This is a genomic window from Serratia silvae, from assembly GCF_023282985.1.
Classification (GTDB): domain Bacteria; phylum Pseudomonadota; class Gammaproteobacteria; order Enterobacterales; family Enterobacteriaceae; genus Chania; species Chania silvae.
Window position 1 is genome coordinate 1 of record NZ_JAGQDC010000001.1, and the last position, 115,343, is coordinate 115,343.

The 115,343-nt window shown below is 52.3% G+C and carries 96 protein-coding genes, 1 tRNA gene and 5 pseudogenes (1 of these 102 running past the window's edge); 43 read left to right on the forward strand and 59 right to left on the reverse strand.

All coding sequences use genetic code 11. The features are described from left to right. Nucleotides 1-78 precede the first annotated feature (78 nt). Nucleotides 79-759 (forward strand): annotated as a pseudogene (locus tag KAJ71_RS00005) (cation transporting ATPase C-terminal domain-containing protein); the annotation flags it as partial. A 91-nt stretch (nucleotides 760-850) separates the two neighbouring features. Here the strand turns inward: KAJ71_RS00005 and KAJ71_RS00010 are convergent. From KAJ71_RS00010 to KAJ71_RS00020, 3 genes are all read right to left on the reverse strand, one after another. Then, nucleotides 851-1,141 carry a hypothetical protein gene (locus tag KAJ71_RS00010; protein ID WP_248943797.1) on the reverse strand — a complete coding sequence of 97 codons (291 nt, stop codon included), beginning with the start codon at nucleotides 1,139-1,141 and terminating at the stop codon, nucleotides 851-853. A 16-nt stretch (nucleotides 1,142-1,157) separates the two neighbouring features. Continuing rightward, complete coding sequence (locus KAJ71_RS00015; protein WP_248943798.1) at nucleotides 1,158-3,137, reverse strand: S-type pyocin domain-containing protein; 1,980 nt, start codon at nucleotides 3,135-3,137, stop codon at nucleotides 1,158-1,160. 196 nt (nucleotides 3,138-3,333) lie between these two features. Further along, nucleotides 3,334-4,470, reverse strand: coding sequence for a tail fiber domain-containing protein (locus tag KAJ71_RS00020; RefSeq protein ID WP_248943799.1), 1,137 nt, complete (start codon nucleotides 4,468-4,470; stop codon nucleotides 3,334-3,336). 419 nt (nucleotides 4,471-4,889) lie between these two features. Here KAJ71_RS00020 and KAJ71_RS00025 point away from each other — a divergent pair, with 419 nt between their 5' ends. Continuing rightward, nucleotides 4,890-7,283 carry a beta-N-acetylhexosaminidase gene (locus KAJ71_RS00025; RefSeq protein ID WP_248943800.1) on the forward strand — a complete coding sequence of 798 codons (2,394 nt, stop codon included), beginning with the start codon at nucleotides 4,890-4,892 and terminating at the stop codon, nucleotides 7,281-7,283. Nucleotides 7,284-7,416: 133 nt separating this feature from the next. Further along, nucleotides 7,417-8,604, forward strand: a complete 1,188-nt coding sequence (metC, locus tag KAJ71_RS00030; protein ID WP_248943801.1) for a cystathionine beta-lyase — start codon at nucleotides 7,417-7,419, stop codon at nucleotides 8,602-8,604. A 142-nt stretch (nucleotides 8,605-8,746) separates the two neighbouring features. On the opposite strand, the gene ridA is transcribed toward metC, so the two are convergent. The 9 genes from ridA to argF form a co-directional block, all read right to left on the reverse strand. Then, on the reverse strand, nucleotides 8,747-9,133 hold the full coding sequence (ridA, locus tag KAJ71_RS00035; RefSeq protein ID WP_248943802.1) for a 2-iminobutanoate/2-iminopropanoate deaminase: 387 nt from the start codon (nucleotides 9,131-9,133) through the stop codon (nucleotides 8,747-8,749). A gap of 132 nt (nucleotides 9,134-9,265) precedes the next feature. Next, the gene (pyrI, locus tag KAJ71_RS00040; RefSeq protein ID WP_021807800.1) at nucleotides 9,266-9,730 is read right to left on the reverse strand and encodes an aspartate carbamoyltransferase regulatory subunit; all 465 of its coding nucleotides are present in this window, start codon (nucleotides 9,728-9,730) and stop codon (nucleotides 9,266-9,268) included. A 12-nt stretch (nucleotides 9,731-9,742) separates the two neighbouring features. Further along, nucleotides 9,743-10,678 (reverse strand): aspartate carbamoyltransferase, encoded by a 936-nt coding sequence (pyrB, locus tag KAJ71_RS00045; protein WP_248943803.1) that lies wholly within the window; start codon nucleotides 10,676-10,678, stop codon nucleotides 9,743-9,745. A 348-nt stretch (nucleotides 10,679-11,026) separates the two neighbouring features. Then, nucleotides 11,027-11,743: an ABC transporter ATP-binding protein gene (locus tag KAJ71_RS00050; RefSeq protein WP_248943804.1), complete on the reverse strand. Its 717-nt coding sequence runs from the start codon at nucleotides 11,741-11,743 to the stop codon at nucleotides 11,027-11,029. Continuing rightward, a complete protein-coding gene (locus KAJ71_RS00055; protein WP_248943806.1) occupies nucleotides 11,730-12,566 on the reverse strand; it encodes an ABC transporter ATP-binding protein in 837 nt (278 codons plus the stop codon). The genes KAJ71_RS00050 and KAJ71_RS00055 overlap by 14 nt, the downstream gene beginning before the upstream one ends. After that, on the reverse strand, nucleotides 12,559-13,380 hold the full coding sequence (locus tag KAJ71_RS00060) for an ABC transporter permease (RefSeq protein WP_285894945.1): 822 nt from the start codon (nucleotides 13,378-13,380) through the stop codon (nucleotides 12,559-12,561). The genes KAJ71_RS00055 and KAJ71_RS00060 overlap by 8 nt, the downstream gene beginning before the upstream one ends. After that, the gene (locus KAJ71_RS00065) at nucleotides 13,377-14,429 is read right to left on the reverse strand and encodes an ABC transporter permease (RefSeq protein ID WP_248943807.1); all 1,053 of its coding nucleotides are present in this window, start codon (nucleotides 14,427-14,429) and stop codon (nucleotides 13,377-13,379) included. Before KAJ71_RS00065 ends, KAJ71_RS00060 begins: the two co-directional genes overlap by 4 nt. An 11-nt stretch (nucleotides 14,430-14,440) precedes the next feature. Further along, entirely contained in the window at nucleotides 14,441-16,009 is a 1,569-nt protein-coding gene (locus tag KAJ71_RS00070; protein WP_248943808.1) for an ABC transporter substrate-binding protein, read from the reverse strand. A 220-nt stretch (nucleotides 16,010-16,229) separates the two neighbouring features. Further along, nucleotides 16,230-17,249: an ornithine carbamoyltransferase gene (gene argF / locus KAJ71_RS00075; protein WP_248943809.1), complete on the reverse strand. Its 1,020-nt coding sequence runs from the start codon at nucleotides 17,247-17,249 to the stop codon at nucleotides 16,230-16,232. Nucleotides 17,250-17,410: 161 nt separating this feature from the next. On the opposite strand from argF, the gene rraB reads away from it, so the two are divergent. Beyond that, nucleotides 17,411-17,836, forward strand: coding sequence for a ribonuclease E inhibitor RraB (gene rraB, locus KAJ71_RS00080; RefSeq protein ID WP_248943810.1), 426 nt, complete (start codon nucleotides 17,411-17,413; stop codon nucleotides 17,834-17,836). Between the two features lie 44 nt (nucleotides 17,837-17,880). Further along, on the forward strand, nucleotides 17,881-18,642 hold the full coding sequence (gene miaE, locus KAJ71_RS00085; RefSeq protein WP_248943811.1) for a tRNA isopentenyl-2-thiomethyl-A-37 hydroxylase MiaE: 762 nt from the start codon (nucleotides 17,881-17,883) through the stop codon (nucleotides 18,640-18,642). A 5-nt stretch (nucleotides 18,643-18,647) separates the two neighbouring features. On the opposite strand, the gene KAJ71_RS00090 is transcribed toward miaE, so the two are convergent. The 5 genes from KAJ71_RS00090 to pepA all read right to left on the reverse strand — a co-directional run bounded on the left by KAJ71_RS00090 (nucleotide 18,648) and on the right by pepA (nucleotide 26,368). After that, a complete protein-coding gene (locus tag KAJ71_RS00090) occupies nucleotides 18,648-20,255 on the reverse strand; it encodes a GMC family oxidoreductase (RefSeq protein ID WP_248943812.1) in 1,608 nt (535 codons plus the stop codon). 388 nt (nucleotides 20,256-20,643) lie between these two features. Next, nucleotides 20,644-21,147, reverse strand: coding sequence for a GNAT family N-acetyltransferase (locus tag KAJ71_RS00095; RefSeq protein ID WP_248943813.1), 504 nt, complete (start codon nucleotides 21,145-21,147; stop codon nucleotides 20,644-20,646). Nucleotides 21,148-21,325: 178 nt separating this feature from the next. Then, nucleotides 21,326-24,202 (reverse strand): valine--tRNA ligase, encoded by a 2,877-nt coding sequence (locus KAJ71_RS00100; protein ID WP_248943814.1) that lies wholly within the window; start codon nucleotides 24,200-24,202, stop codon nucleotides 21,326-21,328. Nucleotides 24,203-24,216: 14 nt separating this feature from the next. After that, the gene (locus KAJ71_RS00105; RefSeq protein ID WP_248944145.1) at nucleotides 24,217-24,666 is read right to left on the reverse strand and encodes a DNA polymerase III subunit chi; all 450 of its coding nucleotides are present in this window, start codon (nucleotides 24,664-24,666) and stop codon (nucleotides 24,217-24,219) included. Nucleotides 24,667-24,856: 190 nt separating this feature from the next. Continuing rightward, on the reverse strand, nucleotides 24,857-26,368 hold the full coding sequence (pepA, locus tag KAJ71_RS00110) for a leucyl aminopeptidase (RefSeq protein WP_248943815.1): 1,512 nt from the start codon (nucleotides 26,366-26,368) through the stop codon (nucleotides 24,857-24,859). Nucleotides 26,369-26,648: 280 nt separating this feature from the next. Between pepA and lptF the strand changes: the two genes are divergently transcribed. Next, complete coding sequence (lptF, locus tag KAJ71_RS00115) at nucleotides 26,649-27,743, forward strand: LPS export ABC transporter permease LptF (RefSeq protein ID WP_248943816.1); 1,095 nt, start codon at nucleotides 26,649-26,651, stop codon at nucleotides 27,741-27,743. After that, entirely contained in the window at nucleotides 27,743-28,813 is a 1,071-nt protein-coding gene (lptG, locus tag KAJ71_RS00120) for an LPS export ABC transporter permease LptG (protein ID WP_248943817.1), read from the forward strand. Before lptF ends, lptG begins: the two co-directional genes overlap by 1 nt. 60 nt (nucleotides 28,814-28,873) lie before the next feature. Here lptG and KAJ71_RS00125 read toward each other — a convergent pair whose 3' ends face one another. The 21 genes from KAJ71_RS00125 to KAJ71_RS00225 form a co-directional block, all read right to left on the reverse strand. Continuing rightward, nucleotides 28,874-29,191: a CcdB family protein gene (locus KAJ71_RS00125; RefSeq protein WP_248943818.1), complete on the reverse strand. Its 318-nt coding sequence runs from the start codon at nucleotides 29,189-29,191 to the stop codon at nucleotides 28,874-28,876. Then, the gene (locus tag KAJ71_RS00130; RefSeq protein WP_248943819.1) at nucleotides 29,191-29,436 is read right to left on the reverse strand and encodes a type II toxin-antitoxin system CcdA family antitoxin; all 246 of its coding nucleotides are present in this window, start codon (nucleotides 29,434-29,436) and stop codon (nucleotides 29,191-29,193) included. The genes KAJ71_RS00125 and KAJ71_RS00130 overlap by 1 nt, the downstream gene beginning before the upstream one ends. Nucleotides 29,437-29,531: 95 nt before the next feature. Further along, nucleotides 29,532-29,861, reverse strand: a complete 330-nt coding sequence (locus tag KAJ71_RS00135; protein WP_121608563.1) for a DMT family transporter — start codon at nucleotides 29,859-29,861, stop codon at nucleotides 29,532-29,534. Nucleotides 29,862-29,872: 11 nt separating this feature from the next. Beyond that, on the reverse strand, nucleotides 29,873-30,232 hold the full coding sequence (locus KAJ71_RS00140; protein ID WP_024529409.1) for a DMT family transporter: 360 nt from the start codon (nucleotides 30,230-30,232) through the stop codon (nucleotides 29,873-29,875). Between the two features lie 204 nt (nucleotides 30,233-30,436). Beyond that, complete coding sequence (locus KAJ71_RS00145) at nucleotides 30,437-31,105, reverse strand: hypothetical protein (protein WP_248943821.1); 669 nt, start codon at nucleotides 31,103-31,105, stop codon at nucleotides 30,437-30,439. A 10-nt stretch (nucleotides 31,106-31,115) separates the two neighbouring features. After that, nucleotides 31,116-31,751 (reverse strand): phosphate propanoyltransferase, encoded by a 636-nt coding sequence (locus KAJ71_RS00150; RefSeq protein ID WP_248943823.1) that lies wholly within the window; start codon nucleotides 31,749-31,751, stop codon nucleotides 31,116-31,118. Between the two features lie 35 nt (nucleotides 31,752-31,786). Continuing rightward, the gene (locus KAJ71_RS00155) at nucleotides 31,787-32,224 is read right to left on the reverse strand and encodes a BMC domain-containing protein (protein ID WP_248943824.1); all 438 of its coding nucleotides are present in this window, start codon (nucleotides 32,222-32,224) and stop codon (nucleotides 31,787-31,789) included. Between the two features lie 10 nt (nucleotides 32,225-32,234). Next, complete coding sequence (cutD, locus tag KAJ71_RS00160; RefSeq protein WP_248943825.1) at nucleotides 32,235-33,185, reverse strand: choline TMA-lyase-activating enzyme; 951 nt, start codon at nucleotides 33,183-33,185, stop codon at nucleotides 32,235-32,237. Between the two features lie 64 nt (nucleotides 33,186-33,249). Continuing rightward, nucleotides 33,250-36,669, reverse strand: coding sequence for a choline trimethylamine-lyase (gene cutC, locus KAJ71_RS00165; RefSeq protein WP_248943826.1), 3,420 nt, complete (start codon nucleotides 36,667-36,669; stop codon nucleotides 33,250-33,252). Between the two features lie 70 nt (nucleotides 36,670-36,739). After that, nucleotides 36,740-37,894: a 1-propanol dehydrogenase PduQ gene (locus KAJ71_RS00170; protein ID WP_248943827.1), complete on the reverse strand. Its 1,155-nt coding sequence runs from the start codon at nucleotides 37,892-37,894 to the stop codon at nucleotides 36,740-36,742. Between the two features lie 18 nt (nucleotides 37,895-37,912). Beyond that, a complete protein-coding gene (locus tag KAJ71_RS00175) occupies nucleotides 37,913-38,170 on the reverse strand; it encodes a EutN/CcmL family microcompartment protein (protein ID WP_021179125.1) in 258 nt (85 codons plus the stop codon). A gap of 22 nt (nucleotides 38,171-38,192) precedes the next feature. Further along, a complete protein-coding gene (locus tag KAJ71_RS00180; protein WP_248943829.1) occupies nucleotides 38,193-39,809 on the reverse strand; it encodes an acetaldehyde dehydrogenase (acetylating) in 1,617 nt (538 codons plus the stop codon). Nucleotides 39,810-39,897: 88 nt separating this feature from the next. Further along, nucleotides 39,898-40,176 (reverse strand): BMC domain-containing protein, encoded by a 279-nt coding sequence (locus KAJ71_RS00185; protein WP_021179127.1) that lies wholly within the window; start codon nucleotides 40,174-40,176, stop codon nucleotides 39,898-39,900. 14 nt (nucleotides 40,177-40,190) lie between these two features. After that, the gene (locus KAJ71_RS00190; RefSeq protein ID WP_021807825.1) at nucleotides 40,191-40,475 is read right to left on the reverse strand and encodes a BMC domain-containing protein; all 285 of its coding nucleotides are present in this window, start codon (nucleotides 40,473-40,475) and stop codon (nucleotides 40,191-40,193) included. Between the two features lie 24 nt (nucleotides 40,476-40,499). Next, nucleotides 40,500-40,778 carry a BMC domain-containing protein gene (locus KAJ71_RS00195; protein WP_004249182.1) on the reverse strand — a complete coding sequence of 93 codons (279 nt, stop codon included), beginning with the start codon at nucleotides 40,776-40,778 and terminating at the stop codon, nucleotides 40,500-40,502. Nucleotides 40,779-41,315: 537 nt separating this feature from the next. Beyond that, nucleotides 41,316-41,837 (reverse strand): FidL-like protein, encoded by a 522-nt coding sequence (locus KAJ71_RS00200; RefSeq protein WP_248943830.1) that lies wholly within the window; start codon nucleotides 41,835-41,837, stop codon nucleotides 41,316-41,318. Nucleotides 41,838-41,840: 3 nt separating this feature from the next. Continuing rightward, nucleotides 41,841-42,641, reverse strand: coding sequence for a winged helix-turn-helix domain-containing protein (locus KAJ71_RS00205; protein ID WP_248943831.1), 801 nt, complete (start codon nucleotides 42,639-42,641; stop codon nucleotides 41,841-41,843). Nucleotides 42,642-42,681: 40 nt separating this feature from the next. Beyond that, complete coding sequence (locus KAJ71_RS00210) at nucleotides 42,682-43,248, reverse strand: TetR/AcrR family transcriptional regulator (protein ID WP_248943833.1); 567 nt, start codon at nucleotides 43,246-43,248, stop codon at nucleotides 42,682-42,684. A 228-nt stretch (nucleotides 43,249-43,476) separates the two neighbouring features. After that, the gene (locus tag KAJ71_RS00215; protein WP_248944146.1) at nucleotides 43,477-44,865 is read right to left on the reverse strand and encodes a GntP family permease; all 1,389 of its coding nucleotides are present in this window, start codon (nucleotides 44,863-44,865) and stop codon (nucleotides 43,477-43,479) included. Next, entirely contained in the window at nucleotides 44,865-45,827 is a 963-nt protein-coding gene (gene denD, locus KAJ71_RS00220) for a D-erythronate dehydrogenase (RefSeq protein WP_248943834.1), read from the reverse strand. Before denD ends, KAJ71_RS00215 begins: the two co-directional genes overlap by 1 nt. A gap of 32 nt (nucleotides 45,828-45,859) precedes the next feature. Next, entirely contained in the window at nucleotides 45,860-46,627 is a 768-nt protein-coding gene (locus KAJ71_RS00225; RefSeq protein ID WP_248943835.1) for a DeoR/GlpR family DNA-binding transcription regulator, read from the reverse strand. 535 nt (nucleotides 46,628-47,162) lie between these two features. Between KAJ71_RS00225 and KAJ71_RS00230 the strand changes: the two genes are divergently transcribed. The 4 genes and pseudogenes from KAJ71_RS00230 to KAJ71_RS00245 all read left to right on the forward strand — a co-directional run bounded on the left by KAJ71_RS00230 (nucleotide 47,163) and on the right by KAJ71_RS00245 (nucleotide 50,001). After that, nucleotides 47,163-47,247: transfer RNA gene (locus KAJ71_RS00230), tRNA-Leu, on the forward strand. A gap of 162 nt (nucleotides 47,248-47,409) precedes the next feature. Next, nucleotides 47,410-47,754: pseudogene (locus tag KAJ71_RS00235) on the forward strand (phage integrase central domain-containing protein); the annotation flags it as partial. 128 nt (nucleotides 47,755-47,882) lie between these two features. Next, the gene (locus KAJ71_RS00240) at nucleotides 47,883-49,211 is read left to right on the forward strand and encodes a DNA cytosine methyltransferase (protein WP_248943836.1); all 1,329 of its coding nucleotides are present in this window, start codon (nucleotides 47,883-47,885) and stop codon (nucleotides 49,209-49,211) included. Beyond that, the gene (locus KAJ71_RS00245) at nucleotides 49,204-50,001 is read left to right on the forward strand and encodes a hypothetical protein (RefSeq protein ID WP_248943837.1); all 798 of its coding nucleotides are present in this window, start codon (nucleotides 49,204-49,206) and stop codon (nucleotides 49,999-50,001) included. Before KAJ71_RS00240 ends, KAJ71_RS00245 begins: the two co-directional genes overlap by 8 nt. A gap of 4 nt (nucleotides 50,002-50,005) precedes the next feature. Here the strand turns inward: KAJ71_RS00245 and KAJ71_RS00250 are convergent, their stop codons facing one another. Continuing rightward, nucleotides 50,006-50,302, reverse strand: a complete 297-nt coding sequence (locus tag KAJ71_RS00250) for a hypothetical protein (RefSeq protein ID WP_248943839.1) — start codon at nucleotides 50,300-50,302, stop codon at nucleotides 50,006-50,008. 56 nt (nucleotides 50,303-50,358) lie between these two features. Further along, nucleotides 50,359-50,766: pseudogene (locus KAJ71_RS00255) on the reverse strand (helix-turn-helix domain-containing protein); the annotation flags it as partial. A gap of 141 nt (nucleotides 50,767-50,907) precedes the next feature. On the opposite strand from KAJ71_RS00255, the gene KAJ71_RS00260 reads away from it, so the two are divergent. Both KAJ71_RS00260 and KAJ71_RS00265 read left to right on the forward strand, forming a co-directional pair. Next, nucleotides 50,908-51,543: a carbonic anhydrase gene (locus tag KAJ71_RS00260; RefSeq protein WP_024530881.1), complete on the forward strand. Its 636-nt coding sequence runs from the start codon at nucleotides 50,908-50,910 to the stop codon at nucleotides 51,541-51,543. 102 nt (nucleotides 51,544-51,645) lie between these two features. Next, complete coding sequence (locus KAJ71_RS00265; RefSeq protein ID WP_248943842.1) at nucleotides 51,646-52,362, forward strand: LuxR family transcriptional regulator; 717 nt, start codon at nucleotides 51,646-51,648, stop codon at nucleotides 52,360-52,362. On the opposite strand, the gene KAJ71_RS00270 is transcribed toward KAJ71_RS00265, so the two are convergent. Beyond that, complete coding sequence (locus tag KAJ71_RS00270; protein WP_248943843.1) at nucleotides 52,363-53,007, reverse strand: acyl-homoserine-lactone synthase; 645 nt, start codon at nucleotides 53,005-53,007, stop codon at nucleotides 52,363-52,365. A 352-nt stretch (nucleotides 53,008-53,359) separates the two neighbouring features. On the opposite strand from KAJ71_RS00270, the gene KAJ71_RS00275 reads away from it, so the two are divergent. From KAJ71_RS00275 to KAJ71_RS00285, 3 genes are all read left to right on the forward strand, one after another. Continuing rightward, entirely contained in the window at nucleotides 53,360-54,691 is a 1,332-nt protein-coding gene (locus KAJ71_RS00275; RefSeq protein ID WP_248943844.1) for a vWA domain-containing protein, read from the forward strand. Between the two features lie 11 nt (nucleotides 54,692-54,702). Further along, complete coding sequence (locus tag KAJ71_RS00280; RefSeq protein WP_248943846.1) at nucleotides 54,703-56,220, forward strand: sensor histidine kinase; 1,518 nt, start codon at nucleotides 54,703-54,705, stop codon at nucleotides 56,218-56,220. Nucleotides 56,221-56,402: 182 nt separating this feature from the next. Further along, nucleotides 56,403-57,086 (forward strand): response regulator transcription factor, encoded by a 684-nt coding sequence (locus tag KAJ71_RS00285; RefSeq protein WP_248943847.1) that lies wholly within the window; start codon nucleotides 56,403-56,405, stop codon nucleotides 57,084-57,086. Nucleotides 57,087-57,176: 90 nt separating this feature from the next. On the opposite strand, the gene KAJ71_RS00290 is transcribed toward KAJ71_RS00285, so the two are convergent. After that, nucleotides 57,177-58,349, reverse strand: a complete 1,173-nt coding sequence (locus KAJ71_RS00290) for a hypothetical protein (RefSeq protein WP_248943848.1) — start codon at nucleotides 58,347-58,349, stop codon at nucleotides 57,177-57,179. A gap of 349 nt (nucleotides 58,350-58,698) precedes the next feature. Between KAJ71_RS00290 and KAJ71_RS00295 the strand changes: the two genes are divergently transcribed. From KAJ71_RS00295 to KAJ71_RS00305, 3 genes are read left to right on the forward strand one after another with little or no spacing between them, the layout of a single operon-like run. Beyond that, nucleotides 58,699-61,062: a type I restriction-modification system subunit M gene (locus KAJ71_RS00295; protein WP_248943849.1), complete on the forward strand. Its 2,364-nt coding sequence runs from the start codon at nucleotides 58,699-58,701 to the stop codon at nucleotides 61,060-61,062. Further along, the gene (locus KAJ71_RS00300; protein WP_248943851.1) at nucleotides 61,062-62,432 is read left to right on the forward strand and encodes a restriction endonuclease subunit S; all 1,371 of its coding nucleotides are present in this window, start codon (nucleotides 61,062-61,064) and stop codon (nucleotides 62,430-62,432) included. The genes KAJ71_RS00295 and KAJ71_RS00300 overlap by 1 nt, the downstream gene beginning before the upstream one ends. Next, the gene (locus tag KAJ71_RS00305; protein WP_248943853.1) at nucleotides 62,429-65,677 is read left to right on the forward strand and encodes a type I restriction endonuclease subunit R; all 3,249 of its coding nucleotides are present in this window, start codon (nucleotides 62,429-62,431) and stop codon (nucleotides 65,675-65,677) included. The genes KAJ71_RS00300 and KAJ71_RS00305 overlap by 4 nt, the downstream gene beginning before the upstream one ends. Nucleotides 65,678-65,732: 55 nt before the next feature. On the opposite strand, the gene KAJ71_RS00310 is transcribed toward KAJ71_RS00305, so the two are convergent. Together KAJ71_RS00310 and KAJ71_RS00315 are read right to left on the reverse strand one after the other, a co-directional pair. After that, nucleotides 65,733-66,908, reverse strand: coding sequence for a restriction endonuclease (locus KAJ71_RS00310; RefSeq protein ID WP_248943854.1), 1,176 nt, complete (start codon nucleotides 66,906-66,908; stop codon nucleotides 65,733-65,735). A 116-nt stretch (nucleotides 66,909-67,024) separates the two neighbouring features. Continuing rightward, nucleotides 67,025-67,897 carry a phosphorothioated DNA-binding restriction endonuclease gene (locus KAJ71_RS00315; RefSeq protein WP_248943856.1) on the reverse strand — a complete coding sequence of 291 codons (873 nt, stop codon included), beginning with the start codon at nucleotides 67,895-67,897 and terminating at the stop codon, nucleotides 67,025-67,027. Nucleotides 67,898-68,205: 308 nt separating this feature from the next. Between KAJ71_RS00315 and KAJ71_RS00320 the strand changes: the two genes are divergently transcribed. The 3 genes from KAJ71_RS00320 to KAJ71_RS00330 are packed head-to-tail and all read left to right on the forward strand — an operon-like array spanning nucleotide 68,206 to nucleotide 73,364. After that, nucleotides 68,206-68,640 (forward strand): DcrB-related protein, encoded by a 435-nt coding sequence (locus KAJ71_RS00320; RefSeq protein WP_248943857.1) that lies wholly within the window; start codon nucleotides 68,206-68,208, stop codon nucleotides 68,638-68,640. Nucleotides 68,641-68,676: 36 nt separating this feature from the next. Further along, nucleotides 68,677-72,909: an RHS repeat-associated core domain-containing protein gene (locus tag KAJ71_RS00325; RefSeq protein ID WP_248943858.1), complete on the forward strand. Its 4,233-nt coding sequence runs from the start codon at nucleotides 68,677-68,679 to the stop codon at nucleotides 72,907-72,909. An 11-nt stretch (nucleotides 72,910-72,920) separates the two neighbouring features. Beyond that, on the forward strand, nucleotides 72,921-73,364 hold the full coding sequence (locus KAJ71_RS00330) for a hypothetical protein (protein ID WP_248943860.1): 444 nt from the start codon (nucleotides 72,921-72,923) through the stop codon (nucleotides 73,362-73,364). 56 nt (nucleotides 73,365-73,420) lie between these two features. Here KAJ71_RS00330 and KAJ71_RS00335 read toward each other — a convergent pair whose 3' ends face one another. Then, nucleotides 73,421-73,684, reverse strand: coding sequence for a SymE family type I addiction module toxin (locus KAJ71_RS00335; protein ID WP_248943861.1), 264 nt, complete (start codon nucleotides 73,682-73,684; stop codon nucleotides 73,421-73,423). Nucleotides 73,685-74,172: 488 nt separating this feature from the next. On the opposite strand from KAJ71_RS00335, the gene ybiA reads away from it, so the two are divergent. Beyond that, nucleotides 74,173-74,736 carry a riboflavin biosynthesis intermediates N-glycosidase gene (ybiA, locus tag KAJ71_RS00340; RefSeq protein ID WP_248943862.1) on the forward strand — a complete coding sequence of 188 codons (564 nt, stop codon included), beginning with the start codon at nucleotides 74,173-74,175 and terminating at the stop codon, nucleotides 74,734-74,736. Between the two features lie 179 nt (nucleotides 74,737-74,915). Here ybiA and KAJ71_RS00345 read toward each other — a convergent pair. Next, nucleotides 74,916-75,020 (reverse strand): annotated as a pseudogene (locus tag KAJ71_RS00345) (IS5/IS1182 family transposase); the annotation flags it as partial. 344 nt (nucleotides 75,021-75,364) lie between these two features. Between KAJ71_RS00345 and KAJ71_RS00350 the strand changes: the two are divergent. From KAJ71_RS00350 to KAJ71_RS00365, 4 genes are read left to right on the forward strand one after another with little or no spacing between them, the layout of a single operon-like run. Beyond that, a complete protein-coding gene (locus tag KAJ71_RS00350) occupies nucleotides 75,365-76,042 on the forward strand; it encodes a vWA domain-containing protein (RefSeq protein ID WP_248943863.1) in 678 nt (225 codons plus the stop codon). 1 nt (nucleotide 76,043) lies between these two features. Further along, the gene (locus KAJ71_RS00355) at nucleotides 76,044-76,772 is read left to right on the forward strand and encodes a PP2C family serine/threonine-protein phosphatase (RefSeq protein ID WP_248943865.1); all 729 of its coding nucleotides are present in this window, start codon (nucleotides 76,044-76,046) and stop codon (nucleotides 76,770-76,772) included. Nucleotides 76,773-76,777: 5 nt separating this feature from the next. Continuing rightward, complete coding sequence (locus KAJ71_RS00360; protein ID WP_248943866.1) at nucleotides 76,778-78,175, forward strand: DNA-binding protein; 1,398 nt, start codon at nucleotides 76,778-76,780, stop codon at nucleotides 78,173-78,175. Continuing rightward, a complete protein-coding gene (locus KAJ71_RS00365) occupies nucleotides 78,175-80,700 on the forward strand; it encodes a TonB family protein (protein ID WP_248943868.1) in 2,526 nt (841 codons plus the stop codon). Before KAJ71_RS00360 ends, KAJ71_RS00365 begins: the two co-directional genes overlap by 1 nt. A 34-nt stretch (nucleotides 80,701-80,734) precedes the next feature. On the opposite strand, the gene KAJ71_RS00370 is transcribed toward KAJ71_RS00365, so the two are convergent. Together KAJ71_RS00370 and KAJ71_RS23570 are read right to left on the reverse strand one after the other, a co-directional pair. Continuing rightward, nucleotides 80,735-81,472: a LuxR family transcriptional regulator gene (locus KAJ71_RS00370; RefSeq protein WP_248943869.1), complete on the reverse strand. Its 738-nt coding sequence runs from the start codon at nucleotides 81,470-81,472 to the stop codon at nucleotides 80,735-80,737. Nucleotides 81,473-82,015: 543 nt separating this feature from the next. Continuing rightward, nucleotides 82,016-82,120, reverse strand: a complete 105-nt coding sequence (locus KAJ71_RS23570) for a hypothetical protein (RefSeq protein ID WP_375540713.1) — start codon at nucleotides 82,118-82,120, stop codon at nucleotides 82,016-82,018. Between the two features lie 783 nt (nucleotides 82,121-82,903). On the opposite strand from KAJ71_RS23570, the gene KAJ71_RS00375 reads away from it, so the two are divergent. The 6 genes from KAJ71_RS00375 (at nucleotide 82,904) to KAJ71_RS00400 (ending at nucleotide 89,922) form a co-directional block, all read left to right on the forward strand. Then, complete coding sequence (locus tag KAJ71_RS00375) at nucleotides 82,904-83,482, forward strand: LuxR C-terminal-related transcriptional regulator (protein WP_248943870.1); 579 nt, start codon at nucleotides 82,904-82,906, stop codon at nucleotides 83,480-83,482. A 201-nt stretch (nucleotides 83,483-83,683) separates the two neighbouring features. After that, entirely contained in the window at nucleotides 83,684-84,280 is a 597-nt protein-coding gene (ecpA, locus tag KAJ71_RS00380) for a common pilus major fimbrillin subunit EcpA (protein WP_248943872.1), read from the forward strand. A 65-nt stretch (nucleotides 84,281-84,345) separates the two neighbouring features. Continuing rightward, nucleotides 84,346-85,029 (forward strand): EcpB family pilus assembly chaperone, encoded by a 684-nt coding sequence (locus KAJ71_RS00385; RefSeq protein ID WP_248944147.1) that lies wholly within the window; start codon nucleotides 84,346-84,348, stop codon nucleotides 85,027-85,029. 70 nt (nucleotides 85,030-85,099) lie between these two features. Beyond that, nucleotides 85,100-87,628, forward strand: a complete 2,529-nt coding sequence (locus tag KAJ71_RS00390; RefSeq protein ID WP_311292133.1) for a CS1-pili formation C-terminal domain-containing protein — start codon at nucleotides 85,100-85,102, stop codon at nucleotides 87,626-87,628. A 12-nt stretch (nucleotides 87,629-87,640) separates the two neighbouring features. Further along, complete coding sequence (locus KAJ71_RS00395; RefSeq protein WP_248943874.1) at nucleotides 87,641-89,233, forward strand: fimbrial adhesin EcpD family protein; 1,593 nt, start codon at nucleotides 87,641-87,643, stop codon at nucleotides 89,231-89,233. Between the two features lie 8 nt (nucleotides 89,234-89,241). After that, nucleotides 89,242-89,922 (forward strand): fimbrial biogenesis chaperone, encoded by a 681-nt coding sequence (locus KAJ71_RS00400; protein ID WP_248943875.1) that lies wholly within the window; start codon nucleotides 89,242-89,244, stop codon nucleotides 89,920-89,922. Between the two features lie 69 nt (nucleotides 89,923-89,991). Here KAJ71_RS00400 and KAJ71_RS00405 read toward each other — a convergent pair whose 3' ends face one another. Beyond that, a complete protein-coding gene (locus KAJ71_RS00405; protein WP_248943876.1) occupies nucleotides 89,992-91,305 on the reverse strand; it encodes an NAD(P)/FAD-dependent oxidoreductase in 1,314 nt (437 codons plus the stop codon). Between the two features lie 446 nt (nucleotides 91,306-91,751). Here KAJ71_RS00405 and KAJ71_RS00410 point away from each other — a divergent pair, with 446 nt between their 5' ends. From KAJ71_RS00410 to KAJ71_RS00420, 3 genes are read left to right on the forward strand one after another with little or no spacing between them, the layout of a single operon-like run. After that, entirely contained in the window at nucleotides 91,752-92,972 is a 1,221-nt protein-coding gene (locus KAJ71_RS00410) for a hypothetical protein (protein WP_248943877.1), read from the forward strand. 3 nt (nucleotides 92,973-92,975) lie between these two features. Further along, nucleotides 92,976-94,223, forward strand: a complete 1,248-nt coding sequence (locus KAJ71_RS00415; protein ID WP_248943878.1) for a Zn-dependent hydrolase — start codon at nucleotides 92,976-92,978, stop codon at nucleotides 94,221-94,223. Beyond that, entirely contained in the window at nucleotides 94,216-95,400 is a 1,185-nt protein-coding gene (locus KAJ71_RS00420; protein WP_141131067.1) for a M20 family metallopeptidase, read from the forward strand. Before KAJ71_RS00415 ends, KAJ71_RS00420 begins: the two co-directional genes overlap by 8 nt. A gap of 55 nt (nucleotides 95,401-95,455) precedes the next feature. On the opposite strand, the gene KAJ71_RS00425 is transcribed toward KAJ71_RS00420, so the two are convergent. Further along, nucleotides 95,456-96,661 (reverse strand): lysozyme inhibitor LprI family protein, encoded by a 1,206-nt coding sequence (locus KAJ71_RS00425; protein ID WP_248943880.1) that lies wholly within the window; start codon nucleotides 96,659-96,661, stop codon nucleotides 95,456-95,458. A gap of 679 nt (nucleotides 96,662-97,340) precedes the next feature. Between KAJ71_RS00425 and KAJ71_RS00430 the strand changes: the two genes are divergently transcribed. Continuing rightward, on the forward strand, nucleotides 97,341-97,838 hold the full coding sequence (locus KAJ71_RS00430; RefSeq protein WP_248943881.1) for a hypothetical protein: 498 nt from the start codon (nucleotides 97,341-97,343) through the stop codon (nucleotides 97,836-97,838). A gap of 100 nt (nucleotides 97,839-97,938) precedes the next feature. Further along, nucleotides 97,939-100,035 (forward strand): fimbria/pilus outer membrane usher protein, encoded by a 2,097-nt coding sequence (locus tag KAJ71_RS00435; RefSeq protein ID WP_248943882.1) that lies wholly within the window; start codon nucleotides 97,939-97,941, stop codon nucleotides 100,033-100,035. Nucleotides 100,036-100,128: 93 nt separating this feature from the next. Here KAJ71_RS00435 and yjiA read toward each other — a convergent pair whose 3' ends face one another. From yjiA to idi, 4 genes are all read right to left on the reverse strand, one after another. After that, nucleotides 100,129-101,091 (reverse strand): GTPase, encoded by a 963-nt coding sequence (yjiA, locus tag KAJ71_RS00440; protein WP_248943884.1) that lies wholly within the window; start codon nucleotides 101,089-101,091, stop codon nucleotides 100,129-100,131. 23 nt (nucleotides 101,092-101,114) lie between these two features. Then, nucleotides 101,115-101,318: a YbdD/YjiX family protein gene (locus KAJ71_RS00445; protein WP_021179159.1), complete on the reverse strand. Its 204-nt coding sequence runs from the start codon at nucleotides 101,316-101,318 to the stop codon at nucleotides 101,115-101,117. Between the two features lie 194 nt (nucleotides 101,319-101,512). Continuing rightward, entirely contained in the window at nucleotides 101,513-103,666 is a 2,154-nt protein-coding gene (locus KAJ71_RS00450) for a carbon starvation CstA family protein (protein ID WP_248943885.1), read from the reverse strand. A gap of 200 nt (nucleotides 103,667-103,866) precedes the next feature. Further along, entirely contained in the window at nucleotides 103,867-104,421 is a 555-nt protein-coding gene (idi, locus tag KAJ71_RS00455; protein WP_248943887.1) for an isopentenyl-diphosphate Delta-isomerase, read from the reverse strand. Nucleotides 104,422-104,536: 115 nt separating this feature from the next. On the opposite strand from idi, the pseudogene KAJ71_RS00460 reads away from it, so the two are divergent. Further along, nucleotides 104,537-105,190: pseudogene (locus KAJ71_RS00460) on the forward strand (nucleotidyltransferase domain-containing protein); the annotation flags it as partial. 67 nt (nucleotides 105,191-105,257) lie between these two features. On the opposite strand, the gene yncE reads toward KAJ71_RS00460, so the two are convergent. After that, nucleotides 105,258-106,334 carry a 7-bladed beta-propeller protein YncE gene (gene yncE, locus KAJ71_RS00465; protein WP_248943889.1) on the reverse strand — a complete coding sequence of 359 codons (1,077 nt, stop codon included), beginning with the start codon at nucleotides 106,332-106,334 and terminating at the stop codon, nucleotides 105,258-105,260. Between the two features lie 268 nt (nucleotides 106,335-106,602). Next, a complete protein-coding gene (locus KAJ71_RS00470; protein ID WP_248943891.1) occupies nucleotides 106,603-107,424 on the reverse strand; it encodes an AraC family transcriptional regulator in 822 nt (273 codons plus the stop codon). Nucleotides 107,425-107,566: 142 nt separating this feature from the next. Between KAJ71_RS00470 and KAJ71_RS00475 the strand changes: the two genes are divergently transcribed. After that, nucleotides 107,567-108,445 carry a helix-turn-helix domain-containing protein gene (locus tag KAJ71_RS00475; RefSeq protein WP_248943892.1) on the forward strand — a complete coding sequence of 293 codons (879 nt, stop codon included), beginning with the start codon at nucleotides 107,567-107,569 and terminating at the stop codon, nucleotides 108,443-108,445. 178 nt (nucleotides 108,446-108,623) lie between these two features. After that, complete coding sequence (locus tag KAJ71_RS00480) at nucleotides 108,624-109,544, forward strand: L,D-transpeptidase family protein (RefSeq protein WP_248943894.1); 921 nt, start codon at nucleotides 108,624-108,626, stop codon at nucleotides 109,542-109,544. 92 nt (nucleotides 109,545-109,636) lie between these two features. On the opposite strand, the gene KAJ71_RS00485 is transcribed toward KAJ71_RS00480, so the two are convergent. From KAJ71_RS00485 to KAJ71_RS00495, 3 genes are all read right to left on the reverse strand, one after another. Continuing rightward, the gene (locus KAJ71_RS00485; RefSeq protein WP_248943895.1) at nucleotides 109,637-110,749 is read right to left on the reverse strand and encodes a histone deacetylase-like amidohydrolase; all 1,113 of its coding nucleotides are present in this window, start codon (nucleotides 110,747-110,749) and stop codon (nucleotides 109,637-109,639) included. Then, the gene (locus KAJ71_RS00490; RefSeq protein WP_248943896.1) at nucleotides 110,746-111,936 is read right to left on the reverse strand and encodes an MFS transporter; all 1,191 of its coding nucleotides are present in this window, start codon (nucleotides 111,934-111,936) and stop codon (nucleotides 110,746-110,748) included. Before KAJ71_RS00490 ends, KAJ71_RS00485 begins: the two co-directional genes overlap by 4 nt. 106 nt (nucleotides 111,937-112,042) lie before the next feature. Further along, nucleotides 112,043-112,702 carry a helix-turn-helix transcriptional regulator gene (locus tag KAJ71_RS00495; protein WP_248943897.1) on the reverse strand — a complete coding sequence of 220 codons (660 nt, stop codon included), beginning with the start codon at nucleotides 112,700-112,702 and terminating at the stop codon, nucleotides 112,043-112,045. Between the two features lie 410 nt (nucleotides 112,703-113,112). On the opposite strand from KAJ71_RS00495, the gene KAJ71_RS00500 reads away from it, so the two are divergent. Both KAJ71_RS00500 and KAJ71_RS00505 read left to right on the forward strand, forming a co-directional pair. After that, nucleotides 113,113-114,825 (forward strand): arylsulfatase, encoded by a 1,713-nt coding sequence (locus KAJ71_RS00500; RefSeq protein ID WP_248943898.1) that lies wholly within the window; start codon nucleotides 113,113-113,115, stop codon nucleotides 114,823-114,825. Then, on the forward strand, nucleotides 114,822-115,343 hold the start of the coding sequence (locus KAJ71_RS00505; protein WP_248943899.1) for an anaerobic sulfatase maturase. The gene runs 657 nt beyond the window's last position; the window shows 522 of its 1,179 coding nt (coding positions 1-522); its start codon is at nucleotides 114,822-114,824; its stop codon lies off the right edge, out of view. Before KAJ71_RS00500 ends, KAJ71_RS00505 begins: the two co-directional genes overlap by 4 nt.

Consider the following 115,343-nt stretch of genomic DNA (forward strand, 5'->3'; position numbering starts at 1 on the left):
TGTGCGTTTAAACTCGGTCATTATCACGTTCTCCGGATTTAAGTCGAAAACGTGTCAACGCTATTCAGGACGGGTCACCTGTTGGAAAAAAGCCTGATGGTGTTGGAACAGGGGGTGATCGAAGGCCGTCGCACGTTTGCCAACATGCTGAAATACATCAAGATGACCGCCAGTTCCAACTTCGGTAACGTCTTCAGCGTGCTGATCGCCAGTGCCTTTTTACCTTTCCTGCCGATGTTACCGCTGCATCTGTTGATCCAGAACCTGCTGTACGATATTTCACAGATCGCTATTCCGTTCGACAACGTTGATGACGATCAGATCACCAAGCCACAGCGTTGGAACTCCGGCGATCTGGGGCGCTTTATGGTGTTCTTCGGGCCGATCAGCTCGATCTTCGACGTGCTGACCTTTGCCCTGATGTGGTATGTATTCCAGGCCAATACGCCGGAAATGCAGACGCTGTTCCAGTCTGGCTGGTTTGTGGAAGGGCTGCTGTCGCAGACGCTGATCGTCCATATGATCCGTACGCGCAAAATTCCGTTTATCCAGAGCCGCCCATCCTGGCCGCTGTGTGTGATGACGCTGGCGGTGATCGCTATCGGTATCGGCCTGACCTTCTCGCCGCTGGCGGGCTTCCTGCAGTTGCAGGCGTTGCCGCTGAGCTACTTCCCATGGCTGGTGCTGATCCTGGCGGGTTACATGGTGCTGACCCAGTGCGTGAAAGGGTGGTTTGTCCGCCGGTATGGCTGGCAGTAAGCTGTTTTAGAACGAGGTTAACGAAAACGCCCAACAAACTTGTGTTTGTTGGGCGTTGGTCAAAACTCTCCCATAAGAAAGCGGTGGGGAGTTACTCGATGCCGTATTTTTTCTCTGTTACAAATTTTGGTGCTTTCCAGTTAGGGCCTTTTTTATATCCAGATCCATAGGTTTTAGCAGAAAAAATCTGACCACTATTCTCAAGCCGCTTGGTCTCTTCAATTAATTTTAGGTTGTATGCGCCGTATTTTTCCGCAGCTTTATGTCGGCCAAAAAATCTGTCCATGAATGGGTACGCTACACCATCTTCTCCGCGGCTAACTAGGAATAAAATAATTTCTCCCATCGCCTCATTTTTTACCATTAAATCGAAATCAATCATTTCAAAACCTCAATATTTATTTATCTGAGTTAAGTGCCTCAGGAGTATATAAAAGACTCTCATCAGAAGATAACTTATAATCTTCTAACGTTGCCGTATGAGTATTATTCCATACTTCAGTATCATTTTTTGGAATTTCACCATCTTTAACTCCAAGATTCCTATAACGTTCTAGCTCTCTTATTTCATGGGTATAAAAACGTTTGTCGGTATCAGTTACCTGAAGCTCCCCTTTCAGGATTTTCTCCAGACGTTCAATCATCACTTTATTATCTGGTGATTCGCCGAAGCGCCCTGCATGTAGTTTTACCTTGTCCACACCTGCACGGTCAACCTTAGCAGTTTTCCAGTCCAGATTCTGAATCGGCCCACCGGCTTTATCGGTATGATAGTCACGGCCACTGTACTTCCCTTTGGAATTACTATCTCCGTAAGGGTTGCTAAGCATTACATATATCGCTTCAACACCGCTTCCCGTGGCGTCAGGTTGCCAATAGATGAAATCTCGCAATCCTTTGGTATCTTCCGCCGGGAAGGTGGTTGTGACGATACTGTCGGTCTGTTTTATTGTCGTCCCTGTATGCACTGGCGTGACTGGTATTGGTAAACTGTTTCCAGTATTGGAAGGTGCTGTTGGTCCAACTGGAACAGGATTAATCAGGATCGTCCGCGACGGCGCTCCAGCTACAGCCGGAAGCGTGATCTTATCTAGCCCGGTTTTTTTATCGCGTACAGCCCTTAATACCGGCACGTTTGCAGATACACCAGCTATGCCCGTTTTAACCAAACTAACGTTTTGCCGCCCGTTCTCTGTTACCAGTAAACCACGCACGGGCAAGTTGACCGACGTCATTTCAGGAGTAATGTTGACTTTTCCTGCGGCAAACAGTTGGGCCTGAGCAGCAAACAACCCAATGTCACGGCCAGGAACTTGGTCACTGCCCAGCCCTGCTTCCTTTGGCCAGAATCCGATAACCAGAGTGCCAACTGTCGCTCCAAGCGTGCTGACGGTGGCTATCCTACTCAGCTCTGCGGCTCCTCTCCATAAGGCACCAGCGACCGAGCCTGCTAGTTCACTCGCCGTGGTTAGAACTCCCTCTGCGGCAGCTGTCAATTGTAGCATCCCTGGGGCACGATTCAGTACCATACCCCCGGCAGCAACAAGTGAAGCCTGAGCCGATTTAACCATTTCCTGCGTATATACTGGGGTTGGATTTACGCCCGCAGTGGCCATCAGTGCCGCTAATTTTGCTTTGGCTGCTGCTTCAGCTTTTGTCAGACTGGTGACTTGTTGTTCTCGGTTATGTTGTTCGTTTTCCAATTGCGGAATCTTTTGTTTTCCCCAATCGATATCAGCTTGGATTCTTTTTTCCTCATCCAGTTTCTCTCTCATCTTTTCGCGATTGAGTTTTTGTTGTTCTCTAACCCATGGCGTAGGTTTCTCATGAGAGTAAAACCAGTTTTCATTATTCAACTTCAAATATTCTTGATGTACACGCCTTTTGCTGGCTTCGTTGCGGAGTTCAATAAGTTGTTCTTTTTGCACATTGAACTTGCTGATCATCAGACTGAGCTGAACTTTTTCAAGTTCAGATCCTTCGTTCTCTTGTTTCTGATAAAGCTTGTTTTGAATGTTTGAAATATCTTGTGTAATAGTGGAGATTTTATTGTTTAAGTTTTTTTCAAGGTTTGCAGCATATCGAATTTTTAGGTCAGACTCCTCTCGGTATATTTGCTTTGTTTCTTCCTCGAAGGGGATGATCCAGTCATCCTCCTCATCAAAAGGGCTTTTGGGCTTATTTATATCGGAAATCTTCTGATCCCAAATATGTGTAATAGTTCCCGGATTCTTGGGGGGTGGCCCCACCCACCCTTCAACAAGCATGTTTTCTCCACCATCATCGGATACACGCTGCCAGCCATGACCATTCCAGTAGTATCCCATTGAAGTCATTATATCGCGTTCATAGCGTTCGATATCTTCGTAGTCAGTCATAAAAAGCCCTATTTTTTACAAGGTAATATATATATGGCTCGAATGCGATATACCTAATATAACGTGAATAAATATGAGGTGCTTTCTTGTTCTCACCATGACTAATGCCATTTTTTCAAAAAATAATTAGAATGGTTGTTTCCTGTGCTCAGATTAAGCGAAAAGCTTGGTTCAGTATCAGGAACAATCAGGATTATTAGTTATTATTGCTAGGAAGTACTTTGTTCAACGCAACCAACCGTGTCTCTAGTTCACGTCTGGCTTCGCTCTCCTCTTTTAATGCCTCAATTAGCAAGGCCACTACGCCATTGATATTAATTCCCCTAGCATCCTTCAGAACGCTGCCGTCATTCAGTTTCAGTTCAGTTGTGGTCACGGACTCAGGTAAGATACTTTCTATTTCTTGTGCGATTACCCCGGCTTCCGGAACGCCTTGTTTCAGGTAGGTATAGCCGCTGATTTTTTCTAGCTTATCCAGCGCACCATCAATCTTTACGATGTCCGTTTTCATACGGGCATCTGAGCTACTGTGCCAGGCGCCGTTGGTGTAGGCATTACCTTTGTCCCGGAACTCATACCAGCCATCGCCCCCACCATTGGCAACACGAAGCCCCATCAGGTGGTGTTGACCAATTCGTTCGTAATGGCAAAGTTCTGCAAACAGGCTTCCTTGCCCTTGAAGACGTAATCCGTAGGTGGTTCGGTCTGCATTGTTATTTACATTCTTATTGCCCTTGGCGACGATCCATCCATCGGGATCACTTTTTTCCAATCGCCCAGCTGACAGTTCGCTGTTGGCTCTTACATGAATTTCATTCCAACGCCCCGATAAGTCACGGTAGGAAAGTAACCCGGTATCTTCTTTTCCAGGAATGACACGGGAACCCATCATCATGGTGGTGGTCACATTGCCGGTGTTGAAATTCGTATATACAGCTGGTGCGCCATATGTCTGTCCACTGATTAAGGGGGTAGGTCCGGTATTCACTGCGCCAATACCAGCGTTATGCGATACCATTGCGCCACCCGATACATCGACGCCGTTAGACAGAGACACCCTACCGGTAGAGAGATTAAAAGCGAAAGGACGCAGAGTGTTCCACTGCCCGTCCTGAGCTTGACCGCTTGGTGTAGTTAGCACATAAAAAGCTTGCCCGTCATTACGCAGCATCACTCCAGTATTGCCGTTTGCCAGGCGAAAACCGTTTGCCGATTTGGTCACGATCTCACCGTCACTGATGACTCGCTTGCGCAGAGTAGACAGTGATTTCAGTTCGGTAATGTCGTCATTAACACCGCCAAGCACCTGAGCGTTTTTCTTTTCTTCAGCCATGATTATCTTCCTCTTTTATAGTCTGCTTTCTGACGGTTAAAAAGCACATTGCGACCTCCTTGCCCAACGGATGAGCAGGCATTAGAGTTCGCATTTCTTGTGCTAATAAACCAATAAACATACGATATACGCTGTATGTATAAACAGTATTTTACGCTTGTAAGTAGGAAGTGCCGATCTGCTCTGGCAGTGTGATGGCTGATACAAAATTTAGAAAAATCAGATTGGTAACTAGATTGGGTGAATCGTGTTCTAACCGTTAGTGTGGGGGAGGGCACTTTACCTTGGCTTCCTCCGCAAACCTCCTGAGAATCTGTGATCCATCGCACCGTTTTGTCCCTGCGGTTGGACATCTTCTTCCAGCTCAGTCTTTATCTACTTCCTTGGCTAGATTGATTTTTTCCTCTGAGGAATTTTCGATGCACAAACCCTTCAGTTATACGCTACTGGCTTCTTCGCTGTTATTTTCCCTCAATGCATTAGCCCAACCGGCTGGCGATTTGCCGCTGATGCCCTGGCCACAGCAGGTTGAGTTAGCTCAGCCGCAAGGCAAGCTGGTGCTGGATTACCGCTTATCGTTCAACGTACAGGGTGACGATTTGGGTGAAGCGCAGGCACGCTGGCGCGATCGCCTGGAGCGGCAAACCGGCTGGACGCTGGCCCCACAGGGCGAGAAAAACCAGGCGGCAACGATCAACATCATCATCAAACATCAGGTTGCAGCCCAGCCGTTACCGGATAGCGATGAGAGCTACCAGCTCAAGGTCACGCAGCAGGGCGCGACGCTGACGGCTAATACCCGCTTCGGTGCGCTACGCGGCATGGAAACGCTATTGCAACTGGTACAGACCGACGGCGAAAACACCTTTATGCCGTTGGTGAACATTACTGACGTCCCACGCTTCCCTTGGCGTGGGGTACTGCTGGATTCGGCGCGCCATTTCCTGCCGGTGGAGGATATTTTGCGGCAGCTTGATGGCATGGCGGCGGCCAAACTCAACGTATTCCACTGGCATCTGACTGACGATCAGGGCTGGCGCTTTGCTTCCGAGCACTATCCAAAGCTACAGCAGCTGGCCAGTGACGATCATTACTACACCCGTGAACAGATGCAGCAGGTGGTCGCCTACGCCACGGCGCGTGGCATCCGCGTGGTGCCCGAAATCGACCTGCCGGGCCATGCTTCTACCATTGCCGTGGCGTATCCAGAGCTGCTTAGTGCGCCGGGGCCGTATCAAATGGAACGCCATTGGGGCGTCCACAAGCCGACGCTCGATCCTTCGAATGACCAGGTTTATCAGTTTGTCGATAGCATCATCGGCGAACTGGTGGCGATCTTCCCCGATCCTTACCTGCATATCGGTGGTGATGAGGTGGATGCTACCCAGTGGAAGGCGTCAAAAACTATTCAAGCGTTTATGCAGCAGAACCAGTTGGCGGATGCCCATGCGCTACAAGCCTTCTTCAACCAAAAGCTGGAGAAAATCCTCGAAAAGCATCAGCGCCGCATGGTGGGTTGGGATGAGATTTACCATCCGACCTTGCCGCGCACCATTGTGATCCAATCCTGGCGTGGGCCAGATTCTTTGGGAGCTAGCGCCCAGGATGGCTATCAAGGCATCCTCTCCACCGGTTTCTATCTCGATCAGCCGCACAGCACTGCCTACCACTATCGCAATGAAATTTTGCCGCAACCGCTGGGGGTTGAAACCAACGTGCAGGCGGGGGAGCTGGCACAGAGCTGGCAGTTCAGTATGCCGCGTTTCAAGGGTAGCCCGGTGGAAGGCACCTTTACGCTGATCGAAGGCAAGCAGGGGTGGCGTGGCTTTATCGATTTCAAAGACAAATCACGCCGTGCGGTGCGGGAGATCGAATGGCGCACGCCTGAGCAGGTAACTTTCCGCATTGATACCTGGATGGGTGACACGCGTCCGGTATTTACTCTGCAACAGAACCAACTGAGTGGTTACACGCTGGTGGGAAACGTGCGCTACCCAACCACCGGCAGTAAATTGACGGCGATCCCGGCGGGCGTTATGCCGGTGGTGCCGGATGAGCAGCATCAGGCCAATATTCTGGGGGGCGAAGCCGCTTTCTGGGCGGAAAATATCCGCGCACCGGTGCTTGATCTCAAGCTGTGGCCAAGAACCTTTGCCGTGGCAGAGCGTATGTGGTCGGCCAAGGATGTGACCAACGAGGGTAATATGTACCAACGCCTGGCGGCGATAGATGCCTGGTCGGTGGTGTCCGTCGGTCTGCAACAGCACGCCGAAACGGCGCGTGAATTTACCCGTTTGGCTAACAGCGTAGATATCACCCCATTGCAGGTCTTGGCCGAAGCGGTGGAGCCGGGGCAGTATTACACCCGTCAGCACCTGAAGTTCAAAGCGGGTAATTACCACCAGTTTGAGCCATTGAACCGCTTTGCCGATGCCATTCCACCGGAAAGCGCGGCGGTACGCGATCTCGATAAGCAAGTGGCGTTGTTGCTCAAAGACAAGAACCATCGCGCAGCGGCGGAGGCGATCCGTGAACGCCTGCAACGCTGGCAACGTAACGGTGCACCGGTCAAGCAGATGATAGCCGGTAACGTGGTGATGAAGGACTTGGCACCGGTAGCGCAGGATGTCAGTGCGTTGGCCGATCTGGGCTTGATGCTGTTGGAACGTTATCAGCAGGGTAAACCCTTGAGTAAAGCCGAGGCGCAACAGGCCCAACAACAGCTGGACGCGGCAGCACAGATCCGGGATGAAGTGGTGATTGCGGCAGTGTACCCGTTGGAAACGCTGTTGCGTGCTGTCGCGGTGCAGTGATCCTGACAGGGGGAGGGCCGTCATTGCCTTCCTCTGTGTTTTCCTTTGGAGGCTTTATCGTTATCAAGCTTCAGCTTGAAAGGTGACGGATATCACTCTACTTTATTGATTGATGATAAATAGCAGGCAGATTATGACAGCTAAAAAAATAGAAACCGCCCTGGTCACCGCTGGCCGTAAGCCTCGATTCACCCAAGGATCGGTCAACCCGGTGATCCAACGTGCCTCTTCCTTAACCTTCGATACGGTGAAGGCCAAAAAGTTTGCTACCGCCAACCGCGCCAAAGGGGAGTTATTCTACGGGCGTCGCGGCACTCTGACGCATTTCTCATTCCAGGACGCGATGGCCGAGCTGGAAGGTGGGGTCGGCTGCTCGCTTTACCCTTGTGGGGCGGCGGCCGTCACTAATGCTATCCTGGCGTTTGTTGCCAGTGGCGACCATATCCTGATGACCGGAGCCGCCTATGAGCCGACGCAGGATTTCTGCAACAAGATCCTGAGCAAGCTGGGTGTGGCAACCACCTATTATGACCCGCTGATCGGTGCCGGGATCGCCGAGCTGATCCAGCCCAATACCAAAGTGCTGTTTCTTGAATCTCCAAGCTCCATCACGATGGAAGTCCAGGACGTACCGGCGATGGTGAAGGCGGCCCGGGCGGTGAACCCTGATATCGTCATCATGATTGATAACACCTGGGCGGCTGGCATTCTGTTCAAGGCGCTGGATTATGACGTGGATATCTCTATTCAGGCCGGAACCAAATACATCATTGGCCATTCCGACGCCATGCTGGGTACCGCCGTATCGAACGCCCGTTGCTGGGACCAACTGCGTGAGAACTCCTACCTGATGGGGCAAATGGCCGACGCGGATACCGCCTATAACGGCAGCCGTGGGCTGAGAACGCTGGGTGTGCGCCTCAAGCAGCACGAGCTCAGCAGCATCGCCATTGCTCAATGGTTGGCGGCGCGGCCAGAGGTGGAGCGGGTCAATCACCCGGCGCTGCCTTCTTGTAAAGGGCATGAATTCTTCCAGCGTGATTTCAGCGGTAGCTGCGGGTTATTCTCTTTTGTGCTGAAAGCACGGTTGACGAATGAGCAGGTTGCCCACTATCTGGACCATTTTGAGCACTTCAGCATGGCCTATTCGTGGGGCGGGTTTGAATCGCTGATCCTGGCCAACCAGCCGGAAGAGCTAAACGAAATTCGCCCGGCGGCCAAGGTGGACTTTACCGGCACGTTAGTGCGTGTTCATATTGGTTTTGAGAATATTGACGACCTGATCGCCGATCTGGAAGCGGGCTTTGCGCGTTTGAAGTGACCATCTCAGTGGTAGTGGCCATCGCACCATTGCCCACGGTGAGAGATAGCATCTGCTTTGAGAGGCGTTATCGGTGTAGAGAACAGAGCCATTTGAAACGGCCAGCAAAGGCCGGCCGTATGCGATCAAAGCGGCTGGCCGGTTAGCGGCGAACGGCGATGGCTTCGATCTCGATTTTCACGTCTTTTGGCAAACGAGCCACTTCAACGCAAGAACGCGCTGGGAACGAGGCGTTGTGTTCGATGAAGAACGCTTCATAGGCTGCGTTAACGGTAGCGAAATCGTTGAGATCTTTGACGAAAACGGTGGTTTTAACGATGTCGCCCACTTTCAGGCCTGCAGCTTCCATGATCGCCTTCACGTTGTCCAATGACTGACGCGCCTGGGCGGCAACATCATCGGGTACGGCACCGGTTTTTGGATCGACCGGGATCTGGCCGGAGGTGATGATCATGCTGCCCAGGTCAACGCCCTGCACGTAAGGACCAATGGCGGCTGGCGCGAGTTCAGTGCTGATATTACGTGACATTTTTTCTCCTGGTATCCCTTTGGCTTGGCAAACGGTGGTTTGTAACCCATTGGGTATGATTATTTTTCAGAAACGTCATTATAAAGGGTACCCGCCAGATTAACAGCGTCACCCCCGGCAAAACGGACGATTTTAGTCGGTCTGTAACACCACCTGATGATCGAACTCTTTCTCGCAGTAACGGCACTTGAGGTGCACTTCCCCGGCATGGGATTTGACGCTGAAACTGGAAGCCACCGGCTCGCTGCGGCTGATGCAGTTGCTGTTCGGGCAGGTCAGCACACCGTCGATATGATCCGGCAGGCTGAGCGTCAGCTTGCGCACCACTTCATAGTTATCGATACGGTTGACCGTAGCCTTGGGCGCGTACATCGCCAGCTGGTTGGCCTGCTGCTCGGTTAAGAAGGTGTTCTCGATCTTGATCAGATCCTTGCGGCCCAGTTCTTTGGAGGGCAGGTTCAGGCCGATGGTGATGCGTTGATCGGTGGCGGTCAGTTTGAACAGCGAGAGCAGCTTAAAGCCGATCTGCGCCGGAATATGGTCGATCACCGTGCCGCACTTGATCGCTTCAACCTGGAGTTTGTTATCGTGAGTCATGACGGTTCCCCCTTAAAGAGCCAATTCTGCGTTTAAAACCAGTGCCAACAGCGCCTGACGGGCGTAAATACCGTTGCCTGCCTGTTGGAAATAGTGGGCATACGGCGTCTTGTCCACCTCAATGGCAATCTCATCGATGCGCGGCAGCGGATGCAGCACCTTCATGTTGTCACGGGCACCGGCCAGATCGGAAGCCCGCAGGATGAACTGCGCCTTCACGTTGGCGTATTCGGACGGGTCCAGGCGCTCTTTCTGCACACGGGTCATATACAGAATATCCAGTTCCGGCACCACTTCTTCAATACTGTTGTGGCGGCTGTAAGAGATGTCTTTTTCGTCCAGCATCTTCAGGATATAGCTCGGCATCGCCAGGGCGTCTGGTGCGATGAAGAAGAAGTGGTTCCCTTCATATTTTGCCAGCGCCTGGGTGAGTGAGTGCACGGTGCGGCCATATTTCAGGTCGCCGACCATGGCGATATTGATATTGCTCAGGCGGCCCTGGGTTTCCTGGATGGTGAACAGATCCAGCAGCGTTTGGGTCGGGTGCTGGTTCGAGCCGTCACCGGCATTCAACACCGGGATACCGCCAGAGAATTCAGCGGCCAGGCGTGATGCGCCTTCCTGCGGATGACGCATCACGATGGCATCAACGTAGGTGCTGATCACCGAGATGGTATCGGCCAGCGTTTCGCCCTTTTTGCCGAGGGAGGTGTTGCTGCTGTCGGAGAAGCCGACCACCGAAGCCCCCAGGCGCTGGATGGCGGTCTCAAACGACAGGCGGGTACGCGTAGACGCTTCAAAGAAGCAACTGGCGATCACCAGGTGTTTGAGCAGCTCCGGCTGTGGGTTAGCTTTCAGGCTGGCGGCGGTGCTGAGCACCAGCTCCAGATCTTCACGGCTGAGATCGTTAATAGAGATGATGTTCTTGCGATACAGCGGATTGGCCATGTTCACTCTCCTCGACTCGTGCCCTTGGCGCGGGGCTTTTCAATGTAATAGCAATGCTTTGGACAAAAAAAAGCCCCTCAACGAGGGGCTTTAAATGATGGTTCATGCAACAGGGGAAATAACGGCAGTTGCCCGCCGATTGGCTGGCGGTTTTGTCGAGTGTGGCGAACAAAACAAAGGTCGTTTTTCATGCTTTCTCCTGGCAAATTGTCGCGCATTATACTCGCGCTTTTTTTCTCTGCAAGGGTAAAAACACCACTTTTTGCGATTTCGCAATCGATTGGCTTGGCGATTACCGCGGCGAGTAGAACTCGGTGTCTGGTTGTTTGACCATGTTGCCGCTAGCGCTTAATCCCGCATATGCTCACCGGCCTGTAAGGCAGCCCGGTCGAAATGCTGCACGATGTGGCCGTTCTCCATCAGGGCGGCGCGTTCGGACATATGGGCAATCACCTCACCGTCGTGGCTGACCAGCAGGTAGGTCATGCCGTGCTCGCGTTTCAGGTGGTTGAGCAGGTTGAGGATCTCCGCCTGCACCGACATATCCAGTGCCGAGGTGGGTTCATCCAATAGCAGCAGCTTAGGCCGCAGCAACAAGGCACGGGCGATAGCGACGCGTTGGCGCTGGCCGCCGGAAAGCTGGTGGGGATAGCGTTGTGCCGTGGCCGCGCTCAGCCCTACCTGCCGCAAGGCTTCGTCAATCCGCGCCGTAATGTGTTTTTCACCGTGGATCTTCAACGGTTCACCCAGCGTACGGGCAATCTGATGCTGCGGATGTAACGAAGCATAGGGATCTTGAAATACCATCTGCACATCGCGACGTAATTGGCCGGTGAAGCGTTGCTGTGGTTGCAGAGACTGGCCGAGCAAGCGTACTTCTCCGCGCCATTCACGTTGCAAACCAGCCAGTACGCGCAGTACGGTGGACTTGCCACAGCCGGAAGCGCCAATCAGGCTGAAGGTTTCCCCGGCTTCGACGCCAAAGCTCACCGACTCCACGGCGATCTTATGGCCGTTGCCCTGCGGGAAGCTGACCTGCAAGTTTTCAATTTCAATCAGCGCCATGTTCGCTCCGGGTAAAATCGATGTTGCGATCCAGTACCGGCAAATCCTGGCCGTAGGTGCTGGCATTAGGGCGGCAGGCCCACAACGTGCGGGTGTAAGGATGGGTGGCTAGCGGCAGGTTGGCCGCGATCCCCTGATCCACCAGCTTGCCCTGATACATGACCAACACCCGATCGCAGCGCTCGGCCACTAGCGGCAGATCGTGGCTGATCAGCAACAGCCCCATGTTACGTCGCGTCGTTTGTTCGACGATCAGATCGAGGATCTGATTGCGCAATCTGGCATCCAGCGCCGAGGTTGGCTCATCGGCAATCAGCAGTTGCGGATCGTTGACCAGCGCAATCGCCAACATGGCACGTTGCCCCATGCCGCCGGAAAGCTGGCCGGGGTAGCTGTGATACAGGCTCTCCGGCAAGCCGACGGCGGCCAGGGAGTTTAATACCCGCTCATGGCGATCGGCCCGGGTCAGTGCGTTATGCAGCACCAGGGATTCTTCAATCTGCTTACCGATGCTGCGCACCGGGTTCAGCGCATAGCGCGGATCTTGCAGCACCATAGCGATCTTGGCGCCGCGTACCTCGTTCCATTGGCGTGGCTGAAGCTTCAGTAAATCGGTCTGGCGGTAGTGCAGCTTATCGGCGGTGACGATGCCCGGCTTACGCACCAGCCCCATTAAAGCGCGGGCGGTCATGGATTTGCCGGAACCGGATTCCCCCACCAGCGCCACTTTCTCCCGGCCAATGCTGAAAGAAAGACTATCCACCACCTTGTGGCCGTTAAATTCGATACTCAGGTTCTGTGCTGCCAGGAGTGGTTCAGTCATGATGCGGATCCAGTAAGTCGCGCAGGCCGTCGCCCAGCAGGTTAAACGCCAGGCTGCTGATGAGGATCGCACAGCCAGGGATCGCGGCGATCCACCACTGATCGAAGATCACCTGCATCCCGTCGGCTACCATCGATCCCCATTCCGCCATCGGCGGTCGGGCACCCAGCCCCAGGAATCCCAGACCGGCGGCGGCCAGAATTATTCCCGCTAAATCCAAAGCAAGGCGAACGACGGCAGAGGGCAGGCACATGGGCAGAATATGGCCCCACAGCAGGCGTGGCCCCTGAATGCCCATCATTTCGGCGGCGGCCAGGTAGTCGCTTTTACGCAGCAGTTGGATCTCGGCTCTGGCCTGGCGGGCATACGCGGGCCAGGTGGTGAGTGCCAACGCCAGCGCGCCGTTGACCAGCCCTGGGCCGAGCATCGCCACAAAGGCGAAGGCCAGGATCAGCCGTGGCATCGACATCACCACGTCGGTAAAGCGCATCAGCACCCGCTCCAGCCAGCCACCGTAATAGCCGGAAAGCACGCCAATCAGCAGGCCGAGTGGTAGGGTGATCGCCGTGACCAGCAGCACCAGCCCAAGGGTTGGTCGGGTGCCGTAGATCAGGCGGGAAAGCACGTCGCGGCCATAGCTGTCGGTGCCAAGCCAGTGGCCAGCCCCTGGTGGTAATAAGCGGTTGGCGGCGTTTTGCCAGTTGGGATCGACCGGTGCCAGCCAAGGCGCGAACAGCGCTATCAGCACCAGTAACAGCAGAATGGTGGCTCCACAGGTGGCGGAAGGCGAACGTTGAAGGAGCGTCATTTTCATTGGCGCACCCTCGGATCGAGCAAGCGCACCAGCAGGTCGGTGAGGTTATTGATAATCACGAAGCACAGCCCAATCAGCAACGTACCGCCCATGATGGCGGTGGTGTCCCCGGCAAATAGCGCAGTTGTCAGATAGCGGCCAGTGCCCGGCCAGGAGAACACGGTTTCGGTCAGAACCGCCCCCTCCAGCATGCTGGTATAGGCAAGAGCGATCACTGTCAGCAGGGTGCCGCTGATATTGGGCAGTACGTGGCGGAACATGATGCGCATCTCGCTGGCCCCTTTGGCACGCGCCAGAGTGATGTACTCTTTATTCAGTTCGCTCAGGCAGGCGGAGCGGGTCAGGCGGGTAATACTGGCCAACGAATAATAGGCCAGCAGGCAAACCGGCAGCACCAGATGTGCCAACGCATTACGTACAGCCCCCGCATCGCCGGAAAGCCAGGTGTCGATAAGCGCGAAGCCGGTTTTGGCCTCGACGGTGTATTGGTAGATATCATCCAGCCGCCCCGGCCCGGCGCTCCATTGTAGCTTGGCGTAGAACAACAACAGCATCAGCAGCCCCAGCCAGAAGATGGGCACCGAGTTGCCAAGCAGGGTTATAAAGCGCACGCCGATATCCAGCTTGCTGCCGGCAAAACGTGCGCACAAGACGCCAGCCAGCACGCCGAGCGGGGCACCAATCACCAACGACAGCGTGGCCAATTCCAACGTGGCCGGGAAGGCATGCAGCAAATCTAGCAACACTGGCTGGCCGGTGGCGCTGGCGGTGCCGAGATCGCCATGGGCCAGCCGCTCCAGATAGTGCCAGAACTGCACCGGCAAAGAGCGATCCAGGCCAAGCTGCTGTTTTACCTGCTCATAGGTGGCGGTGCTGGCGTGATCGCCGACGATCTGCAACACGCGATCCACTGGCGATAGCGCAGACAGTAAGAAGGTGATCAACAACAGGCCGAACAGGGTCAGCGCCAGCGTGAGCAGCCCCTGCGCCAATCCCCAAAGACGACGCCGGGAACGGTTTCCCGGCGTGGATTTTATTGCTACCGACATGACAATCCTGATTATTTGCTAACGCGATCGTAATAGACCATATCCGCATTCAGGCCCTGTTGATAGCCTTTGACGTTATCGCGCAGTACTACCTGCGTTTTGGCCTGGTCGATAAACACATACGGCGAATTGCGCTGCAACTCCTGCTGCATGGCGGTATACAGCGCGGTGCGTTTGGCTGGATCGGCCTCAGCGACTGCTGCCAGCGTTTGTTTGCTCAACTCAGGGATCTGCCAACTGTTCAGCCCGGCTACCGTGCTGCTTTTGCCATCGTTATAGGCGAAGGCGCTGGCATTGGAGTGCGCATCGAAGTAGTCCGGGATCCACAGGCGGATCGCTGCCTGATGCTGCTTGGCGCGTACGCGGGCATAGACCTGGCTACCGGCGGCAGGCAACAGATCGAGCTTCACACCACCTTGGGCAAAGCTGGCCTGCAACGACTGGGCGATGGTGATAAACGGCGGTTTGTTTTCCACGTCCAGCGTCAGGCTGGCGTTGGTGATGCCGGCTTTTTCCAGGATCGCCTTGGCCTTGGCCGGATCGAAGCTGAACGGGTTATCTTCCAGCGCCCCCGGCAGGCCGACGGGCAGGAAGCTCTGATGAACGAAGTATTGCCCTTTCAGCAGATCTTTGGTGATGCCCTGATAATCCACCAGATAGCGAGCTGCTTCCCAGAAGGCCGGGTTCTTCAGCAGTGGGTTGGCGGTATTACCGGTGTTGAACACCAGATAGTTCTGCTCGGCGGAAGGGATTTCCAGCACCTTCACACCCGCCTGGCTTTTCAGCGCGGCGGTTTGATCCGGGCCGAGTTCACGCGCCACGTCGGCATCCCCTTGCTGGATCAGCAGGCGGCGCGCGCTTGGGTCTGGCACGTTCTTGATGATGATATTGCTCAGCAGTGGCTTATCGCCCGGTGAAGTTGGGTTGGCGTCCAGCACTATCGCCTGATGTGGCTGGTAAACCCGCATCTTGAACGGGCCGCTACCCGCAGAGTGCATCTTCAACCAGGCGTTACCAAAGTCATCACCCTTCGCGTTAGGCTGCACGGCTTTACTGTCGACGATTGAGGCGATCGGCGTTGAGAGGATATTCAGGGCTACCGCCGGGCTGACGTCTGCCGTCCAGCTCAGTTGCACGGTATGGTCGTCAATCTTCTTCAACTGCTGTTCGATATTGTCCGGCTGCCAGCCGAGCACGTTGAGGATAAACGCTGGTGACTTGTTCATTTTCACTGCGCGGGTATAAGAGAAAATCACGTCGTCGGCGGTCAGCGGGTTACTTGAGGAGAACGCTGCCTGTGGGCGCAGCTTGACCGTCAGGGTCTTGGCGGCGGCATCATCCTGCCAGCTTTCCGCCAGCACTGGGATCACCTTGGCTGGATTATCACGATCGGCTTGCACCAGGCGTTGATAGAGGCTGGGTACGGTCTGGATGCTGGAAAGCTCATTGGCCTCCGCCGGATCCAGGCTGACGATATCGTCTAGTGACTGCACCACCACCAGCGTATTCGGCGGCGTGGCGGCCAGTGCAGTGGTGGAGAGGGCGGCAAGAATAAACAGCGGCAAGACTTTGGCTTTCATAGACGTTTTCCCTTAAATGTGCGGGTAAACCAGAACGGAGAAGAGTTTGTTCTCATTAGTTTTTTACGGCATTTCCGCCGCCAGAATGCCACGGTAGAACGTTGGTAAAAAACAGGCAAAGGCCAATAAGTTATTAACAATAACGAAAAAGACTATAGAGCCAGAAGGGGGGATTAACCAGAGAAACCCTTCTGTAAGAAGGGTTTTTGGAGAGAGCGATTTACAGGGTTTTGCTCAGCGTGGCGACCATCACTGCCTTAATGGTGTGCAGGCGGTTCTCTGCCTGATCGAACACGATGCTGTGCTCCGACTCGAACACCTCGTTGGTCACTTCCATACCGCCGTGCATGCCGTACTGCTCGGCCATCTGCTTACCCAGTGTGGTTTGATCGTCATGGAACGCTGGCAGGCAGTGCAGGAATTTCACCTGTGGGTTGCCGGTCAGTTTCACCATTGCCATATTCACCTGATACGGTCTGAGCAAGGAGATCCGCTCTTGCCAGACTTCTTTGGCTTCTCCCATGGAGACCCAAACGTCGGTATACAGGAAATCGGCGCCTTGCACGCCTTCGGCAATATCTTCCGTCAAGGTGATTTTGCCACCGGTCTGTTGCGCCAGCGCCTGGCATTCTGCAACCAGTTCGGCCTGCGGCCAACAGGCTTTTGGCGCGACCAAGCGAAGATCCATGCCTACCAGCGCGGCGGCTTCCAACAGGGTATTGCCCATATTGTTACGTGCATCGCCAATGTAGGCGAACTTCACCTCGCTCAACGCTTTCCCCGGCAGGTGTTCACTCACGGTGAGCAGATCTGCCAGTAGCTGGGTAGGGTGGAACTCGTTGGTCAGGCCATTCCATACAGGCACACCAGCATGTTCTGCCAAAGTTTCCACCAGGCATTGGCCAAAACCACGATATTGAATACCGTCGTACATCCGGCCCAGCACGCGGGCGGTGTCTTTCATTGACTCTTTATGGCCGATCTGGCTGCCGCTTGGGCCAAGGTACGTCACCTGAGCGCCCTGATCGAATGCGGCAACTTCGAAAGAGCATCGGGTGCGGGTGGAGTCTTTTTCGAAGATGAGCGCAATGTTTTTGCCTTGCAGATGGCGGGTTTCCTGGCCTTGCTTCTTAGCGTGCTTCAAATCGGCGGCCAACTGCAGCAAGGACAGGATCTCACTGGGGGTAAAATCCATTAATCTCAAAAAGTGACGACTGTAGAACGGGTTCATCTGGCTCATCTCCGTAAATCCCTATCGTTTGATTGAATTTAAATTCACTTTATATGTATGGATATTCAATTTCAACCCCGAAGCAGAAATCTTTCACGTTTATCGTGGCAGCGGTGACAGCGGTGTGTGAAAATAGAAGGAACGAAGCCCATTTTATTGAGGATAGAGGCATGGCAAACCGCGAATTGCTGGAAGAACAACGTGAAGAAACCCGCCTGATCATCGAAGAACTGCTGGAAGACGGCAGCGATCCGGATGCGCTCTACACCATCGAGCACCATTTCTCTGCCGAAAAGTTTGAAGTTTTGGAGCAGGCCGCCGTAGAAGCCTTCAAATTGGGCTACGAAGTGACCGATGCCGAAGAGCTGGAAGTAGAAGATGGCTCCATGGTGATGTGTTGTGACGTGATCAGCGAAATTGCGCTGAATGCCGAACTGATCGACAGCCAGGTAGAACAGCTGGTGGCACTGGCAGAAAAATGCGGTGTTAATTACGACGGTTGGGGCACCTACTATGAAGATCCGAACGGTGAAGAAGGCGACGACGACGAAGACGGCGACTTTATCGATGAAGACGACGACGGCAAACGTCATTAATTAAATCCTGCGGGCTGGCGCAAGCTGGCCCCTGATAGAACCCGATGAAATACCAATCCCTGTTATCCCCAATTTTAAACTTCCTGCACTGTGAAACCCCGGATGGCTGGATCGAAGCGGCACGCCGCCCGGAAAACCTGCCACTGTTGCTGACCGACCACCTGGTATGCGAGTTGAAAGCGGCGCAGACCGGCATGTGGCTGATCCGCCGCTACGTGGCCGATAAAGAGAGCGGCGATGCCCTGCTGGCGTTGCTCAGGCCCTATGAGGCGTTTGTGCACGAGGCGCAGGAAGTGCCTGAAGAGCTGTTCCGCCAGAGCGCGTTTACCAGGAAGATCTTGCCAAAGAACGGTTCAGCCTACGGCCAGGATCTGGTCGACAAGATGGTGTTGCTGATCAAAGAAGAGCTGCATCACTTCTCGCAGGTGCTGGAGATCATGCAGGCCCGGCAGATCCCTTATAGAAAAATCACCGCCAGCCGCTACGCCAAAAGCATGATCCGCGAGGTGCGCACCCACGATCCGGCCACTTTGATCGATAAACTGATCTGCGGCGCGTATATCGAGGCCCGCTCCTGCGAACGCTTCGCCAAGCTGGCCCCGTTCCTGGACGATGAGCTGAACCGGTTTTATGTTTCGCTACTGCGTTCCGAAGCTCGCCATTATCAGGATTACCTGACGCTGGCAGAGCAGATTGCCGGCGATGATATCTGTGAGCGCGTGGCGTTTTTTGGCCAGTTGGAGGCGGAATTGATCCGCTCACCAGACGCCGAGTTCCGCTTCCATAGCGGCGTGCCGGTAGCGTGAGGGAATTACAGTGTTTCCCCTAGTATCAAATCCACCGCCTTCTCGGCCAGCATAATGGTGGGGGCGTTGGTGTTGCCGCTGGTGACCTGCGGCATTACCGAGCCGTCGACCACCCGCAGCCGCTCAAAGCCATGCACTCGTAGCTGCAAGTCGGTCACTGAGTCCTCCGTATTTTGCCCCATGCGGCAGCTCCCTACTGGGTGATAGACCGTCTTGCAGAAGTTACGCACAAACTCCTCCATCTGCGCCTCATCGTTGACCCATGCCGGTTGTGGCATCAGCAGATCTTTAATCAGCGGCTTGAGAGAGGCGGTTTCCAGGAAACGCAGGCCAAATTGCACCGCGCGAATACTGCCCGCCAGGTCATCGGGATGACCAAGGTAGTTGGCCTGTAGCTTGGCCGGATCGGCAGGGTTACGGCTACGTAGCTGCACCTGGCCGCGCGCTTTGGGTTGCAGATAGCCGACCTTGAGCGACATGCCGTGGATCGCCGGTAGCGGTTCGCCGGGCACGTCGTCCCAACTGTCCAGTATCGGCAGGAAATGCACCTGCACGTCTGGCCTGCCATTACCGAGGGAATCGGCGAAGGCGGCCCCTTCCAGCACATTAGAGGTTAACACGCCGCTGCGAAACGCCAGCCACTCGGCACCGTGGCGCAGCGCCTGCAAGCCCCGGTCGGCCCCGAACAGGCTGACAGGTTCGCGGGTGCTGACGTTAATCGACATATGCAGATGATCGTGGAAGTTTTTACCTACCGGCAGATCGGCCAGCGGCGTAATGCCCAACTGCTCCAAATGTTCACGCGGGCCGATGCCGGACAGCATCAGGATCTTCGGTGAGCCAACCGCCCCGGCGCTGAGGATCACTTCCTGGCTGGCACGGGCGGCGATCTCATTGCCACCGTTCAGGCTGTAGACCACTCCGGTTGCCACGTTGTTTTCGAAGGTGACGCGGTGCACCAGCGCATTGAGTTTCACCACCAGCCGTGAGTTATTGCGTACGGCTTGCAGATAGGTGCGGGAGGTGCTGGCGCGTTCGCCATTATGGGTGGTGGTTTGGTAGAACCCCACACCGTGCTGGCTTGCACCGTTAAAGTCGTTACGGTAGGGCAGATCCAACTCCTGACCCGCACGGATAAACGCCATGCTGAGCGGATGGCGATAGCGGTTCTCGCTGACTGGCAGCATCCCCTCGTTACCGTGATACTCATCCGCCAGGCTTTCATTGGCTTCGGCGCGTTTAAAGTAGGGCAGCACGTCCTGATAGCTCCAGCCGGTGCAGCCATACCGCTGGGCCCAGTCGTCGTAATCCTGTGGTTGGCCGCGCAGGTAGATCATGCCGTTGACCGAGCTGCCGCCGCCCAGCACCTTACCTTGGGCGATCTGCATGCGGCGGTTATTGGCGTGCGGTTCTGGCTCGGTTTCATACGGCCAACTCTTCTTGGCGATGATCTTGGCGACCCCGGCGGGCATTTTGATAAACAGATTATTGTCGTCACCGCCGGCTTCCAGCAGCAGGATGCGGGCCTGGGTACGGCGGATGAGCTGGGCTGCCAACACGCAACCTGCCGAGCCTGCGCCAACAATGATGTAATCGAAGTTATTTTCTGACATGACCGTTCCTTGTGCGTGATGGTTGGAGACTGTCTTGGCAGAGTAACTCAGAGAAATGGTAGGTCAATTTGCAATCGTTAATTTATTAATGAATATCACAATAAATCCACATTTTACAATGGTGATTCAGTTTAACTGTTTGAAATATAGAATTACCATTTGGTTTTTTGAATGATGTTGATGTTAATGATTTTTTCTTTGAGAGCGGTGCTCTCTCCCTCACCCCCAACCCTCTCCCCAAGAAGAGGGAGCCGATAGGCGCTGTTGTCAGGTGAAGAAGTTAATCTGTAACAGGGGAATATCGAGGGTGTATACCGTAATTAAGTTGTGGCACATTCGATCCCCTCTCCTTGTGTGAGAGGGTTAGGGTGAGGGGTCATTGCGGTGGTTAAAGCGCCTTCAGCATGGTAACTTCGCAGTCGCTGTGGCCGGTATTGCCCATGGCATAGCCGATATGCTCAAAACCAAGATGTTCATACAGACCAATTGCCTGCTGCAACGTGGCGGTGGTTTCCAGATAACAACGCGCGAACCCTTGCTGGCGGGCAAACTCCAGCGCCTGTATTGCCAAGTTCTTTGCCAAACCTTTGCCGCGTACCACCGGCAGAAAATACATTTTCTGTAATTCGCAAACGTCGATCTCACCGCCTTGCAACGGCGCAATACCACCACCACCGGCAATCTGACCGTCTATCTCCACCACCCAGTAAGCGCTGCGTGGTTGGCTGTAGAGTTGGTATAAAGCGTCCAGATTGGGATCGGAAACGGTATAACCTTTATCCGCCGTCAGGCCATGCTCGGCGGAGACTTCGCGAATGACGTGAGCAATAGCGGCATTATCGTCGGCCGTTATTGGGCGCACCAGAAGACGCACTGGGGTTGCTGTTGTCATGTTTTTACTCGCCATTTGCCAATAAATGGAGCCTGCGCGGCACCAGAGTTTCGTTGTTATTACCAAACGTGTCATTTCTGTCAAGCTTTGTAATAACACCTAAGGCTGCTACTTGGCAATGCTGATAAAAAAACAGCGGGGAAAAATCACCCGCTGTTTTTGATCGGTAGCTAGCAGATTACAGCGCGGCGATGGTCGCCTGTTGTTCCTGTAGCTTCACCTTGCCTTCTTTGCAGGCTGCCAGGCGCTCACGCTCTTTGGCCACTACCGCTTCCGGTGCGCGAGCCACAAAGCCTTCGTTGGACAGCTTGCCTTCGATAGAAGCAATCTCACCATCCAGCTTGCCCATTTCTTTCGACAGGCGCGCGATTTCCGCATCCTTGTCAATAAAGCCAGCCATTGGGATCAGCAGTTCGGCACCGTCTACCAGCTTGGTGACCGAAACAGGGCCTTTCTCGCCCGCAGGTAGCAGGGTGATGGAGGTCAGGCGCGCCAGACGTTCGATAAAGCTTTGGTTTTCCTGTACGCGGCGTTGGGCATCACCATTGGCGTTACGCAGCAGCACTTCCAGCTGTTTGCTTGGCGCAATGTTCATCTCGGCGCGGATGTTACGCACCGCGGTGATTGCCTGCTTGATCCATTCCAGATCGTTCAATGCCTGCTGGTCTTCCAGCGCGGCGTCGAAGGCCGGGAACGGTTGCAGCATGATGGTGTCTGCGGTTTCACCGGTCAGAGGCTTAACGCGCTGCCAGATGGTTTCGGTGATAAATGGAATGATTGGGTGCGCCAGGCGCAACAACGCTTCCAGCACGGTGATCAGCGTATTACGTGTGCCACGCTGTTCCGCTTCGCTGCCGTTGATGACGATTGGTTTGGTCAATTCCAGATACCAGTCGCAGAACTGGTTCCAGGTGAATTCGTACAGGATGCCCGCTGCGATATCGAAGCGATAGGTATCCAGCGCCTCACGGTAGGCTTTCACCGTGCGGTTGAATTCGGCCAGGATCCAGCGGTCGGCCAGCGACAGCTGCATTTCGCCACCGTTGAAGCCACAGTCGTGCGCTTCGGTGTTCATCAACACAAAGCGGCTGGCGTTCCACAGCTTGTTACAGAAGTTGCGGTAGCCTTCCAGGCGTTTCATATCCCAGTTGATGTCACGGCCTGTGGAGGCCAGTGCTGCCAGGGTGAAGCGCAGGGCGTCGGTGCCGTGCGGTTCGATGCCGTTCGGGAACTGCTTCTCGGTGCGCTTGCGGATTTTCTCTGCCAGCTGCGGCTGCATCATGTTGCCGGTGCGTTTCTCCAGCAGGTCTTCCAGCGAGATACCGTCAACCATATCCAGTGGATCGATGACGTTACCCTTCGACTTGGACATCTTCTGCCCTTCGTCGTCGCGGATCAGGCCGGTCATGTACACGGTCTTGAACGGAACCTGCGGCTTGCCGTTTTCATCTTTGACGAAGTGCATGGTCAGCATGATCATGCGGGCAATCCAGAAGAAGATGATGTCGAAGCCGCTGACCAGCACGCTGGTCGGGTGGAAGGTCTTCAGATCTGGGGTCTGCTCTGGCCAACCCAGGGTCGAGAAGGTCCACAGGCCAGAGGAGAACCAGGTATCCAGCACGTCTTCGTCCTGGTGAAGCTGAACGTCGGCACCCAGGTTGTTTTCGCGGCGCACTTCTTCTTCGGTGCGGCCAACGTAGACTTTGCCTTCTGCGTCGTACCAGGCCGGAATGCGGTGGCCCCACCACAGCTGACGGGAGATACACCAGTCCTGGATATCGCGCATCCAGCTGAAGTACATGTTTTCGTACTGCTTAGGCACGAACTGGATCTCACCTTGCTCAACCGCTTCAACCGCGACTTTCGCCAGCGGTGCGGTACGCACGTACCATTGGTCGGTCAGCATCGGCTCAATAACCACGCCGCCACGGTCGCCGTAAGGCACGGTCAGATCGTGTGGCTTAATCTCTTCCAGCAGGCCGAGCTCGTCAAAGGCGGCAACCACGGCTTTACGCGCTGCGAAACGCTCCAGGCCACGGAACTGGGCTGGCAGCTCACCGCTGTAGACGGTGCTGGCTTCACCCAAGGTGTCGAACACCTCGGCGACTTCAAGGATGTCACCGTCGAAGCTCAGGATGTTGATCATCGGCAGACCGTGACGCTTACCAACCTCATAGTCGTTGAAGTCGTGCGCTGGGGTGATTTTCACGCAGCCGGTGCCTTTCTCCATATCAGCGTGCTCGTCACCCACGATGCGGATGCGGCGGCCCACCAACGGCAGAATGATCTCTTTACCAATCAGATCCTTGTAGCGCGGATCTTCCGGGTTTACCGCTACGCCGGTATCACCCAGCACGGTTTCCGGACGGGTGGTGGCAACCACCAGATAGTCTTTGCCTTCTGCCGTTTTTGCCCCATCGGCCAGCGGGTAGCGCAGGTGCCACATGGAACCTTTGGACTCGCGGTTTTCCACTTCCAGATCGGAGATGGCGGTGCGCAGTTTTGGATCCCAGTTCACCAGGCGTTTGCCACGGTAGATCAGATCTTCTTTGTACAGGCGGACAAACACTTCTTTCACCGCGTTGGACAGGCCTTCATCCATGGTGAAGCGCTCGCGCTCCCAATCCACGGAGTTGCCCAGACGGCGCATCTGGCGGGTGATGGTGCCGCCGGACTCGTCCTTCCACTGCCAGATTTTATCGATGAACGCATCGCGGCCATAATCATGGCGAGTTTTATTTTCTTCTGCGGCGATCTTGCGCTCAACCACCATCTGGGTCGCGATACCGGCATGGTCGGTACCGGCTTGCCACAGGGTATTTTTACCCTGCATACGCTGGTAGCGGGTCATGGTGTCCATGATGGTCTGCTGGAACGCGTGGCCCATATGCAGGCTGCCGGTGACGTTCGGCGGCGGGATCATGATGCAGAAACTTTCCTGGCTGGTATCGCCATTCGGTTTGAAATAGCCCTGGCTTTCCCAGTGATCGTACAGCTTCTGTTCGATCTGGGTTGGGTCATAGGCGGTATCGAGATCGGTGTTGGTCTTTTCCATTTTTATTTCAAGGTTCAGTTAGTTGGCGGCGTGGCCGTGGTCAAATGGAAGCCGACGCTGCGATAGGCTTTGTAACGTTCGCGCGCCAACTGTTTCAAGGTGTCTTCGTAAGGGACGAAGTCTACCACTTCATGGAAAGCAGTAGCAAAATCTGCAAACTGCGGCAGCAGGGCGATCAGCAGATCGCGTGGGGCATTGCCGCGTTTGCCTGGCCAGCACAGCTCGACCGGGGCGCCAAAGTTTGGCCCTTCGCCTGCGAGATTATGCGGCACAAATTGGTGTGGCTCACGTTGCCACAGGGCTTCATCCAGCCGCTGGGCCTGCTCCTGGTTTTCACAGGCGATCAGCACCCGCTTGCCAGCACGCCATCTTTCGGCAGCAACGGCGCAGGCCACAGCCTCGTGTGCACTGAGTGCGCCAGCGGGTTCTGCGTGTTCAAGAAGGTAGAACGTTGCCTGTTTGATCATGGATTCGTTGCCACTAAGAAAAAGTAGGGGCGCAACCAGTGCGCCCGTTTTGCATGATTATATACCCAATAGATTTCAAGTTGCAGCTAGGCGGTGAGTTCGTTCCTCCCCAGGAGCTTACTTTTGTAAGTGACTGGGGTGGACGAACGCAGCCAACAACGCTGCAGCTTGAAAGATGAAGGGTATTTTAATCGTCGCCGTTTAGACCTGCACGATTGAGCAGGAACTGCGCCAGCAGGGCTACCGGGCGGCCAGTGGCCCCTTTGGCCTTGCCGGAGCGCCAGGCGGTACCAGCGATATCCAGGTGCGCCCAGCTGTACTTGCGGGTAAAGCGTGAAAGGAAGCACGCGGCGGTGATGGCACCACCCGGGCGGCCACCAATGTTGGCCATATCCGCAAAGTTGGAATCCAACTGCTCGTAATACTCATCGCTCATCGGCAGGCGCCACGCACGGTCGCCCGATTGCTCGGAAGCGCCGATCAGCTCGTGAGCCAGTGGGTTGTGGTTCGACATCAGGCCGGTGATGTGGTGGCCCAATGCGATCACGCAGGCACCGGTCAGGGTGGCGATATCAATCACCAGCTCTGGCTCGAAACGTTCCACGTAGGTGAGGGTATCGCACAGCACCAGACGGCCTTCGGCGTCGGTGTTCAGCACTTCTACCGTCTGGCCCGACATGGTGGTCAGCACGTCGCCTGGGCGATAGGCCCGCCCGCCAGGCATGTTTTCACAGCCAGCCAGCACGCCAATCACGTTCAGCGGCAGGTTCAGTTCAGCCACCACACGCATGACGCCGTACACGGTCGCGGCACCGCACATGTCGTATTTCATCTCGTCCATGCCGTCGGCCGGTTTGATCGAGATGCCGCCGGAGTCGAAGGTCAGCCCTTTGCCTACCAGCACGATAGGCTTAGCGTCCGGGTTAGGATTTCCCTTATATTCCATCACCGACATCAGCGATTCGTTTTGCGAACCGGCACCGACCGCCAGATAGGCGTTCATCCCCAGCTCTTTCATCTGCTGTTCGCCGATGACGCGGGTGGTGATGTTAGTGCTGAAGGCGTCGGCCAGCTGACGTGCCTGTGAAGCCAGATAACCGGCGTTACAGATATTCGGTGGCATATTGCCGAGGTCTTTGGCCGCCTTGATGCCGGAAGCCACGGCCAAGCCGTGTTGGATGGCGCGTTCACCGCTGGTCAGTTCACGGCGGGTTGGCACGTTGAACACCATCTTACGCAGCGGACGGCGTGGCTCCACCTTGTTGCTCTTCAACTGATCGAAGGTGTAGAGCGTTTCTTTGGCAGTTTCTACCGCCTGACGCACCTTCCAGTAAGTATTACGGCCTTTGACGTGCAGTTCGGTCAGGAAGCAGACGGCCTCCATGGAACCGGTGTCGTTAAGGGTATTGATGGTTTTCTGGATCACCTGCTTGTACTGGCGTTCATCGAGCTCGCGCTCTTTGCCACAGCCAATCAGCAAGATGCGTTCGGAGAGAATGTTCGGCACATGGTGCAGCAGTAACGTCTGCCCGACTTTGCCTTCCAGTTCGCCCCGGCGCAGTAGTGCGCTGATATAACCATCACTGATTTTGTCGAGCTGTTCTGCGATAGGTGACAGGCGGCGCGGTTCGAAAACACCGACTACAATACAGGCGCTGCGCTGTTTTTCCGGGCTACCGCTTTTTACACTGAACTCCATGCACTCTCCTGAATCTTAAAGACAACGACGAAAGCTACGGCTAGAATGACATACTCCGCCAAGATCTTCCGTCATTGAGTTAACTAACTAGGTTAACCTGAACGGCGTAAATGTTCTGTTTTGGCTACTATAGGTCTGTTCCTATAGGATGGCCAAACAGCTTGATGTTCTAATACTATTTTAGCTGTGAAGGTTGCCACATGATGAGAAAAAATGGCGGATTAGCGATGAAACTATCGATTTTCCTGCAAAAAGACAAGTTTTCACAGGCGTAATAAGCGTGATCATCATTAGATATCTGGTACGGGAAACGCTGAAGAGCCAAATTGCCATCCTGTTTATCCTGCTTCTGATCTTCTTTTGTCAGAACCTGGTCAGGGTGTTAGGTGATGCGGTTGACGGCAATATCCCGACAAATTTAGTCTTATCCCTGCTTGCATTGGGTGTGCCGAAGATGGCGCAGCTAATCTTGCCCTTAAGCCTGTTTCTTGGCCTCTTGATGACGTTTGGACGGTTGTATACCGAAAGCGAAATCACCGTTATGCACGCCTGCGGTCTGGGGAAACGGACCCTGATCATTGCCGCTATGGTGTTGGCGATCTTTACCTCGGCGGTGGCTGCGGTGAACGTCTTCTGGGTCGGGCCATGGGCGGCCAGCCATCAGGACGAAGTGATTGCCGAAGCCAAAGCCAACCCCAGCATTGCCGGGTTGGCGGAAGGGCAGTTCCAGTCCTCACAGGATGGTAACGCTGTGCTGTTTGTCGGCAGCGTTAAAGGCAACACTTTTAACGATGTGTTCCTGGCGCAGCTACGTCCGAACGGTAACCAACGCCCTTCGGTGGTGGTAGCCGAGCATGGGGTGATCAATCAGGGCCGCGATGGATCGCAGGTTGTCACGCTGGACAAAGGCACCCGGTTTGAAGGCACCGCGCTGCTGCGTGATTTCCGCATTACCGACTTCAACGACTATAAAGCGGTTATCGGTCATCAGTCGGTCACTATCGATAATACCCAGTCCGAACAGATGTCGATGCGCACGCTGTGGGAATCGAATGAACCGGATGCACGCGCCGAATTCCACTGGCGTCTGACGCTGGTCGTCTCCGTGGTGCTGATGGCGCTGCTGGTGGTGCCGCTCAGCGTGGTCAACCCGCGCCAAGGCCGCGTGCTGAGCATGTTGCCAGCAATGCTGCTGTATCTGATCTTCTTCCTGCTACAGACCTCGCTGCGTTCCAATGCCGGTAAGGGCAAGCTGGATCCGCTGGTGTGGATGTGGCTGGTGAACCTGACGTACTTCGTGATTGCCCTGGCACTTAACCTGTGGGATACCGTGCCGATGCGCAAACTGCGTGCACGCCTGAGAGGAGCGGCCTGATGTTTGGTGTACTGGACCGTTATATCGGTAAAACGATTTTCAACACCATCATGATGACGCTGTTCATGCTGGTTTCGCTTTCCGGCATCATCAAGTTCGTCGATCAGCTGCGTAAAGTCGGGCAGGGTGAATACTCGGCGCTGGGCGCGGGGGTATATACCCTGCTCAGCGTGCCAAAGGATATTGAGATCTTCTTCCCAATGGCGGCACTGCTGGGGGCATTGCTCGGCTTGGGCACCCTGGCTACGCGTAGCGAACTGGTGGTGATGCAGGCTTCTGGTTTCACCCGGCTGCAAATCGCTGGTTCGGTGATGAAAACTGCTATTCCGCTGGTCTTGCTGACGATGGCAATCGGCGAATGGGTGGCACCGCAGGGCGAACAGATGGCGCGTAACTACCGTGCGCAGCAGATGTACGGTGGCTCGCTGCTCTCCACCAAGAGCGGTCTGTGGGCGAAGGACGGCAACGACTTTATCTACATCGAACGGGTGGCAGGCGAAAAAGAGCTGGCTGGCGTCAACATTTACCACTTCAACGATCAGCGCCGGTTAGAAACCGTTCGCTATGCCGGTACTGCAGATTTTGAAGATGGCGCGTGGCAGCTTTCGCAGGTGGATACTTCCGATTTGACCAACCCGAATCAGGTCACCAGTACCCAGACGCTAACCGGGGTGTGGAAAACCAACCTGACGCCGGACAAGCTGGGCGTGGTGGCGTTGGATCCGGATTCTCTCTCCATCAGCGGCCTGCACAACTATGTGAAGTACCTTAAGCAGAGCGGCCAGGAGGCCAGCCGTTACCAGCTGAATATGTGGAGCAAGATCTTCTCGCCGCTGTCGGTGGCGGTGATGATGCTGATGGCGCTGTCGTTTATCTTTGGCCCGCTGCGTAGCGTGCCGATGGGTGTGCGGGTGGTGATCGGTATCAGCTTCGGCTTCCTGTTCTACGTGCTGGATCAGATCTTTGGCCCGCTGAGCCTGGTGTACAGCATGCCGCCAATCCTGGGTGCTCTGTTGCCAAGCCTGCTGTTCCTGTTGATCAGCTTTGTCCTGCTGCTAAAGCGGAAATAGCTGGCTGTTTCCTTCCGTTGTTAACTGGCCCTGAGCACTTCTGGCTCGTGGGTCAGCTCTTCAAATACCCAGAATTAACAGGTCGATGGCCGCAACCAGCTCATCACGTAGATGGGCTGCGTTAGTGATTAGGCAATCTGCGCTAAGATTTTTGACATCAGTCGTTGTCAGTAGGCTAGTAAGGATCACATAGTCTTCCTGATCTACAGATAATACGGGGGTCAGCGCTTTTACTTGCGAGTTTGCTGCATGTTTTAAAGTCAGGGGCATGACCAAGCGAGTGCTAAGGTGAGCGAGTAAATCGGACTGCACATCGATAAAGAAGGGGTATATCTGTTTGTTTTTGGAGTTATTTCTATAAACAGAAAATTGTTTCATTACAGAACCCCAAACTCAGCATCATCAGAAAAAAGACCATTCTCCTCAACGAAACCATTTAATGCTTCAAGACCAGCACGGTTTTCCTCGAGCCAACGTTCACGCTGCCCCTTCTTAACTGCCAGTTCTAAAGCGTGGTTTAGGGTAGCCGATAAGTTTAGATCTAATGCTTTAGCCTGTTCAATCAGGTCAACACTTAAGTACACGTTAGTATTGCGTTTTTTTATTACTGAAATTGTTCTCATAACACCTCCTGAGCATGATTTATGCGCATAACTATAGCGCACCAATAAAAAAGCGCAACGTTGCCGCTGCGCCTTATCTGGTAGAGCCTGAAAGCTTACATCTGCGAGAAGATGTTCATAATGACGCCGCCGCTGATGATCAGCGCCATGGCGAATATGGCAGGGAGATCCGGTTTCTGCTTGTAGAGCAGCATGGAAACGAAGGTCACGCCGACGATGCCAAAGCCGCACCACAGCGAGTAGGCGACGCCCACCGGGATAAAACCCATCGCTTTGGTCAGGGCGAAATAACACAGGCAGTAAGCGCTAATTACCAGCACCGAAGGCCCCAGCTTTTTAAAGTTGTTGGTTTTTTTGATCATCGACGTACCGGTAATTTCCGAGCCGATAGACAGAGCCAGCCACAAGAAGCCAATATTAAACATAGTTGATACCCTTATTCTTCGGAGGAGCCCATTTTGGAGAAGAGGTTCATGATTACGATGCCGCTGGCAATCACGATCATGCCGATAATGGCTGGCATATCAGGGTGCTGGCCGTAAAACACCATACCTAGGCTTGAGACCAGTAAAATTCCGGTGCCTGACCAGGTGGCGTAAGCCAGGCCGACAGGAATGTATTTCACCGCGTTAGATAACGAGTAATAACAAACGCAGTACAACACCACGATCAAGCCGAGTAATAACGTCTTGGTGGTGCCTTCGCTGTTATCAAACATTTTTAAGGTAGAGGTGGCCGAGGTCTCGGAGAAGATGACCAATAACATCCATACCCATGCTTTTGCCTTGGTAGACATAGTATTTCGCTCCTGATAAGTAATAATTGATTTACCCGTCGTCTTTCAAGCCGCAGCGTTGTTATCTGCACTTACTCACCCCAGTCACTTACGAAAAGTAAGCTCCTGGGGATGAGTAAGCTTGTCGCCTAGCTGCAACTTGAAATCCATAGGGTAAAAAGTAAAATCAAGACTAGCTTTAATACCGATTCTCAATATTTCGAGTTATTTTTTCCCTCGGCTATATTCCAATGCCAAATCGGTCAGCTTGGCTCCCGGTGGTGAACGACCATTGAGCCGCTTGAGCTCGCTAAGCGTAATGTAGGCCTGCGCTGGTGTTGCCAACGGCTCGGCGGCTGCGGGCTGGGCCGATAGCATCCGATCCAACGTACATAGCTCAATGCCTTGTGCCGCCAGCTTTGGCAGATAATCTGCCTGGGGGGCGTTATCCCCTGCGCGGCTCAGGCCTTTCAGTTGATTTAATTCGCTGTTCGGGTTGCAGTTATAATCCAGCGCCATAATCGGCCTGCCGCTCATACGGGCGAGATGAATAAAGCGGGCAGCGTCAGACTGTAATAAGCCGTTGGCCACTTCTGCCGCCGTAGCGAAATCGAGAAAAGGAATCAACACTCGCTCAATATTATCCAGCGCGCCGGTTTGACTGATTTCTGCCAGGGAAGTGATTGGCCCTAGCTGGCACCAATCTGCTGGTGCGTGAAACTGCTGGGCATTATCGCCAAACAGGATCACCGGCGAGAACGCCTGGCAGTGCTGTAAGCGCGCGCGGATAATCTCGTGGTAACCATCCGCTGCGGTTAACAACACCAACGCTTGTGGCCGCATCCGTGAGAGCACTTCATTGACCAACTTGTCGATGACTTCACGCTGCATCATATTTGCCGCCTTAGGGAACGATAACCACGTTGTCACCGGAAGCCAGCCCGGCGGCGTTGGCTTCATCGGTATCAATGTGCAGTTCCAGTGCAAAACTGGCTTTGATCCGCACGATCACTTCGTCAAAGATCAACCCGCGCACGCCTGCTGCCTTTACCCGCACCTTCTGGCCGTTCTGCACGCCCAGTCTGGCGGCATCCTGCGGATTCATATGGATATGACGCTGGGCACAAATCACCTGTGAATGCAGTGAAACGTAGCCTGCCGGGCCAGCCAGCATGGCGTCGCCGGAGGCGATCAGATTGCCGGATTCGCGTACCGGTGCCTTCAACCCCAGGGTGAAACAGTCGGCCTTGGAGATTTCCAGTTGAGTGCATTCACGCGCTGGCCCCAGCACCCGCACCTTGGAGAGCGAGCCTTTCGGGCCGACGATCATTACGCACTCTTTGGCGGCAAATTGCCCCGGCTGGCGTAACTCTTTGAACGGCGTCAGCCGATAACCGGCACCAAACAGCGTTTCAATATCCTGCTGCGACAGATGGACATGCCGGTTAGAGACCCCAACCGGGATGGCGATGCCGGTGGGAGAAGCATAGCTCTCTGCCAGGTTATGGCGGATCCTTTCCAGTAACGACTCATTAAACATACTGTTATTCCTATCCGATCTCAGAAGCTGTACGGTTATTTAGGCTCTTTCTTGCCGCCCGTGCGTGTGGGTTTGTTGTCGGCAACAGGGGCTTCGACTACCGGCGCTGCGGCCTCTGTCTGCGGAGTGGTAACTTCGGCTACTGGTGCTACCGTTTCTATCTTTTGCACCTTGGCCGCTGGCGGCGTAAGCTCCTTGCCTTTCAGCCCGGTCAGCAGCGCGACGACCTGTTTTTCCGGGCGGGCAATCACCAACTGGCCTTTGATAAACGCCGGTTGCTTGATGACTGCCACACCGTTGTCGATGGCGGTTTTCACCGCGCTGATTTCACCGGCAAAGAACACGCTAACCAGGCCGGACCCAATCTTCTTGTATCCCAGTACCGTTACCGCAGCGGATTTACAGGCCGCATCGGCCGCGTGGATCGCGGCGGTCAGGCCATAAGTTTCAATCACTCCTAGGCTTAAGTTCATCTCAATCTCCTTAGTGCCTTACCAGGCGGATATCAAAGTCAAAGCGCTGGAAAAAAGCCGCCAGTTGATCCAGTTCTTCATTGCTGTAACTTGGGTCGTCTTTGACCGGATAGATCATGTCGAGCTGCTGGTATTTGTTTTTACCCAGTTGGTGATAAGGTAAAACGTCGATGCGGCTGATATTGCCTTTGCGTGCCAAGGCCGTGACATAGTCAATGGCACCAGTGATGGCATCGTAAGAATCGTTATAGCCGCGCACCAAAGGCATGCGTACCACGATATGGCTGCCCAGCTCGACCAGGCGTTCCAGGTTTCTTTTTACGCCCTCGTTCCCAACGCCAAATAACGCTTTATGCCGTGCGCTATCGATATGCTTGATATCGAACAGGAACATATCGGTGCAGGTCGCCAGCTTTTCATAGTTGGCTAAGGTGGTGGTGCCGTTGGTTTCGATGGCGGTATTGATCATCATTTTTTTGCACTCGGTCAGCAGCGCGGCCGCAAAGTCGGTTTGCAGGCTCAGTTCGCCACCGCCCAGGGTGACGCCGCCGCCGGAGGCATGATAGAAATCGACGTCCTGCATGATGATATCCATCAGCTCCTGCACTGTGACGTCCTTGCCCATGATGTCCAGCGCGCCAGAGATACAGACCTCTTCGCATTTGCGGCAACCGATACAGTCTATGTTGCGATCAAGGTGGTGTTTGAGATCGCCTTGTGCATTCTGGATCTGGGAGTGGATCCCCACCGGGCAGACGCTGACACATTGTCCACAATCAACGCACTTATCATGTGAGTACATCACCTGGAAATTGCTGGTGAGCCCCTCGGGGTTGGCGCACCAGGCGCAGAGGATGTTACAACCTTTGAAAAAAATCAGGGTGCGAATACCGTCTCCGTCATAGATCGAGTATTTCTGGATATTGAATATCCGACCCTTTTTCTCCAGCGTGTTATCCATACTATTTTCCCCTTTCTTCGAAGGCTGATGGGATAAGACATCCCTGTCTTATCCAAGGCTAAAGTCAGAACTTCTCAATGACCGTACGGCTTATAATTTCGTCCTGAACTTCTTTGCACAGTTCCACGAAGTAGGCGCTGTAACCGGCCACGCGGACGATCAGGTCGCGATATTTCTCTGGTTCCACCTGCGCCTGCTTCAGCACTTCGTTATCCACGTAGCTGAACTGCATCTGGCCGTTGCCCAGAATGGACGCGGTACGCAACAGGGTGATCAGCCCATTCTTGCCTTCCGGGGTATCGAGCAACCCTTTGAGGAACTTGAAGTTGTGCACCATGCCGATGTTCATGGTTTCCACGTTCATCTTGCTGACGGACTTGATGATGGCGGTTGGGCCATGTTTGTCCGCGCCCTGCGTCGGGCTGATCCCGTCGGAGAGCGGCATCCAGGCCAGGCGGCCGTTTGGCGTTGCGGCGGTCAGTTCACCGATCGGTGTGTTGTTGGAAATAGACAGGGTGCCGTGGCTCAGCGTGGAGTAAAGCATCTTGTACTTGCGGCACTCGCGTTCGGTCCATTCGGTGATGTCCAGCGCGTACTGATCTACTGTGTCATCATCGTTGCCGAACTTCGGCGCGTTCAGACAGTCGCGGCGCAGTTGTTCAAAGCCTTCAAAGTTGGCCAGCAGGGCGTCACGGATCTGCTCCAGGGTGTATTTGCCATCCTGATACACCAGCTTGCGGATCGCGGCCATGGAGTCGACATAGGTTGCCAAACCGGAGAAGATCAGCCCTGGGCCGTGGTTGATCACCGCGCCACCGGCAGCCACGTCTTTACCCTGTTCCATACAGCCTTCCACCAGCAACGACATCAGCGGTTTTGGTGCTACGTCGCGATGTACACGCTGGCTGATTACGGTGCCGATAGCCGACAGTTTGACGATGTGCGCGATCTGCGCTTTCACCGCATTGTCGAACTCTTCGTAGGTTTTCAGGGTGCTCAGTTCACCGGTATCCAACCCTTGATAGCTGTCGAACAGCACCATGCGGCCACGGTTGAGCACGAACTCGATGGCGATTGGCCACTGGGTATAACCGGTGGAGGTCCATTGATAGATGCGGCCGGATTTTTGCGGCTCTACGCAGCCCATCAGGCAGTAGTCACGCGCGTCTTCAAAGTCGAAGCCCTTGCGCAGCATCATCTTGATGTGGGAATCATCAAAGTGGCAGGCCGGGAAGCCCATACCAGCTTTCACCACGTCGACGATTTTCTCCATGTACTTTTGCGGTGACTGGTTATGGATACGGCAGGCCAGCGACGGCTGGTACACTTTGACAAAGCGCACGGCGTCCATGATCAGGTAGGTTAAATCGTTACAGGCATCACCACCGCTGCGCTTCTGCCCGCCGATGGTCAGGTTGATAAACGGCTGGTAACCGGCGAAATACTTGGCACCTAGCTCGCTGGACATCCACATCAGTTCGGCACATTTGATGATGAAGGCCTGCAACAGTTCCAACGCCTGTTCCTGCGTCACGCGGCCAGAAGCGATATCGGCCTGATACATCGGGTAGCAATACTGATCCAGACGGCCCAGTGACAGCCCGGTCTGGTTCTCTTCCACTTCAAACAGCGACTCCACCGTCCAGATGCTTTGCAGCGCTTCTTGCAGGGTTTTCGGTGGGTTGGCCGGCACGTTCTCGTTGGTTTCTGCGATGGTCAGCAGCTCGGCACGGCGCGCCGGATCTTGCTCAACGGCGGCCAGTTCACGGGCCTTGTCGGCGATGCGCTTGGCATAGGCCACCACGCCGTCACAGGTTTCAATTGCCGCTTTGTAGAAGTAAATCTTGTCGATATCCGCCGGGTTTTCCATGCTCAACGCCGCGAGGTGCTGTTGGGCATCGGCCTTGATACCGTTCATCCCTTTGGTGAACAGCAGGATGTCGTAACCTGGGCAGGTATCGCCGCCGCCGTTAATCTGGTGGTAGGAGAGGTCGCTGACGAAGGTTTCGCCGCTGAAGGCCCAAATGCCCGCTTCGCGGTACTGTGCTTCACAGATCTCATCGAGCGAACGGCCTTCCCAGAACGGTACGATCTCTTCGCGGATCGTCTTCTTGTCGGCCTCGGAGATAATAAACGGATCCTGCGGGCGGGTGCCCATGGTATCCAGCTCGTCACGCACCCAACGCCAGGCGATATCCGGTGAGAACGCCCCGGCGCGTGGTTTGCCGCACGGATGGCCGACGATCAGCTCATCTTGCTGGATCAGGATCGGTGCGGTTTCACAGGCGGCACGGAAAGACTTGGCGCGCAGCAGAATGGTTGGCAGACCCGGGTTGTTTTTCGCCATTTCGGTAAAGGTGATGGCGCGATAGATTGAGACGCTAGGGCGGGCATCGAGGTAGTTGTCACGCAGGCGTTGCAGGCGCGGCGTCAGCCCTTCCATCAGTTTGTGCGTTGCCACGTCTTGCGGTGAAGCAGCCACGAACGGAGCCGATGGTGCACTGTACTGCGGGCGAGCACCAGCCTGGCCAGCAAACAGTTTCACCTGCAGGTTGTTGTTGAGCGTCATCAGATTGTTGCGGGCTGCCAGCAGCATGGCCGACAGATCGTTGATGACCAATGCCGGATCGTCGAGGCGTACGCCGTGCAGCATGGCGTCAAACATCGGGTAGCCATCCAGCTCACGCGGCGCGCGCACTTCGGAAAGCTCACACAGTTTCAGCCACAGGCACTCGACGATTTCGTAAGCCTGCTCCGGCGTCAGCACGCCACGGGTGATATCTTGCTGATAGAAGCTGTACAGCAGTTTGTCGAAGCCGCCTGGGTAAACCGCATAGCTGCCGTTTTCCAGGTGCAGCGCCAGTTGGAAGAAGTAGAACGACTGGCAAGCCTCTTTAAAGCTGCTGGCCCCATAAGCCGGGACTTTTTTCAGCATGGCGGCCGCTTCTTGCAGCTCTGCCTTGCGGTACGGATGGTTTTCTACCGCCGCCATGTTTTCTGCCTTGCTGGCCAGTTTCTGTGCCAGATGCATCGCCGCATTGCAGGCGTAGATCATGGCGCGGCATTGGTTGACCTCGTCCAGCCCGGAACGGCTGACGGCGCTGCCGATACTTCTGGCACGGTCTTCCATTTCGGCTTCGATGGCGAACAGCCCTTTGGTGATCACCGCCAGATAGTCCGGTGAGGTCTGGCCTAACGTGGTGAAGGCCGAAGGACTGCGCAGTTCGCTTTCGCTGTGGAACACGGCGGCGCGCGGGGTGGAGGATTGGCTGCCGATGATTAGCTCATCGGGGCCGATGTAGCCGGGCAGTTGCTTGACCAGCTCATTGAACAGCTTGGCATTCTTGACCAACTGCGGCATGCCGGCCACATCGCCACCCAGCGTTTCCAGAATGGCGGCACGTTCGGTGCTGATGGTGCTGTTTTGGGATAAGAGTCTTTCTGCCAGCAGTTTTACGCGTGGCGTCAGTGAATAATGGGCCATGTTCAAATCTCTCCTGATGTCCTGCGGCTTTCACACAAATTGGCAAAATCCGTTGACTGTAATGAGTGCGTTATTGAAGCTGTACCGGGCCGCCGCTGTAGGCGAGGCGGAACAGTTTCTCCAGATCTGCCGCGTTAACCTCGCGCGGGTTAGTTGGCGTACAGCTGTCGTGCAGAGCCTGCGTGGCCAGTTCGCCAAGGCAAACCTGGAAGCGATGTTCCTCTACCCCTGCGGCTTGTAGATTGGCCGGTAGCTGCATTTCCTGTTTCAGCGTTTCGATCGCCACCAGCAGGCTGTTAACGCCATCACGTACCGAGGTGCTTGGCAGCCCCAGCAGGCGTGCCAGGGCGGCATATTTGTGCGCGGCCCGGGTGTCGCAACTGCCGTCAACGTCGGCATTGAAGGCGACCACCGATGTCATCAGCAGCGCATTGGCTCGGCCATGTGGGATGCCAAACATGCCGCCGAGGGCGTGCGCCAGACTGTGGGTGATACCCAACGATGCGTTGGTGAACGCCATCCCGGCCATGCATGAAGCGTTATGCATTTTTTCCCGCGCAGGCAGATCGCTGCCCTGTTGGTAGCAGGTCAGCAGGTGGCCGAATACCATCTGCACCACTTTTTCGGCCATCGCATCGCTGAAGTCGCTGGCCTTGCGGGAGACATAGGCCTCCAGGGCATGGCACAGCACATCCATCCCGGTATCGGCGGTAATGCTGGCCGGTACCGACTTCACTAGCTGAGGATCGAGGATGGCGATGTCGGGCAGCATGAACTCGTCTACCAACACCAGCTTTTTGCTGCGGGACTTGATCACCGAGAAGCTGGTGACTTCGGAACCGGTGCCGCTGGTAGTGGGGATGGCGACAAAACAGGGCTTGCTACGGCCGCTGTCTTTACGGCAATGCCACAGCGCATACATCACCGCCTTGGCGGCATCGATGACCGAGCCGCCGCCCAAGGCAATCACCAGATCCGGATAGTCGTCATCCATCAGCTTCATGCCGCTGACGATGGCGGAAATATCCGGGTCGGAGGCCACCTCGTCATACTGACGACAGCGGATCTGCTGCTGTTGGAGCAGGTTGGTCACCCGCTCGGCCAAGCCAAACTTCACCATCGCCTGATCGGTGACCAAAAACGCTGAGCGCCCAGGCAAGCTGCTCAGCGCGAGCAGCGCATCCTCACCGAAATGGATTTTTGGCTTAATCAGAAACTCATTCATGCCTACTTCCTCTTACTCTTAACGCTCCCGGTGAACCTTCTCGACAATGGCAACGATCGACATGGCCTTGTAGCGGTCTTTACTCAGTGCAAAATACTCTTCCACTAACACCAGATCGTTTTCACCGGCACCGACGCTATCGACGGCCACGTAGGTGCGATCTTTGATGGCTTCCAGGTCGTCACCCAGCGCCGTGACCAGCAGCAGGTTACTGCCGCGTAGTTCGTCACTTTTCTGCGTGGCCACCACATGGCCGGTTACCTTTGCGAGGATCATGTTTTCACCCTTGGTTGATGTGTTACCGGGACAGGCGTCCAAGCACTTCCGTAATGATCCGTTCGACGTTCTCTTCGGTGATGTCATTGGCCGCGGCGTTAACCACTGCGCGGGTGACTGCCCCGAAACGATCATCGCCCTGGGCATACAGCGGTGCCGATGCGGCCTGTGGGGCTACCGCCGCCGTTGGCGCTGCAAAGCGGTTATCGTCGAAGATGCTGGTGCTATGGCTGGTTGGCGCACAGCACGTTTGAGCTGCGGGTTGTGGTTGGCGCAGATCCTCGATGCTACGAACGCCATAGCCGACTTTACGTACGTTCAGCAGGTTCATCGGGCCGACGTTGTCCGAGCTGGAGCCGCCACCAACGGCACCGCAACCGAGCGTTAACGCAGGTATAAGATTCGTGGTTGCGCCAATGCCTCCAAGCGCGGCGGGCGTATTGATCAGGATGCGGTGCACCGGTTTTTGCAGCGCAAACTCGCGGATCACCTGTTGGTTCTGAGTGTGGATGACCAGCGTATGCCCCAGACCTTCGTTGGTGAGTAGCTCGACCACGCGGTCACAGGCGCTCATCCAGTCTTCTTCGATGTACAGACCCAGCACCGGGCAGAGTTTTTCACGGGCGTAAGGGTTTTTACGCGAAACGCTGTTTTGTAACGAAATCAGCACCCTGGTGGTTGCAGGTACGCAGAATCCAGCGCGCTCGCTGAGGTAGATGGCGGTCTTGCCTACCACTTCAGGATTAATCATGCCGTTCGGGCGTAACAGGATATTGGCCAGGCGGGCAGACTCATCGTCGTTCATGAAGTAGCAGCCCTGGGTCAGCAGCTCGCGGTGTACGTCCTGATAGATGCACTTTTCCACGATGATCGACTGTTCAGAGGCGCAGATCACGCCATTATCGAAGGTCTTGCTGGTGATGATGTCCTTCACTGCCTGCTGGATATTGGCGCTGCGTTCGATAAACGCCGGGCCGTTGCCTGGGCCACCGCTGATGGTTGGCGTGCCGGAACTGTAAGCTGCACGAACCATGCCTTCGCCGCCGGTAGCCAGGATCAGCGCGACGTCTTTGCTGTGCATCAGGGCTTTGGTGGCTTCCAGCGTCAGCTGAGTCAGGCCGTCAACGATACCCGCAGGGGCACCGGCCTGGAGCGCGGCCTGCTTGACGATCTCAATCGCCCGCTGGCTGCACTGGCGCGCATTAGGGTGCGGGGAGAAAATAATGGCGTTCCCGGCCTTCAGCGCGATCAGCGTTTTATAGAAAATGGTTGAGGTTGGGTTGGTGGACGGCACCAGAGCGGTAATAACCCCCAGCGGAACACCTACGTCCATGACTTTATTCTGCTGGTCGTCACGAATAATACCGACGGTTTTTAAATCCTTAATATGCTCAAAAACCTTTTCTGAGGCGAAAATGTTTTTGAGCACCTTGTCTTGCCAATTACCGAAGCCAGTTTCTTCATGAGCCATCTTTGCCAATTCTTCGGCATGTCTGGCTGCTTCGCTGGCAATATGTTTAATAATGCCGTCGATCTTTTCTTGTGAATACTTGGCAAACAGCAATTGCGCCTGCTTGGCATTTTTAATCAGCGTGCGAGCCTGCTGAATGGATTGTAAATCCGGATCTAATGTGGTCATTAGTCTATTCCCCTGAATAGGAGTTTAATTTTTTACTTTCTGCAATCGGGTAGAGTACTTATCTGCCGCCGCCGGTAATCAGGCTGAATTACGCCTTATGCTGTGAGGCGATTTTCTCAATATCATTATGTGGGCGTGCAATAACCCGTGATGAAATCACTTCGCCAATCCGGCTGGCGGCTTCAATACCGGATTCCACCGCCGCGTTAACGGCACCCACGTCGCCTTTCACCATCACGGTGACCAGGCCAGAGCCGACGTTTTCATAACCAATCAGTTCAATATTGGCAGCCTTACACATGGCATCGGCGGCTTCAATGGCGGGCACCAACCCTTTGGTTTCGATCAATCCGAGTGCATCTTTCATCAGTGAATTCCTTGTTATTCGGTGATTTTGTACTGCGAGATGATTTTCTGGATATCGTTATGCGGGCGGGCAATCACCAGCGAGGTGACCACTTCGCCAACGCGCTTGGCCGATTCAATACCGGAATCCACCGCCGCTTTGACCGCGCCGACATCGCCTTTCACCATCGCGGTAACCAAGCCTGAACCGACGTTCTCATAGCCGATCAGCTCCACGTTGGCCGCTTTGCACATGGCATCGGCGGCTTCAATACAGGCCACCAGCCCTTTGGTTTCAATCAATCCTAATGCGTCACCCATGATCCGTTCTCCTCAAAAGCGTCGTTACGCTTTGTGCTTAATCACGATTTTGTTGATGTCGTTATGTGGGCGGGCGATAACCAGTGAGGTCACCACTTCACCTACGCGCTGCGCGGATTCCACGCCGGAATCGACGGCGGCTTTTACCGCACCGACGTCACCTTTCACCATGGCGGTGACCAGGCCGGAACCGACGTTTTCATAGCCGATCAGTTCGACGTTGGCCGCCTTGCACATGGCATCCGCCGCTTCAATACAGGCCACCAACCCTTTGGTTTCGATTAAGCCTAATGCATCACCCATTTTTGTTTCCTCCACAAAGCCGGTTTATGAGTCGTCATCTGCTGCGCCGTTCGGCCAAGAGGGGATCAAGGTTTCCGACGGCTAAGGGCACTATACCCCCCTAGCGTTCATTCAAAATATAAATTCATTAATCTGCATCTATTTAGTTTTTTGCTCTTTAAGTGAGCCTTAATTTATGCTGTTTTTACATGTTTACTCTGATAATCAGCTTATTAATAGTTATGCTCCCTAGCAGGAAATGGCCGATTTTGGCATTCACGCAGGGGTGGAAAACAATGTTAAATCTATGGTTATCAAATGGGTTTTTTAGGTAGCGGGGTGGCTTGCAGACTGTGCGGTAGCGCAGATTTTTGCTCTGGCTATTTGGGGAGGGATTTTGCGGTAACTTCAACCGCCTCGATTTGTAGGGGCGCTACATGCGATGTCAGCCTGGGTTATTTAGGATTAGGATGGGGCAATGAGAGGAAGGCCACAAAACCAATGCGCAGAGGCTTAGGCTTAATACCAGGGGGGAACGGGCTTGCAGGGGAACGGACGTTACTCTAACTGGCTACCGGGTTTCAACGCGCAGATAAACAGTGGGGAGTTGATCGAACTGAGTAACACGGTGTCGGCATTGATTTTCTCCATCGCCAACTGTAGGCCGTCATGGCTATCTGACATTTCCCGCATAAAGTAATCAAAGATCACGTCGGGAGATTGATCGATAGAGGACTTGCTGGAGACCCAGCGGTTGATCTGGTAATAGCGAACACCGGGAGAAACTCGCTTGCTGATGTAATCAAACTGTACATAGCGTTGTAAATAAAGCCAACCTGCCACCGAGTCTGAATATCCCTCCACCACGATGGAACCTTTACCTTTGGCATTAAAGTTAAAGTGAACGTTGACATTGACGGATTCGGTGACGGTATCTTCAAAATGCATAATAGCTTTGGTTGAGCAGTTTAAAGCATCATCGCCCCAGATAACATTATGCTTGAAGGTGATAAATAGTGAGGCCAGTAGTAATATGATAGAGACCGCAAACAGCCTTTTCCCCCAGCTCAGTGTTTTCATAATTTATTTCCATGAATAATAAAAATAGTTATCGCAGTAGCTGAATGTATTATCTTGATGTTTGGCGCAGTGTGCGAGAAACGTCCGGCCTAAACCGTTGGATTGCAGCTTATCACCGTAAAAGAATAAAAAGCGTTCGTCCTTATCATACTTAATGTTCTTTTTTTCTTTGACGGCCATAAAGTTTTTCAGGTAATTCTCGCGCATTCTTGGATTTATCATGGTGTCGGTGGATAACACCTCAATGGGGTCGTGCGCGACGGGGGTGAAGGTGAGAGGGGCCAGGCTGCCATTGTTGCTCCATGACCAGCCGATCAGCGCGATGGCCAACAGAGATATCATCGCCGCGGCATAGCCCCAGTAGCGATCGTTGCTGGTGATGGCCGCTACTATCGGCACAGGCTCTGGAACTGGAGCTATCTCGACAGGGGTTTCATGTTCGCTGGCGTGCATCACCGGATGTAACAAGGAATCATCGATCACCTCGATCGCCAGCTCTGGGTTGATTTCCAGCCGGCCACGGGCCACGGTGACGATCACGTTCTCAATACCGTAACGGCGAAAGGCTTTGCGCAGGATGCTCAGGTATTGATTCAGGTTGCTGTTGGAGGACATCAGCCCGTTGTCGTCCCAGACCCGCTGCATCACCGTATCGCGGCTGATCACGCCAGGATGCTGGATCATGAAGAACAGCAGGGCGTTGGCAGTGATGGTAAGTTGGCTATCTGACTTGCCGCCATCGTCCAGCTTCAGCGAGCCTTCTGTGGCGTCATAAATAAGAAAGGCATTAATTTTATATTTCATTATCGCCCCTGGGTGTTTGGCTGTCCGCGAACCGAGGAGGTTAAAACTCCTCGAAGGTCATTGCCGCCAGTCTCGTCACCAATGCAAGCCGTTCTTCCGACGTCATAGTGACTCCTTCCGTGAGTTCAGAAAGCCATAGGCCATCTGCACCATAGCGCACCAAATTACCCACGTAGCTGCGATCCAGTTCATCGGCGTTGGCCAGATGTTGCAGCACCCAGTCCCGCCAGCATTTACGCAACACCCTCTCATCCGGCATGGCCAGCGAAAGCAGAGCCAATTGACGGCTGGTGTCGGTTTCACTGATGCCAGCCAGGTACATCAGATAGGCCCGGGAGAAGCGCCCGCGTGGGTTATCGTCTACGGCCATCAGCGCCATAATGCCGCGATCCATCACCGCCAGCAGGCGAATAAACAGCGCGTGGATCAGCTCCTGCCTGCCGGGAAAGTGGTGCAGCAGCCCGCCCTTGCTGACCCCAGCCTGTTTGGCGACGGCGTTTAGCGACAGCGCGGCAATCCCATCTTTGGCTGCGATGATACTGGCGGCTTCCAGCAGCTGCTCTTGCAGCCGTTCCGGATCTTTTTTGCGATGGACGTAGGTGTTCATGCGGCGATCATACCGACCAGCCGGTATGTTATTTTTGATCGAGGTCAATCCGCTACCCCTAAAGGTCTGACCAATCCTGAATAATGCTAACCAGGTCAAACTATTTTAGTTATCAAATAATTAGGAAAGTTTTTGCTAGCTTTATCGAGCGGGTAATCAGGCGCGGAAGTCAATTCATAGCCCGTTCGGTTCCCTCTCCCAGTGGGAGAGGGCTAGGGTGAGGGGCGTTTACAACAACCAATCCAGTATCAGGATCCCGACAAGGCTGATCGCCCAGGCGAGGGTGGTGGGCACAGACCAAACCATCATCTGTTGCTTAACGTCCTTGATGCCCATCATCCGGTTGACGACCCAGAACATGCTGTCGTTAAAGTAGCTGAAGAACAGCGCGCCCATGGTGGCGGCCTGCGCGGCGGCGAGCATATTGACACCGGGCAACTGGCTGACGATGGGAGCCGAGATGGATGCTGCGGTGATCATGGCTACCGTGCCCGACCCCTGTATCAAGCGCACTAACGTAGCAATAAAGAAGGGGATCAACACCGGGGACAGCGGCAGATTGGCGACGTGCTGCGCCAACAAGGTGCCGGTACCGCTTTCACGTAACACCGCCCCCAGCGCACCACCGGCACCGGTCACCAGCAGGATAATCCCGGCGGCCTGCAAGCCTTCCTCCAGCCGCTCCAGCGTCTCGTGTTTGTCGACCTTAGGCATCAGGGTGTAAACCGCGAGCAGCACGCTGATGGCTAATGCAATCACCGGTGCACCGAGGAAGGCAAAGGCTTGTCCCCACAGGCTTTCCCCCAGCCAGGCCATTCCTTCAGACTTGGCCAGCATAGTGTTCACCGCGTTGATAAAGATCAGCACGATAGGCGCGATGATTGGCAACAGCGATAGCGTTAAGCTCGGCAGCACCTTGGCTTCTTTCTCGGCCAGATAGCGCTGGTGGGCGGCCCGCAGGTCTTCCGGTTCCTCATCCTGGTTTTCCGGCGTAAAATCAGGGTAATAGGTGCCGAGCCAGCGTGCATAGATCACAATGCCGATCACGCAGGGAATGGCCAACACCAACCCGGCCAGCATCATGGCGCCGATATCCACGCCGAAGATCCCCGCCACCCCTAATGGCCCCGGTGTTGGTGGCACCGCGTGGTGGGTAATGATCAGGCCGCCAGCCAAGGCTACGCCGAGCGTCAGCAGGTTGCGTTGCCCCTTCTTGGCCAGCGCTTTGACCAGCGGATAAAGGATGACGAAGGCCGAATCGACAAAGATCGGGATGCTGACGATATAGCCGGTGATCGCCAACGCCCACTCTTCGCGCTTTTTACCCAGCCACTTGATAAAGCTGAAGGCGATCTGCTCCGCCGCGCCGGAAACTTCCAGCACGCGGCCCATCATCACCCCCAGACCAATGACAATCCCGATGCTACCGAGCGTACTGCCAAACCCTTTGGAGATGGTATCCACCGTCTGCATGGCGCTCAGCCCGCCGCTGATCCCGGCGATAGAGGCCGCCGCCAGCATGGCGATCAGTGCGTGAACCCGGGTGCGTAATACCAGCCACACCAGCACGAATACGGCCACCGCCAAACCAATGATGGGAGTATAAAGTGCCATAATCAGCTCCCGGCCTGTGGCATCTCATCGCGCATAAAGGCGTGGATGACCTGTTGGAAGTTCTCATCGGCGAAGAAGCCTAACGCCAATGCGCGTTGCACATCGAAGTTGCCCGGCCAGCTGGCGACAATGCGGTTGATGGCTTCATCCGGCACAAAGCTCACCCTGGCACGAGTCTGCTCACCGGCTACCTCCCCCAGCGCGGTCAGCATCTGTTGCACCGTGACGCTGATGCCGGGCAGATTGACGATGCGTGAGGTGCCAAACTGCGTGGCGGGCAGCGTGGCGGCATGGATAAAGTTGCGTACCACTGTGCCGGGGCTGGACAGCCACAGAGCCAACTCCGGGGAGACCGGGCAGACCGAAGGCTCCCCGTGCAGTGGTTCACGGATGATGCCGCTGGCAAAGGAGGACGCCGCCTTATTCGGTTTGCCGGGGCGCACGCTGATGGTGGGCAGACGCAGCACCCGCGCATCGACAAATCCTTTGCGGGCGTAATCGTTGATCAACAGCTCACACAGGGCTTTTTGCGCGCCGTAGGAGGATTGTGGCTGCACAGCGCACTCATCGGTGACGGTGGCCGGAAGCTGGCCACCAAACACTGCCAACGAGCTGGTGAAGATAAACTTCATCGCTGGGGCATTGTGGCGGGCGGCTTCCAACAATTGGCGAGTGGCGTCGAAGTTCACCTGCATCCCGAGATCGAAGTCGCTTTCTGCATGGCTGCTGACGATGGCGGCCAGGTGAAACAGCACGCTGCACTTGCTGTCGATTAGCAGATCGGCGGCATCGGGTTGAGTGAGATCGAGTGCCAGGCAGCGAACTCGTGGATCGGCTAGCGGGGCGTTTGGCTGCTGGATATCCGCCAGAACCAGTTCGTCAAAAGGTAGCGTACTGTCTTGCAGTAGCGCGGTTGCCAGACGTTGACCCAAAAAACCTGCTCCACCGGTAATGATGACCTTCATAGTTATATTCCTTTTTCTTGTAGGGGTTGTTATCAGAGGTTGATGCTGTGCAGCCGCACGCCACGTTCTTGGAGTTGTTGCTGCGTTTCTGGCGGCAGTGCGGCATCGCAGATGATGTCGTCGAGCGCCGCCAGCGGGCAGACGCGAAACATGCCGTACTTGCCGTATTTACTGCTGTCGGAAACCAGCACCTTGCGCCGGGCAACGTCCAGCAGCGCCTGTTTCACCAGCACTTTCTCTTCGTGCGGGGTAGACAGGCCATGCTCCAGATCCCAGGAACTGGTGCTGATAAAGGCCACGTCGATATTCAGGGTGCGCAACAGCATGGCGGCACAGCTGCCGACGCAGGAATAGTTGCGTTGATCGACCCGCCCACCGGTGTGAAACAGGTTGAGCTGCGGGCGATTCATCAGGTGCTGGATAATGGAAAAATCGTTGGTGACCACGGTCAGGTTGAAGCGTTCGGCCAGCTGGCGGGCGATCTCGAAGCTGGTGGTGCCCGCGTCCAGATAGACCACCTGGCCATCCTCGACTAGCCCGGCGGCATATTTGCCGATGGCCCGTTTTTGCCGGTGATGCAGTTGGGCCTTCTCTTTGTAGGCCAGCTCCTGGCGTAGCGCGTCACTCAGGCGCACCCCGCCGCTGACGCTGATCACCTTGCCTTCTTCTTCCAGTTGATGGATGTCGCGCCTGACGGTCATATGTGAAACGCTCATCAACTCGGCCAGGGCCACGATGGTGACCAACTGATACTCATGTACATAGCGATAGATAAAATCGCGGCGTTCCGATGGGATCATCCTCAACTCCTGGTCGGTAGCGATGGTGCCGCTGGGTGGCTGTTATTTTTTGTTATGTTATTAATATTCAATCATCTGATTTAACAAAAAAATGATGCGTATCACAGAAGGGTGGGTGGGTAGATGTATGGTTTTTTGGTGTAAAATTATTTAAATTCAATGTCTTATTTTTTATTGTTGTGATGGGTGGAGTCACAGAAGGTTGTGATGAAAAGTGTGAGGTGTAACAAAAAAGTGCAGAATGGCGGTGGGGCAGCTGATTAGATTGCCTACCTGCCCACTGTTTAAAACCTGCGTCTTGGGAAACCACCCTGGCACTAACAAACCGGCTCGGACGGCTTCCTCACTCTATGGGAGGGTTGGGGGTGATCACCGTCGCTGATGGAGCAAGTTCAGGGCAATAAATGAGCAGGATAAGCCGAGAAAATCGACGAGTGACGTTTTTTTCAACATTCAACTCGTTGAATGCTTGATAAGTGTTGCGCGAGGCAAGTGGGAAGGTATAATGCCCACGTTTTCCGCATACTACTTCAGTGCCGAAGTGGCGAAATCGGTAGACGCAGTTGATTCAAAATCAACCGTAGAGATACGTGCCGGTTCGAGTCCGGCCTTCGGCACCATTAGTATGTTCGAGAACGTCCGTAACAGTCCGTAAGTTACTAAAATTAAAGCCGAAAGGCTTTTTTTTTGGTCTGAATACGTCCGAGTACATCCGTTGCAATCAGGAAACCACTGGGAGCATAATCGGGGGCATTCAACTTCGATTAGAAATGTGCCCCTAAATGAAGCTCAACGCCAGACAGGTCGAGACCGCAAAGCCCAAAGACAAAACCTACAAAATGGTCGATAGTGGCGGTTTGTATCTTGAGCTTTATATCTTCCCGTATATCGGCTCGTCAGATATCCGCCAGTTCAAAACCAGCCACCTGTTAGCTCCGATTAAAAAGGTTGATGCTAGCGGTAAGCATGATGTAGCGCAGCGCCTTCAACAGCGAGTTACGGCCATTATGCGCTATGCTGTCCAGAACGATTACATTGACTCAAACTCGGCCAGTGATATGGCTGGGGGTGCTATCGACGACCAAAGCGCGGCGTTACCCTCTAGCCGCTTCCCTGAGTTTTTCGCTTGATGGTTCAGTGGTGGGCTAACTACCTGAGTGCAAATCAACACAAGCATGTCACTCCTTATGATTTTGCTAAAGAGATTATTGAGGTGTTGAAACATACAGCTAAAAAGTGACATGAAACTGTGTTTATGTACATGTATGTTTATGGTACAGTAGTTAAATTAAGTAATTTTTTTATCAATTTCATTGAATTTATTGAGGTTTATATGGTTAGGCCAATAGGTATCGATCTTTTTTCTGGTGCGGGTGGAATGTCCTTAGGTTTCGAAAAGGCAGGCTTCGATATTGCAGCATCTGTTGAAATAGATCCGATCCATTGTGCTACACATAGATATAATTTCCCTCTCTGTACTACTATTTGTTCCAGTGTCGAAAACTTATCGGGTAATGATATTAGAAAGCTAGCCAGCTTAGAAGGAAAAGAAATAGACGTTGTATTTGGTGGTGCGCCTTGCCAAGGTTTTTCATTAATTGGAAAAAGGGCTTTAGATGACCCTAGAAACCAGTTGGTCTCTCATTTTGTTAGGTTGGTCAATGAGTTATCCCCTAAATACTGTGTCTTTGAAAATGTTAAAGGATTAACTATTGGTAAACATGCAAAATTCCTTAGTGAAATTATCGAGTCATTAAATGAGGCCGGTTATAAGGTTCTTACACCTTACAAAGTTTTGAATGCTTCTAAATTTGGAGTTCCCCAGAGTAGAGAAAGATTATTTTTAATTGCCGCTAAGCGGGGACAAGAGTTACCCTCTTATCCACAATCTGTAGAGCATTCTGTAACAGTAGGAGAAGCAATATCGGATCTCCCTGACGCTGATACATTTCCTGAGCTTAAAAAACAAGACTTTGTTCAAACTAACTGGACTACAAAATCTAAATATGCTCGGATCCTTCGTGGTCTTGAGAAAGATAAAAATGATTATGGATACGAGCGTGATTTTAATAAGAGTTTATTAAGTTCAAGTTTAAGAACAGAACATACGCAGTTATCTCAAGATAGATTTATTGCGACCCCAAATGGTGAAACTGAGCCTGTGAGTAGGTTTAGAAAACTTGATTTGAATGGTCTGTGTAATACTTTACGGGCAGGTACTGATAGTGCCCGTGGTGCATTTACCTCACCCCGTCCTATTCATCCTACATTGCCACGAGTTATTACTGTGCGTGAAGCTGCCCGTTTACACTCTTATCCGGATTGGTTTAGGTTTCATAGCACAAAATGGCATGGGTTTAGGCAATTAGGTAATAGTGTTCCTCCATATTTGGCTAGAGCTGTTGCTTCAGTGATTATTGATAAGCTGAATATAACGCCTACAAAACCAGAGAATGTTGTAAAGCTTGTGGATGACTGGCTATTAACGGTTGATATGAAAACTGCTGCAAAACTCTTCGAAGTTCCAGCCGATACCATAGCCCAAAGAACTCGGAAAGAAAAAAAGGAAACTATCAATGAGTAAGAGTAATAATTATCTCGCCATCATTGAGAAAATATTTTTCTCCCATTATCAAGAAGGGATGCGAGAATTTGAATTTAATAGAACAGAAATCGGGGTGATGGCTACCGAATTGGGGGTTGATATCCCCAAAAATTTGGGTGATGTTATTTATTCAGTAAGATACAGGATTGATCTTCCTGAAAAAATTGTCAACACGGCTGAGGCTGGTTACGAATGGATAATTAGTGGGGTTAAAAGAGCAGGTTATAAATTCCATCAAGTCAAGATGAACAGGGTCGTGCCAAGAGATGATCTGGTGACGATAAAAATACCAGATGCGACACCTGAGATAATCGAGCGTTATGCTTTAAGCGATGAGCAAGCGTTGTTGGCTAAAGTTCGTTACAACAGGCTTATTGATACATTTCTTGGCATTACTGCATCCTCTCTCCAAAATCATCTAAGGACCACTGTCAAGGGGGTTGGTCAAATAGAAATAGATGAGATATATGTTGCGGTAGATAAATATGGGAGGCAATTCGTTATACCAGTGCAAGCTAAAGGTGGTAACGATAAGCATGCTGTAGTTCAGACTAAACAGGATATTTTATGCTGTGCTGAGAAATTTCCTCAATTAATTTGCAAAGCTGTTTCTGCTCAGTTTATGGCAGATAATAAAATCGCAATGTTTGAGTTAGTTGTACAAGATGATGAAGTTAAGATTGTTGATGAAAAACATTACTTACTTGTTTCTGCATCAAATATAACTGATGGTGATATTATCCAATATAGTCAGTTAGCAAAACCATAGCCTTTTAGCCGAGGCGCACAATGCTACCCCCATCACGCCTGCCCATTCGGCCCCAGTGATCGGGACTGGAGTCGCCAAATATGCTGAATTTATCCCGTGGATGAGTGGGGTGTTGGGCTCCTTCGAATAAATGGATTTCTGGATCAAGTTGCAAACGATTGAGGTCGGGATCGGTCAGTGCTAGAGGATCATACTGAAATTCAAATAACTCTCGCGTACGAGTTTGTCGGCTATGCAGGAAGCCAATTCGCTTTGGCCCGCGCATTCCATCCCAGTCTGCATATACCCCGATCATTGCCATCGTTAACTTCCTTTGATTGACTTCTTCAATGGTTTTAACAGGGCAGCCCGATCAGCCTACGTTGTGCCTGTCACTTTGTGGGCCGTATTGTTTGTTACGGGGCCAGCTTTCGTTGTTGTAGCTGCCTGCTTATCTGATCCTTCGTACCTGTAGGCAACCTCAGAGCGCGGCTTTTTGTCTACCGGTGCTTTACTCGGTTTTGCCTGGGAAGTGAATACGATATTGCTCTTTATCAGCCGAGAATCCTGAAGTTGGCGGCCTAGTTGATCTTCGGTTGCCAACTGATTCAGATCGCTTTCAAGCCCTAACACCTGCATGACAGACAGATATGCGCCTATAGTAACTCCTGCTCCCCCTGCTTCAAGTGAGCGCAGCGTCGTCATTGGCGACATACCTGCCCGTTCTGCCACCTGTTTGGCCGTCAGTTTGCGCCGAAGACCCGCAAGCTTCAGCCTCTCACCAAAAAGTCTGGCCTAACGAAGCGTTCTTGCCTTAGTAGGCATGTTCCGTGGTTTCTTGAAGCGCTCTTTTTTGCCTACGAGGACTGGACTAACAGGGAGTGATGCTTATCATGTGATCGAGACTACAGATCTAGAGAATGTGCTATGCAACATATTATTGAAGGTTTCCTCAGTTTCCAGAAAGAGATTTTCCCTCAGCGTAAGGAACTCTTCCGCAGCCTTGCCTCCAGCCAGAACCCTAAAGCGCTTTTTATTTCGTGTTCTGACAGCCGCCTGGTACCCGAGCTTGTGACTCAGCAAGAGCCGGGGCAGCTTTTTGTTATCCGTAACGCAGGCAACATCGTCCCTTCCTTTGGCCCGGAGCCGGGTGGGGTGTCCGCGACCATCGAATACGCGGTTGTGGCGCTAGGCGTTACTGATATCGTGATTTGCGGCCACTCGAACTGCGGCGCCATGAAGGCTATAGCTTCCTGTCAGTGCCTTGACCCGATGCCTGCTGTTGCCCACTGGCTGCACTATGCGGACGCGGCAAAAGCGGTGGTAGAGAAGAAAACCTGGGATAGCGAAATTGACAAAGTTAACGCTATGGTTGAAGAGAACGTTATAGCCCAGCTAAATAATATTAAGACTCACCCGTCCGTTGCCGTTGGTCTACGTGACAATGCCCTACGCCTGCACGGCTGGGTGTACGATATCGAAAGTGGCGAGATCCGCACGCTGGATAAAAACACGAAGAATTTCGTTTCGTTGGCAGATAACCCCGAGGTCTATTTCGAATAAAATGATGCCTGGCTATGAAAACTCGGTGCTTTCGGCCAGGCGTGCTTATCTGGTATATTTGGCCAGGTGGAATTTATTTGAGTTGTCGGGGGTGAGCGGTTAATGGAAAACGAAGAACATATCAGTAACATTATCAAACAGCACCTCGAAGCGGCATTAAACGATCTCGGGGAACTCATCTGGGCGTATGTGGTGTTATCCAAAAAAGATATGTCCTGTATCTTTGGGGTAACTAACTATCCCGGTGAATGGGTAGAACATTATAAAGCCAATGGTTTACAGTATACCGATCCAGTGGTGATCACAGCGCTGAACCGGCTAACGCCTTTTTCCTGGGATGAAAATCTGATGACGGGCGGAGGGTTTCATTTTTCCGCACTCTTCGAACGGGCCAGGAAGTTTGGTTTGAATAACGGCTATACGTTTGTATTGCATGATTATAATAATAACCTGGTCACGTTATCTTTTATTCTTGCCCCTGAAACCAGAGCGGAAATAACCCAAACGCTGATCCAGAATAAAGGTGATATCTCCGTATTACTGGCGTCAGTACATGAGATTTATCTAACTTTGAATTCGCTGTCAGAAAAAAATGCCTCTCGCTCAGAAAAAAGCGCCCAATTTACCGAACGTGAAAACGAAATCCTCTACTGGGCCAGCGTGGGAAAAACCTACCAGGAAACGGGGATGATCCTGGGGATCACTACGCGTACGGTCAAGTTCCATATGGCCAATATCGTCAAAAAACTGGGGGTAGCAAATGCCCGGCATGCAATACGTCTAGGTGTGGAACTTCAGCTGATTAAACCGGTTAGTTGATTACAGAGAAGGCTCAGCCGCCAGCGGCCAGTCGTTCAGCCTGGCTTCGTCCGCTGTGCTGTGCTTGCTGAATATCCTGGCTTTTAGCTTCCTTTGGCTCTCAGGATCGACATGGCCGAGCAGCAGATAGACCGGCTCATTTTTCTCGGAAACACCGGTTTCCAACACGGTGACATTCCAGCCGGAGGTTCTGATGATATGCATCATCGGATGGCTGGCGACGGCAAGAATGCCATCATAGTGGTGCTGCCGCGCATAGTTAATCAGCGAGAGAAACAAAGCCATAGTGACGGGAAACTTACGGCCTAACAGCGAGTGGGTTCTTTCTTTATCCACGAAGAAACGTGTGGATTCAATGTAATTACCTTCTGGGATGCTGACATTGTTAAAGAATGAGGAGAATGTACTGTTCAACATATTATGGTGTTTCATGTCGATCATCCTGGTTCCGCATATAATCATGCCATTCTCTACGCCAAAAATATAGTTGGTCTTGTCATTATCAAACTGATCGACCTCCTTGCCGTCAGAACAGTCTACTGCCCATTGTAGCCTGTCTTTAAAAGTATTTTTTCTTAACATAAAGAGATCTTCAGATTTCTCATTGCTCATTGAAGAGTAGTTAACGCTGTAGATATTAAACATAATGTCACCTGCGAATGAATATATAGAGATAAGTTCATCCGGTAACATCAGTGAAGTTTCTTTAAGAGCATGCCGGTACACAGGGATGATAATACTTTTTAATAGATTTAAGCTAACCTTATTATAGGAATTAACTGGTTTTTAGCCGGTGTTGGGGAAGGCGTTTTAGGCGACACTCTGGGCTTAAAAGTGATATGTTTCTTACCGCGTGTGAGTCTGAGGGGGTTGCAAGCAATGCGATCGTAGTAACGGCAACTTTTACCCATTTTTTACATCTTTATACAGATAACAGACAACTCGCCGGACGATAGGGGCAAGAATAGATGCGATTCTTTTGACAAGGAGCTTCACCATGGATCTGAAATGTATTTTTGCGTTATTCACCCTGTCTGTGTTGCCATGGAGTGCCAGTGCAGCCCCGGCAGCCCCCAAGGTCGTCGTAAAGTCTGAAGTTGCTTCGCCTGTGGTGTTGGAAAATACCCAAGATAAGAACTACCTGAAAATCTCGTTGGTGGGCTATCCGCTGCCGCAGGAAAAACGCAGCCCGATCAATCTGGCGCTGGTCATCGACCGCTCTACCTCAATGAGTGGCGATCGCATCGAAAACGCCAGAAAGGCGGCGATCGCCGCTGTTAACATGCTCAACGATAATGACACGCTTTCGGTCGTAGCCTACGACTCTGGGGTTGAGGTGGTGATCCCGGCTACCAAGGTTAAAGATAAAAAGCAGCTGATTAATAAAATCAACCAGAGCATTGAACCGCGTGGGATGACGGCGCTGTTTGCCGGGGTGAGCAAGGGCATCGATCAGGTAAGCAAACATCTGGATAAAGAGCAGGTTAACCGCATTGTTTTGCTCTCCGACGGGCAGGCCAACGTTGGGCCAACCTCCAACAGTGAACTGGCCGAGCTGGCCAAACTGGCGGCCAAGCAAGGTATCGCCATTACCACCATCGGCATTGGTGATGGTTACAATGAAGACCTGATGACCACCATTGCCGGCTATAGTGATGGTAATCATGCCTTTGTTGAGCAATCCAGCGATTTGGAAAAGACTTTCGCCCACGAGTTTAACGATGCCATGTCCGTGGTGGCGCAGGACGTGGTGGTGGTGATCAAGACAGCCGATAAGGTCACACCGGTTCGTCTGTTGGGGCGTGATGGCAGCATCAGCGGCAACACGGTCACCGTAAAACTGAACCAGTTATATTCCAATCAGGAAAAATATGTTCTGCTGGAAGTGATCCCGGCCAAGGGCAGCAACGCCCAGAGTAAACCGTTGGCCGATGTGAACGTGCGTTACGCCAACCTGAGTACCAAGCAGGTTGATACCTTTGATGAAAAAGTGGCTGTACGTTATAGCCAATCCGCTAAGGACGTCAGCGCAGCGCAGGTTGATGATGTGTTGGTAGATTCGGCCATTCAGAAGGCAGCGATTGAAAATGAGCGTGCGGTAGAGCTGATGGATGCAGGCAAAATGGAAGAGGCCAAACAGGTATTTAGCGCTAACGCGGCAGCACTGGAAAGTCTACCCGTCAGCGCCGCCCCAGCCAGACAAAAAGCCGAAGCCAGCGCGCAGAAGAACAAAGACCTGATGGGTAAAATGGAGAGCGACAGCAAGGAATCGACCCGTAAGGCAGTGAAAGAGCAGAACTACAACATCAAAACCCAGAAGAACCAGTAGCAGGGAGCCTAATGAGCCAGCGTACTTCCAGAAGTTTGACGGTTTTTATCATCATCACCGTGGCGGTCTTCAGCCTGATCGCCTATCTGGGAGTGCGCACCCTTGAGCACGAAGTGCTGTTACGCCATTACCAATCCCAGACCATGGCGCAGACGCGCGTCATGCAGGCCAGCGACAACGTCATGGATATCCTGCGGCAGAAAGCGACGCGGCTGGACGCGATCACCGACTACATTCAACCAAATGAGCAGGCGCTCAAGGAGCTGGTCGAGAAGGATTACGACATTGATGGCGTGTTTGTCCTGCAGAAAAATCGTTTGCTGTACCCCAATGAAAACGGCCCGCTGAGCCAAAAAGAGCTCGCCTGGGTTCAGGCCATCACGCCGTTGGTGAACGATCCTTCCTTGCTTTACGGCCACAATGTAAAAAGTGAAATGGCGATCCCACAATCTGGTTGGTACATCACCGGTGAGGTGCAGGAGCCGCTGCTGATCTACTGGCGCAATATCGGCAGCGATACCATCGGATTTCGGATCCCTTATATCAAGCTGTTGTCGGACGTGATTAATACGATCAACGTCGATTTTGGCAGCGATACGCTGGTGCTGGTAGAGAACGGACGCCGATTGTACCAAAGCAATCCTTATATCGTGCTGGATAATCAGCAGCCGCTGGCCGAACAGAGCCTGCCTTATCCGCTTACCGGCTGGCAGGTGAGCTATTACGGCAAAGCGGCCAGCACTACGGCGGTCTACCTGTGGGGCGGGGCGTTTATCCTGCTAATGCTGGCCATCATGGGCTTGATCATTTTCCGCCTTTACCGGGAATACACCCAGACGGCACGGCTGGCGCGCCAGCAGGTGGGTTTTGTCAGTCAGGTGTCCCACGAGCTGAAAACGCCGCTGACCAATATCACGCTGTATGCAGAGTTGCTGAAAGAAGAGCTGGATGAACAGCACGATGAAGGACTACGTTACCTGGACGTGATTATCGGTGAGAGCCAGCGCCTATCGCGCCTGATCCAGAACATTTTGAGTTTTACCCGTGAGCCGAAGCTGCACATTCAGCCCATTGACCTCAACCCGCTGCTGGCGAAGATTGCTCAGACTTTTATGCTGTCATACCAGGCTAAGGGAATGGCGATTTCCCTCTCGTTAGGGGAAAACGTGGTGGTGCAGAGTGATATCGATCGCCTGACGCAGATTATCAATAACCTGCTGAGCAACGCAGAGAAGTATGCCACGGCCGGGAAACAGGTCGATGTGCAGGTGGCGTGCAGTGCAGATTATGTCGATATTCACGTGCGGGATTATGGTGCCGGTATCTCTGAGAAAGAGCTCAGGATGGTTTTCCTGCCCTTTTACCGGGTGAAGTCAGGTATTACCGAGGGCGTATCAGGCACCGGCATTGGCCTGACGATTGCCCAGCAGTTGGCGCACAGCCTGGGCGGGGAGATCCTGGTGGCTCCGCAGTCGCCTGGGGTGCGCTTCACCTTGCGGCTGGCACGTAACCTGATTACAGCACCGTAGCCGCTGTTTTTGGATAAGTGCCGCAGAGTGACTTCTATACCTGACAACAACCGCGCTCTAGCTCCCTCTCCTTTTTGGGGAGAGGGTTGGGATGAGGGGAAAACACAGCGCTGAAGCCGATGATATCGCCCGCGTCAGGCGGTAATCGCCACCGCTAATCGCATTAACCACAGGAAGTCGTAATGAAAATACTGGTCGTTGAAGACGATACGAACATTCGCCAGGGATTGGTAGAAGCGCTCTCCCGTGAGGGTTACAGCCTGATCGCCGCAGAGAATGGCAAAGTGGCGCTGGAAATGTATCAGCAGGAAAAACCGGATTTTATCATCCTCGATATCATGATGCCGGAGCTGGATGGCTACGCGGTATGTCGGGAGATCCGCAAACAGGATGAGCAGATCCCGATTATCTTTCTATCCGCCAAGGATGAAGAGATCGACCGGGTGGTCGGGTTGGAGCTGGGAGCAGATGATTACATCAGCAAGCCGTTTGGCATTCACGAGATCCGCGCCAGGATCAAAACTATCGCCAGGCGTTGCCTGCGTAGCAAAACCGCGCAGCCAGATGCCAGCTTTGGCTTTGGTGATTTAACCGTGTACCCCAATGAGTTGTGCGCACTGCGCCAGACGGCGAGGTTGGAGCTTTCACTGCGCGAGGTGAAAATCCTGGAGTGCCTCTATCAGCATAAAAACAAGGTCGTCACGCGCGAAATGCTGTTCGATGCCGCCTGGGGCTATGACTTCCTGCCTAACAGCCGCACGTTGGATCAGCATATCTCTAAGTTGCGCAAGACTATTGAGCTTGATGCGAATAATCCGTTGCTGATCCGCACCGTGCATGGGATGGGGTATCGGTACTTAGGGTGAGGATGGGCCGACATAACGTTCGGCCCAAAAGGGTTACTTCAGGAAGTGGAGCATTTTTAGCATTGAGCTATCGTTGGCGGTTTTAATTTTTTAGTAATAGATGGGGTCTGAGATTGGTGAATCCCAAGTGTAGATATCGTTCTTATTCAGTGGAACACATTGCATTGCAATTGCTTTTAATTGCTTTATTTTTCTATCGTATTCATTGGTGTTGTCAGGCGTTATTTTTAGACTTGCCTTTCGGGGGGCAATAATACGTGCTGGGCAAATTAACTTGATATCGCCTAAAGTGAATATGTTTACTCCAGTGATAAAGAACCGATTGGGTATGTCTTGATAGTATCTGGTGCTCCACAGTGCACTATTAAACATAGTATGAGAATGGGTTTTTTTATCAATATAAAACTCATGTATACGCGAGTCACTGATACCTGATAGATTCATTGTCATGTTTATTATCATGTTTGGTATAGGCCTGATAAATATTGAAAAAATTGCCAGGGTAGTTGGTATGCATATTAATATGATAGTAATGATGCGTAATATTTTTCCATTTTTCTTTTCATTAATATAAATTGTCCCAGGTAAAATGCTTAACATAGTATACATGAGGGCTAATATGATGATTAGGCTAGCCTGTGTAAATTCTTTACTGCCTTCGGCAACCTCAAACTGTTGTAATAAAAAGAATAGTGGAAGCACTTGAGCAATTGCCGGGGTGAGTAAAAAAAACGGCATAAAATATTTCGTAGACCATTTCTTAAGAAAACTGTCTTCTTCATTACTGTCCTGTGAAAGGTATTTTCTTGATTTTAATATTCTATTATTTGTTAGGAAGAAGCTAAAAAACATAGAAGGCAATAGAAATAATGAGATAATGATAAAACTATTTAATTTGATGTAATATAAAATAGAAGTAAGTAAAATTAATAATAAGCATGATATTAAGCAGTTAAACATACCAGTTAAAGCGAAATCATGTTCTATTCCATTGTATTTCTTCAGGTTACGTTCATAATGAGCGTAAGCAATAATTAACATTAATGAGGAAATGAATAGTAATATGCTGAAACCCAATATCGATAATATTGCAAACCCTAATATAATCCCCATAATTGATTTGACATTTACCGCATCATGAAAGATATCTAATCTATCGATATTTGATAGGTAAAGCCAAATCACCGCAACAGTCAATACGGTAATGAAAGCCGATGAGGAAATGATCGATATGATCAATTTTTTATTCAGTATTTTATTCATTACGTGAATTCCTTTTCTTAAAGTTTTATTTAGATATCAGATTGCTGATAAAGGTTATTCATGCTCTTAAAATAGGGGCAGCAATATACTGCGCCCCTTCAGATATTTATGCGACAAATGAGCTGTAATTTCAAACTATTTTTATTTGCATATGTCATCGTTGCAATGCTAATTATTGATTTTTACAGGATATGATAAATCCTCTGCTCGCTAGAGAGGTGAAAAGTGGTGAGCTTGCGAGGGGGAACCCCGTTGAAGGCATTAACTAATCCGCACCGATGTCACAGCAAGCCTTATTGATTCGTGTATAATCTCCCCCAACTTTTTGTACATCTTCTTAGGGTCTTCTATGGCTGACACCAACTTCTCTCAAATTGCTGCCTTCATCTGGTCGGTGGCCGACCTGCTGCGTGGCGACTTCAAACAATCCCAGTATGGCCGTGTGATCCTACCCTTCACGCTGTTGCGCCGCTTGGAGTGTGTGTTAAGTGAGAGCAAAGAAGCGGTGGTGGCCCAGGCTGAAAAAGTCAAAGCCATGAACCTGCCGGAAGAAGCACAGGAAAAGCTCATTCTGCGAGCAACCAATGATCTGGCGTTCTTCAATACCTCATCGATGGATCTCGGCAAGATGGGGCAGAACGGCATCAAGGATAACCTGGAGAGCTACGTTCAGTGCTTCTCAAAGGATGCACGTGAGATCTTTGAGCACTTTAAGTTTTATGAGTTTGTTGGCCAATTGAACGATGCCAACCTGCTGTTCAAGGTAGTAAAGAAGTTTGCCACTACCGATCTTAGCCCTGCCGCCGTGTCTAACCACGAAATGGGCTTGGTGTTTGAAGAACTGATCCGCCGCTTTGCAGAAAGCTCGAATGAGACTGCGGGGGAGCACTTTACCCCACGCGATATTGTGCGTTTGACCACTTCATTGGTGTTTATGAAGGACGATGAAGTGCTTAGCAAAGACGGCATCATTCGTACCATCTACGACCCTACAGCAGGAACCGGTGGTTTTCTTTCCTCAGGCATGGAGTATGTGCATGAGTTGAACCCAAATGCGGTGATGCGTGCTTTCGGCCAAGAGCTAAACCCAGAGTCATACGCCATCTGTAAAGCGGACATGCTGATCAAAGGCCAAGATGTCAGTCGCATCAAGCTGGGAAATACCCTGTCTAACGACCAGCTACCGACTGAGAAGTTTGACTACATGCTGTCTAACCCACCGTTCGGCGTGGATTGGAAAAAGATTGATACTGAGATCAACAACGAGCACAGCGTAAAAGGCTTTGCTGGACGCTTTGGTCCGGGGTTGCCACGCGTCTCCGACGGTTCGCTGCTGTTCTTGCTGCACTTGATCAGTAAGATGCGCGACATTCGCAATGCGGATGGTTCGGTGAATGACGGTGGGCGTATCGGCATTATCCTCAACGGTTCCCCACTATTTACCGGCGGTGCGGGCAGTGGTGAAAGCGAAATCCGCCGCCATATTTTAGAGTCTGATTTGTTGGAAGGCATCGTCGCACTGCCGACCGATATGTTCTATAACACCGGCATTGCTACCTACGTGTGGATTTTGTCCAACAATAAAACCGCCGATCGTAAAGGTAAAGTGCAACTGATTGATGGCACCAACCTGTGTGGCAAAATGCGTAAATCGCTAGGCTCGAAGCGCAATATCATGGGTGAAGAGGACATTAAGCTTATCACCCAAACCTTCGGTGCCTTCAAGGTTGTGGCTCCGACACCGTTGGATGAACTGGGCCTGGATAAAGCCCCAGAGCAGAAATCGAACCGTGGTCGCCAGTCCGCGACCAGCAAAACTGAAGCGCCGAAAACCTTCGCCAGCAAGATCTTTAACAGCACCGATTTTGGCTATCGCCGCCTGACCATCGAACGTCCGCTACGTTTGTCTGCGCAAATCACCGATGAGGCCATTGCCTCGCTACGTTTTGCAACCAAGCCGTTTGCTGCACCGATGGAACGCTTGTATGAAGAGTTTGGTTCGCAGTGGGATAACGCTAATTACGCTGACTTTAGCGCGATTGAAGTCGAGGCGCGTGCGGTTATCAAAGCCGAATTCCCCGATCTGAAAGAGAAGCAAATCAAGGATCTGTTGGATAAGAAACTGTGGCTGACCCAACGCGCATTGATGGCAAATGCTCAGCAAATCCAAACCGCTTTTGGCAGCAAAGCCGGTGGTAAGAACCTGGTAAGTAACGACTTTAACCAGTTTGATCTTATCCTGAAAGGCGCACTGAAAACTGCCGACGTGAAGCTGGATACCAAAGAGAAAAAACAGTTTATCGACGCCATTACCACTAAAAACCCAGACGCCGAACCTGTGGTGAAGAAAGTGCTGAAAGAGGCTGCGCAACCGCTGTATGGAGCGTTTGAATATAAGGACAAGGTGGTGGAGTTTGAGCAAGACGCCGATCTGCGTGATAACGAGAACGTGCCGCTAGACCCTAGCGAAGCGACCAGTATGTTGATTGAAAGCTACTTTGAGCGTGAGGTAAGGCCGCACGTTGCCGATGCATGGATCAATGCCGACAAGCGCGATGCCAAAGACGGTGAAATTGGCGTGGTAGGCTATGAAATTCCGTTTAACCGCCATTTCTATGTCTACCAGCCGCCACGTGACCTCAAAGAGATCGATGCGGATCTGGATGCGGTCAGCGCCGAGATTATGAAGCTGCTGCAAGAGGTGCATTCATAATGAGCAAGTATCAAAGCTATCCAGAGTATAAGGATTCTGGAGTTGAGTGGTTGGGTATGATACCAAAGGCTTGGGTCACGATAGCTATTTCTCGTTTATTCACTCGAGTTAAACGAACTGGTTATAGCGAAAAAGAATTATTGTCTGTATATCGCGATTATGGTGTAGTACCTAAAAACAGTCGTGATGATAACAACAATAAACCCTCGGACGATTTATCACCTTATCAACTGGTTCAGCCTAATGATCTAGTGCTTAATAAAATGAAAGCATGGCAGGGTTCTATTGCAGTTTCTGAATATGAAGGGATTGTTAGCCCAGCATACTTTGTGTATGAGCCAAGTGCTAATTTATTTGAACTTGCTTACCCTAAGTATATTCATTACTTAGTAAGAAACATTATCTACATTACCCAATATCTTAGTCGTTCGAAAGGAATTAGAGTCAATCAATGGGATTTAGATCCTGATGAATTCAGAAACATTGAATTACTTCTTCCAAGCAAAAAAGAACAATTGAATATTTTTGCATTTCTTGACTATGAAACGGCAAAAATAGACGATCTCATTGAGAAACAGCAGCAACTGATTGAACTGCTAAAGGAAAAACGTCATGCAGTGATTAGCCATGCTGTCACCAAAGGGCTAAGTTCTGATGTGCCAATGAAAGATTCCGGTATTGAGTGGCTGGGTGAAGTACCGGATTATTGGGATGTTTGCTTATTTAAATACAAATGTAAAGAGGTTACTGATGGCGCACATATTTCGCCAGAAACTGATGGAGGAGAACACTACTTCGTTTCAATAAAAGATATAAAAAATGGTATGATTGAATTCGAAAATGCTCTTTTGACTTCAGAAAAAAGCTATGATTATCTGGTGAAAGCAGGCTGTATGCCATTGGAAGGGGATATTCTTTTTAGTAAGGATGGGACGATTGGACAAACGGCAATAACCCCGTCAAGTATCGAGTTTGTGGTGGCGTCATCACTCATAATTATTCGTCCTGATAGAATGATGGTTACTCCTGAATTCTTGGATTTTCTGTTGCAAAGCTCACTTGTCAAAGAGCAAGTGGAAAGTTTTGTTAAAGGGGCCGCACTGAGGCGCTTATCCATTATAAATCTTTTGAAAGTGTTCGGTGTATTTCCACCATTAAAAGAACAATATATTATTTCAGATTACATAAATAAACAGTTAACAAAATTTAACGAGCTAGTAAATCAGGCTATTTTACAGGTTAAACTGCTCCAAGAACGCCGCACCGCTCTAATCTCCGCCGCCGTAACCGGTAAAATCGACGTGCGCAACTGGATGGCCCCTACCCACGACGTAGTAACCCATCAGGAGCCACAGGAGGCGACGGCATGAGCACAGACACTACCAAGGAGCTGATCTTTCAAAATGAAATGATCGAGCAGATGGTGAAAAATGGTTGGATTGTCGGTAAATCAGACGGCTACGATCGTGAACGTGCTGTGTATACGCCGGATGTGCTGGCCTTTGTGCAAGTCAGCCAACCAAAGGAATGGGCGAAGTTCGCCAAGGTTTACCCAAATGACACCGAGCGTTATTTTCTGGATGCGTTGGTAGCCCAGCTTAAAAAAGCCGATGTGAATGCCACCGATACCCTGTCCCGCACCTATGGCACCTTGGGCGTATTGCGCCACGGGTTAAAAATCCGCAATGCGCGTTTCTCTCTGTGCCAATTTAAACCCGAACATGAGCTAAACCCGGAAACGCTGGCGCGTTATCAGCAGAACATCTGCCGCATTGTACCGGAGTTGGTTTACAGCCCCTATGCCAATGCGGAGCACTTTGCCGCAACCGGCAGCAAAGCCAAGAGCTGGCGCATTGACCTGGTGCTGTTCGTCAACGGCTTGCCGGTCGCTACGCTGGAGCTGAAATCCGAATTTAAGCAGGCGGTACAAAACGCCATCAAGCAGTATAAAAGAACCCGTCTACCGAAAGACCCAATCACCAAAAAGTCGGAGCCGTTGCTCAGCTTTAAACGCGGTGCGCTGGTGCACTTTGCCGTTAGCCAATATGAAGTGTTTATGGCCACTAAACTGGCAGGGGACGAAACCTTCTTCCTGCCGTTTAACAAAGGCACCAAAGAAGGCGGGGCGGGTAACGACATTCCCGACGATCAAAACCGTTATGCCACCGATTATCTGTGGAATGAGGTGTTACTGCCCAGCAACCTGTTGAATATTTTAGGCAGCTACGTTCATCTGCAAATCGAAGAAAAAGAAGACTGGAACGGGCTGAAAACCAAGAAAGAAACGCTGATCTTCCCGCGTTATCATCAATGGGACGTGGTGCGTAAACTGATTGGTGCCGCAGTTGAAGAGGGCACTGGCAATAAATACCTGATCCAACACAGCGCTGGCTCCGGTAAATCCAATTCGATTGCCTGGACTGCCCACCAACTCTCTACGCTGTATGATGCCAACGGCGAAAAGCAGTTCCATTCGGTGATTGTCGTTACCGACCGCACCGTACTCGACGATCAGCTGCAAGACACTATCTATCAGTTTGAACATGCCGACGGCGTGGTGGGGCGTATCAATAATAAAGAAGGCGACGGCTCAAAATCAGAAAAACTCGCCGCTGCGCTAGAGAACTCGCAACCGATTATCATCGTCACCATCCAGACCTTCCCGTTTGTGCTAAAAGCGATTGAAAACAGTGTCAGCCTGAAACTGCGAAAATACGCGGTGATCGCCGATGAAGCTCACTCTTCCCAAAGCGGTTCTACTGCCCGTCAGTTAAAAGAAGTGCTGATGTTGGAAGAGACAGACGACGACACGGTGCTGACTTCCGAAGATGCCATCAATGCCACCATGGCAGCCCGGCGAGGAAGCAGTAATCTGAACTACTACGCGTTTACCGCCACGCCAAAACCAAAAACCTTGGAGCTGTTTGGCCGTTTACCTAAGCCTGATGAACCGGCATCAAAGACCAATAAGCCTGAGGCCTTTCATGTGTACTCCATGCGTCAGGCGATCGAAGAAGGCTTTATTCTGGATGTGCTGAAGAATTACACCACTTATCAGGTGGCCTATAAGCTGGTGCAAAAGATGGAGGCTGCCGACAAAGAAGTCGATAGCTCCAAAGCCAAAATCAAGCTGAGCCAGTGGGTGCGTCTGCACGATTACAACATTTCACAGAAGGTGAAGGTGATTGTGGAGCACTACAAGAACCACGTCGTTCACCTGCTTGGTGGGCAGGCCAAGGCGATGGTGGTGACCAGTTCGCGTAAAGAGGCCGTGCGTTACAAGCTGGCTTTCGACAAATACATCATTGAGAATAACTATCAGCATATCAATGCCATGGTTGCGTTTTCCGGCGAGGTGGAGTTTAACGAGGGCGATCCAGACAGCTTGGCGCTGCTGAACCACAAGTTCACCGAAATTAATATGAACCCGGGGTTAAAAGGCCGCGATATGCGCAAAGCCTTCGACAGCGATGATTATCAGGTGATGCTGGTTGCCAACAAATTCCAAACCGGTTTTGATCAGCCGAAACTGTGCGCCATGTATGTGGATAAACCCTTAGGTGGGGTTGAATGTGTGCAGACGCTTTCACGTTTGAACCGTGTTTATCCCGGTAAGGTGGAATGTGGCACTTTCATCCTCGATTTTTATAACCAGCCTGATGACATCCTGCAAGCCTTCCAGCCGTATTATCAGACCGCCGAACTGATGGACGTGACCGATCCTGATCTGGTGTTCGACCTGTTCGAAAAACTCCGGTCCAGTGGCATTTTCACCTGGAGCGAAGTTGAGCAGTTTTGCACCGCTTTCTTTACCAAAAACAAGTCTAACGCCGCTATCAGCAACATCTGCAAACCGGCAAAAGAGCGCTGGGAAAAGCGCTATCTTTCTGCCATTGAAGCCTATATTCAGGCAAAAGAAATCTTTGAACGCACCAAGAAAACGCAGGATGCGGTGTTAATCGCCAATGCTGAGAATACGTTTAAAGAGTGCAAAAAAGAGAAAGATCGCTTAGAAATCTTCAAAAAAGACTTGGGTAGCTTTGTTCGGTTCTACGAGTTTATGTCGCAGATCGTCGAGTATGAAGATCGGGACCTGGAGAAACTTAGCCTGTATGCCCGCCATCTCAGGCCGCTGTTGCAAGAAAAGAACGTGCAGGAAGACGACGTGGATTTAGATAATGTCGTGATGAGCCACTATCGGTTATCGAGAATTCGGGAACAGCATATCAAGCTGCAAGAGGACGCGGCGGATTATCAACTTGAACCGGGTAATGACGTGGGTACGGCTAAGCCGAAAGATAAGAAAGAGGCTTTCCTATCGCATATTTTAGAGCGTTTGAATGAGCTGTTTATTACGGACAACCTTACCGATAAAGACATGGTTAACTATGCGTTTGCGGTACGTGACAAGCTCTCTGAAAACCAAACCGTCATGACGCAGATTGCCAACAATACCCGCGAACAGGCAATGCTGGGTGACTTCCCGAAAGCGATTGATGATGCGGTCATGGACAGTAACGAAGCTCAGCATGAAATGATGATGCAGTATCTGTCTAACCCGGAACTTGCCAAAGGGTTTGCTCGCGTGGTGTTTGATATGCTGAAAGGTGGCTGAGGCAAGTCAGGTAATGACTGGCAGCTTAGGTATAAAACCCGAGCTGCCCAAACCATCAAACAACAGCGTCACTATCCATATCTAACTCATCAAACAACTGTAGGTCGACATCAAGTAGTTCGACAGCATGGCTTCTACGGATCCCGACGTTATTTTCAATCAGTAACTCCAATAGTCGGTCACCGTCAATTAATGTGATTGGCGCGGCTCCTGGGTAAAGCGCAGCTTCTGCACATTTGGCAGCAAACTTGCCCGTGGTGATCAGCGTCCCCCGGATTGCCTTATGATAGGGGAGAGCACCACGTAATTGGTCGATGAGTGGGCGGTGGACGCTATTTTGCATCCGCTTAACTTGAACGACCTCTGTCACTGTGGTTATACCAACCTGGACCTTACCAACGACATCAACTCCTTTGTCCCCTGAAGCTTTAGTGACCTCTACCTGCTCATATCCCATGGCTTCCAGCAACTGACCGACAAGTTGCTCAAATTTATAGGGATTCATGGTGCAAATATGTTCGCGTAACGACTCTTTTTGCTTCAGATTATAACGCTTAATGGCCCCTAACAGCTCCTTCCTCGGATCTTCTTCACGAAGCGGAAGTGCTTTGCTCAGCCAGGAACGACCTGAGTCGGTGATCTGATAGCTCATACCCTCTCTGGAAACCAGGCCACGATCAACAAGGTTGTAGAGGCGAGCATGCAGGGTTGTTTTGATGGAACTCAGCGATGCAAATTTGGAGTGTTGATGCAAGAAGGCTTGCCACTCAGGCAAGAGATCGGCGCGTTTTGATTGTTCTCTGCTAGCGAGAAGCTCCAAGAGCTGAAGAATACCCTCTTCGTCATCTAGCAACCGAATTGTTGATTCATCTGCGGCCAGGAAAAGGTTACCTTTATCCGTTAGATGCCATAGCCCTCCGTCATCGGTTTCCATGAAATCGAAATTGTTGATGAACATATAGCAGCCGTAGCTGTGCCGTGGATTGAGAACATGTTCATCGGTATCCCAAATCCGTTGTGCTATTTCAGCATCCTCACCCTTGAGTCTTTCTTTGATCCAGCTATCAGGTTCTGACCAATCAACGGGGTTCTGTGGGGTGCCAGCTTGTTCATGAACGGCTGTTATCATATTGCGGACGGATTTTAGTTGGAGACCATCCACAGCCTTGAGCATGGCTCTGACCTGAGCATAGGTTGGAAATAGCGGGGTTATCACCTTGTAGTGTTTCACGTTTATCCTTAACTGAATCAAATTGTCTCGGCTAAGCGATTATATCAGCAATGCTAATTTATTTATAAAAATAGCGCCTAGGTGAGTTCGGCGTTGTTTGCTTCTGGGGAGATGCTTCACCCCTTAAACACCTGCCCCCGGTGCCACTCAACAAACCTATCCAAAGGATAATGTTCTGCGCTCTTGGGTAGCCAAATTGCCTTGCCGGCAAAATCCCAGAACAATCGCTCGACCATCTGACTACCGTTCACGCCTGCTGAAACCAGTAGTTTCATGCTGTCATCAAGCCCGATCGCTCCCATATCAAATGCGGAGTGGTGCAATGAGCACAGCGCTAATCCGTTGGCCACGGTACATGGGCCGCCGTGCATCTTCCATTTGATATGGGCTGCTTCTAAACCAACGGGTGTACTGTCGTGACGCAGGTTGTAGCCACACACCGCGCATTGATAGTTATAGGCACGTAAGATCGTTTGCCGGAATGCTGGGTCGCGTGTTTTACGTATTCCATCAAGCTGAAAGTCCAGGCGGTTGGCTATCAGTTCCTGAACGCTGTCGGGGAAATGTTCGCAGAGGATTTGCTGCGCAAGCTTGTCGATTAGGGCGGGTTGGCTGCGTAGCAGCTGGTAGCTTTCTTCGTCGAAGCCACCGCTGACGCCATGTTCAATAATTTCCCGCTTCGGCGGCTCTTTACTGCCTTTCTGCGGGCTGCAAAGCTCTGCATTCTGCAACTCCCAGAACCCGTCGCCGCGTAAACGCCAGAACGGCATGGTGGGGTAATGGTCGCGCCGTTGCGGGCCAAAGCTATTGAGTAATGCCAGCAAGGGAGCGTGGATTTCTTCGCCGTAATTGAACAGCCGCTCATGCCCTTGCTGATATTGGGATAGCACATACAGCAACAGTAATGGCTTATGTGGTGCACGCTGATCGCCTCTGCGCCACAGGGTCAGATGAGAGATGGCGGTTTGCAGTTCTTGGCTGGTTTTCATCAATGCATCCTGGCGGGCGGCGAAAGTAATTGCGATCATGCTCGCAAAAGAGAAGGGATTCAATCGCTTCTAGGCAGGTTCTAGAGAAGGGAGAGTCTTGGGGTTGGAGCGCAGGGAAAGCAACATCGGCTGCCCCAGGCAGGATGCTGCAATGCTACGCCGCTACCATAATCAGCCAGGTTGTTACTTTGCTGTTGCGCTAAAATCTACAGATTTATTAATCTAATTACCCTTTCCATTATCGTTTTTCGCTCTGTATTGTGGTAAATCTACCCACCATTGATAAGGACTTTGCATGGAGCGCAAGGATGACCCCGATTTCAGAACCACGCTGTGTTTTCACTGAAGGTAGCATTGCCTTGCCTGCCGGATACCGTGAGCAGACCGTCAATATTCTGATCGCGCCATCCGGGCCATCGCTTAACATCTCCCGTGACCAATTGCGCCCCGACGAAGACTTTGCCGCCTACCTGGCCCGTCAGCGTGAGGTATTGCAAAAAGGCTTGCGCAAGTACCAGGCTCTCGACGAACAGCCCGCCGTATTGGGCGATGGCCTGTTCCACGGCATCACGCTGCTTTCCCGCTATCATCCGCAAAAGGGCCAGACCCTGCACCAACGTCAGGCTGTATTCCCTGTTACGGCTTCTAACGTGTTGATTTTCACGCTGGCGAGCTCCCAGGCCTTGACCGAGCAGGATGAAGCTTGCTTCTCAGCCTGCCTGAGCAGTTACCAACACCCGTAACACCCCGCATTTCGACCAAGGACAGGAGCGAATACCATGCTGGAAGCTGCACGCGTCGGTGATGCCATCGGCCATTCGGGGGCTCTCGCCGGGTTGATTGGCGGCACGATCCTAGGTGGCCTGATCAACGTGGCCGGGGGTATCCTGGGCGGCATGTTGATTGGTGCCGGGTGTGCGTCTGCCTGTCTTGGCGTGGGCTTTTTGCTGATTGGTGCCGGGATTGCGGTTGGTATGGCGGCCAATGCCCTGGGGGAAAAAGCGCGGGATGCCTGTGTCGAGGCGGGTGCCAGCTCGATGAGCCCCAGCGGAACCATTGTCACCGGCTCGGGCAATGTTTTTATCAATGACAAGCCCGCCGCTGTCGCCACCCTGAGCACCGTCACCTGTGACAAGGACAAGGTGCAGCAGGTGGCACAGGGCTCTTCCTCGGTATTCATCAACGGCCAGCCTGCTGCCCGCAAGAGCGATAAAACTACCTGCGATGCGACCATCCTGGCCGGTTCCTCCAACGTGTTTATCGGCGGTGGCACAACGACCACGGAAAACATCAGCCCGGAAATCCCTGAGTGGGCCTACACCGTTTCCGACCTGACGATGTTTATCGCCGGTCTGGTCAGTGCCAAGGGAGCAGTGGGGCGTGGGCCAGGTGCTGTAGAGCGTCTGATGAGCAAAATTCCAGGGGCCAGCAAGGTAGCCAAAGTGCTCTGTTGGCTGGGGCCGCTGGCGATAGTCGTTCCAGTGATCGGTATTCTGGCCAACCCGGTAGATGTGACTAGCGGGCAAAAATTCCTCAATGACGACGATGACCTGGACTTCACCCTCGATGGTGAATTGCCGTTGTTCTGGCAACGTAGTTATCTCAGCAGCCATGCAACGGAGAGCGTATTGGGGTCGGGCTGGAGCCTGTTCTGGGAAAGTGAATTGCGGCAGGTGGAAGAGGGCATCTTGTGGCGTAACACCTACGGGGATTTTATCCCGTTCCCTGAGGTACCCGTTGGCCATCGTACCTTCTGCCCCGACCAGCAGTGCTGGCTCACGCACAGGGAAGATGGCACGTGGTGCATCAGCGATGCCGGTGAACTGCGTTACCACTACCCGGCCTTCGACGCCGAAGGTCGCGCTCCCCTGAGTGCCATCAGCGACAATGTCGGCAACCAGCAGTCATTCCACTACAACGAACAACGGCAGATGGACATCATCACCCGTACCGGTGGCCAGGCCCTGCGTTGTGAATATCACCCCGAACTCAACCGTCTGACTGCCGTGTGGCAGCAAACTGTGGTGGGCGAGGTGCAGCGTGTCCGCTATCAATATAACGAAGCGGGTCAACTGGTCGCGGTGCAACACCGGGGTGACGCAGTGATGCGTCGCTTTGGCTGGGATGAGCAGAACGGTTTGCTGCTATGGCATGAGAATGCCACCGGGTTTCGCTGCGACTACCAGTGGCAGGAAATGGAGGATATCTGGTGCGTCACCGAACACCACACCAGCGAGGGTGACGGCTATCGGCTGGCTTATGACGAAGAACGCAATCTGCGCACCGCCACCTACCAGGATGGCAGCCAGGCAGTGTGGGAGTTGGACGAACACCGGCGCGTCAGCCGTTACACTGACCGTACCGGCAACTCGCATCAGATGCTGTGGGATGAAGCCGGTCTCCCCGCCGGTTACCGCTCGCCGCTGGGCCATCTGCGCCAATGCCAGTGGGATGAACTGGGCAGGCTGGTGTCCGTCACCGATGCCAACGGCGCCACCACGCGTTGGCAGTACCAACGCAACAGCGACCGACAGACCTTTGTATTCTGGCCAGATGGCATTGCAGAACGTACCGTCTGGGATGAACAGGGCCGGGTGGTGCAGGAAACCGACCGGTTGCTGCAATCGACGCACTATCATTATCCCCACACCCATACGCTGTTGCCAGACCGCGTCACCGATGCGCGGGGCGGCGAGAGCCAGTTAAGCTGGAATAGCCAGGGGCAACTGACAGGCTACACCGACTGTTCCGGCCAGCCCACTGCCTGGCGCTATGATACGCTGGGGCAGATGGTCTCCCGCCGCGATGCATTGCAGCAGGAAACCCGCTACCAGTATAACGACGCAGGCCAACTGGTCACACTGACCCTACCGGACGGTTCAACGGAGCAGTTTGACTGGTCTGATGCGGGGTTGTTGCTCAGCCATCAGCAGGGGCAAAACCTGCCGCGCCACTGGCATTACAACGCACGTGGGCAAACCCTGAGCGCTACCGACCGCCTGAACCGCACCCTGCGTTACGATTATGATGTGGAAGGCCACCTGCTCAGCCTGGATAACGCCAACGGCGGTATCTATCGCTTTACCCGTGATGCGGAAGGCCGTTTGCAGGAAGAGCAGCGCCCGGACGATACCCGTTACGGTTACCGTTTTAATGCCGATGGGCAGGTTGCCGAAGTCGTGCAGCGTGGTACTGCAGACACGGAAGGACACCGCCCAGAGAAAGTCAGTCAACTGACCTACGATGCGGTAGGCCAGGTGATTGCGCGCCAGACGCAGACCGAGCAGGTTATATACCAGTGGGATACGATGGGCAGTTTGCTCAGCGCCAGCCGTACACCTACGGAGCAGGGGCAGACGCTGGGTATCCAGCCCAATACCGTGAGCTTTGAACGGGATGCGTTGGGTCGGGTGACTCGAGAGCATAACGGCGTAGAAGTACTGAGCTATCAGTATGATGCGCTGGGTAACCTGACCACTCTCGGCCTGCCGAACGATGACCAGTTCCAGTGGCTGCATTACGGTTCTGGGCACGTCACTGCCATCCGTTACAATGACCAGATCATCAGCGAGTTTGAACGCGATGCACTGCACCGTGAGACAAGCCGTACTCAGGGGGCTTTGACGCAGCACCGGCGATATGACCGCCTGGGTCGTCGCCAGTGGCAGAGCAGTATCAGCAATCGCCTCACCGACGCACTTACCTCCCCAGAGCAAGGGGTTTTGTGGCGAGCTTATCATTATGACGATATGCATGAACTGGCCACCGTAGAGGACAGCAATCGGGGTATGCTGAGCTATGGCTATGATGTTGAAGGTCGGTTACGTAGCGTCTATTCGGCACAAAGCGATCAGACCTCTGTGCATTATGATCAGGCTGATAACGCCTTGTTACTGCCATTACTGACGCCGGAAAGTTCACCGTATGTCCGTGGTAGCCAACCTTATCGTGATAACCGGTTGACCCGTTGGGAAGAATGGCAGTATCAGTATGATGCCTTCGGCAATATGTCGGTCAGGCAGAAAGGTCCCGGCAGCCAACACTATCGCTATGATGCAGATAACCGCCTGGTGGGGGCGAAAGGTGGCGGGCCAAAGGGACTGTTTGAAGCGCAGTACCACTATGACGCGCTGGGTCGCCGGTCAAGTAAGGTGGTCACTCTTCGCCAGGAACGGCGTGAGACCCATTTCTTATGGCAAGGATTGCGGTTGCTGCAAAGTCGTACTGACGAACGCCAGCAAACCTACTGCTATGACCCGAACGAAGCCTACACACCGCTGGCCTGCATTGAACGGCACTACAGTGGGGATAAACTGTACTGGTATCACACCGACCTGAATGGTTCGCCACAGGAAGTGACGAATGAACAAGGTGAGATGATATGGTCGGGGCAGTATGGGGTGTTTGGTCAGGTGACACGGCAGACTGATGCGATGTGGCGCAACTTCCGCCAGCCGTTGGGCCGGTTCCGCCAACCACTGCGTTTTGCCGGGCAATATCTGGATGAAGAGACCGGGCTGCACTATAATACTTACCGGTATTATGCGCCGGAGGTTGGGCGGTTTATCACACCTGACCCGATAGGGCTGGCGGGGGGGATAAACTTATACCAATATGCGTCTAATCCATTAACTTGGATCGATCCGTTAGGGTTAAGCGGTGAGTGGGTAGATCCCAGAACTATTAATTTCTCTCAAAGAACTATTTCTGCTAATGACTATTCTGCAATCATGAGGCGAGGACAATGGGATTGGGGGCGTTCCCCATTAAATGTTATCGATGTTGACGGTCAATTAGTGACTTATGATAATAGGCGCTTGGATGCAGCGTTAGAGGCAGGGCTTGATAAAGTTAAAGTCACTAAAGTTGATCAAAATGCTCCACATCCTGACTCGTCGAGTGGTAAAACATGGTGGCAAAAATTCCAGCAAAGATTTAGTGATAGGCGAAATAAAAAAGCTGGGGGTGTTGTGCCAAATAAAGGGTTGAAGGAAAGGCCGAAGAAATGTTGAGGGTTTATTGAATGGCAAAGATAGTTGAGTTGTGGAATAAAGAAGAATTACCAATTAAAGATGGTGTTTATTTTTCAAGCGGAAAATCTATTGCCATATCAATAAGTACTTATCCTGATTTAGTGATTGAAAAAGGATCTGAGTTTGATCTTGAAGGTTTTTTGAACGAAGGTCCTGAAGAGATTACCAATATTGATATAATGCAAAAAGTCACTGTTAATGATAAATTCCAATGCTTTTTAGGTGAAGGAAGTCATGGTTCGGAAGGCTTTATTGCATATTTAACCATTGGAGGGGAGTTAGAGTGGGTTATGTATTTTGAACAGTCCAATCCTTTTGTAAAGGTAGTTAAGCTATCTAATGAAACTATTGAAGTGGAATCTAGTGCGAATTATAAATTAATTATTAATGTTGATGAGCCTGAAAATTTTATCGCATCATCTAAAATTCAATAGTTAGATATCAAAGCCGGGATGATCCAGAGAAGATCCTCCCGGTTTTTTATCTGTAACTACGCCAGCATATTACCTTGGTACGCCTGAAGGACCACATTTCCGGGCATCACGTTGATCGCCAGCGGTTGCCCGGTTAGGCCGCACTGCGTCAGCCAGTTCCCCGCCAGATACAGCTCACCGTTATCCCGTATCCAGTCCACGCCAATATGGGGATCAGCGTTCACCTCCAATAACAATCGCTCAATCTCTACCTCATTAGAGACTATCGTTATTATCAGCCCGTCCTGATACTGTTTTATTTTAAATACTGCACTTGACACAAACCCCGCCTGTGGTTGCCTGTATAATATGAGTTCCGTTCATACATTGCCCTCTGCCTGAATAATCAATCTTCATTGCTCAATATTTACCGTGACCTGCTGGTCGGTCAAAAAAGCCGTGTTGTTCCAGCCAATAACCCTTGATAAGCAGTTTTGGCACGGGCTTTTTGATACCTCGGTTGGGCGATAGTGGCGTGTTGTCTTGGGTACTTTATTCACGGGGATGCCTGACTTAAAATCGTGCTTAGCTATAATCAATTCCAGATCAGTTGCTTGTGGTGAGCCGCATGAGACATACTTGGCGTCAGTGCTTGCGGGGTGTGGGTTTTCGTGATCAGCCACAGCCACGCTGATGTTGCGGGGTTTTGATGGTGTTTACTATCAGGATCGCACTGGTCCATCCCCAACTCTTGACAACATGAAGTGTCGAGAGTATCAGGTAGTTATATTGATGCCATTATCAGGCATAATTTTGTGGATGATGAGTTATGCAACAGGGAAAGTATACGTTAGACGCATTACAGCAGAGCATACGGACCGGTAAGCGCTTCAAGTACCTCTATTTCTGGGGCCACCGCCCTTCTCCCAGCGGCGTTGTGACTGCCTCCAGCTTTAGTCAGTGGTGGCCGTCACCGTTTAAGGTTGACGGCGTGACCTACGCCAGTGCCGAGCATTGGATGATGGCGGGTAAGGCTAGGCTGTTTAGCGACGAGGCTATCCTGCCCCGCATTCTGAACGCTAAATCGCCAGCAGAAGCGAAGAAGTTCGGCAGGCAGGTCTCTGGCTTTAATCAGCAAATGTGGGAAGCGCACTGTTTTGAATTGGTGTGCGAAGGCAACCTCCACAAGTTTAGACAGCACCCACAATTGGGTTCATTTCTTGTCGGCACCCGTGCACGTGTGCTGGTTGAGGCCAGCCCCGTCGACCGTGTCTGGGGCATCGGCTTAGCGCAGGACGACGAACGCGCAGCCAACCCTCTGAGGTGGAACGGAACAAACTTGCTCGGCTTCGCGCTGATGGTGGTAAGGGACACGCTTGGAGGTGCCAACTGATGATAAATAGGATACTGTCCGTGAATGACACCGGTAGCTCACCGAAGCCGGTTCTGCTTTGATAGGCTTTACCGATCAGCGTGCTGTTCTCTTGGGGTTATGCCACGCCAGCAATTGTGCGAAACCGTAAACCCTTGTTCAGATGCTCCTGCTAGGCCGTGTCCCTCAATGCATATTCGTCTTAAAAATAGTCGGATACAGCCCAGTTGAACCATCGCTAAGTCGTGCCTCGCCGTTTTTTCATAACGAGTCGCTATACGGCGGATTTCTTTCAGTAAACTAAAGCTTCTTATGTGCTTGTGCTATGGCAATCTTATTCGTCGTTAAATATCTAGTTTGCGTAGCGCTTCCAATTTGCCTATTGCTGGTTGGGCTAGATTTACTGACTACCACCAGTCGTGAGGGCAGTATCAAGAGCCGCCACTGTGGGGACGAAAATTGCGCCTACGCCTCTTCCCTATCAACGCCATGCTGCTAAATCCTGCAACTACCCGCCCCAAGTTCACAGCTACCTGGTTATCAGTAGTAATCCTAAATGCCTAAAGCCACAACACATTCTCGGTTATTTCTGGTATGGTATGTTTATAGCGTCACGGATTTTTATATATTTGATAAATAAGGATTTGACATGGATGGTGGTATCCCTGATGTGGCTTTTATTAATAACAGCGATCAAAGAACCCCTTTAATTTTGGTACTCGACTGCTCAGGTAGCATGGGCGGTGAGCCGATCGATCAGCTTAATCAGGGCCTTGCCCTGCTGGAGCAGGAATTAAAGGACGATGTGATTGCCGCCAAACGGGTCAGGCTGCTGATTATTGAATACGGCGGTTATGACCAGTGCAAACTGCACGGGGATTGGACAGATGCCATGGATTTCGTCGCACCACGTCTGGCCGCCGGGGGCACCACCCCGATGGGGCAAGCGGTGATGCTGGCATTGAACGAGATCGAAGCAGAGAAGCAGCGCCTGAAGCAGGCCGGGGTTTCCTATACCCGCCCCTGGTTATTCCTGATGTCCGATGGGCAGCCTACTGATGAATGGGAAGGCGTTGCCGAACTGTGCCGCCAGGCAGAGGCCAGCAATAAGGTTGCCGTATTCCCGATTTGTGTGGCAGATGCTTCAACTGAGGTGATGGGGCGTTTTAGCCAGCATGGCAGCAATGGCGTCAAACGGCTGAGTGGCTTGCAGTTCCGCGAGCTGTTCTTGTGGTTGAGCGCCAGCATGCAAGTTGTCTCCCAGTCTGTACCGGGCGGAAAAGCACAGTTGCCAGCGACCGATAGCTGGTCCAACGTCCCGGTGTGATATGAAAAAATGGCAGGTTTATGCTGCATCGGCCACCGGTGCGGCACACCTGGCAAGGGATATTCCGTGCCAGGATGCTTTTCATTGGGCCGCGATTGATGAGCGCCTGGTCGCCGCCGTTTGCGATGGTGCAGGGTCTGCATCCCAAAGTGCAACGGGGGCGGACTTTGTCTCTCGCCAACTGGTGGAGCGCCTATCATGGCAGCCCTCCGGGGCGTTGACGCCCGAGCTTATTCAGCAGCTGTTGGAACAAATCCGTATGGATTTGTACTTTCTGGCGACCGAGGCCAAAAACCGGCTGGAAGATTATGCTTGCACGCTAGTGGCGGCATGGATCGACGAGCAGCAGGTTTGCTTGATCCATCTTGGCGATGGGGTGGCTGCGGTGCGAACTGCGAGCGGAGATGAGCAACTGTCCGTGCCAGAAAACGGGGAATATGCCAACCAGACGTGGTTTTTAACCAGCGAAAACTGGCGTGAACATTTACGAATCACCTTTGTGACCTTGCCGGTAGACCAGCTGATTTTAATGTCAGACGGCGTGCAGCCCTTTGCGTTAGATAAGTCGGGGCAGGCGTTGTTTGAGCCGTTTATGGGGCCGGTGATCCGGTATTTACAGCAGACCGCAGAGGAGCCGGGCAGCTCCGCCTTACAGGCCACATTGGGCGATCCGCGTACCAGTGAAATCACTGGCGACGATAAAACGCTGCTCATAGCGCTACGCAGATAATCCCCATGGCTCAAAATAAATCCCAGGTCTTTTACAACGAAAAACGCCAGCCATTACAACTGGGGGCATTGATCAAAAGCGGCGGGGCGGGCAGCGTTTATCACCTCGCCTCGCAGCCTGGTAGCGTCGCAAAAATCTATCACGACAGCATCGATAAAGCGCTCTATCAGCGCAAAATCCAGGCGATGCTTCAGCACGTTCCCGATATTCCGCCAATAGCCGTGGCCAAGACTTCGCTGGTGCAGTTAGCCTGGCCAACCTCGCCGCTGCTGAACACTCGGGGTGAGTTCGTTGGCTTTGTCATGCCTGAGCTGGATGTCAAACTCAGTATCGAACTGGAATATATTCTGCAGTCGCGGCAGGCCGAGGCGGCGAAATTACCGGACGGGATCGGGGTGAAGGTCAGTTTGGCCACCAACCTCTGTACGCTGGTCGCCGCGCTGCATCAACAGCAGCATCGTATTATCGATATGAAGCCGGTTAACCTGCGCTTTTATCGGGAAAGCCTGTACGTTGCGCTGCTGGATTGCGATGGTTTCAGCATTCAAGACGGCGGCGAGCGATTCCCCGCAGGGCAGTTTACCGCAGAATATCTGGCCCCTGAATTCCAGAAAACCGGCAAGGTGCCGGAAAATCAGGAAGAGTGGCAGGACCGTTTTGCGCTGGCGGTGATCTTGTTCCAGTTGCTAAACTTTGGGCTACATCCCTACAGTGGTCGCCCGCAGTCCTCGAAGATGGCTACCGATCTGCCTGGGCGTATTGCCGCGGGCTGTTATGCCTATGGCTTGACCGCCAATAAATTAATGGCTCCTGCGCCAGCAAGCATGCATACCCTGTTGCCGAACGAGCTACGGCTGATGTTTGACAGGGCGTTTGGGCCACTGGCTGCGTCACGGCCTTCCGCACGGGAATGGGCTAGCGTTTTGCGGCCCTATGCCTTGCCTGCGCAGAAGAAGATCGTTGTCTGTAAGACAAATAAGCGCCATCAGCATTTTGCTGGCCTGGCTTGCCCGGAATGCACGCGTAAAAAGCAGATACAGGAAGCGTTACGAGCGGCTCGCTCGGCCAAGCGGCAGGCTCCGCCACGTCAGGTTGCTCCTGCTTATGTGCCGCCTCCACGCCCCGCACCCACACCACTACCTAAACTGACGATGCCTGCGTTTGTCCCAGGTGTTGCGCTGCATACCGTATTTGCAGTGCTGTTGCCGTTGGTGTTCGCCTGGTTGTTCAGCCAGTTTGCTTCCGTGACCAGCTTACAAATAGGGCTTTCAACATTCTTATCCATGCCCTGGAAGGATCAGTGGTTTATGGGCGTGATGAGCATAATTTATTGCAGCATCGCCCTCGTTCTAGTGTTGGTATTCAAATGGGCTTTTAGCTCTATAGTACGGAGTAAGCCCTGATGTCTTCGGGTGTTATCAAGTTTGTCGTTACCTTGTTGGTGTTGCTGGTGGTTTTTCTCCCCTGGATCGTCATGGCTGCGCTTGCCGGGTTGTGGCAAGGCATTGACTGGCTAGGCGCACAGCTTTGGCCAGCGGTGTTAAATGGCCACGAGCGCGGCTTTTTATCCGGTTTATGGCTGGCTGGCAGCCTGATGACGGGCGGTATGCTGTATGTGGCGTTCCGGCGTCGTAGCTTTAGCTATGCTGCCGGAGGGGCGCTGGCGGTAGTCTCGCTGTTGCTGCTCAGTTACCTCAATATGCCGCTCACGGCAGAGGCTGAACGCCGCTGGTTGGTTGGGCATCAGCTTGAGCGAAGTGAATGGAAAGAGGTTACGGTCTACAGCGGGCAACAGTTTGATGAACTGATACAGAGCTTCCCCGGCCAGTTGAATGAATGGCGGATATTAAACGCGTTGGAAAAGAATAGAGCGAAGTTCCCGCCTCTCGGCTATTCGCCACATGACAGTGAGCAGATCACTAAACTGTGGACCGCAGTCCTCCAATCGCCGCAACCAGATACTCAAGCCGAAATCAGTGCATTGAGCAAGATGAACGACGCCATCCTCTGGATGCCCGATCAGGCCGAGCTGTTGCTGGCTACGGGGCTGTTTAGCCTGACAACAACGCCACCGTCAGGCATGACGCCAGAGGTGTTGAGTGCGATTAGTCAAATTTTTCAGTCAGCTATTCAAAGTAATCCTCGAGATGCGGATGCCTGGATGGGCTGGGCGCTGGCCACGTTGCTGACAGGCGACAGCGATAGTGTCTCCCATTATGGTTCTCCCGCACCACAGCTTCAGCAGGTGACTAATGCGTTGATGGTCGCCGGTCAGTTGGAAAAGAAAGGGCAATATCAGCCAATCATCCATCGGCGCTTAACGCAATTTATTGACGCATTACCAGCCAAAGAAAAACGTGAGCTGGATATCTTGCAGGCGCGAGCCACCTTGCTGGTGGGGTCGGCGGAGCCTTTTGATCCGGCGGTGGTTGAGTTGGCCAATCAGAACCTGGTACCGGCGTCTTCTGGTGAGAGCGCTAGTGAGTCAGTTGCGAATGGTTCCGCTAACATTGCCAGCGTAGAACCATTCAGCCGTGCCGGGCTGTCGACTGACGGGGTTCGACGCGTCTTCGGCAAAACCAAAGATTACGCCACTACAATGTTATCCATTGATGTTAATGAACGTGGGGAACCGGTCTCTGTCCTACCCTTTGTTAGCAGCGGCGCACGCGAGCTGGATCTGAGCGCGATAAGGTTAGCGTCTAGCTGGCGCTTCCCTGCCTCCAATCAGCCCCAGCATCGTTTTATACCGTTTGATTTTGTGAGTACCGAGCTGACCTCCAACATGTATTTACAGTTTATGCAGCAACATATCTCGACCTTGGCGAACCTGGTAGCCCGCCACGACCATGCGGGGCTGCGCCAGCAAGAAGCGTTGATCCGTAGGCTAAACGGTTTGGTTTGGGTGGGGAAATCGAATTATGGTATTAAGCGGGATGAAGTCGTTGAACTGAATAAAGTGCTGATGTCGAGAAATTTGGGTGAAGACTATTTCACTATCACCATTAATAAAATAGACAGCCTGGTTGGCAAATATAACCAAAGCCCGGATCTGTTACTGCTGTTGGCCCGCCAGCAAATGCTTTATTTTAACTACGGTATGGCCCAAAAGAAGAAGGCAACGTCTTCTGCCGTAAGTAGCCCGTGGGCGCATTTGCTGTGGGATGCACGGCGTAATTTTGGGCGCGCGATTGCCATGGAGCCCACGAGGGCAGATGCCTGGTACGGCTGGGGGCTGTCGTGGGTCGATGAAGATCCGGAAAAGCTGGTGGGGGCGATGGTTTATGCTCAGCGTCTGCGTCATCAAGCAGAGACACACAAGCCCGATCCTGATTCCAGATCGATATTTGAGACGATGAGCCAATCGGAACGTTCGCTAGATTTTATTAAGGTTAAGCTGCTGCTGGGGATGAACTTGCAGCGACAACGCGCAGGATGGTTGGATATCCTGACTGCGCGTGTCAGCCAAAATTATCAGGACATGATCTCAACCGGCACTGGCAACAAGGATGAAGCCCCAAGCCAACTCGTCTATATGCCCCAAGAGGAATCCTCGCAGCTGGTTGATAAGGTCGCCATCAGGCCGACGCCTTTCCCTGCATCGCTGGAACGACAGGCGCCTGAAGTGCCTCAGGCGAAGAAATACTCCGCTGGTATTGTCAGCGTTAACTTTGAACAAGCCGGTATCACTCAAGCAACGCGCACTTTACCATTTTTCCCAGACGTTGGCCCACAGTCGGCGGGGGTAAAAACCGTGTTGGTCGATCTGGATGTGAATGCGCAAGGGAAACCGCAGCTGGTGCTGATCTCATCGAGTAGTGGCATTACCCTCTATGATGAGGCCGCCATGGCCGCAGCTTGGAGCTGGCGGTTTGCAAAGCAGCGAGATGGTCACAGGCAACGGGTGATGGTGTCGTTTAGGCGTTAAAGGGGGTATCAGGCGGGCGAATAGGAGTGATCCCTCACCTGGCAATCGGTTTGACAAGCTGCCATTCGGCCCCCAGCCTGATGGCATGTTTGGCATTGGTCACGCCCATCTTTTTCACAATATTGCCAATATGGAATTTTACCGTACGGATCTTCACGTCTAAAATAATGGCAATTTCCTGATAGGTTTTACCCATGCTGGCCCAATAGAGCACTTCGTTCTCCCGCGTTGACAGGGGATCTTTTTCTGCGCTGGGGTTATAGCTATTATTTCGTGCGGTTTCCCGGTGCTGGGTGGTGACTCTTTCGTGGATGGTAGCCAGCAGCATCTGCAAGTGGGCTTTGTTAGGATGTATTTGGCCCTCTATATCGATGGATTTGCTGTCATTAAGTATCAGCGACAGCATCGCCAAATTATGATCGTGGTCATGCAATACAAAGGTATAGCCGGTGGTAATATTATAGTTCTTTGCATGGTTGAATATTTCTGAGGGCCTTTGCCTTGAGTTTTTTGGCGTACTTTCATCCCAAGGGAATGGGGCGACCCTTTGCAAGGCGGATAGCACCACGGGATCGATACTGTGGTAGTTACTTTCTTTATAGATATCAACCCATTGGCTTGGGTAGTTGGAGGTTATCAACGTCTCCATGGGGTATTTCTTGTTAAGTATCATATAGGCGAACTTGAAATTGCCAAATTCCGCTATTTTTTTAACCAGATAGTTTTTGAATGCACTGTTATCATCATGAGTATCAGAGAATAGTGTAGACATCAAATTACCTCAGCTTGAAATAATAACACCACTACGATTATAACGCACAGAGCAAATCCATAGCCTCGTTATTATTGAATGCGATATAATATACTGCTTTGCCAGCGAGTTACGATAAAAATAGCAAAAAAAAACCTGACCTCGTTGGGTCAGGTTGCCACATTGGCCAACACCAGGGAAATCTTTACTGTCGTTATTTTAAAGCCTTACTCTTAGTAGAGGCAAGCGAACAGTGCTGGATTTTGGCGGTCTATCACTATTAAAATGCTAAGAATAGTCTTTGTTCATGTTCGGCATAGCGATACAACGGTTCCTGCATTCACGCTCTTGATCCTAACAACGGCCTTATCGGATGTTTTCATCAAAGGTTGGGATGGGCTACTCAGCATTTTCCAAACGTTATTCGCTCAATTTTGAGCGGAGGGTGTTAACGGCCAACCAATTCTCCTGACTGCATAATAATCATATCGAGTCCACATTATTGCTGTTCCTTTCCCTGGTAATCAACACGGGTTGGCTAAAGTGGAACGATAATATGCAAAGCTATTTAGCTGGCGCATACACCTCGCGACAACAAATGACCTTGTCCACCGAAGCAATCATCGGGAGCATGATCCTGGCGTAACTCAGTGCCGAAGCGCGGAAAATCGCCGCTAGCTCCCCCGATTTTTAACCACCAGACGGGTAACGTGCAGTGGCAAGCCAGTGGAGGGGGGGCTGGTGACCTTTTCTCGGATGAGATTATTGTGTTGCTCAATAGATTGTTATCACGGTAAGCCTTAGCTTGATCTTCACTGAGTACTAAAATGTAAGGTCTCTAACATCCGTTTAGCGGCCTTGAAACCGCTCTCAAAAGGGCTTTCTTGATATGAAACTGTTTTTTTTCAATGAAAAAGTGATGTTAATCACAAATAATAAACCGGAAATTGTTCATAAAATGGCCGCCTAGTTGCCGTTGTGTTGCATTTTTGTGTTTGCTAAATAGGTAAGGATCAAACGATTCTGGATCATGAGCTAAGCGATACGCTTTACCATTCTCTGTATGGAAATGTTCTTGATCACCCTTGCGCATTATTTGTCTATTAATTCCCTTTATCTACTGCTGTGTCAGTGTGTGTTAAGAAAGAGCTTATTTTTAAATTGAAGTTAAATAAAGAATATTCCTAGTTTACTATAAGCTTCCTAATTAATATTTAAAACTAAAGAATATACCATTAATCCTAGATTGTGTGCTTGTGGGTAATAACAACTTGATAGGTATTGGCGATTAATTTGGCCCTTTGTGATCGTTTTAACCGATTTTGAATAATTGTTTTTCGCTATTAATATTGTTTCGAGAATTAGGAAATAACTTAGTTTTATGGAATAGTATTCTGCTTATCCAACGGCGTAATGGAGTTGGTAAATAGTAAAGAAAGGAAGGGATCCTTCATGCTGAAAATTCTAGATTATGGGTATCCGCCGCAGGCCGATACCCCATCAAAATGGCCTTTAACCTGGCCCGATACCAATAAGTACTTCCATGAAGGTATCGTAGGCTACTGTGACTCAATTAATATCCATCCACAGCAACTCAAGGTCGTATTTATTGACTTTCAATTGTCGAATCTGCGCCTTTTTCTGGAACAGGATTGGCTAATATATTCCGCTTGTAATCGCGTTGTGCTGGTAACCGACAGTCACCTGCTACCCTTGGCAAATTACTATAAATGTATGTTTCGCCAAGTTGACTCTGTGATCCAAAGGACGGGGAAATCCAGTGAAATTTTCGCCAAAATAGACCACGTTATTGCCGGGGAAAAGGTCTCTTCGCCATCGCAAACCCGGATGTCTTCGCGCGAAATATGTTTATTACGCACTCTGGTTCATGGTGTCACCGTGCGTGATCTCGCCAGCAGGTTACAGCTTAGTCCTAAAACAGTTTATGCCCTTCGCCATAATATTTTGGGCAAGATGGGACTGGCTAAAATGAATGATATCTTCACTCATGCTATTCATAGTGCCAGATAAGCTATAGCTACCTGTTGTTATGTGAATATCAATGCTGGGTAAAGTATTCGATGAATTTGTATCGCAGGCTTTCATCAGTTTATTGCTAAAGGATCTATTCGAAAATTTTATTTTTCGAATGCGCCCTTGTGTCGCATTTATTGTGCCACGCCAGTAAATATTGGCGGGAAATTAATTGATATATATAAAGGAAGAAATTTTATGAAGAAGTTAGCTCTGGCTTTGATTGCAGCTTCAGCGTTGGGAACAATTAATCTGGCTAATGCGGACACTCGTACTGCGAACGCGACAGCGTCTTGGGATGCAAAAGCCATTAAAGATACCACCAGCATGCTGGTTGTTACCCCACTGAAATCACTGACCTTTAACTATGCAGAAGGTCTGGAGCGTTTCAATACTCAAGATGGTGCGTTTGACATCACTATTGCCGGCCAGTCTGGCGCCAGCGATTTTAAACTGACCTCTAAAATCATCTCTAACACCCTGAACCGTACCAGCGATGACTCTGCACTGACCGTGGGCGTTAAGTGGAATGGCAAAGCACTGTCTGAAAGCAGTGACATGGTGATGATCGATACTTCTGCAGGTATCAGCGCAGGTCTGTCTGCACTGGCCGTACCAGGCGCTTATGCTGGTGCTAATCGCTCCAGCACTCAGGGTGTGTTCGTCTTTGACATTGCTAAAGCAACTGTTGCTGGCACTGACACTGCGTTCAAAGACCTGACCGACGGTTACTGGGATGGCAACGTAAACGTTGAATTCACAGCAACTTGGGACGGTACTTTCACCACCCTGTAAGTGATTTTGTTGTTTTAACGTAGTCAGGATCGGGGTGAATAGCCCCGATCCTTATGGAACGCATGATGAACAGATGGTTTCCTACGCTGATGTGCTCAGCACTATTTTTTTGTACTCACGCCAGTGCAATTAACGTTGGCGCGATTACATCAATCATTTCCTCAGGCCAAAGCGTCATCGCCAAGGAAGTGATCAATACCGTGGATGATGCCCGTCTGGTCAGCTTGAGGGTCGAGCGTATTTCCTCCCCGATGGAGGGGGGGAAAGTGATCCCGATGGAGAGCCGGCAGGAAATAATGGCCACGCCATCCAACCTGATTTTGCCTGGCAAGGGTAAAGATGTTTTCCGGGTTTTTTATTCCGGTCCGAAGGACGATAAGGAACGTTATTACCGTTTAGTCTGGAATGATAATCCGGTTACCGAAGAGGGGCTGTCAAAAACCCAAAAAGCCGCTTCGGCAACCACTTCGGCAACTATCAGTACCATTCTGGTCGTCACACCGCGGCAGAACAAATTCGACTATCAATACCGAGATGGTGTTGCGTATAACACCGGTAACAGCTCTTTTCGCGTGGTGGCATTTGGCCCCTGTAAGCAGCCACAGACCAGTGAAGAGAAAACTAAAGGATGCCGTGAGCGTTATTACGTCATGCCAGGACTCGGCGTGCACTTGAAATTTGTTGATATCAATAATCAAAAACTCAGCGTTGGCATTTGGCACAACGAGGATTATATCAACGTGAAATAGCCTCTTTACTCATTGCCTGCATCGTACGTGTTTTCCAGGTGTGGAGTAGGGAAGCTATTTGGGGAAGCAAATGGGTAATAATTTCATCTTAAGGACAAGAACCAAGGCCGTTGCGCTATGTATTGCTGCGGCTCTGATGCCTATGCAGGCCAATGCCAGAAACCTACAGGATGTTCGTTTAGGAAATTATCTTATCCCGGGGGTGTTTGGTCAGGCGCTGACCGAAGGTATGACCATTCCTGTACTGCTACGTTACAAAGGCGGCGATCAACAAGAAAAACAAAAGGTAGCGGATGCGCTGGTGGTACTGGAAAAAGACCGCCTGATGATAAAAGATATTACGCTGGTGGAAGATCCCACAGGGGCAACGCTGGCTGATACTACCCAGACGTTGGTCGCCGGTTTGAAAGATCGTTTCTTTGATCAAAATACCCATATTGCCCTTTCGTCTGATGCCGATCTGAACCTGAATATCCGCTCGTTTGTGCTGACGCTGGACGTGAGTGAAAAAAGCCTGGCAGCCGCCATTATTCCGCGCATGAGCCTGTTGGGCATATCTTCGGTACCGCATTTCAGTTCGGTGCTTAATTACGACCTGGGGATTTATCGCTCGCAGTTAAAAAAGGGTGAAAATACTTCTAATAATTATCTGACCCTGGATAATACCTTCGGCTTTGCGGAACATCACTTCAATGTGAACGGCTCGTTTTACGGTATTGGGGAGTCCCAGAAGGATTCTCAACTTTACCGCGCCATGTATGAACGGGACATGAGCGGGCGCCGTCTGGCATTTGGCCTGGTCGACACCTGGAACCTGCAATCGTTGGGGAGTCTGTCGGCGCTGAACTCCAGCAAGGTGTATGGCGTCACCTACGGCAATAAGTCTGCAACCAAGATCCAGAATAACCAATATTCGCTGACGCCAATCACCGTGTTTTTACCTAGCGCGGGGGAAGTCCATATCTACCGCCAAGGACGCCTGTTGAACATTCAGAACTTCCCGATGGGCAGCTTTGAGGTCGATACCCGCATCCTGCCGTATGGGATTTATGACGTCGACGTTGAAGTGGTGATCGACGGTAAAACCAATTCGCGCATGCGCCAGACGATCAACAAAGCGTTCTCTGGCAATAATGGCGTGGCGCAAGAACTGAACTGGCAGTTGTATGGTGGTTACGTCAATTATAACAACCGCAGTACCCGCACCAACGACAGCACCACCAATGAAACCTATCTGGCGGGGGCGTCGGCGGCGATGTCGATCCCGGAAATTCTCAAGATCGCCTCGGTCCCGGCGATATTTGGCCTGTCGCTGCAAACCTCGACCTACACCTTCGACAAGAAGGTGGTGAATGAAACCTCGGTCAACCTCAACGTAAACCAGTTTGCCAGTCTGGGCTGGCAGGGGCTGCTGTCACAGGGCGGGCGCTATCGCAATATTTTAAACGCCAGTTTTACGCTACCGAAAGGCTTTGGCAGCCTGTGGGCCAACCGGGAAAAGAGCCATATTGGTAAGGGGCTACCGGTCTATGAGTCGGACAGCTATTCCTATGGCGGCACCCTTAGCCTGAGCCGGTTCTTTGAGCGTGGTGGTCAGCTTACGCTGAGCCGTACGGTGGATAAGCGCGATCGCAGCACCTCTAACAACCTGGAATACTCCACGGCGCTGTTCTCCGGGCGCTATGGCACGGTCAACCTACGTGCCGGTATCCAACGTTATCGCTATGACTACCAGTCCAATAGCACCAACCAACGCTATATCTCGCTGGACTTCTCGTTGCCGCTGGCCGCCTGGTTAAGCACTGGTGTCTCTTCCAACAATGGCAACGTGCGGGCCAACCTGGCCGCCAACAAGAGTTTTGATGACTCGGCGTTTACCTCTGCCGGCTTCAACCTGGCCAAGCTGGTCAAGGATAAGCACAACGGGGACAGCGCCTATTCCGCCTCCGGTTATGCCGCTTTTGATACCAAATACAGTGCGGGCACGTTGTCACTCTCGCGGCCGGACAACAATCGCCTCAATGGCAACCTGACCGCGCGCGGGGCGATGGCCTACAGCGATAAGAACTTCGCCGCCAGCGGCATTCAGGAGAAGTCCGGGGTGTTGGTGAAAACCGGCTTCGTCGACGATGCGGTGCTCTCAGCTCAAGTCAATGGCCGCAGCTATCCGCTGAGCGGTAAGAATAGCTTCATTCCGTTGCCGCCGTACTCGAGCTACAAGGTCGAGCTGATGAACGACAAAAACTCGATGGACAGCTTTGACATCGTCAAGGGGCGGACCCGCAACGTCACGCTGTATCCAGGTAACGTCGCCATTTATGAGCCGGAAGTGAAGCAGCTGGTAACGGTATTCGGCCGTATGACCACCGAAAATGGACGGGCGATCGCCAATGCCGCTGTGCGTAACCACATCGGTAAAACCACTACGGATGCGACAGGGGCCTTCTCGATGGACGTTGATAAGCGCTACCCGAGCGTGTCACTGACCATGCCAGATCACGGTATTTGCGAAGTGGATCTGGATTTGGCCAAGGCCAAGGGCGTGAAGTGGGTCGGCGATGTGGTGTGTAACGCGCAGACCATTCTGGCACAACGTTAAGGACAGAATTTGATGAAACAGCGCAATCTTTACGGGCTGGCAGGGGCTTTTCTGCTGGCCAGTTCCGTCAGCCTGGCGGGCAGTAACTCCTACGTGTTTGTTGAGAATCAGGTTGATGGTGAATACTTTATCGCGGCCGAAAGTCTCAATCCGCGTTTCACCGGTGCTAACAGGTTCACCAAATTTGCTTCCAGCCGTCAGGAGAGTCTGGGATATATGGGGGATTCACTGGCGCCCAGCATATCGAATAACAACTATGCCGACATCTGGTTGGAAGATTCCCCGATCGACAAGCCGTTTCTCGGTAACCGCTGCATGAATGATAGCTCCGGGTGTCCAGAAAACGGTCTTCTGCCCGCAGAATACCTGGGTAAAAATGGTGCATATCGTATCTTTAGAGGCACCGCTAATGGTCAAAGTAATAATGCGCGTGGCATCTTTTCCGATGCGGCCTATGAGTATTTTAAAAGTGTGCCGGTAGGCAAGCTCGAGATTTATAAATACCGTTGGTGTTCTACTACCGCCTATTATAATCCCGCAGCAGGGCAGACTTGCCTTTCTACGGGAGCACGATTGGGCAGCGACGATTTCAACATTACCAAGTTGGGGCATGTCCGGCTAGAGTCCACCAATGCGCTGCAGGAAATCTTTATCGACAGCAATGGCAATCCCTCGCTTGGGTCGGGATCATCGCTTTGCTCCGTGGGTTACGTCGGTTCGACGAACGGTATCATTTGCAAGCTGGTCTCTTATCAGTTGAGCGGACAGACGGTGTCGCCGATGCGTATCAATTTACAGGTCGATACCGCTGCGTTAGGTTTTACTCCGCGCTCTAGTACCATCCGTATGAGCCCCGATGGTGCTACTGGTTGGGTGAACTATGGTGACAGAACCCGGGTTTCAGATTTGATCAAGCCGGGTAATACCGGTATCTATGTGTTCTTTTCGCAGGTCTTCTTGAAGGAACTCATCAATCGCGGTGTGGATCTGAGCCACAGTAAGAAATTCTTCACATTTTTATTCACCAACACTCGTACGCCACAGTCTGGGTATTACGAGTTTTCGCCCTCCAATACCATCCTGCTGATCCCGCGTGATTATGGGCTCAGCATTATCTCCAAAGATTTGGTGCTTAATCCCAAGCGCGAAGGCAACGTCGGCAGCAAAGAACCGCCTATCGTGTTCGATTATCTGGTGACTACCTCTGGACCAAGGCAGGCCGATAGTATTACCGCGCAGGTCTATGGCCCGGCAGGACAGGTCAATGGCCGACCATACTGCGTCTTTTCTTCCACCGATGGTAAGCTCCGGGTGCCTTTCTCAGCCTATCTGGCTTATACCAACGATGTCGGGCAAATGGTTCGCACGCGTGCCAGCTGCGATGACGTCCCTATCAGTCTGAATGCGGCACGTTGGATAAGAACCGCCTGGCCGGTTCCCTCGCAAAACGACGGCAGCTTTTATCGCACCGAGTTATCTCTCAGCTTCCCGATGAACGAGGGCCACTCGATGTGGACCATGGACGGGCGAGACTGGATGGGGATTGTCAGTGCCACCGGTGAGGTACGGGTCAGGGCGGTCTGGACCGGCGCAGATATCCATTAGGATTGAAAATGATGATAAGGCTAGGGTGGTGGTTAGCGGGGTTGATGCTGGCGTTTCCGGCGCAGGCGATTTATCTGCCGTCTGGCGTATTTACTTTGGAGAGCGATCACAGCTTTTTCTCGCGCCAGTTTGTTAACAACACCAAAGAGACCAATTTGTACGTGATCGATGCTTACCGGATCGCCAAACCTGGGGTTGATGAACAACCTCAACCGCTGGAACAGGGTGAACTGCTCTATACGCCGTTGCGCAAAATACTGGAGCCGGGGAGCTTGGAATATTTCAAGATCTTCTACCGTGGTCCAGAGGATGATCGCGAGCGCTATTACCGCGTGGCGATCCAGGAGATCCCGGCCAATGCGATGGAGATGCAGGGGGAAGGTAAGACGCCGCTGGTTTCCCCCATTGTGGCGCTTGATACCATTTTGGTGATCCGCCCACGTAAGATGCGTTTCACTTATCACTATGATCCGCAGGCTGGGGTGTTGAACAATACCGGTAATACCTATTTCCGGGTGATGATCCACCAAGGTTGCGATGGGCAGGATGACACCGCCAAAGTGTTTAATCTGTTGCCGGGGGAAAGCTATCGTGGAGCCGATCTTCGTGGGCAGAACCGCAAGTTTATTGTTGGTTTCAACAAGTACCTACGGCTAGGGGAGCAGTGCTTCGTACAGGGGCCGGAGTAAGGTTTACTGTGTGTGCTGGCCCTCACCTAATCCAAAGGGAGAGATGAGGGGCCAAGCCCGCCAGCAAAGCTAGACTTCCTTGCGCCCCAGATAACGCTCTTTCATCAAAGAAACGCCAATCGCCATATCCAGCACCGGAGAAGGCGGCAGGTAATTTGCCTGACCGAGTTCCTGCATCGCGCCAATCAGCGGATGGTCGATCCCCAGCGCATAGTCTGCCAATAACGTCCCGGCAATGGTTTGCTTGGACACGCCTGCGCCGTTACAGCCTCCGGCGGTATAAATACCTTTCTTCAACTCACCCCAAACCGGTGCGCCATTGCGGGTGACGCTAATGGTGCCGGACCAGGTGCTTGTCAGCGGTACATCCCTCAGCTGCGGGTAAATCTTGTTGAATATCTGCTGGTGCAACAGAGTGGCTTGATAGGTTTGTGCTGCGGTGATCCGGCCGTTCAAGGCAGGCGTCACATGCTGGCGGATCAGGAAACGGTGATCCTGGGTATAGCGCACCGTCGCCCCGGCGATTGCGTTGACCGGCGTTAGCCCCCAACTGCTCATGGTTGGCAGCTTTTGGCGTTGTTCTGCGGTTAATGGCGCGGTGATGCTGGCGAAGGTGGCCATTGCCGCCTGCTGGCTGGTAACCGGGGCCAACTCTCTGGAGAGGGCGTTGGTGGCTAACATCACGTTGGCCGCTCTAATCGTACCGAAGGGGGTAACCACCTGGTTCACGCTACCATGTCGGATTGCCATCACCGGGGTATAGTTATACATCGTCACGTTATCTGGCAGATTATTTGCCAGACCCACGATCAGGCTGGCAGGATTAACCAGGATCGAGCTGGGAGTATAGATGCCCTTATTATAAAAACGAGTGCCCAATTTTTGATACAGCGCTTCCTTATCCATTATTTGATAAGGCTCGTTCATGGCATCGAGATTATCGGTATATTCTTTGAGCACCCGTTGATTAGCTGCGTCAACCTGGCAGTGATATTTACCGGCATTCTCCCATTCGCATTCTATCCCCTGTCGCTCAATTTGATAGGTTAATTGATTGATCCCTTCTTGTAATAAAGATCGATACGATTGGGCTTTTTTCAGCTCCGCCGTAGAGCTGCCGATATTATGGGGCAAGCCGATAATAAACCCTGAATTTCTGGCCGAAGAACTCTCTGCCGCACAGGCCGAATCAACGATGATGATCTTCAGTTTGGGATGGTGGTTGGCCAGCCTTCTGGCGAAGGAAATCCCGGCGAAGCCGCAGCCCACCACCACCCAGTCGGCCTCGGTATCGCCGATCAGCGTTGGGTAAACGGTGGGGGACAGGTCAGGGTTCAACCAACCATTTTGGTTTTGATTTAACGGCACCGATGCATATTTCAAACTAAAGATCCTTTTTAAAATGTTTGCCACTCAAGGCTACTAAATAGGGTTATAAAACATTTAGCCAGGTTGAACCAGCAGATTCAGCCGTTGGTCATTTACCCCAGTTTATTGACGGTAAGTTATTTATAAGCAACCGTTAAGCATTGAGGTGCCTCATTGGATTGCCGTAGTTTGCCAATGGGTTGGAGATGGGCGACCAGGAGATCCTCTATGGCAGAAATTAAGATCACTCAGCAGATTTATTTCTGATTTTTTCCTTTATTCCCCAGCCATAGCTGTTTAGTATCGGAATTGGTGATAATGACTCATTTTCTGAGGTTTTCTTCTGAAAATCGGCCATTACCGCCCAAGATAATAGAGTTGTTAACTGAATTTTTATTGTAACTTAGTGGATTTAACTATCCAAAACGGATTTCTAAAAAATATAAGAACGGAAATATTCTATGTCACAGATGTTAGCGCTTTTGATAGTAATGGTGATTTTATACCTGGGAGATGCGGTATCCGTGCGCACGAAAGCCTGGATCCCTTCTGTATTTGTCTGTGCAGTGCTGTTCCTGTTCGGCTACTGGACGTTTTTCCCGAAGGATATCGTCAGTCTGGCCGGTATCACACCGGCGGTAGCGGTGATGCTGATGTACCTGCTGATCACCAACATGGGGACGCTGCTTTCCGTGCCTGAGCTGATACGGCAATGGAAAACCATTGTGATCTCGCTGGCGGGGATTGCTGGCATTATCGCCGCCGTGTTTGCGGCCTGTATGCTGATGTTTGATATGAATACGGCCATCGTGACCATTCCGCCATTGGTAGGCGGCATCGTTTCGGCGTTGATCATGTCGAAGGGGGCAGCCAGCGCGGGCCTGGTCGATCTCTCTGTATTCGCTATCCTGATCTACGTGATGCAAGGGTTTGCCGGTTATCCATTAACCGCCATCATGCTACAGCGGGAAGGCAAGCGCGTACTGAAAAAGTATCGCAATGGCGAATGGCATGAGTCTGCAGCGCTGTTGCCTGCCGATAAAATGCCAACCACGGTCAGTGCGGAAGAAAAAATGCCGCGTATGTTTGGCCTGATCCCGGCCCATTACAACACCAGCTACTTCAAGTTCCTGCGCCTGGCGCTGGTAGGCTATCTGGCTTATCTGGTATCAGATCTGCTGGCTCCGGTGGTCACCGTTAGCCCGTTCGTGCTGTGTTTGCTGTTTGGCGTCGTGGCCGCCACAATCGGTTTCCTGGAAAAACAACCGCTGCAGAAAGCCAACGGCTTCGGGTTTGCGGTGATGGGGCTGATGCTGTTCATCTTCGATACCCTGAATAGAGCAACCCCGGAAATGCTGCTGCGGCTGGTATTCCCGATGGTAGTGCTGATCGCCGTGGCGGTGGTGGGCATGTTTATCGTTTCGTGGATCGTGGGTAAATGCCTTGGCGTCAGCATGGAGATGGCCTTCGCGATCTCCCTGACGGCGATGTACGGCTTCCCGGCAGATTACATCATCACTAACGAAGCGATAACTGCGCTTACCAAAGACGAAAAAGAGCGTGAGATCCTGACGCACCATATGTTGGCACCGATGCTGGTCGGCGGATTTATTTCCGTGACGATGGTTTCCGTCGTGCTGGCGGGCGTTATGGTCGGTTACATCACCCCAATCGCAGGATAAGTCATGAGCTATGCAAATCAGCTGCGTATTCAGCAGCACCTGGAACAACTGGCCGAGTTCACGGCTACGCCGGGCGAAGGCACGACGCGTATGAGTTACAGCCCACAAGGCCAACAGGCGCGGGCTTATATCAAGGCACAGATGCAGGCGGCTGGCCTCAGCGTTCGTGAGGACGCCATCGGCAATATCTTCGGCAAGAGCCAGGCGCAGGACCCGGCATTGCCGAGCGTGATGATCGGCTCCCACTTTGACTCGGTGCCCAACGGTGGCGCTTTCGACGGCCCTGCCGGAGTGGTGATGGGGTTGGAAGTGGCCAAGCTGTTTCAGGAACATCGGTTGCTGCCACGTTACCCGCTAGAAGTGGTGGCGCTGGTGGAAGAGGAAGGGGCCAGCTTTGGCCGTGGCCTGCTGGCATCCTGTGCGATTGCCGGTTCGGTGGATGCTGAAGAGTTGCACCGTCTGCGCGATAGCCAGGGGCAATCGGCGGCACAGTGCATGGCACAGGTGGGTTTTGATGCCGAGCGGGTGGCCAGTGTGGTGCGGGAGCCGCAAACCCTCAAAGCGTTTATCGAGCTGCATATTGAGCAAGGCCCGGTGCTGGAACAGGAAGGGTTAGACGTTGGCCTGGTGGATGTGATCGTCGGTATCACTCAGTTGGTCGTCACCATCACCGGTAAGGCCGGGCATGCGGGCACCACGCCGATGGATCGCCGTCACGATGCGTTGGTGGCCGCCAGCCAGGTGATCGCCCGCGTTGGCGATTTTGCCCGCCAGGCCGGTGATGAAACGGTTGCCACCACGGGGAAAATCCAGGTGTTCCCCAATGGGGCGAACGTGATACCCAGCAAGGTGATTTTCACCGTCGATATCCGTTCCAAGCGGTTGGATAAGCTCCAACAGGTGGTCGAGCAAACCAAAGCCTGTCTCCAACAGCAGGCCGGAACGGGGATTACCTGCCAGATTGAACAACCGTTGTTGGTAGAGCCGACGCGTCTGCACAGCGGTATCCACAGCCTGCTACAAAAACACAGCGAAGCGCTGGGCCTGAGCCACCGGACCATGGTCAGCGGAGCAGGGCATGATGCGATGATTTTTGCCGGGATCACCGATGTGGGGCTGGTGTTTGTACCCAGCAAAGACGGCCTGAGCCATCACCCCGACGAATGGACCGATTATGAGCAAATTCAGAAAGGCATCGACGTTATTTTTCAAACGGTAAAAGAGATCACAGAGGCAAGCAGTTATGACTAATAAAGCTATCGCGCAATCCATTAAAGCCCACGTGGAGGCGATGATTGCGTTCCGTCGCGATCTGCATGCTCACCCGGAACTGCCTTGGGAAGAGGTGCGCACCACCCAGAAGGTGGCGCAAGCGCTGGAGGAGATCGGGATCCCTTATCGTCTGACGACGCCAACGGGCGTGATTGCCGAGATTACGGGTGGGCAGCCTGGCAAGACCGTGGCCCTTCGCGCCGATATGGATGCGTTGCCAGTACAGGAACTCAACGACTCATTAAGTTATAAATCGCAAACTGACGGCAAAATGCACGCCTGTGGGCACGATGCCCACACCGCCATGCTGCTGACGGCGGCTAAAGCCTTGTACGAAAACCGTGAGAGCCTGCGTGGCAACGTACGGTTGATTTTCCAACCTGCGGAAGAGATTGCCCAAGGCGCGCGTGAGATGGTGAAGCAGGGCGCAATCGAGGGCGTGGATAACGCGTTTGGTATGCATATCTGGACCACTAGCCCATCGGGCAAGGTGTCTTGTAATGTCGGCTCCACTTTTGCTTCTGCGGATTTGCTGAAGGTGAAGTTCAAAGGGCGCGGCGGCCACGGGTCAATGCCAGAGGCCTGTGTGGATGCTGCGGTTGTCGCCTCGGCCTTCGTGATGAACGTGCAGGCGATCGTTTCCCGTGAAACCTCTCCGCTGGAGTCGGCGGTAGTTACCATTGGCAAAATGGAAGTCGGCACCCGGTTTAACGTGATTGCTGAAAATGCGGTGCTGGACGGCACGGTGCGCTGCTTTAACGTTGAGGCACGTGAGCGTATCAAGGCGGCGATTGAACGTTACGCAGAGCATACGGCGGCCATTTACGGTGCGACGGCGCAGGTGGAATACACTTACGGTACCTTACCGGTGATCAACGAGGAGCGTAGCGCGTTGCTGGCACAATCGGTGGTGCGTTCGGCCTTTGGTGACGAGGTGCTGTTTGCCGAAAAACCGACGACCGGCGGTGAGGACTTCAGCTTCTTTATTGAAAATATCCCCGGCTGCTTTGCCCTGTTAGGCTGCGGCAACCCGGAAAAAGGCACCGATTGGGCACACCACCACGGCTGCTTCAATATCGATGAGGACGTGATGGCGACCGGTGCGGAGTTGTATGCACAATATGCCTGGAGCTATTTGCAGCAGGATGCGTTTTAAGCCCCATAGCTTTATTGGTCAACATTGAGTGCGGTGATGCCCTTCACCGCACTTATCAGTCCTCTGGCCCGCTCATCTCGCTGATAAAGTCCATTCTGTCACTGAGCCAGGTGTTCACTATCGCATCGGCGGCTGTGGCCGCATCGCTGGCCGAGAAATGCTTCTCTGTTTGTAACCAACCCATGGTCGCTAGACGCGCCGGTTCGATGGCGACCAGCAACTGCTCGCGTTGCGCTTGTGGCCAAACCTTATCATCAGACCAACTACGGATTAGCTGTGCAGGATCGTCCGTGGCTGGCGTGCGCTGACTTGGCTTGAGGAAATCCTCGGGAGAGACGGTGGCGTGCAGGCGGAATATGGCCCAATCGGCATAGCTGGCAAAGCGGATGGTACCGGAATTTTCACTGGCCTTGCCAATCATCGGTTCTATTAACTTAGTAAGTTGCTGCCAGGCTGGCCGTTCGAACAGCTCACCCAGCGGTGAGCAAATGGGGGCCTGTGAATCACGAGATGATCCATATAACGCCCCAAAGGCTTCATAAGCCGCTGCGCCCTGCTGCTTGAAGATAAAGCAATGCACATAGGGGCGACCATCGGCATTTTCGTAACCGGCTCGCTCAATGGTCATACGCAATAGCGTCAAAACCGCAACATCATGACCGGTCTTGGGATCGTTCTCGATATCACGTAACACTGACTGGGAGAATGTGTCGTCGTTCATCGCCTTAATCACGCTTTGATGCCTGGTTTCTACCTCGGCATCCGTGACCTTGCTGGCGGGCGCAAACTGATGCAGGTAAATCAGCCAGGCGGAGGCTAGTGGGCCGCGATACTGCTGCAACTGCTGTGCCGCTGCAACCGGATCTGCCGGGATGCTGGCGATGATGTTATCTAGCGCTGAGGCGGCCTGCTTGGCGGTGTTCTGCAACTGGGCGGCGCGTTGGCTAAATAAATCGCTCAGGCAGCTTTCCTGACCGTTGCAGGTATCCCGCTGCTTCAACCAGCTACGTTGCTCGGTGCGTAATGTGTCGGCCTGATCCCCTGGCAGGTTTGCCATCGTCAATTGATAACTTTCGTTCAGCCTGTCGTCAAGGCTGCTCAGGTCTGGGTTATTGCAGATGCTATACTCGATATCGCTGGTGGCTTTGGCACAGTCGAAAGAAGCGGCATGTACCGTCGTGTTGACCCCGAAAACCAAGTACAGGCAGAGCAACAAACGCGGGCTGCCTGGCAAGTTAGCGCGTTGAAGTCTGACGATCATGTTGAATTCCTTATTGTTATTTTGGTTGTTCATTGATTTATCCAATGCGTTTTTACACGCAACTTCTAGCTCTACTTGCAACAAAAATGACCTGTTTGCCCATAGATAAATCCTCATTAAGATATTAACGGAGTATATACATTTTTATTATCTTATAGAAAACGACAGAATATTTTTCATGGAGTTTAGTTGTAGGGAACTACATGCGGGTGGTTTGGCATAAAAATCTAGGTGGTAACCATACTGGGCACCAATACGCCGCGAACCTGTTCTCAGGGCTTGTATCTCGTCCCCGTGTGCTCAACGGTTGTTACTGCATGACTCCTCTCTGGCTGAAACTTAAAGTGTCTGAAGCTTAATGTGAAGCGGTATTAAGTGTAGCTATTTAGAGCTATTGCTTGATCGGGGAGGTGTAAAGACATTATGAAATAATCGGCCTCATGCTAAGGAGAAATAACACTCTTTTCATGAGGATTAATAATTAGCATTCTCATTATTGGCTTTGCGTTTTGTTTTTTAATTGGTTGGCATGGAACATTCTTATTTTAAAGTTAGATTGATCTGAAATTGATATCTTCCTGTTTGGTTCTCTTGTTTTTTTTAGTTCCATAAACTAATGTTCACCGGCTTTCATTAGAAAGTACTATTTTTCTTAGTTTTAATAGAAGGAACTACACACATGAATAAAAGTAAACTAGGTATTTTGATGCTGGGTGCTTTGGTATTTTCCGCTAATACTTTTGCAGGTACTATTAGTAGCCAAGAACAAAACATGCGTAACACAGTAACCAAGTGCATCAATGACATCCAGCAGAGTGAAAAAGCTGGGCCTATTGATGGTAAAACGGTTCTTGATGTTATATACGGTACAAGCGAGGGTGCGCATAAGTACTGTAGTTCCGCTGCGGATAAAACAAGAAGCGCGATTACTCCTGGATATAATCAGCAAGAACAATGGGATGCCGAGTTCCTGGAGTTATTTGAAGAATATGGAGCCATTCCTAAGGAAGATGCAAACAAACCTTATGCCTTGAATATGCTTAAAAAGATCCGTGCTCTTGCCGCGCCGAGTAAACTGGATGGGCGTCATGCTCAGTCAAAACTTTATGTTTATCGTGCTATGATGCAGGAACTTGATAAGTTAGATGCGCTTTTACCTTCCATTGAAGGTCAGTAATACAGTTTGATTTTATTGATTAAATAATTATGTACCGGCCTGTTAATTACAGTTCAGTTGCCGGTGCATTTTTATTAAATGCAATTTAAATGTTTTAATTATGAATAAGTTGTCACTCTCTCTTCTTATGCTACTAATACCTTCCTATTTTACCCAGGCGGGGGAGTTTTTCTATGTATCTGAAGGGGAACGGGATTTAGGCCATGTTGAATTAAATATATCTGGGGATGGTTTCCCGTGTTTTGATAGGCAAAATCTTTTAGCATGGGGCATTCTGACACAAGAAAATTTTGGTGAGGTAAAAGAAACTGGCTGTATTAAAGTAAAAGATCTTTATCCATTGAATATTACGGTTACTCTTATTGATAAGGTTAATCTTCTCATATTTACATTTTTAGAAGAAACTAAAGTCAAGATAGATCCCCGTTTGGCTATGGAAAATAGAGATGACGGTATTCCGGCGATTATTTTAAATTATGATCTTAACTATAAGAAATATCAGGGAAGACGTTACGCTCGAAGAAAAAGAAAAGATAACATGGTGGTTGAGTTAGAGTCCGGTGTTAACTATCAACAATGGCGTCTAAGATCAAAGCAATCTCATGATAATGAATATCTGCAGCAGAAACGGGTAAGATTTAATGAACTTTATCTTGAAAGAGATATCCCAGTAATAAATTCTCGGCTGCATATCGGTGAAGGTTACAATAATTCTTTCTATCTTGATTCCTTTCCCTATCGAGGGATAAAACTCGCCTCAGACGATAATATGTTTTCTGCCGCCCAGGGGGCCGTGTTGCCGTGGGTATATGGTGTAGCGATGAGTGATGCTGAAGTTGAGATCAGGCAGAACGGCAAGCCGGTTTATCGCACTATGGTTCAATCCGGAGATTTTGTCCTGAGAAACATCAAGCTGTTTGATAAATCCGGTTACGTTACCATGACGGTGAGAGAAAGCGATGGAAGTACAAGTTATTATGATGTTCCCTGGAATCGACTGGATAACATCCTTGATAAGAATGCCTGGAGATATGACGTTTCTATCGGAAAATTCATGAGTAATGAGAGAATGGAGGAGTCCCATGCCATTTTTTTTCAAGGAGGGGCAGGGTATGGTATTTCTGCGGAAAATTCATTGTATGGTGGTGTACTAATATCACCAGGTTACTATACTCACTCATTAGGTCTTGGCCAGCGATTAAAGCAATATGGTGACGTCGTTCTTAATCATCAGTACAGCAGTATAACATCATCAACTCAGGAGGCGGTTATCGGTGAGCGGCTGAGGTTACAGTATGTTACTGATTTCAGCAAGGCGAACTCGAGTGTTAGATTAAATGCTGATTATTATCTGCAACCTCATTTTAATGATTTTAATTCTTATTCATATAACTCAAAATCACAGTATTTCTGCTGTGATTATTCTAAGAAGGAATACGGCTTTGACTTTACCATAAATGCCTTTATTAGCGCCTCACAGAATGTATCTGTAAATGTTAATCATGAGAGGTTTAAGGAAAGCCAAAGTAAGCGAACGTCCTACTCGCTGAAACTGATGCAAAACTCGGCTAATCTGTCATTTGACATGAATATGTCATATGACAAATATCAAATGCAAAAAAATGACATGCGTTTTGCTATTACCTTCAGAGTGCCACTGAAAAAAATAGGGATTGCTAATACCAGTTTAAATCTGGGATACAGCTATAACCCCTATGATCTATATCAAACTGAGCTTGGCGTCAGCGGCAGGCGGTTAAATAACAACCTGAACTACCGGTTGACAACTCGGGACGGTAAAAAAGGTGGGGCAAGCTATCAGGCGAATGCCAATTACCGTTATACCGCTGGTGAATCGAGCATCAGGTATATGTCTGGAACCAATTACGCGCTCTATTCGGCGCGTAGTGCAGGTTCGTTGGTTGCGCATGAGGCAGGGATCACATTAGGGCAAACGTTAGGTAACACTAACGCACTGGTTTATGCCAAAAAACATCCTAATGCGGCGATCCCTGAGCAAGTTAATGTTATAACCGACGATCATGGCTATGCCATTGTTACCAATCTCATTCCCTATCAGGTCAATGGTGTCAAGGATGAGATCGGTCTGGAGAAAGAGTTTGGCGAAGAGTCGCAGAATGAAGTCGTTAAAGTGCCGACATTGGGTGCACTATCGTATTATGAGTTGGTTAATTGAGTGGTGAAAAACATTTTGGATCTTTATCCGGTTTTAGTGCCAGGCTGTGTCCCCTGTATTGAGGAAGCCAGCCTGGGAAGCGCCTGTAGTATTTTACGCCAGCGCAGCAAACCCCTCCCGGATTTCATTTTCCGGTAAATCTATACCGATAAACACCATCGTGCTTTTGCACTCTTCCTCCGGCAACCATTCACGGTCCCAGTCGGCGTTATACAGACGCTGCACGCCCTGGAACAACAAGCGGCGCGGTTCGTCTTTAATCGACAAAATCCCTTTATAGCGCAGCAGGTTATCCGCGAACTTCAGCAATAAGCCTTCCATCACTTCGGAAATCTGCATCAGCTCCAACGGCTGGTCGTGATAGACCACGATCGACTGGATGTTGTTCTGTGCCTGCGGGATACGGCGGAACAGTGGGGTAGGGGCTGCCACGTTGAGCTTATCGTTAAGCACGAAGCCTTCGATATCAAACAGCACGCCGAGATCGATATCGCCGTGAGTCACTTTATATACCGGTGCGCGGGCGTTCATCAGTTGCAAACGTTGGATCAGCGCTTCGTTATCCGGTGCCACATCGGTCTTGGTCAGCAGGATGCGGTCGGCATAACCCACCTGGGCCTGCGAGATAGTGAACTGGTTCAACTGTTGATCGGCATGTACCGCATCCACCAGCGTGATAATTCCGTCCAGCAGGAAGCGTTGGCCGATGACTTCGTGCGAGAAAAAGGTCTGGGTGATCGGGCCGGGATCGGCCATGCCGGTGCATTCGATGATCAGCCGGTCAAATTCCAGTTGCCCCTGATCGACGCCGTCTAGCAGATCCAGCAGCGCGTCTGCCAGCTCGTTGGATTTGCTGCAACAGATACAGCCATTGCTGAGGGTAGTGATACGGCTGGCGCGGTCTCCGATCAGTGCGTTATCAATCGGCACTTCACCGAATTCGTTCTCAATGACGGCAATTTTGTAACCATGGTTTTCATTCAGAATGTGGCGCAGCAGGGTGGTTTTGCCCGCGCCCAAAAAGCCCGTCAGGATGGTGACTGCAATGGGTTTCATGCCTGGTCCTTTTACTTACTTAACTAGCAACAGCGCATACCGCCTTTGCCATCGCCGCCGTAGCGGGCATCCTGGCGTTCGCGGAAGAACTCTTTATAGGTCATCACCGGTTTGTCCGGATGGTTGTCTTTCATATGCTGGACGTAGGTATCGTAGTCAGGCACGCCCACTAACATGCGTGCTGCCTGCCCGAGATATTTACCCGCCTGGCCGAGGTTTCCGAACATAAGTCTGCTCCAAAGATAAATACCCTATACCCTTCGTCTTTCAAGCCACAACGTTGTTGACTGCGTCCGTAAACCCCAGTCACTTACCCAAAAGTAAGCTCCTGGGGATTTACAAACTTGCCGCCTGGCTGCGGCTTGAAACCCATTAGGGTATTAATTAAGTATCATTATGCAGGGTATCTATCAAATCACCATCAGTGGTGCGACGAAACTTTGACGCCACCCTCAGGAACCGGCACGTATGGCGTTTCCTGATCGGTACGTTTCGGGTTTTTGTGCGCCGCCATGGCGGTTTTAATACCGAAGAAGATGATGCTGTACACCACCAGCAGGAACAGGATGCTCAAACCGGCGTTGGTGTAGTTGTTCACCACGATATGGTTCATGTTGGCAACCTGCTGTGCGGTCAGCTCAGCGCCGCCTTCAGCAATTTTGCGTTTGTACTCGTTGGCCTGGAAGAAGAAGCCTTCCAACTGTGGATTGTCGCTGAACAGCTTCAGACCCAGCGCGTAGGTGGTACAGATCAGCAACCAAACGGCTGGGACTACGGTCACCCAGATGTACTTGGTGCGCTTCATCTTGATCAATACCACGGTGCTCAGAACCAGCGCTACAGCAGCCAACATCTGGTTGGAGATGCCGAACAGCGGCCACAGGCTCTTAACGCCGCCTAACGGATCGACCACGCCTTGATACAGCAGATAACCCCAAAGCCCAACGCAGCCCGCAGTACCGGCAATACCGGCCACCAGCGAATCGGTTTTCTTCAGGAACGGGACGAAGTTACCCAGCAAGTCTTGCAGCATGAAGCGACCGGAACGGGTACCTGCATCCAGAGCGGTCAGGATGAACAGCGCTTCGAACAGTATACCGAAGTGATACCAGAAGCCCATGTTTGCGCCAGGGATGACCTGGTGGAACACGTGAGCGATACCGACTGCCAGAGTTGGTGCACCGCCGGCACGGTTCAGTACCGAAGGTTCGCCGATGTCTTTGGCAGTTTGCAGGATCTGCTCTGGGGTAATCACAAAGCCCCAGGAGCTGACGGTTGCGGCAGCATGCGCGCTGACATCACGCAGAGAGGCCATGATCATCGGCGCATCTTCTGTGCCCAGGCGGTGCAGGTCTGGCATGGTAATGCCCAGTGCCGCAGGTGGGGTATTCATGGCGAAGTATAAGCCAGGTTCGATGATCGAAGCTGCGACCAGCGCCATGATGGCGACGAAGGATTCCATCAGCATGGCACCGTAACCGATATAGCGGGAGTCCATTTCGTTGGCCAGCAGTTTCGGTGTGGTACCTGAAGCGATCAGCGCGTGGAAACCGGAAACGGCACCACAGGCAATGGTAATAAACAGGAACGGGAACAGGGTGCCTTTCCAGACCGGGCCGGTGCCGTCAACAAACTGCGTTACCGCAGGCATTTTCAGCTCTGGGTTGAGGATCACGATACCGATCGCCAGCCCGACGATCACGCCGATTTTCAGGAAGGTGGCCAGATAGTCACGCGGTGCCAGGATCAGCCATACCGGCAGCAGGGCAGAAACGAAGGCGTAACCAATCAGCGTATAGGTGATGGTGGTGTCTTTAAAGGTCAGCGCCGGGCCCCAGTATGGGTCGTGGGCAATCACGCCGCCGAACCAGATGGAGGCGATCAACAGCACGATACCAATGATCGACACTTCACCCACCTTGCCAGGGCGCAGGAAGCGCATATACACGCCCATAAACAGCGCGATTGGCACGGTGGAACAGACGGTGAACACGCCCCATGGGCTTTCGGCCAAGGCTTTTACTACGATCAACGCCAGCACCGCCAGGATGATGATCATGATCAGGAAGCAGCCAAACAGCGCGATGGTGCCTGGGATTGGGCCCATTTCCTTTTTGATGATCTCGCCCAATGAGGCACCGTTACGGCGTGAGGAGATAAACAGCACCATAAAGTCCTGTACCGCCCCTGCCAACACCACGCCGCCTAGCAGCCACAGCGTACCGGGCAGATAGCCGACCTGTGCCGCCAACACTGGGCCAACCAACGGGCCAGCACCGGCGATTGCCGCAAAGTGGTGGCCGAACAGCACGTTTTTATTGGTGGGGACGAAGTTCAGGCCGTCGTTGTTCACCACCGCCGGTGTGGCGCGTGTGGCGTCCAACTGCATCACCTTGGTGGCGATGTAGAGGCTGTAGTAGCGATAAGCCACCAGGTAGACCGCTACCGAAGCAACGATGATCCACAGTGCACTGATGCTTTCGCCACGGCGCAATGCGATGACACCCAGGCAGGAAGCCCCAAGTATCCCCAGCAGCATCCATGGGAGATGTTTTAAAATTCCCTCGCGTTTCATGAGGTATCCTTTTCCTATCTGCAAAAATTGAGTGATAAATCCGATTCTTAGATGTCGGACATTTAGCTGTAGCGTCTTCCCCTGGTTAGGGTCAGGTTTAGGAACAGCTCATCATTGCCAGGCTGGATAGGGAAAGACATCTGAATTTCAGCCAGCGGTTTTATACGCTGGTGAACGGTTGGAATGGCGGGGTGAGTGGTTTAGGCGGAAGTGCGAGTGGCGAAGGCGATCAGGTTTTGCTCCATCTGGGCGCTAGCCAACTGCTGTACCATCCAAGGGCTGAAGGCCCAGGGGGTTGCCGCTACCGCAGCGATCAAATCGGGTAAATCAACCCAGTGGAAGTCCATCACTTCATCTGCTCTGGCTGCAACGGCACCCGTAGCCAATGCCGCGTAAACCGGGCATATTTCATTTTCCATAATGCCGGAGGCGTCTGTCTCGCAGTAGCGAAAGTCGGGGGCGACTGCGGTGATCTGTTCAACGCTCAGACCCACTTCATACCGACAGCGTTGCTCGATAGCGTGTTCGGCGCTCTCTTGCCACTGCGGATGGCCACAGACCGAATTGGTCCAAACGCCTGGCCAGGCTTTTTTGCTCAGCGCTCGGCGGGTGATCAGTAACTCGCCCTGCGGGTTGAAGATCCAGCAGGAGAAAGCCAGATGCAGGGGCGTTTGTCGCTGGTGGGCGGCATATTTTTCCATCACGCCAGTGGGTTGACCTTGTTCATCAAGTAAAACGACATGCTGCTGGGTCATGAAGATTCCAATTTAATCGCGATGTACGACTATTACTATACACCTGTCTCTTAATGTATGGGCACTTCATGCTGTGCCCATTCAGCCTCTATTTTCGCACCTCATCCCAGCTTAACCGGACAGCGATTACGACGTGCGCTTTTTGTATGTCCACCCGCCGCAGTGGTATCTGCGGGTAGAAGCGCAGCGGGATGTGATAGAGCTGCCAATCGATCATGAGCTGGATGACTGTGGTTGGGAATGGCGTAAGGCGCTCGGCCTGCTGAAACGGGCTAACCCTACGCTGATCGAGTGGCTGGATTCACTGGTGGTATATCAGGAAACCGCTGAGAGCGTCGCAGCGTTGCGAGGTGTGGTGCCAGAGTGGTTCTCCGCGCAGCGGGCGCGTTGGCACTATCTGTCGATGGCCAGGAAAAACTTCCGTGGCTATTTGCAGGGTGAGCAGGTACGGCTGAAGAAATATTTCTATGTGCTGCGTCCGCTACTGGCAGTGCGCTGGATAGAAGCGGGCAAGGGCGTGCCGCCGATGCGTTTTGACCAGTTGCTGACAGGGACGGTGGAGGAGCCGCTGTTGTTGGCGGAAATCCATGAATTACTGGCGGCGAAACGGCGTGCAGGGGAGGCGGAGTACGGCCCGCGCAGGGAAAGGATCCACGCGTTTATCGCGCAGGAACTGAAGGCGGATGCCCACCAAGAAGCTTTGCCCGACAGCCCGGCCCGCAGCGACAAATCGCTGGATGAACTGCTTTATCGCACGGTGATGCTTTAGACACCGGCGTCAAACGTTACACGTTCGATTCCCTCTCCGTGGGGAGAGGAGAGGGAGAATAATGCTATTATTTCAATGCAATACGGATCACGTCATCCGGATCGGTGGCTTCTTTTTCACGGCTGGAAGCCTGTTTGACGCTCACGTACAGCGTCTTACCATCTGGTGACAGTGCCAGGCTGTTCGGATGCGTTGGCGTCTTGATGGTTTCCAACAGCTTGTAGCTCTTGGCATCGATCACACTCACGGTGCCCGCTTGGCGATGAGTAACGTACACTTCATTGCGCGCTGGGTTAAACAACACGGCCAGGGATTCCGGCACGTCGATCTTTTGCAGAATGTTGCCGTTGTTGGTATCAACAACCAGCACTTGCGGCTGCTTGGAGTCGGTGATGAACGCACGGTGGGTTGCCGGATCCAGGCTGATATTCAGGAAGAAGTGTTCCTTAGATTCATCCAACTTCTTACGTGACAGCACTTTGTTGGTTTTGGTATCGATAGTGACCAACTCGCCATCGGCATTGGTAACATACAGGCGGCTTGCCGCTGCATCCAGCGCCAGACCGGTGCCGTATTTACCGGTTTCGGTGATGGTGCTACGTAGGGTCAGATCTTTGCCATCCACTACCCAAACCACGCTGGACTCGCCCAGACCGGTGATATAGACGGTGTCCGTGGTCGCATCTGCCACCAGCTCACGTGGGGCCAATGGTTTCACGGTATCAGAGCGTTTTCGGGCATCCAGCACCAGGCGGCCTTTCACTTCGCCGGTTTTACTGTCGATGGCGGTCAGCGAGCTACCTTTGGTGTTGCCAAAATACAGGGTGTCGGTCTTGGTATTGATGGCGGCACCAAACGGTTTGATATCGTTATGAATGATCTGTGTGATATCCAGCGTTTGTGGATCGAGGCGATAGACGATGCCGCCCTTATCCAGCTTGCGGCTCTGTGACGTTGCCAGATACAGCGCATTCTCGCCCTGGCTGTACACCATCTCGTAAGCGCCTTTACCTACCGGCTTACGCAGCACTTCCGGCTCGGCCTGTGCCAGCACAGAGGTGGAAAACATCAGGCTGCTGAGAAGCAACAGAGGGTAAACCGCACGTCCGCCAAACTTACGGCTGGTGGTCATCATAGCGTTCATAAAAGCTCCATTTCATCAAAAGATAGTTCACCACCAGGCTGTTGCTCGGCGGTTAAATCGGGCTCAACATTGAATCGAAAGCAAAATCTGGCCGGTCATGTCATCGCATGCGGCTCACTATGTTGTGAATGATAATCATTATTCTTACGGAAGGGGAGCACTTTTGTTGTTTAGGGCGATAAGTGTCACGTTTAGGGCAAGACTCTTAACGATCTGAACGGGCGCAACATGCAGCATCCCTGCACGGCGAGCTGGTGGAAGCGCGGGCTCACAGAGTTATCGCACCCGCAATCGCCTGATCCGCAGCGGCTTTTTCAGCCAGATAACGAGCCGGGGGTTTACCCACCGCTTTACGGAACATGGTGACAAAGCCGCTGGCGCTCTCATAGCCAAGATCTAACGCCACGGTCTGGACGCTTTCCCCCTGGGTTAAACGTTGCAGGGCCAACATCACATGTAATTGTCGCCGCCAGTGGCCGAAGCTCATGCCCATCTGCTGTTGCAACGTGCGGCTAAGAGAACGCTCGCTCATGCCAATGCGTAGCGCCCACTGGCCCAGAGTGGACTTATCGGCCGGGTTGGCCAGCAGTTGCTCGGTCAGTTGGCGAATGCGGACATCATTGGACACCGGCAGGTGCAGGTTCTCCAGTGGCGCGGCGGCCAGTTGATCCAACAAAACCTGCGCAATGCGGCCTTCCGGGCCCTCTTCCGGGTAGAGAATATCGAACTGGCTGGCCTGTAACAGCAGCTCTCGCAGCAAAGGGGACACCGTTAGGGTACAGCAGTTTTGCGGCAGGCCGGGGATGGCGTCCTGCTCAACGAACAGGCAATAGCACTCGCTTTGACTGGTGGCCCGTGCATTGTGGCTGACGTTACTGGGCATCCATAGCGCGCACTGTGGCGGCACCAGCCACAAACCATTCTCGACTTCGCAGCGGATCATGCCACGCACTGTGTAAATCAATTGCGCTTTACGGTGGCGATGATGGGTGCATTCCCAGTCTTTCTGCACGCTTGATGCCTGAACCGCGAAGATGGCGCGTGGCACGTTATCGATATCGGGTCTAGGATCCTGGCAACTGGCTTTCATGAGAATAGTTATCATATTGGCGTGTTTGAGCAATATTATGTCTTGATTGTGCAATGTGGTCTAGCGCCAACGTCGATAGAGTAAGCGCCACTGGCGTGTTTTGTGGTAACACGCTCATGACCGACAACGCAGAGGAGAGGCCATGCACCAGGAAAATGTTATCAGCCAATTGCTGGCCTGGATTGAGCAAAGTTTGGATCAGCCTTTGACGCTGGACAGCATCGCGGCCAAATCCGGCTATTCCAAATGGCACCTGCAACGGATGTTCAAGCAGCACACGGGTGAAGTGTTGGGGACCTATGCCCGGCGCAGAAGGTTGACGGCGGCGGCGCGTGAGTTGCGCCTGACCAGCGCCACGGTGGCCTGTATCGCAGATAAGTACCAGTTCGATTCCCAGCAGACCTTCACCCGTGGGTTTAAAAAACAGTTTGGTTTACCGCCAGCGGCCTATCGCCGCAGCCTGGACTGGCCTAGCTATGGCCTGCAACCGCCGTTGAATATGACCAACGAGCCGATGCCAGAGGCGGAGATTGTTGTGCTGCCGTCGATGAAACTAGTCGGTCATTCGCAGCAGGGTAGCAGTACGTTAGGGCAATTGGGGCACTCGAAAAAGCTGCTGCGCCAACATGCCTGGCGTCATTTGTTGCAGCCGGAACAGGGGTTGCCAGCCGTCGCTTATGGCCTGATGAGCCTGAAAGCCGACACCCGGCAGCGGGATCGTCAACAGATGGTGTATACGGCGGCACTGCAGGAGGAAAACGCGGCAGGTGAAACGGTGACGATCGAACCCGGGGAGTATGCCCGCTTTGCCTATCAGGGGCAGGTTGCAGGGTTACAGAACTTTATCGCCCGTTTGTATGACACGGCCATTCCACAGATGAATGCGGTACGGCGCCCTGGGCAGGACATTGAGCGTTTTTACCCGGCATTGGGTGTGTGCTACGGTGACGATCAGGCGGCGATCAGCTGTGAATATCTTATCCCGATCCGCCGTGGTGAAGGGGGCAATGGGTTACGCTAAGGCAGGAATTTATCAAAAGGACACTATTCCCTACATCCGGCTACAAAAAAGTGAGGTATTTGCGCGAGTAATGTTTCCATCTTGGCGGCAAGTGCACATATAATGCGCATCCGGTCAAAGCAGGCCGGGCAGACCACATACTAATCTTAGCCAGTGCGGCCACCACTCTATTACGAAGATGAAAATGAGCATTCGCGCGTTATTAACCCTGTTTACCGCTCTGGTTGCATTCAGCCAGGCTGCCTTCGCCGTTGTATACCCTTTGCCCGCCAAAGATAGTCGTCTGGTTGGGGAGAATATTCAGATTACCGTGCCTGCAGACAGCAAACTGCCGCTGGAGAGCTTTGCGGCTCAATACCAGATGGGCTTGAGCAACATGCTGGAGGCTAACCCTGGCGTTGACCCGTTCCTGCCGCTGCCAGGCAGCACGCTGACCATCCCGCAGCAGTTGATCCTGCCAGACGCCCCGCGTGAAGGCATCATCATCAACAGCGCGGAAATGCGTCTGTACTACTACCCGAAAGGTACCAAGACCGTCGTGGTGCTGCCGATTGGTATCGGCCAGTTGGGTAAAGATACGCCGCTGAACTGGGTCACCACCGTACAGCGCAAGAAGGATGGCCCAACCTGGACGCCAACCGCTAAAATGCGCGAAGAGTACGCCGCCGAGGGTGAAATTCTGCCAGCGGTCTTCCCGGCAGGCCCGGATAACCCGATGGGTCTTTACGCCCTGTATGTTGGCCGTCTGTATGCGGTCCATGGGACCAACGCCAACTTCGGTATCGGCTTGCGCGTGAGCCACGGCTGTGTGCGTCTGCGTGCCGACGATATCAAATACCTGTTCGACAGCGTGCCGGTAGGCACTCGCGTACAGTTCATCAACGAACCGGTGAAGGCTTCCGTAGAGCCAGATGGTTCTCGTTACCTGGAAGTGCACAACCCGCTGTCTGCCAACGAAGAAGAGCTGAAGTCGAAAGAGCCGGTGCCAATCACCATCACCGCGCCAGTTGGCAAAGTGCTGATGGATCCAGCCGTTAACCAGAGCGAAGTGGACGCGGCCATCAAGGCACGTTCCGGTATGCCGGTTAAAGTGAACTGATCTTTGTTTCTGCTGTGAAAAAGACGCTCTCGGGCGTCTTTTTTTATGGAATTACGGGCCAGAAACGTGGCTTGCCACGCCTCTGAACGCGGTTATAAACCGAATTGGCGTGCCAGTTGGTCGATAGCGGCGCGCTGGAACTGGTTGAAGGCCTCGCGGGGCTGCTGTTGCTGAATAAAACCTATCATCGGGTCCTGCACTTCGGTGCGTATGCCGCTCAACTCTTCCATTACCGCCAGGCCGCAGAACGGCACATAGGCTTCGGCATAACCCCCTTCGTGGACCATCACCAGCTTGCCACCGCAGAGCTTGTCCGCAGCGCTTTGTACTTGGGCGGTCATGGCCCGGAAGCTGTCGCTATGTAACAGCATTCTTGCTAGTGGATCGATGGCGTTGGCATCGTAACCACAGGCGATAATAATCATCTCTGGCTTGAACTGCTCCAACGCCGGAATGACGATCTGCTGCATGGCATATTGATAGCCGTCGTCACCGGCACCGGCCAACAGAGGAATATTGATGTTGTAGCCCGTTCCTGCCCCCTCACCGCGATCTTGTTCACCGGCATAGCCTGCCGGGAAACAGCCGTCTTGATGCAACGAAATGGTCAGCACATCGTCACGTTGCCAGTAGATATGCTGGGTGCCGTTGCCGTGGTGCACGTCCCAGTCGATCACCGCCACTTTGCCTAGCCCGAAGCGGTTTTTGGCTCGCTCGATGGCGATAGGAATATTAGCCAGGAAGCAGAAACCCATCGATTGATCCGGCAGGCAGTGATGACCCGGCGGACGTGACAGGGAATAGGCATTGTCCAGCTCGCCCTTCAGCACCGCCTCGACCGCAGCGCAGGCCAGCCCGGTGGAAAGTTTGGCAATCTCATAGCTGCCCGGCCCCAGTGGTGCCTCTTCCCCCAACATGCCGCCACCGTTATCGCTCAGCTGTTTGAAGCGTTGCAGGTAATGTGCCGGATGGATACGCAGTAAATCTTCCTCATCGGCCAGTTCGGCACTCAGCAGTTTGAGCTGACGCGATAGGCCAGAGACGTCCATCAGGTTTTTCATCCGCCGTTTGGTTTCCGGCGATTCGGCATGCCCGGCTCCAGAAGGCGGTTGTACCCAGCCGCCCACCGGCAGCGTGGTGGCATGTAAGCCGGTGCTATGCCAGAAACAGCGTTCATCGAAGTAGAAACCGGTTGTTCTTTTCACCTTATGACTCCTGTTAAACGGCGCGACGCGCGCGGTGAAGCCAGTGAGATCAGCAGCAGTGACAGCAGCGCACAACTCAGTGCGCCGATCAGCAACGCGTCGATCCCGCCGGAAGACTCGATCAGATAACCCGCTAGCGTAGGGCCGATGGCCATGCCGCCGCCAATCACCAGATTGATGTTGTTCATCAGCTTGCCGTTGTTATCCAGCACCGAGACACGCGCCAGAATAAATGGCAGCACAAAGGTCCAGGTGAACTTGAACATCACGGCGGCGAGGGTAAAACGAATGAGTAGTGGGTTGCGGCTCAGCAACAGGACGCTGGCAATTAGCAGGCCGTAGCCGATCCACAGCAATGGCTTGTGGCCGCGTCTTGCGCCAACCAGTGCCGCGCCGCCTGCCCCGATGATGCCAAACAGGGTGGCGGCGGCCAGCACCTGCCCGCTGTGTACCGGCGAAAGGCCTGCGGCTTTGGCGATAGTGCCGATAAAGGTCCAGACCGCGCTCAGGCTGATATAAAAGGCCAATACCGCCAACACGGCAAACAGCTTGTAGATGGGGGGGCTTGGGGGCATCTGGCTTGCCGCGTTGTGGCTATGGCGAAAGCCGCTGGGGAATGCGCTCAGCAACGGTAGGCAACACAACATGATCGCCGCCAGGATCAGGTAGACCGCCATCAGGCCGAAATGGGCAAACAGCGGGGGCAATGCCAGCAAGCCGAACACGCCTAGCAGCAGTTGGCCTAGTACCCAAAAGGCATAGACCCGGCTGGGGTTAGCGGTACCTGCCGCGCACGAAATACAGAGGATCATCAGCGTGCCACCGGCCAGTGAAGCGATAAATCGTAATACCAATAGCAGGCTGAAATCAGTGGCGATTGCCGAGGCCAAATTGCCGATCAGGAATACCACTGCCGCCAGCGTGGCGATCTTGCGCCAGTTGATCCGGCTGATCCACCACCAGGCGGGTAAGGTGGCGATGCTCATGGCACCCAGTTCGGTAGAAAACAGCTGGCCGATCTGGCCTGGTGTGAGGTGCCACTGGCTGGCCAACTGGGCCGCGACGGCGGGGGCGGTCATCAGGATCCCCGGTGCGATGGCGGCAAACACGATTATCGCCGTTAACAGCCTGGGTGGGCAGGAGAGCATTGCTCCGGCAGAAGGCACTGAAACTGCATCACTGGACATCGTTGTTATCCTTGAGTTTCGTCAATCATTACCCTCCACGCTTTTTAAGCATGGGGAGGCCGCGCCAGCATTGGCGGATGGTTGATTGTTGCTGCTTTCGTCAGGATCAGCCGTAGGCAATAAAACCGCTGGAGACCAATTCGGTGCGGTTGACCACGGCAGTTTTGGCAAAGATGTTGCGCATATGGGTTTTCACCGTCGATAAAGAAATACCGAGCTTCAAGGCGATACGCTTATTGCTGGCTCCTTCCCGCACCATATTGACGATCTCTTGCTCTTTGGCGGTAAGCAACTGGGCTTCACTGTCTGGCAACAGATCGCGGGTGGCCAGCTCGATCAACGGCAGCACCGCACGTAAGCGGCTGTGCTCTAATTCGGTAAACGGCGTATCGCGGATCAGAGAAACCCCGGCAATAATCCGCTTACGCTGGCGGATAAAGATCTCCGTCATGTCACGCATGCGATTAGGCAGCATAAAGTCGTGATAATAGTGGCGGTTATTGGCAATCGCCGCAGGCGTCATGTTCACCATCTGGATGTCTTGCTGGTGGAAATTGGCCGGCTTCAACGGATCAAAGGGTTGAAAATGGTCCAGATATTGCTGATGGGTGTCATCACTAATGCCATGAAGAATATAGTGATCTGGCCGCAGGTCTGGATCCACCAGATAAAAAACCCCGGCAGAAACTGGGATCAGATGCGCAATGGTATTCAGACAGCTTGAGATAAAAGCGTCATTACGCATGAAGGATGATGTGGTTGTCATAATGCATTTTCCTCCGTTGATCGCTCAGTAACCAGAAGGATACCTGCAAAGGTATCTGGACAATATATGAACGATACAAGCATAGTTGTAGCAATTATGCAACACAATTAAAACATGTTAACAATGTGAGCCGGATTGCAATAAAATACATTAATAACAACATCCCCATGCTGAGTGATTGGGCATTTTATTGGCGTGGGGAAGCGATTTTATTAATACATTAACGAATGGCATTGACGGTTGCTGCTGAATTTAAAGTGATTTCTCGTTTCTCCCTCTTCTGCTCCATGCCACACCCTTGCCGTTTTCTCTCTCCTCCGGGCTAATCCTTAAGGACGATAGCCAAACTTTTCGATTACTTCCTACACTGCGAAACTTGGCGTTACACACCAGATGAGGCCCCGACAGTGATGAAGAAAAAGACCGTAGTGGTAGCATTGAGCAGCGCACTATCGGGCATGGTACATGCCGCAGATAGTGAGCGCCCTAACGTGTTGATCATTATTGCCGATGATATGGGCTATTCCGATATCAGCCCGTTTGGCGGTGAGATCTCAACGCCCAATCTGCAAACGCTGGCAGAGCAGGGCGTGCGTATGAGCCAATATTATACCTCGCCAATGTCTGCGCCAGCGCGTTCGATGTTGATGACGGGCAATACCAACCAGCAGGCTGGCATGGGGGGTATGTGGTGGTACGAAAGCACCGTCGCCCGCCCCGGTTATGAGATGCGGTTGACCGATCGGGTCACCACCATGCCGGAGCGATTTAAAGATGCTGGCTACGCCACCATGATGGCGGGCAAATGGCACCTGGGCTATACCGACGGAGCCGGGCCAACCGATCGCGGTTTTGAACGCGCCTTTGCCTTTATGGGCGGTGGCACCAGCCATTTTGACGACGCCGTACCGCTGGGAACGGTTGAAGCCTTCCATACTTTCTATACCCTGAACGGCAAACGTGTTTCCCTGCCGCAGGATTTTTACTCCAGCAAAGCTTACGCCACGCAGTTGGAGCAATGGATCACTGACACGCCAAAAGAGCAGCCGGTGTTTGCCTATCTGGCCTTTACCGCGCCACACGATCCGCTACAGGCACCCGACGACTGGATCGCCAAGTTCGAGGGTAAATATGATGCGGGTTATAAGCAGGTGTATCAGCAACGTATCAACCGCTTGAAGGCTCTGGGGATTATTTCTGACAGCACGCCAATGCCGCATCTGGCGCTGGAAAAAGAGTGGCAGGCGATGACGCCGGAACAGCAGAAATATGCCGCCAAAACCATGCAGGTCTATGCGGCGATGATCGCCTATATGGACGACCAGATCGGCGGAGTGATGAAAACCCTGCAGCAAACCGGCCGTGACAAGAACACCATTATCATCTTTGCCACCGACAACGGTGCCAACCCGGCCAGCGGCTTTTACTACGGTTCCAAGCCTGAATTCTGGCAGCAGTTTGATAACAGCTACGCCAATCTGGGTCGCAAGGGATCGTTCATCTCTTATGGGCCACACTGGGCTAACGTCAGCAACGCGCCTTATGCCAACTTCCATAAAACCACCAGTGCGCAGGGCGGGATCAATACCGATTTCATCATTTCTGCCCCGCAGTTGAAGCAGCGTGGTGGTATCGATAAAACGCCGATGGCGGTCTACGACATTGCGCCTACGCTGTATGAGTTTGCCAATATCGATGCCAGCAAACCCCTGAAGACCAAGCCTGCGATCCCAATGGTTGGCGTTAGCTTTAAACGTTATTTCAGCGGTGATATCGCCGCCGCGCCGCGTTCTACCTATGGCGTGGAGTTGCACAATCAGGCGGCTTATGTCGATGGGATCTGGAAGCTGCGGCGGCTAGTGGCAAATGGGCCACAGGCGAATATGGCCTCGTGGGGATTGTTCAACTTACAGGACGATCCGTTGGAAACCCACGACTTGGCCGCCAGCCAGCCTGATCGGGTTAAGCGCCTGAGTAGCGAATATCAGCAGTTTGCCGACCAGGGCATGGTGATTGAGGCGGCAGGTAAAGAGATCGATTATCTGGGTGTCGATCCGCAAACCCATCGCTACATCGGCCTGGATCCTGTGTCCCAGAAGCCAGTATTGCAGGCAGCAGAGTGAATATTGCCTTGCTGCGCGCGCAGCAGATCCCGGTGAATACTGTGCCGCGCGCCAGCGTACCCTTTCATATGCTGATAAAACCGATTGGTGCGGGCTGTAATCTGGCCTGCAACTACTGTTATTACCCGCAGCGTGATCAAGCGCAGAAGATGGATGAGGCGTTGCTGGAGAGTTTTATCCGCCAGTATATCGCCAGCCAGCCACGCTACAGCCGGGAGATCAACTTTGTCTGGCAGGGGGGGGAGCCGCTGCTGGCGGGGATCGGTTTCTACAAGAAGGCGCTGGCGTTACAACAAAAGTATGCGCCGCCGGGCGTGCTGATCAGCAACAGTCTGCAAACCAACGCCACCTTACTGAACCCTGCCTGGTGCCGCCTGTTCAAGCAACACCAGTTTATTGTTGGCGTCAGTCTGGACGGAGACCGCCAGATCCAGGATACCCACCGGCCAGATAAACGCGGTAACAGCAGCTACGATGCGGCACTGAGAGGCATTGCGTTATTGCAGCAGTATCAGATT

What these genes read in the sequence shown, in the direction of transcription:
- KAJ71_RS00010 (WP_248943797.1), bottom strand. Translation starts at nt 1,141, where the DNA reads ATGATTGATTTCGATTTAATGGTAAAAAATGAGGCGATGGGAGAAATT.
- KAJ71_RS00015 (WP_248943798.1), bottom strand. Translation starts at nt 3,137, where the DNA reads ATGACTGACTACGAAGATATCGAACGCTATGAACGCGATATAATGACT.
- KAJ71_RS00020 (WP_248943799.1), bottom strand. Translation starts at nt 4,470, where the DNA reads ATGGCTGAAGAAAAGAAAAACGCTCAGGTGCTTGGCGGTGTTAATGAC.
- KAJ71_RS00025 (WP_248943800.1), top strand. Translation starts at nt 4,890, where the DNA reads ATGCACAAACCCTTCAGTTATACGCTACTGGCTTCTTCGCTGTTATTT.
- metC (WP_248943801.1), top strand. Translation starts at nt 7,417, where the DNA reads ATGACAGCTAAAAAAATAGAAACCGCCCTGGTCACCGCTGGCCGTAAG.
- ridA (WP_248943802.1), bottom strand. Translation starts at nt 9,133, where the DNA reads ATGTCACGTAATATCAGCACTGAACTCGCGCCAGCCGCCATTGGTCCT.
- pyrI (WP_021807800.1), bottom strand. Translation starts at nt 9,730, where the DNA reads ATGACTCACGATAACAAACTCCAGGTTGAAGCGATCAAGTGCGGCACG.
- pyrB (WP_248943803.1), bottom strand. Translation starts at nt 10,678, where the DNA reads ATGGCCAATCCGCTGTATCGCAAGAACATCATCTCTATTAACGATCTC.
- KAJ71_RS00050 (WP_248943804.1), bottom strand. Translation starts at nt 11,743, where the DNA reads ATGGCGCTGATTGAAATTGAAAACTTGCAGGTCAGCTTCCCGCAGGGC.
- KAJ71_RS00055 (WP_248943806.1), bottom strand. Translation starts at nt 12,566, where the DNA reads ATGACTGAACCACTCCTGGCAGCACAGAACCTGAGTATCGAATTTAAC.
- KAJ71_RS00060 (WP_285894945.1), bottom strand. Translation starts at nt 13,380, where the DNA reads ATGAAAATGACGCTCCTTCAACGTTCGCCTTCCGCCACCTGTGGAGCC.
- KAJ71_RS00065 (WP_248943807.1), bottom strand. Translation starts at nt 14,429, where the DNA reads ATGTCGGTAGCAATAAAATCCACGCCGGGAAACCGTTCCCGGCGTCGT.
- KAJ71_RS00070 (WP_248943808.1), bottom strand. Translation starts at nt 16,009, where the DNA reads ATGAAAGCCAAAGTCTTGCCGCTGTTTATTCTTGCCGCCCTCTCCACC.
- argF (WP_248943809.1), bottom strand. Translation starts at nt 17,249, where the DNA reads ATGAGCCAGATGAACCCGTTCTACAGTCGTCACTTTTTGAGATTAATG.
- rraB (WP_248943810.1), top strand. Translation starts at nt 17,411, where the DNA reads ATGGCAAACCGCGAATTGCTGGAAGAACAACGTGAAGAAACCCGCCTG.
- miaE (WP_248943811.1), top strand. Translation starts at nt 17,881, where the DNA reads ATGAAATACCAATCCCTGTTATCCCCAATTTTAAACTTCCTGCACTGT.
- KAJ71_RS00090 (WP_248943812.1), bottom strand. Translation starts at nt 20,255, where the DNA reads ATGTCAGAAAATAACTTCGATTACATCATTGTTGGCGCAGGCTCGGCA.
- KAJ71_RS00095 (WP_248943813.1), bottom strand. Translation starts at nt 21,147, where the DNA reads ATGACAACAGCAACCCCAGTGCGTCTTCTGGTGCGCCCAATAACGGCC.
- KAJ71_RS00100 (WP_248943814.1), bottom strand. Translation starts at nt 24,202, where the DNA reads ATGGAAAAGACCAACACCGATCTCGATACCGCCTATGACCCAACCCAG.
- pepA (WP_248943815.1), bottom strand. Translation starts at nt 26,368, where the DNA reads ATGGAGTTCAGTGTAAAAAGCGGTAGCCCGGAAAAACAGCGCAGCGCC.
- lptG (WP_248943817.1), top strand. Translation starts at nt 27,743, where the DNA reads ATGTTTGGTGTACTGGACCGTTATATCGGTAAAACGATTTTCAACACC.
- KAJ71_RS00125 (WP_248943818.1), bottom strand. Translation starts at nt 29,191, where the DNA reads ATGAAACAATTTTCTGTTTATAGAAATAACTCCAAAAACAAACAGATA.
- KAJ71_RS00130 (WP_248943819.1), bottom strand. Translation starts at nt 29,436, where the DNA reads ATGAGAACAATTTCAGTAATAAAAAAACGCAATACTAACGTGTACTTA.
- KAJ71_RS00135 (WP_121608563.1), bottom strand. Translation starts at nt 29,861, where the DNA reads ATGTTTAATATTGGCTTCTTGTGGCTGGCTCTGTCTATCGGCTCGGAA.
- KAJ71_RS00140 (WP_024529409.1), bottom strand. Translation starts at nt 30,232, where the DNA reads ATGTCTACCAAGGCAAAAGCATGGGTATGGATGTTATTGGTCATCTTC.
- KAJ71_RS00145 (WP_248943821.1), bottom strand. Translation starts at nt 31,105, where the DNA reads ATGATGCAGCGTGAAGTCATCGACAAGTTGGTCAATGAAGTGCTCTCA.
- KAJ71_RS00150 (WP_248943823.1), bottom strand. Translation starts at nt 31,751, where the DNA reads ATGTTTAATGAGTCGTTACTGGAAAGGATCCGCCATAACCTGGCAGAG.
- KAJ71_RS00155 (WP_248943824.1), bottom strand. Translation starts at nt 32,224, where the DNA reads ATGAACTTAAGCCTAGGAGTGATTGAAACTTATGGCCTGACCGCCGCG.
- cutD (WP_248943825.1), bottom strand. Translation starts at nt 33,185, where the DNA reads ATGGATAACACGCTGGAGAAAAAGGGTCGGATATTCAATATCCAGAAA.
- cutC (WP_248943826.1), bottom strand. Translation starts at nt 36,669, where the DNA reads ATGGCCCATTATTCACTGACGCCACGCGTAAAACTGCTGGCAGAAAGA.
- KAJ71_RS00170 (WP_248943827.1), bottom strand. Translation starts at nt 37,894, where the DNA reads ATGAATGAGTTTCTGATTAAGCCAAAAATCCATTTCGGTGAGGATGCG.
- KAJ71_RS00175 (WP_021179125.1), bottom strand. Translation starts at nt 38,170, where the DNA reads ATGATCCTCGCAAAGGTAACCGGCCATGTGGTGGCCACGCAGAAAAGT.
- KAJ71_RS00180 (WP_248943829.1), bottom strand. Translation starts at nt 39,809, where the DNA reads ATGACCACATTAGATCCGGATTTACAATCCATTCAGCAGGCTCGCACG.
- KAJ71_RS00185 (WP_021179127.1), bottom strand. Translation starts at nt 40,176, where the DNA reads ATGAAAGATGCACTCGGATTGATCGAAACCAAAGGGTTGGTGCCCGCC.
- KAJ71_RS00190 (WP_021807825.1), bottom strand. Translation starts at nt 40,475, where the DNA reads ATGGGTGACGCATTAGGATTGATTGAAACCAAAGGGCTGGTGGCCTGT.
- KAJ71_RS00195 (WP_004249182.1), bottom strand. Translation starts at nt 40,778, where the DNA reads ATGGGTGATGCATTAGGCTTAATCGAAACCAAAGGGTTGGTGGCCTGT.
- KAJ71_RS00200 (WP_248943830.1), bottom strand. Translation starts at nt 41,837, where the DNA reads ATGAAAACACTGAGCTGGGGGAAAAGGCTGTTTGCGGTCTCTATCATA.
- KAJ71_RS00205 (WP_248943831.1), bottom strand. Translation starts at nt 42,641, where the DNA reads ATGAAATATAAAATTAATGCCTTTCTTATTTATGACGCCACAGAAGGC.
- KAJ71_RS00210 (WP_248943833.1), bottom strand. Translation starts at nt 43,248, where the DNA reads ATGAACACCTACGTCCATCGCAAAAAAGATCCGGAACGGCTGCAAGAG.
- denD (WP_248943834.1), bottom strand. Translation starts at nt 45,827, where the DNA reads ATGAAGGTCATCATTACCGGTGGAGCAGGTTTTTTGGGTCAACGTCTG.
- KAJ71_RS00225 (WP_248943835.1), bottom strand. Translation starts at nt 46,627, where the DNA reads ATGATCCCATCGGAACGCCGCGATTTTATCTATCGCTATGTACATGAG.
- KAJ71_RS00240 (WP_248943836.1), top strand. Translation starts at nt 47,883, where the DNA reads ATGTACATGTATGTTTATGGTACAGTAGTTAAATTAAGTAATTTTTTT.
- KAJ71_RS00245 (WP_248943837.1), top strand. Translation starts at nt 49,204, where the DNA reads ATGAGTAAGAGTAATAATTATCTCGCCATCATTGAGAAAATATTTTTC.
- KAJ71_RS00250 (WP_248943839.1), bottom strand. Translation starts at nt 50,302, where the DNA reads ATGGCAATGATCGGGGTATATGCAGACTGGGATGGAATGCGCGGGCCA.
- KAJ71_RS00260 (WP_024530881.1), top strand. Translation starts at nt 50,908, where the DNA reads ATGCAACATATTATTGAAGGTTTCCTCAGTTTCCAGAAAGAGATTTTC.
- KAJ71_RS00265 (WP_248943842.1), top strand. Translation starts at nt 51,646, where the DNA reads ATGGAAAACGAAGAACATATCAGTAACATTATCAAACAGCACCTCGAA.
- KAJ71_RS00270 (WP_248943843.1), bottom strand. Translation starts at nt 53,007, where the DNA reads ATGTTTAATATCTACAGCGTTAACTACTCTTCAATGAGCAATGAGAAA.
- KAJ71_RS00275 (WP_248943844.1), top strand. Translation starts at nt 53,360, where the DNA reads ATGGATCTGAAATGTATTTTTGCGTTATTCACCCTGTCTGTGTTGCCA.
- KAJ71_RS00280 (WP_248943846.1), top strand. Translation starts at nt 54,703, where the DNA reads ATGAGCCAGCGTACTTCCAGAAGTTTGACGGTTTTTATCATCATCACC.
- KAJ71_RS00285 (WP_248943847.1), top strand. Translation starts at nt 56,403, where the DNA reads ATGAAAATACTGGTCGTTGAAGACGATACGAACATTCGCCAGGGATTG.
- KAJ71_RS00290 (WP_248943848.1), bottom strand. Translation starts at nt 58,349, where the DNA reads ATGAATAAAATACTGAATAAAAAATTGATCATATCGATCATTTCCTCA.
- KAJ71_RS00295 (WP_248943849.1), top strand. Translation starts at nt 58,699, where the DNA reads ATGGCTGACACCAACTTCTCTCAAATTGCTGCCTTCATCTGGTCGGTG.
- KAJ71_RS00300 (WP_248943851.1), top strand. Translation starts at nt 61,062, where the DNA reads ATGAGCAAGTATCAAAGCTATCCAGAGTATAAGGATTCTGGAGTTGAG.
- KAJ71_RS00305 (WP_248943853.1), top strand. Translation starts at nt 62,429, where the DNA reads ATGAGCACAGACACTACCAAGGAGCTGATCTTTCAAAATGAAATGATC.
- KAJ71_RS00315 (WP_248943856.1), bottom strand. Translation starts at nt 67,897, where the DNA reads ATGAAAACCAGCCAAGAACTGCAAACCGCCATCTCTCATCTGACCCTG.
- KAJ71_RS00320 (WP_248943857.1), top strand. Translation starts at nt 68,206, where the DNA reads ATGACCCCGATTTCAGAACCACGCTGTGTTTTCACTGAAGGTAGCATT.
- KAJ71_RS00325 (WP_248943858.1), top strand. Translation starts at nt 68,677, where the DNA reads ATGCTGGAAGCTGCACGCGTCGGTGATGCCATCGGCCATTCGGGGGCT.
- KAJ71_RS00330 (WP_248943860.1), top strand. Translation starts at nt 72,921, where the DNA reads ATGGCAAAGATAGTTGAGTTGTGGAATAAAGAAGAATTACCAATTAAA.
- ybiA (WP_248943862.1), top strand. Translation starts at nt 74,173, where the DNA reads ATGCAACAGGGAAAGTATACGTTAGACGCATTACAGCAGAGCATACGG.
- KAJ71_RS00350 (WP_248943863.1), top strand. Translation starts at nt 75,365, where the DNA reads ATGGATGGTGGTATCCCTGATGTGGCTTTTATTAATAACAGCGATCAA.
- KAJ71_RS00355 (WP_248943865.1), top strand. Translation starts at nt 76,044, where the DNA reads ATGAAAAAATGGCAGGTTTATGCTGCATCGGCCACCGGTGCGGCACAC.
- KAJ71_RS00360 (WP_248943866.1), top strand. Translation starts at nt 76,778, where the DNA reads ATGGCTCAAAATAAATCCCAGGTCTTTTACAACGAAAAACGCCAGCCA.
- KAJ71_RS00365 (WP_248943868.1), top strand. Translation starts at nt 78,175, where the DNA reads ATGTCTTCGGGTGTTATCAAGTTTGTCGTTACCTTGTTGGTGTTGCTG.
- KAJ71_RS00370 (WP_248943869.1), bottom strand. Translation starts at nt 81,472, where the DNA reads ATGTCTACACTATTCTCTGATACTCATGATGATAACAGTGCATTCAAA.
- KAJ71_RS00375 (WP_248943870.1), top strand. Translation starts at nt 82,904, where the DNA reads ATGCTGAAAATTCTAGATTATGGGTATCCGCCGCAGGCCGATACCCCA.
- ecpA (WP_248943872.1), top strand. Translation starts at nt 83,684, where the DNA reads ATGAAGAAGTTAGCTCTGGCTTTGATTGCAGCTTCAGCGTTGGGAACA.
- KAJ71_RS00385 (WP_248944147.1), top strand. Translation starts at nt 84,346, where the DNA reads ATGAACAGATGGTTTCCTACGCTGATGTGCTCAGCACTATTTTTTTGT.
- KAJ71_RS00390 (WP_311292133.1), top strand. Translation starts at nt 85,100, where the DNA reads ATGGGTAATAATTTCATCTTAAGGACAAGAACCAAGGCCGTTGCGCTA.
- KAJ71_RS00395 (WP_248943874.1), top strand. Translation starts at nt 87,641, where the DNA reads ATGAAACAGCGCAATCTTTACGGGCTGGCAGGGGCTTTTCTGCTGGCC.
- KAJ71_RS00400 (WP_248943875.1), top strand. Translation starts at nt 89,242, where the DNA reads ATGATGATAAGGCTAGGGTGGTGGTTAGCGGGGTTGATGCTGGCGTTT.
- KAJ71_RS00410 (WP_248943877.1), top strand. Translation starts at nt 91,752, where the DNA reads ATGTCACAGATGTTAGCGCTTTTGATAGTAATGGTGATTTTATACCTG.
- KAJ71_RS00415 (WP_248943878.1), top strand. Translation starts at nt 92,976, where the DNA reads ATGAGCTATGCAAATCAGCTGCGTATTCAGCAGCACCTGGAACAACTG.
- KAJ71_RS00420 (WP_141131067.1), top strand. Translation starts at nt 94,216, where the DNA reads ATGACTAATAAAGCTATCGCGCAATCCATTAAAGCCCACGTGGAGGCG.
- KAJ71_RS00425 (WP_248943880.1), bottom strand. Translation starts at nt 96,661, where the DNA reads ATGATCGTCAGACTTCAACGCGCTAACTTGCCAGGCAGCCCGCGTTTG.
- KAJ71_RS00430 (WP_248943881.1), top strand. Translation starts at nt 97,341, where the DNA reads ATGAATAAAAGTAAACTAGGTATTTTGATGCTGGGTGCTTTGGTATTT.
- KAJ71_RS00435 (WP_248943882.1), top strand. Translation starts at nt 97,939, where the DNA reads ATGAATAAGTTGTCACTCTCTCTTCTTATGCTACTAATACCTTCCTAT.
- yjiA (WP_248943884.1), bottom strand. Translation starts at nt 101,091, where the DNA reads ATGAAACCCATTGCAGTCACCATCCTGACGGGCTTTTTGGGCGCGGGC.
- KAJ71_RS00445 (WP_021179159.1), bottom strand. Translation starts at nt 101,318, where the DNA reads ATGTTCGGAAACCTCGGCCAGGCGGGTAAATATCTCGGGCAGGCAGCA.
- KAJ71_RS00450 (WP_248943885.1), bottom strand. Translation starts at nt 103,666, where the DNA reads ATGAAACGCGAGGGAATTTTAAAACATCTCCCATGGATGCTGCTGGGG.
- idi (WP_248943887.1), bottom strand. Translation starts at nt 104,421, where the DNA reads ATGACCCAGCAGCATGTCGTTTTACTTGATGAACAAGGTCAACCCACT.
- yncE (WP_248943889.1), bottom strand. Translation starts at nt 106,334, where the DNA reads ATGAACGCTATGATGACCACCAGCCGTAAGTTTGGCGGACGTGCGGTT.
- KAJ71_RS00470 (WP_248943891.1), bottom strand. Translation starts at nt 107,424, where the DNA reads ATGAAAGCCAGTTGCCAGGATCCTAGACCCGATATCGATAACGTGCCA.
- KAJ71_RS00475 (WP_248943892.1), top strand. Translation starts at nt 107,567, where the DNA reads ATGCACCAGGAAAATGTTATCAGCCAATTGCTGGCCTGGATTGAGCAA.
- KAJ71_RS00480 (WP_248943894.1), top strand. Translation starts at nt 108,624, where the DNA reads ATGAAAATGAGCATTCGCGCGTTATTAACCCTGTTTACCGCTCTGGTT.
- KAJ71_RS00490 (WP_248943896.1), bottom strand. Translation starts at nt 111,936, where the DNA reads ATGTCCAGTGATGCAGTTTCAGTGCCTTCTGCCGGAGCAATGCTCTCC.
- KAJ71_RS00495 (WP_248943897.1), bottom strand. Translation starts at nt 112,702, where the DNA reads ATGACAACCACATCATCCTTCATGCGTAATGACGCTTTTATCTCAAGC.
- KAJ71_RS00500 (WP_248943898.1), top strand. Translation starts at nt 113,113, where the DNA reads ATGAAGAAAAAGACCGTAGTGGTAGCATTGAGCAGCGCACTATCGGGC.